General features: G+C 64.3%; 108 protein-coding genes, 2 pseudogenes and 1 riboswitch (1 of these 111 cut by a window edge). Of the genes and pseudogenes, 63 read left to right on the forward strand and 47 right to left on the reverse strand.

The window, feature by feature from the left end; translation table 11 throughout:
• The first annotated feature begins 116 nt into the window (after window positions 1-116).
• On the forward strand, window positions 117-644 hold the full coding sequence (locus tag E3T31_RS02615; protein WP_198416961.1) for a VOC family protein: 528 nt from the start codon (window positions 117-119) through the stop codon (window positions 642-644).
• A gap of 83 nt (window positions 645-727) precedes the next feature.
• The gene (locus E3T31_RS02620) at window positions 728-1,207 is read left to right on the forward strand and encodes a GNAT family N-acetyltransferase (RefSeq protein ID WP_134467348.1); all 480 of its coding nucleotides are present in this window, start codon (window positions 728-730) and stop codon (window positions 1,205-1,207) included.
• 872 nt (window positions 1,208-2,079) lie between these two features.
• Here the strand turns inward: E3T31_RS02620 and E3T31_RS02625 are convergent.
• Window positions 2,080-2,676 carry a GNAT family N-acetyltransferase gene (locus tag E3T31_RS02625; protein ID WP_134467349.1) on the reverse strand — a complete coding sequence of 199 codons (597 nt, stop codon included), beginning with the start codon at window positions 2,674-2,676 and terminating at the stop codon, window positions 2,080-2,082.
• Between the two features lie 224 nt (window positions 2,677-2,900).
• Here E3T31_RS02625 and E3T31_RS02630 point away from each other — a divergent pair, with 224 nt between their 5' ends.
• Window positions 2,901-3,407 carry a GNAT family N-acetyltransferase gene (locus E3T31_RS02630; protein ID WP_241977537.1) on the forward strand — a complete coding sequence of 169 codons (507 nt, stop codon included), beginning with the start codon at window positions 2,901-2,903 and terminating at the stop codon, window positions 3,405-3,407.
• A gap of 421 nt (window positions 3,408-3,828) precedes the next feature.
• Window positions 3,829-6,141: a catalase/peroxidase HPI gene (katG, locus tag E3T31_RS02635; protein ID WP_134467351.1), complete on the forward strand. Its 2,313-nt coding sequence runs from the start codon at window positions 3,829-3,831 to the stop codon at window positions 6,139-6,141.
• 334 nt (window positions 6,142-6,475) lie between these two features.
• On the opposite strand, the gene E3T31_RS02640 is transcribed toward katG, so the two are convergent.
• Both E3T31_RS02640 and E3T31_RS18615 read right to left on the reverse strand, forming a co-directional pair.
• Window positions 6,476-6,826, reverse strand: a complete 351-nt coding sequence (locus E3T31_RS02640) for an N-acetyltransferase (RefSeq protein ID WP_241977539.1) — start codon at window positions 6,824-6,826, stop codon at window positions 6,476-6,478.
• Between the two features lie 302 nt (window positions 6,827-7,128).
• The gene (locus tag E3T31_RS18615; RefSeq protein WP_134467534.1) at window positions 7,129-7,584 is read right to left on the reverse strand and encodes a TetR family transcriptional regulator; all 456 of its coding nucleotides are present in this window, start codon (window positions 7,582-7,584) and stop codon (window positions 7,129-7,131) included.
• Here E3T31_RS18615 and E3T31_RS02650 point away from each other — a divergent pair.
• From E3T31_RS02650 to E3T31_RS02660, 3 genes are all read left to right on the forward strand, one after another.
• Entirely contained in the window at window positions 7,565-7,957 is a 393-nt protein-coding gene (locus tag E3T31_RS02650) for a VOC family protein (protein WP_134467352.1), read from the forward strand. The two genes, E3T31_RS18615 and E3T31_RS02650, sit on opposite strands and share 20 nt — an antisense overlap.
• 320 nt (window positions 7,958-8,277) lie before the next feature.
• Window positions 8,278-8,670: a VOC family protein gene (locus E3T31_RS02655; RefSeq protein ID WP_134467353.1), complete on the forward strand. Its 393-nt coding sequence runs from the start codon at window positions 8,278-8,280 to the stop codon at window positions 8,668-8,670.
• A gap of 113 nt (window positions 8,671-8,783) precedes the next feature.
• The gene (locus E3T31_RS02660; protein ID WP_134467354.1) at window positions 8,784-9,419 is read left to right on the forward strand and encodes a hypothetical protein; all 636 of its coding nucleotides are present in this window, start codon (window positions 8,784-8,786) and stop codon (window positions 9,417-9,419) included.
• Between the two features lie 415 nt (window positions 9,420-9,834).
• Here E3T31_RS02660 and E3T31_RS02665 read toward each other — a convergent pair whose 3' ends face one another.
• Together E3T31_RS02665 and E3T31_RS02670 are read right to left on the reverse strand one after the other, a co-directional pair.
• The gene (locus E3T31_RS02665; RefSeq protein WP_241977541.1) at window positions 9,835-11,121 is read right to left on the reverse strand and encodes a Fic family protein; all 1,287 of its coding nucleotides are present in this window, start codon (window positions 11,119-11,121) and stop codon (window positions 9,835-9,837) included.
• A 78-nt stretch (window positions 11,122-11,199) separates the two neighbouring features.
• Window positions 11,200-11,784 carry a recombinase family protein gene (locus E3T31_RS02670; protein WP_134467355.1) on the reverse strand — a complete coding sequence of 195 codons (585 nt, stop codon included), beginning with the start codon at window positions 11,782-11,784 and terminating at the stop codon, window positions 11,200-11,202.
• Window positions 11,785-12,500: 716 nt separating this feature from the next.
• Here E3T31_RS02670 and E3T31_RS02675 point away from each other — a divergent pair.
• The 5 genes from E3T31_RS02675 to E3T31_RS02695 are packed head-to-tail and all read left to right on the forward strand — an operon-like array spanning window position 12,501 to window position 16,433.
• Window positions 12,501-13,037, forward strand: coding sequence for a DoxX family protein (locus E3T31_RS02675; protein ID WP_134467356.1), 537 nt, complete (start codon window positions 12,501-12,503; stop codon window positions 13,035-13,037).
• Window positions 13,034-13,429, forward strand: a complete 396-nt coding sequence (locus tag E3T31_RS02680) for a hypothetical protein (RefSeq protein ID WP_134467357.1) — start codon at window positions 13,034-13,036, stop codon at window positions 13,427-13,429. The genes E3T31_RS02675 and E3T31_RS02680 overlap by 4 nt, the downstream gene beginning before the upstream one ends.
• A 6-nt stretch (window positions 13,430-13,435) precedes the next feature.
• Window positions 13,436-14,608 carry an acyl-CoA dehydrogenase family protein gene (locus E3T31_RS02685; protein WP_134467358.1) on the forward strand — a complete coding sequence of 391 codons (1,173 nt, stop codon included), beginning with the start codon at window positions 13,436-13,438 and terminating at the stop codon, window positions 14,606-14,608.
• Window positions 14,605-15,417: a phosphate/phosphite/phosphonate ABC transporter substrate-binding protein gene (locus E3T31_RS02690; protein WP_134467359.1), complete on the forward strand. Its 813-nt coding sequence runs from the start codon at window positions 14,605-14,607 to the stop codon at window positions 15,415-15,417. Before E3T31_RS02685 ends, E3T31_RS02690 begins: the two co-directional genes overlap by 4 nt.
• The gene (locus E3T31_RS02695) at window positions 15,411-16,433 is read left to right on the forward strand and encodes a radical SAM protein (protein ID WP_134467360.1); all 1,023 of its coding nucleotides are present in this window, start codon (window positions 15,411-15,413) and stop codon (window positions 16,431-16,433) included. Before E3T31_RS02690 ends, E3T31_RS02695 begins: the two co-directional genes overlap by 7 nt.
• A 113-nt stretch (window positions 16,434-16,546) precedes the next feature.
• On the opposite strand, the gene E3T31_RS02700 is transcribed toward E3T31_RS02695, so the two are convergent.
• Complete coding sequence (locus E3T31_RS02700; protein ID WP_241977543.1) at window positions 16,547-16,996, reverse strand: VOC family protein; 450 nt, start codon at window positions 16,994-16,996, stop codon at window positions 16,547-16,549.
• 764 nt (window positions 16,997-17,760) lie between these two features.
• Between E3T31_RS02700 and E3T31_RS02705 the strand changes: the two genes are divergently transcribed.
• Window positions 17,761-18,393 carry a Type 1 glutamine amidotransferase-like domain-containing protein gene (locus tag E3T31_RS02705; RefSeq protein ID WP_166788365.1) on the forward strand — a complete coding sequence of 211 codons (633 nt, stop codon included), beginning with the start codon at window positions 17,761-17,763 and terminating at the stop codon, window positions 18,391-18,393.
• A 51-nt stretch (window positions 18,394-18,444) separates the two neighbouring features.
• Here the strand turns inward: E3T31_RS02705 and E3T31_RS02710 are convergent, their stop codons facing one another.
• Window positions 18,445-18,978 carry a hypothetical protein gene (locus E3T31_RS02710; RefSeq protein ID WP_134467362.1) on the reverse strand — a complete coding sequence of 178 codons (534 nt, stop codon included), beginning with the start codon at window positions 18,976-18,978 and terminating at the stop codon, window positions 18,445-18,447.
• Window positions 18,979-18,980: 2 nt separating this feature from the next.
• Window positions 18,981-19,577: an RNA polymerase sigma factor gene (locus tag E3T31_RS02715; RefSeq protein ID WP_134467363.1), complete on the reverse strand. Its 597-nt coding sequence runs from the start codon at window positions 19,575-19,577 to the stop codon at window positions 18,981-18,983.
• A 274-nt stretch (window positions 19,578-19,851) separates the two neighbouring features.
• On the opposite strand from E3T31_RS02715, the gene E3T31_RS02720 reads away from it, so the two are divergent.
• Both E3T31_RS02720 and E3T31_RS02725 read left to right on the forward strand, forming a co-directional pair.
• Complete coding sequence (locus E3T31_RS02720) at window positions 19,852-20,286, forward strand: YciI family protein (RefSeq protein WP_134467364.1); 435 nt, start codon at window positions 19,852-19,854, stop codon at window positions 20,284-20,286.
• 9 nt (window positions 20,287-20,295) lie between these two features.
• Window positions 20,296-21,522 (forward strand): RNA polymerase sigma factor, encoded by a 1,227-nt coding sequence (locus tag E3T31_RS02725; protein WP_134467365.1) that lies wholly within the window; start codon window positions 20,296-20,298, stop codon window positions 21,520-21,522.
• A gap of 195 nt (window positions 21,523-21,717) precedes the next feature.
• Here the strand turns inward: E3T31_RS02725 and E3T31_RS02730 are convergent, their stop codons facing one another.
• Together E3T31_RS02730 and E3T31_RS18620 are read right to left on the reverse strand one after the other, a co-directional pair.
• Entirely contained in the window at window positions 21,718-22,200 is a 483-nt protein-coding gene (locus E3T31_RS02730) for a hypothetical protein (RefSeq protein ID WP_241977545.1), read from the reverse strand.
• Window positions 22,201-22,257: 57 nt separating this feature from the next.
• A pseudogene (locus tag E3T31_RS18620) lies at window positions 22,258-22,455 on the reverse strand (helix-turn-helix domain-containing protein); the annotation flags it as partial.
• A 167-nt stretch (window positions 22,456-22,622) separates the two neighbouring features.
• On the opposite strand from E3T31_RS18620, the gene E3T31_RS02735 reads away from it, so the two are divergent.
• On the forward strand, window positions 22,623-23,417 hold the full coding sequence (locus E3T31_RS02735; protein WP_134467367.1) for a class I SAM-dependent methyltransferase: 795 nt from the start codon (window positions 22,623-22,625) through the stop codon (window positions 23,415-23,417).
• 444 nt (window positions 23,418-23,861) lie between these two features.
• Here the strand turns inward: E3T31_RS02735 and E3T31_RS02740 are convergent, their stop codons facing one another.
• A complete protein-coding gene (locus E3T31_RS02740; RefSeq protein ID WP_241977547.1) occupies window positions 23,862-24,281 on the reverse strand; it encodes a hypothetical protein in 420 nt (139 codons plus the stop codon).
• 444 nt (window positions 24,282-24,725) lie between these two features.
• Window positions 24,726-25,157 (reverse strand): hypothetical protein, encoded by a 432-nt coding sequence (locus tag E3T31_RS02745; RefSeq protein ID WP_134467368.1) that lies wholly within the window; start codon window positions 25,155-25,157, stop codon window positions 24,726-24,728.
• Window positions 25,158-25,718: 561 nt separating this feature from the next.
• Here E3T31_RS02745 and E3T31_RS02750 point away from each other — a divergent pair.
• Together E3T31_RS02750 and E3T31_RS02755 are read left to right on the forward strand one after the other, a co-directional pair.
• Window positions 25,719-26,009, forward strand: a complete 291-nt coding sequence (locus E3T31_RS02750) for a hypothetical protein (protein WP_206750305.1) — start codon at window positions 25,719-25,721, stop codon at window positions 26,007-26,009.
• Window positions 26,006-26,461, forward strand: a complete 456-nt coding sequence (locus tag E3T31_RS02755; protein ID WP_134467370.1) for a HEPN domain-containing protein — start codon at window positions 26,006-26,008, stop codon at window positions 26,459-26,461. The genes E3T31_RS02750 and E3T31_RS02755 overlap by 4 nt, the downstream gene beginning before the upstream one ends.
• Window positions 26,462-26,790: 329 nt before the next feature.
• On the opposite strand, the gene E3T31_RS18485 is transcribed toward E3T31_RS02755, so the two are convergent.
• Genes E3T31_RS18485 through E3T31_RS02770 form a run of 4 tightly spaced genes read right to left on the reverse strand, consistent with a single transcriptional unit; the run spans window position 26,791 to window position 30,695 of the window.
• On the reverse strand, window positions 26,791-26,925 hold the full coding sequence (locus tag E3T31_RS18485; RefSeq protein ID WP_255454001.1) for a hypothetical protein: 135 nt from the start codon (window positions 26,923-26,925) through the stop codon (window positions 26,791-26,793).
• Between the two features lie 12 nt (window positions 26,926-26,937).
• Window positions 26,938-27,489, reverse strand: a complete 552-nt coding sequence (locus E3T31_RS02760; protein ID WP_134467371.1) for a dihydrofolate reductase family protein — start codon at window positions 27,487-27,489, stop codon at window positions 26,938-26,940.
• A gap of 33 nt (window positions 27,490-27,522) precedes the next feature.
• On the reverse strand, window positions 27,523-28,449 hold the full coding sequence (locus E3T31_RS02765) for a Ppx/GppA phosphatase family protein (protein WP_134467372.1): 927 nt from the start codon (window positions 28,447-28,449) through the stop codon (window positions 27,523-27,525).
• Between the two features lie 26 nt (window positions 28,450-28,475).
• Entirely contained in the window at window positions 28,476-30,695 is a 2,220-nt protein-coding gene (locus E3T31_RS02770; protein ID WP_134467373.1) for a hypothetical protein, read from the reverse strand.
• Between the two features lie 175 nt (window positions 30,696-30,870).
• On the opposite strand from E3T31_RS02770, the gene E3T31_RS02775 reads away from it, so the two are divergent.
• Complete coding sequence (locus E3T31_RS02775; RefSeq protein ID WP_134467374.1) at window positions 30,871-32,331, forward strand: glycoside hydrolase family 1 protein; 1,461 nt, start codon at window positions 30,871-30,873, stop codon at window positions 32,329-32,331.
• Between the two features lie 9 nt (window positions 32,332-32,340).
• Here the strand turns inward: E3T31_RS02775 and E3T31_RS02780 are convergent, their stop codons facing one another.
• Entirely contained in the window at window positions 32,341-33,075 is a 735-nt protein-coding gene (locus E3T31_RS02780) for an ABC transporter permease (protein WP_134467375.1), read from the reverse strand.
• On the reverse strand, window positions 33,072-33,821 hold the full coding sequence (locus E3T31_RS02785) for an ABC transporter ATP-binding protein (protein ID WP_134467376.1): 750 nt from the start codon (window positions 33,819-33,821) through the stop codon (window positions 33,072-33,074). The genes E3T31_RS02780 and E3T31_RS02785 overlap by 4 nt, the downstream gene beginning before the upstream one ends.
• A 107-nt stretch (window positions 33,822-33,928) precedes the next feature.
• Here E3T31_RS02785 and E3T31_RS02790 point away from each other — a divergent pair, with 107 nt between their 5' ends.
• The 3 genes from E3T31_RS02790 (at window position 33,929) to E3T31_RS02800 (ending at window position 36,159) form a co-directional block, all read left to right on the forward strand.
• Window positions 33,929-34,513 carry a heme-binding protein gene (locus E3T31_RS02790; protein WP_134441572.1) on the forward strand — a complete coding sequence of 195 codons (585 nt, stop codon included), beginning with the start codon at window positions 33,929-33,931 and terminating at the stop codon, window positions 34,511-34,513.
• A gap of 181 nt (window positions 34,514-34,694) precedes the next feature.
• Window positions 34,695-35,261 (forward strand): LemA family protein, encoded by a 567-nt coding sequence (locus E3T31_RS02795; protein ID WP_104138578.1) that lies wholly within the window; start codon window positions 34,695-34,697, stop codon window positions 35,259-35,261.
• Window positions 35,262-35,274: 13 nt separating this feature from the next.
• Window positions 35,275-36,159, forward strand: a complete 885-nt coding sequence (locus tag E3T31_RS02800; protein WP_134467377.1) for a M48 family metalloprotease — start codon at window positions 35,275-35,277, stop codon at window positions 36,157-36,159.
• A 43-nt stretch (window positions 36,160-36,202) separates the two neighbouring features.
• On the opposite strand, the gene E3T31_RS02805 is transcribed toward E3T31_RS02800, so the two are convergent.
• On the reverse strand, window positions 36,203-37,393 hold the full coding sequence (locus tag E3T31_RS02805) for a winged helix-turn-helix domain-containing protein (protein ID WP_134467378.1): 1,191 nt from the start codon (window positions 37,391-37,393) through the stop codon (window positions 36,203-36,205).
• A gap of 171 nt (window positions 37,394-37,564) precedes the next feature.
• Here E3T31_RS02805 and E3T31_RS02810 point away from each other — a divergent pair, with 171 nt between their 5' ends.
• The 6 genes from E3T31_RS02810 to ilvA are packed head-to-tail and all read left to right on the forward strand — an operon-like array spanning window position 37,565 to window position 44,175.
• Window positions 37,565-38,695: an ABC transporter substrate-binding protein gene (locus E3T31_RS02810; RefSeq protein ID WP_134467379.1), complete on the forward strand. Its 1,131-nt coding sequence runs from the start codon at window positions 37,565-37,567 to the stop codon at window positions 38,693-38,695.
• Window positions 38,667-39,545, forward strand: coding sequence for an ABC transporter permease subunit (locus E3T31_RS02815; protein ID WP_241977549.1), 879 nt, complete (start codon window positions 38,667-38,669; stop codon window positions 39,543-39,545). The genes E3T31_RS02810 and E3T31_RS02815 overlap by 29 nt, the downstream gene beginning before the upstream one ends.
• On the forward strand, window positions 39,542-40,387 hold the full coding sequence (locus E3T31_RS02820; protein ID WP_134467380.1) for an ABC transporter permease: 846 nt from the start codon (window positions 39,542-39,544) through the stop codon (window positions 40,385-40,387). The genes E3T31_RS02815 and E3T31_RS02820 overlap by 4 nt, the downstream gene beginning before the upstream one ends.
• Window positions 40,384-41,487 (forward strand): ABC transporter ATP-binding protein, encoded by a 1,104-nt coding sequence (locus tag E3T31_RS02825; RefSeq protein ID WP_166788367.1) that lies wholly within the window; start codon window positions 40,384-40,386, stop codon window positions 41,485-41,487. Before E3T31_RS02820 ends, E3T31_RS02825 begins: the two co-directional genes overlap by 4 nt.
• Before the next feature lie 21 nt (window positions 41,488-41,508).
• Window positions 41,509-42,936 carry an AI-2E family transporter gene (locus tag E3T31_RS02830; RefSeq protein ID WP_241977550.1) on the forward strand — a complete coding sequence of 476 codons (1,428 nt, stop codon included), beginning with the start codon at window positions 41,509-41,511 and terminating at the stop codon, window positions 42,934-42,936.
• A 3-nt stretch (window positions 42,937-42,939) separates the two neighbouring features.
• Window positions 42,940-44,175, forward strand: a complete 1,236-nt coding sequence (gene ilvA / locus E3T31_RS02835) for a threonine ammonia-lyase (protein ID WP_134467381.1) — start codon at window positions 42,940-42,942, stop codon at window positions 44,173-44,175.
• 291 nt (window positions 44,176-44,466) lie between these two features.
• Here the strand turns inward: ilvA and greA are convergent, their stop codons facing one another.
• Both greA and E3T31_RS02845 read right to left on the reverse strand, forming a co-directional pair.
• The gene (greA, locus tag E3T31_RS02840) at window positions 44,467-44,958 is read right to left on the reverse strand and encodes a transcription elongation factor GreA (RefSeq protein WP_092450387.1); all 492 of its coding nucleotides are present in this window, start codon (window positions 44,956-44,958) and stop codon (window positions 44,467-44,469) included.
• A gap of 98 nt (window positions 44,959-45,056) precedes the next feature.
• A complete protein-coding gene (locus E3T31_RS02845; RefSeq protein ID WP_166788368.1) occupies window positions 45,057-45,542 on the reverse strand; it encodes a DUF4307 domain-containing protein in 486 nt (161 codons plus the stop codon).
• Window positions 45,543-45,642: 100 nt separating this feature from the next.
• Here E3T31_RS02845 and mca point away from each other — a divergent pair, with 100 nt between their 5' ends.
• Window positions 45,643-46,491 (forward strand): mycothiol conjugate amidase Mca, encoded by an 849-nt coding sequence (gene mca / locus E3T31_RS02850; RefSeq protein ID WP_134467383.1) that lies wholly within the window; start codon window positions 45,643-45,645, stop codon window positions 46,489-46,491.
• A complete protein-coding gene (locus tag E3T31_RS02855; protein ID WP_134467384.1) occupies window positions 46,488-46,760 on the forward strand; it encodes a hypothetical protein in 273 nt (90 codons plus the stop codon). The genes mca and E3T31_RS02855 overlap by 4 nt, the downstream gene beginning before the upstream one ends.
• 4 nt (window positions 46,761-46,764) lie before the next feature.
• On the opposite strand, the gene E3T31_RS02860 is transcribed toward E3T31_RS02855, so the two are convergent.
• On the reverse strand, window positions 46,765-47,466 hold the full coding sequence (locus E3T31_RS02860) for a hemolysin III family protein (RefSeq protein ID WP_092450381.1): 702 nt from the start codon (window positions 47,464-47,466) through the stop codon (window positions 46,765-46,767).
• A 67-nt stretch (window positions 47,467-47,533) separates the two neighbouring features.
• Between E3T31_RS02860 and E3T31_RS02865 the strand changes: the two genes are divergently transcribed.
• From E3T31_RS02865 to E3T31_RS02880, 4 genes are all read left to right on the forward strand, one after another.
• Window positions 47,534-48,319 (forward strand): isoprenyl transferase, encoded by a 786-nt coding sequence (locus E3T31_RS02865; RefSeq protein WP_134467385.1) that lies wholly within the window; start codon window positions 47,534-47,536, stop codon window positions 48,317-48,319.
• A gap of 36 nt (window positions 48,320-48,355) precedes the next feature.
• On the forward strand, window positions 48,356-49,477 hold the full coding sequence (locus tag E3T31_RS02870) for an aminotransferase class V-fold PLP-dependent enzyme (RefSeq protein ID WP_134467386.1): 1,122 nt from the start codon (window positions 48,356-48,358) through the stop codon (window positions 49,475-49,477).
• Window positions 49,478-49,694: 217 nt separating this feature from the next.
• The gene (locus tag E3T31_RS02875; protein ID WP_092450375.1) at window positions 49,695-51,044 is read left to right on the forward strand and encodes a PhoH family protein; all 1,350 of its coding nucleotides are present in this window, start codon (window positions 49,695-49,697) and stop codon (window positions 51,042-51,044) included.
• A 17-nt stretch (window positions 51,045-51,061) separates the two neighbouring features.
• On the forward strand, window positions 51,062-51,667 hold the full coding sequence (locus E3T31_RS02880) for a GNAT family N-acetyltransferase (RefSeq protein WP_241977552.1): 606 nt from the start codon (window positions 51,062-51,064) through the stop codon (window positions 51,665-51,667).
• Between the two features lie 182 nt (window positions 51,668-51,849).
• On the opposite strand, the gene E3T31_RS02885 is transcribed toward E3T31_RS02880, so the two are convergent.
• The 5 genes from E3T31_RS02885 to xseA all read right to left on the reverse strand — a co-directional run bounded on the left by E3T31_RS02885 (window position 51,850) and on the right by xseA (window position 56,100).
• Entirely contained in the window at window positions 51,850-53,265 is a 1,416-nt protein-coding gene (locus E3T31_RS02885; RefSeq protein WP_134467387.1) for an aspartate ammonia-lyase, read from the reverse strand.
• A gap of 63 nt (window positions 53,266-53,328) precedes the next feature.
• On the reverse strand, window positions 53,329-53,979 hold the full coding sequence (locus E3T31_RS02890) for a carbonic anhydrase (RefSeq protein WP_134441550.1): 651 nt from the start codon (window positions 53,977-53,979) through the stop codon (window positions 53,329-53,331).
• The gene (locus E3T31_RS02895) at window positions 53,976-54,629 is read right to left on the reverse strand and encodes a DUF4245 domain-containing protein (protein WP_158251596.1); all 654 of its coding nucleotides are present in this window, start codon (window positions 54,627-54,629) and stop codon (window positions 53,976-53,978) included. Before E3T31_RS02895 ends, E3T31_RS02890 begins: the two co-directional genes overlap by 4 nt.
• Complete coding sequence (locus E3T31_RS02900) at window positions 54,626-54,877, reverse strand: exodeoxyribonuclease VII small subunit (RefSeq protein WP_092450460.1); 252 nt, start codon at window positions 54,875-54,877, stop codon at window positions 54,626-54,628. Before E3T31_RS02900 ends, E3T31_RS02895 begins: the two co-directional genes overlap by 4 nt.
• Window positions 54,878-54,882: 5 nt before the next feature.
• Window positions 54,883-56,100, reverse strand: coding sequence for an exodeoxyribonuclease VII large subunit (gene xseA, locus E3T31_RS02905; RefSeq protein WP_134467388.1), 1,218 nt, complete (start codon window positions 56,098-56,100; stop codon window positions 54,883-54,885).
• A gap of 132 nt (window positions 56,101-56,232) precedes the next feature.
• Between xseA and E3T31_RS02910 the strand changes: the two genes are divergently transcribed.
• Entirely contained in the window at window positions 56,233-57,273 is a 1,041-nt protein-coding gene (locus E3T31_RS02910; protein WP_134467389.1) for a 4-hydroxy-3-methylbut-2-enyl diphosphate reductase, read from the forward strand.
• Between the two features lie 28 nt (window positions 57,274-57,301).
• Here the strand turns inward: E3T31_RS02910 and E3T31_RS02915 are convergent, their stop codons facing one another.
• Both E3T31_RS02915 and fbaA read right to left on the reverse strand, forming a co-directional pair.
• Window positions 57,302-57,916: a DUF6264 family protein gene (locus E3T31_RS02915; RefSeq protein ID WP_134467390.1), complete on the reverse strand. Its 615-nt coding sequence runs from the start codon at window positions 57,914-57,916 to the stop codon at window positions 57,302-57,304.
• Window positions 57,917-57,954: 38 nt separating this feature from the next.
• Window positions 57,955-58,980, reverse strand: a complete 1,026-nt coding sequence (gene fbaA / locus E3T31_RS02920; protein WP_134467391.1) for a class II fructose-bisphosphate aldolase — start codon at window positions 58,978-58,980, stop codon at window positions 57,955-57,957.
• A 207-nt stretch (window positions 58,981-59,187) separates the two neighbouring features.
• Here fbaA and glpX point away from each other — a divergent pair, with 207 nt between their 5' ends.
• The gene (gene glpX / locus E3T31_RS02925; protein WP_092450458.1) at window positions 59,188-60,120 is read left to right on the forward strand and encodes a class II fructose-bisphosphatase; all 933 of its coding nucleotides are present in this window, start codon (window positions 59,188-59,190) and stop codon (window positions 60,118-60,120) included.
• 122 nt (window positions 60,121-60,242) lie between these two features.
• Here the strand turns inward: glpX and rmuC are convergent, their stop codons facing one another.
• Window positions 60,243-61,655, reverse strand: a complete 1,413-nt coding sequence (gene rmuC / locus E3T31_RS02930) for a DNA recombination protein RmuC (protein ID WP_134467392.1) — start codon at window positions 61,653-61,655, stop codon at window positions 60,243-60,245.
• 64 nt (window positions 61,656-61,719) lie between these two features.
• The gene (locus E3T31_RS02935) at window positions 61,720-62,334 is read right to left on the reverse strand and encodes an exonuclease domain-containing protein (protein ID WP_134467393.1); all 615 of its coding nucleotides are present in this window, start codon (window positions 62,332-62,334) and stop codon (window positions 61,720-61,722) included.
• A 76-nt stretch (window positions 62,335-62,410) separates the two neighbouring features.
• On the opposite strand from E3T31_RS02935, the gene ychF reads away from it, so the two are divergent.
• A complete protein-coding gene (ychF, locus tag E3T31_RS02940; protein ID WP_134467394.1) occupies window positions 62,411-63,484 on the forward strand; it encodes a redox-regulated ATPase YchF in 1,074 nt (357 codons plus the stop codon).
• A 211-nt stretch (window positions 63,485-63,695) separates the two neighbouring features.
• Here the strand turns inward: ychF and E3T31_RS02945 are convergent, their stop codons facing one another.
• Both E3T31_RS02945 and E3T31_RS02950 read right to left on the reverse strand, forming a co-directional pair.
• Window positions 63,696-63,896, reverse strand: a complete 201-nt coding sequence (locus E3T31_RS02945) for a hypothetical protein (RefSeq protein ID WP_134467395.1) — start codon at window positions 63,894-63,896, stop codon at window positions 63,696-63,698.
• 8 nt (window positions 63,897-63,904) lie between these two features.
• Window positions 63,905-64,483 (reverse strand): type IV toxin-antitoxin system AbiEi family antitoxin domain-containing protein, encoded by a 579-nt coding sequence (locus E3T31_RS02950; protein ID WP_134467396.1) that lies wholly within the window; start codon window positions 64,481-64,483, stop codon window positions 63,905-63,907.
• A 214-nt stretch (window positions 64,484-64,697) separates the two neighbouring features.
• On the opposite strand from E3T31_RS02950, the gene E3T31_RS02955 reads away from it, so the two are divergent.
• The 5 genes from E3T31_RS02955 to E3T31_RS02975 all read left to right on the forward strand — a co-directional run bounded on the left by E3T31_RS02955 (window position 64,698) and on the right by E3T31_RS02975 (window position 67,736).
• A complete protein-coding gene (locus tag E3T31_RS02955; protein ID WP_134467397.1) occupies window positions 64,698-65,372 on the forward strand; it encodes an SDR family oxidoreductase in 675 nt (224 codons plus the stop codon).
• 170 nt (window positions 65,373-65,542) lie between these two features.
• Window positions 65,543-65,998: a hypothetical protein gene (locus tag E3T31_RS02960; protein ID WP_134467398.1), complete on the forward strand. Its 456-nt coding sequence runs from the start codon at window positions 65,543-65,545 to the stop codon at window positions 65,996-65,998.
• Between the two features lie 67 nt (window positions 65,999-66,065).
• Window positions 66,066-66,635 carry an HhH-GPD-type base excision DNA repair protein gene (locus E3T31_RS02965; RefSeq protein ID WP_134467399.1) on the forward strand — a complete coding sequence of 190 codons (570 nt, stop codon included), beginning with the start codon at window positions 66,066-66,068 and terminating at the stop codon, window positions 66,633-66,635.
• Between the two features lie 6 nt (window positions 66,636-66,641).
• Window positions 66,642-67,370 carry a DUF2461 domain-containing protein gene (locus E3T31_RS02970; RefSeq protein WP_134467400.1) on the forward strand — a complete coding sequence of 243 codons (729 nt, stop codon included), beginning with the start codon at window positions 66,642-66,644 and terminating at the stop codon, window positions 67,368-67,370.
• Between the two features lie 69 nt (window positions 67,371-67,439).
• Window positions 67,440-67,736, forward strand: coding sequence for a bacteriorhodopsin (locus E3T31_RS02975; RefSeq protein ID WP_134467401.1), 297 nt, complete (start codon window positions 67,440-67,442; stop codon window positions 67,734-67,736).
• Window positions 67,737-67,856: 120 nt separating this feature from the next.
• Here the strand turns inward: E3T31_RS02975 and E3T31_RS02980 are convergent, their stop codons facing one another.
• From E3T31_RS02980 to E3T31_RS03000, 5 genes are all read right to left on the reverse strand, one after another.
• Window positions 67,857-68,657 (reverse strand): hypothetical protein, encoded by an 801-nt coding sequence (locus E3T31_RS02980; protein ID WP_134441507.1) that lies wholly within the window; start codon window positions 68,655-68,657, stop codon window positions 67,857-67,859.
• Between the two features lie 88 nt (window positions 68,658-68,745).
• The gene (locus E3T31_RS02985; RefSeq protein ID WP_134441505.1) at window positions 68,746-71,082 is read right to left on the reverse strand and encodes a hydantoinase B/oxoprolinase family protein; all 2,337 of its coding nucleotides are present in this window, start codon (window positions 71,080-71,082) and stop codon (window positions 68,746-68,748) included.
• A gap of 43 nt (window positions 71,083-71,125) precedes the next feature.
• Window positions 71,126-73,252, reverse strand: a complete 2,127-nt coding sequence (locus E3T31_RS02990) for a hydantoinase/oxoprolinase family protein (RefSeq protein ID WP_134441503.1) — start codon at window positions 73,250-73,252, stop codon at window positions 71,126-71,128.
• A 2-nt stretch (window positions 73,253-73,254) separates the two neighbouring features.
• Window positions 73,255-73,722, reverse strand: coding sequence for an acetone carboxylase subunit gamma (locus E3T31_RS02995; protein ID WP_134467402.1), 468 nt, complete (start codon window positions 73,720-73,722; stop codon window positions 73,255-73,257).
• A 36-nt stretch (window positions 73,723-73,758) separates the two neighbouring features.
• A complete protein-coding gene (locus E3T31_RS03000; protein ID WP_134467403.1) occupies window positions 73,759-75,615 on the reverse strand; it encodes a hydantoinase/oxoprolinase family protein in 1,857 nt (618 codons plus the stop codon).
• A 166-nt stretch (window positions 75,616-75,781) separates the two neighbouring features.
• On the opposite strand from E3T31_RS03000, the gene E3T31_RS03005 reads away from it, so the two are divergent.
• Window positions 75,782-77,629: a sigma-54-dependent Fis family transcriptional regulator gene (locus E3T31_RS03005; protein ID WP_134467404.1), complete on the forward strand. Its 1,848-nt coding sequence runs from the start codon at window positions 75,782-75,784 to the stop codon at window positions 77,627-77,629.
• Window positions 77,630-77,647: 18 nt separating this feature from the next.
• Here the strand turns inward: E3T31_RS03005 and E3T31_RS03010 are convergent, their stop codons facing one another.
• Window positions 77,648-78,901, reverse strand: a complete 1,254-nt coding sequence (locus E3T31_RS03010; protein WP_241977554.1) for an MFS transporter — start codon at window positions 78,899-78,901, stop codon at window positions 77,648-77,650.
• A gap of 139 nt (window positions 78,902-79,040) precedes the next feature.
• Here E3T31_RS03010 and E3T31_RS03015 point away from each other — a divergent pair, with 139 nt between their 5' ends.
• A complete protein-coding gene (locus tag E3T31_RS03015) occupies window positions 79,041-79,712 on the forward strand; it encodes a bifunctional 2-polyprenyl-6-hydroxyphenol methylase/3-demethylubiquinol 3-O-methyltransferase UbiG (RefSeq protein WP_134467406.1) in 672 nt (223 codons plus the stop codon).
• Window positions 79,713-79,752: 40 nt separating this feature from the next.
• Window positions 79,753-81,417: an ABC-F family ATP-binding cassette domain-containing protein gene (locus E3T31_RS03020; protein ID WP_134467407.1), complete on the forward strand. Its 1,665-nt coding sequence runs from the start codon at window positions 79,753-79,755 to the stop codon at window positions 81,415-81,417.
• Window positions 81,418-81,435: 18 nt separating this feature from the next.
• On the opposite strand, the gene E3T31_RS03025 is transcribed toward E3T31_RS03020, so the two are convergent.
• Both E3T31_RS03025 and E3T31_RS03030 read right to left on the reverse strand, forming a co-directional pair.
• A complete protein-coding gene (locus E3T31_RS03025; RefSeq protein WP_166788369.1) occupies window positions 81,436-82,377 on the reverse strand; it encodes a Brp/Blh family beta-carotene 15,15'-dioxygenase in 942 nt (313 codons plus the stop codon).
• The gene (locus tag E3T31_RS03030; protein ID WP_241977613.1) at window positions 82,374-83,582 is read right to left on the reverse strand and encodes a lycopene cyclase family protein; all 1,209 of its coding nucleotides are present in this window, start codon (window positions 83,580-83,582) and stop codon (window positions 82,374-82,376) included. The genes E3T31_RS03025 and E3T31_RS03030 overlap by 4 nt, the downstream gene beginning before the upstream one ends.
• A 234-nt stretch (window positions 83,583-83,816) precedes the next feature.
• Between E3T31_RS03030 and E3T31_RS03035 the strand changes: the two genes are divergently transcribed.
• Window positions 83,817-84,635, forward strand: a complete 819-nt coding sequence (locus E3T31_RS03035) for a bacteriorhodopsin-like (RefSeq protein ID WP_241977556.1) — start codon at window positions 83,817-83,819, stop codon at window positions 84,633-84,635.
• A gap of 100 nt (window positions 84,636-84,735) precedes the next feature.
• Here E3T31_RS03035 and E3T31_RS03040 read toward each other — a convergent pair whose 3' ends face one another.
• On the reverse strand, window positions 84,736-85,107 hold the full coding sequence (locus tag E3T31_RS03040; protein WP_134441490.1) for a LysR family transcriptional regulator: 372 nt from the start codon (window positions 85,105-85,107) through the stop codon (window positions 84,736-84,738).
• A gap of 174 nt (window positions 85,108-85,281) precedes the next feature.
• On the opposite strand from E3T31_RS03040, the gene E3T31_RS03045 reads away from it, so the two are divergent.
• The 5 genes from E3T31_RS03045 to gcvP all read left to right on the forward strand — a co-directional run bounded on the left by E3T31_RS03045 (window position 85,282) and on the right by gcvP (window position 91,521).
• Window positions 85,282-85,881, forward strand: a complete 600-nt coding sequence (locus E3T31_RS03045) for an LON peptidase substrate-binding domain-containing protein (RefSeq protein ID WP_092450307.1) — start codon at window positions 85,282-85,284, stop codon at window positions 85,879-85,881.
• A gap of 278 nt (window positions 85,882-86,159) precedes the next feature.
• On the forward strand, window positions 86,160-86,768 hold the full coding sequence (locus E3T31_RS03050) for a DNA-3-methyladenine glycosylase I (RefSeq protein WP_134467411.1): 609 nt from the start codon (window positions 86,160-86,162) through the stop codon (window positions 86,766-86,768).
• Window positions 86,769-86,801: 33 nt separating this feature from the next.
• Window positions 86,802-86,897: riboswitch (glycine riboswitch) on the forward strand.
• A gap of 157 nt (window positions 86,898-87,054) precedes the next feature.
• The gene (gene gcvT / locus E3T31_RS03055) at window positions 87,055-88,200 is read left to right on the forward strand and encodes a glycine cleavage system aminomethyltransferase GcvT (RefSeq protein WP_134467412.1); all 1,146 of its coding nucleotides are present in this window, start codon (window positions 87,055-87,057) and stop codon (window positions 88,198-88,200) included.
• Window positions 88,201-88,226: 26 nt separating this feature from the next.
• Entirely contained in the window at window positions 88,227-88,613 is a 387-nt protein-coding gene (gcvH, locus tag E3T31_RS03060) for a glycine cleavage system protein GcvH (RefSeq protein WP_134467413.1), read from the forward strand.
• Window positions 88,614-88,620: 7 nt separating this feature from the next.
• The gene (gene gcvP / locus E3T31_RS03065) at window positions 88,621-91,521 is read left to right on the forward strand and encodes an aminomethyl-transferring glycine dehydrogenase (RefSeq protein WP_134467414.1); all 2,901 of its coding nucleotides are present in this window, start codon (window positions 88,621-88,623) and stop codon (window positions 91,519-91,521) included.
• A gap of 160 nt (window positions 91,522-91,681) precedes the next feature.
• Here the strand turns inward: gcvP and E3T31_RS03070 are convergent, their stop codons facing one another.
• Window positions 91,682-92,473 carry a CPBP family intramembrane glutamic endopeptidase gene (locus E3T31_RS03070; RefSeq protein WP_134467415.1) on the reverse strand — a complete coding sequence of 264 codons (792 nt, stop codon included), beginning with the start codon at window positions 92,471-92,473 and terminating at the stop codon, window positions 91,682-91,684.
• Window positions 92,474-92,797: 324 nt separating this feature from the next.
• On the opposite strand from E3T31_RS03070, the gene E3T31_RS03075 reads away from it, so the two are divergent.
• The 7 genes from E3T31_RS03075 (at window position 92,798) to E3T31_RS03105 (ending at window position 102,986) form a co-directional block, all read left to right on the forward strand.
• Complete coding sequence (locus tag E3T31_RS03075) at window positions 92,798-94,456, forward strand: ABC transporter substrate-binding protein (RefSeq protein WP_134467416.1); 1,659 nt, start codon at window positions 92,798-92,800, stop codon at window positions 94,454-94,456.
• A gap of 114 nt (window positions 94,457-94,570) precedes the next feature.
• Window positions 94,571-95,500: an ABC transporter permease gene (locus E3T31_RS03080; protein WP_134467417.1), complete on the forward strand. Its 930-nt coding sequence runs from the start codon at window positions 94,571-94,573 to the stop codon at window positions 95,498-95,500.
• Window positions 95,490-96,437 (forward strand): ABC transporter permease, encoded by a 948-nt coding sequence (locus E3T31_RS03085; RefSeq protein ID WP_134467418.1) that lies wholly within the window; start codon window positions 95,490-95,492, stop codon window positions 96,435-96,437. The genes E3T31_RS03080 and E3T31_RS03085 overlap by 11 nt, the downstream gene beginning before the upstream one ends.
• Window positions 96,434-98,182: an ABC transporter ATP-binding protein gene (locus E3T31_RS03090; protein ID WP_134467419.1), complete on the forward strand. Its 1,749-nt coding sequence runs from the start codon at window positions 96,434-96,436 to the stop codon at window positions 98,180-98,182. Before E3T31_RS03085 ends, E3T31_RS03090 begins: the two co-directional genes overlap by 4 nt.
• Before the next feature lie 305 nt (window positions 98,183-98,487).
• The gene (locus E3T31_RS03095; RefSeq protein ID WP_134467420.1) at window positions 98,488-100,275 is read left to right on the forward strand and encodes an ABC transporter family substrate-binding protein; all 1,788 of its coding nucleotides are present in this window, start codon (window positions 98,488-98,490) and stop codon (window positions 100,273-100,275) included.
• Window positions 100,276-100,406: 131 nt separating this feature from the next.
• Complete coding sequence (locus tag E3T31_RS03100; RefSeq protein WP_134467421.1) at window positions 100,407-101,939, forward strand: ABC transporter permease; 1,533 nt, start codon at window positions 100,407-100,409, stop codon at window positions 101,937-101,939.
• On the forward strand, window positions 101,940-102,986 hold the full coding sequence (locus tag E3T31_RS03105) for an ABC transporter permease (RefSeq protein ID WP_134467422.1): 1,047 nt from the start codon (window positions 101,940-101,942) through the stop codon (window positions 102,984-102,986).
• A 29-nt stretch (window positions 102,987-103,015) separates the two neighbouring features.
• On the opposite strand, the gene E3T31_RS03110 is transcribed toward E3T31_RS03105, so the two are convergent.
• Window positions 103,016-103,624 carry a PH domain-containing protein gene (locus E3T31_RS03110; protein ID WP_134467423.1) on the reverse strand — a complete coding sequence of 203 codons (609 nt, stop codon included), beginning with the start codon at window positions 103,622-103,624 and terminating at the stop codon, window positions 103,016-103,018.
• Window positions 103,625-103,692: 68 nt separating this feature from the next.
• Between E3T31_RS03110 and E3T31_RS03115 the strand changes: the two genes are divergently transcribed.
• Together E3T31_RS03115 and typA are read left to right on the forward strand one after the other, a co-directional pair.
• Complete coding sequence (locus tag E3T31_RS03115) at window positions 103,693-105,480, forward strand: ABC transporter ATP-binding protein (RefSeq protein ID WP_134467424.1); 1,788 nt, start codon at window positions 103,693-103,695, stop codon at window positions 105,478-105,480.
• A 133-nt stretch (window positions 105,481-105,613) separates the two neighbouring features.
• Window positions 105,614-107,524, forward strand: coding sequence for a translational GTPase TypA (typA, locus tag E3T31_RS03120; RefSeq protein WP_092450276.1), 1,911 nt, complete (start codon window positions 105,614-105,616; stop codon window positions 107,522-107,524).
• A 172-nt stretch (window positions 107,525-107,696) separates the two neighbouring features.
• On the opposite strand, the gene efeB is transcribed toward typA, so the two are convergent.
• The 3 genes and pseudogenes from efeB to efeU all read right to left on the reverse strand — a co-directional run bounded on the left by efeB (window position 107,697) and on the right by efeU (window position 111,092).
• The gene (gene efeB, locus E3T31_RS03125; RefSeq protein WP_134467425.1) at window positions 107,697-109,028 is read right to left on the reverse strand and encodes an iron uptake transporter deferrochelatase/peroxidase subunit; all 1,332 of its coding nucleotides are present in this window, start codon (window positions 109,026-109,028) and stop codon (window positions 107,697-107,699) included.
• Window positions 109,025-110,194 (reverse strand): annotated as a pseudogene (efeO, locus tag E3T31_RS03130) (iron uptake system protein EfeO). The gene efeB and the pseudogene efeO overlap by 4 nt, the downstream one beginning before the upstream one ends.
• A 28-nt stretch (window positions 110,195-110,222) precedes the next feature.
• On the reverse strand, window positions 110,223-111,092 hold the full coding sequence (gene efeU / locus E3T31_RS03135; protein WP_134467426.1) for an iron uptake transporter permease EfeU: 870 nt from the start codon (window positions 111,090-111,092) through the stop codon (window positions 110,223-110,225).
• A gap of 81 nt (window positions 111,093-111,173) precedes the next feature.
• Between efeU and E3T31_RS03140 the strand changes: the two genes are divergently transcribed.
• The 3 genes in view from E3T31_RS03140 to dapC are tightly spaced (at most 36 nt apart) and all read left to right on the forward strand, a layout consistent with a single transcriptional unit that may run on beyond the window.
• Window positions 111,174-112,220 carry a hypothetical protein gene (locus tag E3T31_RS03140; protein WP_134467427.1) on the forward strand — a complete coding sequence of 349 codons (1,047 nt, stop codon included), beginning with the start codon at window positions 111,174-111,176 and terminating at the stop codon, window positions 112,218-112,220.
• A 36-nt stretch (window positions 112,221-112,256) separates the two neighbouring features.
• Window positions 112,257-112,580 carry a ferredoxin gene (fdxA, locus tag E3T31_RS03145; protein WP_134380421.1) on the forward strand — a complete coding sequence of 108 codons (324 nt, stop codon included), beginning with the start codon at window positions 112,257-112,259 and terminating at the stop codon, window positions 112,578-112,580.
• Window positions 112,581-112,589: 9 nt separating this feature from the next.
• A protein-coding gene (gene dapC, locus E3T31_RS03150) for a succinyldiaminopimelate transaminase (protein ID WP_304993877.1) crosses the window boundary here: on the forward strand, window positions 112,590-112,904 show its 5' portion. The gene runs 786 nt beyond the window's last position; the window shows 315 of its 1,101 coding nt (coding positions 1-315); it begins with the start codon at window positions 112,590-112,592; its stop codon lies beyond the right edge, outside the window.

Consider the following 112,904-nt stretch of genomic DNA (forward strand, 5'->3'; position numbering starts at 1 on the left):
CCGCTCGCGACCGGCGGGCAGCAGTCCATCGGGCACCCTGATGCTGATCACGGGCGCTTTTGAGGGATCAAGCCGCGACACATCCGCTCGGTCGCTCGGAGCGTAAGGTGGACCGAATGATGCCAACACCAATCCTTGTCCCGGCATCGGCCACGTCCCCTGGGGACCAAGAAGTCTCGCTTCAAGCCGAAATCGTTGCAGACGCGGACAGCACGCCAGGTCCAGGTCTGGTCCCGGAGCTACTGATCACCTCTCTCGAGGCGAGCCTGGATTTCTGGTGCCGTTTGTGCGGATTCGAGGTGCTCTACGACCGCCCCGACGAAGGGTTTGCCTACATCACTCGCGGCACGGCGCACATCATGCTCGAGCAAAGTGGATCGGGACGGAACTGGATCCCCGCCCCGCTGGAACAGCCTCTCGGCCGCGGGATCAACTTCCAGATCACTGTGGCATCGATACAACCACTGTTACGTGCTCTTGAGGGCGGGAGCTGGGCACTCTTCATGGAGCCGGAGACGAAGTGGTACCGGACCGGCACGACCGAGGCGGGCGTAGCCCAGTTCCTGGTGCAAGACCCGGATGGATACTTGATCCGATTCCAAGCGTCTCTGGGCCGCAGGCTCGCCGGGCCCGGCACCCGCTAACAGCAGCCGGACGCCGCTCTGTAGGAGCAGGCTCACGCTTGGACGGTGGCTTGAGAACTACTGTGGAAGGCATGACTCCAGCGATGCCGATCCTTGTCTCTGCGACATCACCGACGTCCGCTGAAGCCAAGGACGTGTCAATTCGGTACTACGAGGACATTGTGAGTCGCTACCACGGGCGACCCGCCTCTCGACAGGAGACCCTGGACGCCCAGGCCGGATACCCCAGTGATGACCTGGTCGCACCACTGGGTATCCTTCTGCTGGCCCGCCAAGGAGCCATCGTTCTCGGCTGTGCCGGAATGCGGGTACGGCCCGGCGACATTGGCGAGGTGACCAGAGTCTTCGTGGAACCGGCGGCACGGGGTAAGGGCGTCGGACGCCGGCTCATGAAGGAACTAGAACGCAAATCCCGCGAACTAGGACTCCATGCGTTGCGGTTGGACACACGAACGGACCTCGTCGAAGCGAGAAGCCTGTACGCGTCCCTTGGCTACATCGAAGGGGAAGCGCACAATACGGACCCATACGCGAACCACTGGTTCCGGAAGGAACTGGGCTGACGCCCGATTCCTGACGCCCAGCGAAGGACTTGGCTGGTTGATGGTGCCCGGTTAACGTTCCACGTACGGGCAACTCGCACAGCGAATCGACTTGAGCGGAATCACGCTTCAACGCGCCTGCTGGACGCCCGGCTTACGGGCAGTTTCTGGATCTTAGGCCGTACCTTGCGAGGAATCGTTAGTGTCAACCTTGTGAGTAAAGTCCAACGATGCATTCTCCTTCTTGCTCTGGCGGTCGCGCTGTGGCTTTTAGGCGGCGCTCTCATCCTGTTTGCAGAAGAGCTTGTCGTTCGTATTCTCGGAGTGGCTTCTTTCGCCGTAGCGGTTCCAGTGGCAATCGCTGGTGGCCGTGGCTTACGCGATCGTCAGTGACTGTTCCCCGACTGGGAATACAGACGTATCAAGCTCTGGCTTTGGGGATGTATGCGCGAACGACAGCAACGGCAATGAGGACGACCACCACGGCTGCGGTCGTCGGGATGACGTACATTGCGCCGAAACCTATGACCGCTGGCCAAACCGGCTCAGGACCATTCAAGCTGCTCCAGCTTTCCCCGCGAGCCGTGCCAAAAGCCGTGTAGCCGATTACTCCTAGGAGCGCGATAATTGCCAGTCCGAGCGTCATGGTCGCGCCCGTTATCCAACGTTTCATGTCTTTCCCCCAGGTCGTTTGTACGCAACGGTTGCACGGATCTGGCGACGCAAGCGTCACCCCACGCTGTCCGATCGATCGATCGCGGCACCGCGGATAGGCGTCCGGAGGAACGGCCCTCGTTATGTTGGGCTCGGTTTGTCGTCTGGTGCGACAGCGCCCCGCAAGACGTTCGACTTGCGGGCGCTTTGTGGCCCGAGCTGCCTTGCATGCGGGACTTCTACTCGAGACCGTCTGCGTCGAGGTGCTCAGACCTGATGATCGACATCGTGAGGGTGTCGACGTACTCGCCGTCGAATCTGTGCGCATCGCGCCGCCTGCCCTCGAGTGCGGTGCCACTGCGTTCATACACGTGCTGGGCACGGGGATTGAAAGCGAAGACCTCAAGCTCGATGCGGTGCAGCGTCGTGGTTCGGAACGCATGCCCGATGATGAGCCGTGTTGCCTCGGTACCGAGCCCGAGGTCACGCCCCGCAGGGCCGATGAGAATGCGAAAGCTGCAGCTGTCATTCTCCGGGCTGAGTTCATTCAGCACCACTTCACCCACGCAAGCCGACGACGCCTGCTCGATGATCGCGAGATCCAGACGATCGGGTTGCTCGGCTCTCGTCTCATACCACTGGAGCGTTGCCGAGTCGAGGATGGCTGCACGACCGTGCGCTTCGGCTGTGGTGTGAACGCTTCCCGTGAGAGTGAGCACTTCGGGGTCGGCAAGGATGGTGCCCATGGCATCAATGTCTCCGGCCTCGAACGAGCGCAATACAACGCGCTCTCCCACGAGAGTGGACTTATCGGCAAAGAATCCTGCAGGGGCCATTCGCCCATCATGCACGACCATTGCCGCCATTCGTGTCTAACTTGGCACGCCACCGATCCGTTGCCTCTGCTGACAGCGCTGAATGCCACGCCGCTTGATGTCCGAACAGGTTCCCAAATGACACGGCGTCGAGGCCGGCGATCGTGGCGTGGATCTGTCGCAGTAATGGTCCGGCTTACGGCACCCTTCGTCAAGCTACATTCGGAGTCATGTGGAGGACTTTTGTGCGACAGGGGACGGCCGACGACCTGGAGTTTCTTGAAGCGATCGAGAATGAAGCAGATGCGCTGTTCGCGACCGTGTTCTCGATAGTCGACTGGCGGCCTGCTCCTTCCTATACGACGCCCTCACTGCAGAGTGGCTTCATCCTCGTAGCCAGCGAAAATCCGGGATCGGACCCGATCGGGTTTGCCCATGTCCTCGAAGTCCCTGGCAGCAGTCATCTCGAGCAGCTGTCGGTCATGCCGTCGGCGGCACACCGCGGGCATGGGCGCGCGCTCGTCGAGGCAGTCAAGAGCGAATCACGACTGCGCGGATGCAAACGGGTTACCTTGCGAACGTTCACGGACGTTCCATGGAATGCGCCCTTCTACTTGAGCTGTGGTTTCATCGAGCGTGATCCCAATTCTGATTTTCTTCGTGATCTGTCAGCGGCAGAGCAACAGCGAGGACTTGGGTACGGCCGGCGTATTCAAATGAACTTCGACCTGACTGATGAGCTGCCCCGATAACCGTTCCCCACTAGGAGCCTCTGGCGGGGGTGCTCCCAGGTCACCGCGAGCGGAACACGATTCGCGGAAATCAGGCTCTCGACAGCCCCATCCTCCGGCGTCGGTTTCACCGGGCTTCGCACCGCCCGCACCGCAGCAATCGGCGCAGGGCTTTATTTGGTTTGGCCGTCGTGCGCTCGGCCACCGCACCACCGCCGTCTAGAAGTCAGTCACTTTCTTGGCATGCCACGCACACCTTGCGGGAATACGATCTCTCTATCGGGCTTCCCGTCACGTCGGCAGCCCGCGACGCACCGCCTCACAGCAGCGTCGAAGCATCGCTGCACCACAGATTGACACCGCTGCGATGCGGCGGCTAATCGTTAAATTGTGACCCCGACGACACCGTTTCTCATCCAGCTAAAGCACACAGGGAGCATCAATGAGCACTGACGACCAGACCAACACATGCAGTTTCCACATGAGCGGTGCGCTGCCAGCAGGTGGCGACCACCTCGGTGGCACCTTCGGTCAGTCGCCGACCCTGGACAGTTGGTACCCGCAGCGTCTCCGGGTTGAGCTTCTCCACCGGAACGGCGTAGACGCCGACCCGCTCGGCGCGGACTTCGACTACGCGGCGGCTTTCGCCACGATCGACCTCACGACGCTCAAGTCGGACATCAAGCGACTGCTCACCACATCGGTCGACTGGTGGCCGGCGGACTACGGCAACTACGGTCCACAGATGATCCGAATGGCGTGGCATGCCGCCGGCACGTACCGAATTGCCGACGGCCGTGGCGGAGCGGGCACCGCGATGCAGCGGTTCGCACCAATCGGAAGCTGGTGGGACAACGGCAACACCGACAAATCACGACGACTCCTACAGCCGATCAAGCACCAGTACGGCAACGCTCTGTCGTGGGCCGACCTGATGGTCCTGACCGGCAACTGCTCCCTCGAGTTGATGGGCCTGCCGACGTACGGCTTCGGTGGTGGACGACTCGATGCGTGGGAACCGGACGACGGCACCTGGTGGGGCCCGGAGGTCTGGAACCCGCACGCGGTCGCGAGCCCTGACGAGATGGTGAGCCGCGACGAACGCTGGCATGGTCAGAACGGCGACGCGGGCTACGACTTGCAGAGCCCCCTGGCCGCGTCGCACCAGGCGCTCATCTACGTCAACCCTGAGGGGCCCTATTCGAACGGCGACCCGCTGGGCTCAGCACGCGACATTCGCATCACGTTCACGCGGATGGCGATGAACGACGAGGAAACGGTGGCATTGATCGCCGGTGGTCACGCGTTCGGTAAGAGCCACGGCCAGGTACCCGCATCCGACATCGGACCATCACCCGAGAAAGCCCCGATCGAGTCGATGGGGCTCGGTTGGCACAACCCGGTGGGTACCGGCAGTGCCGAGCACACTTCGACCAACGGCATCGAGGGCAGCTGGACTCCGAACCCGACACAGTGGGACAACACCTACCTCGAGAACCTGTTCGCGTACGACTACGAGCAGACGAAAAGCCCGGCCGGCGCGCTGCAGTGGACACCGACTGACCCGGAGGCGCCGAAGACTCCGGACGCCCACGTACCCGGTCAGATGAACCCGCTCATGATGATGACCTCGGACATCGCACTCAAGGTCGACCCGGAGTATCGGGCCATATGCGAGCGTTTCCTGGCCGACTTCGATCTGTTCACCCTCGCGTTCTCGAAGGCCTGGTACAAGCTCACGCACCGCGACATGGGGCCGAAGCACCGGTACCTCGGCCCGGAGGTCACCATCGCCGACGACCTGCTCTGGCAGGACCCGCTCCCGGACGCAGCAGGATACTCACTCGACGAGGCCGACGTGGCAGCGCTCAAGGAAGCCGTCCTCGCGACCGGGCTGTCCGTGTCCGACCTCGTCTACACGGCGTTCTCCGCCGCCTCGACCTACCGCGACAGCGACAAGCGCGGAGGGGCGAACGGTGCCCGCCTGGCCTTGTCGCCGCAGAAAGACTGGGCGGTCAACCGACGCACCGTCCCAGTCATCGACGTGCTGCGGAACGTGCAGGCGGCTTTCACGGCGACGTCGGGCGGACGGAAGGTGTCTCTCGCCGACCTCATCGTCCTCGCCGGCAGCGCCGCCGTGGAGCAGGCGGCACGGGCGGCAGGATCTGACGCCAGCGTGCCGTTTACGCCAGGCCGTGTCGACACGACGCAGGAGTTGACCGACATCGAGATGTTCGAGTGGCTGCGACCCATTGCGGACGGGTTCCGCAACTTCGTGTCCGAGCGCTTCGAAGAGTTTGCTCCGGGCGTCGCACCCGAGGCGGCATTCCTCGACAAGGCGAACCTGTTCACTCTCACCGCACCGGAGTGGACCGTCCTGCACGCCGGGCTCCGCGTGCTCGGCAGCAACTGGGACGGGTCCGACGTGGGTGTGCTCACGGATCACGTCGGAGCCCTGACGACCGACTTCCTCGTGAATCTGACCGACACCGACCTCATCTGGACGAAGGACGACGCGACCGCGATGACCTTCACTGGTCGGTTTCAGGCGACCGGCGAGGCTCGCTGGAGGGCCTCCCGGAATGACCTGGTATTCGGCTCGAACGCGCAACTGCGGTCGATCGCCGACGTCTACGCGGGCAGCGACGGGCAAGAGCGGTTCGTCCGCGAATTCATCCGCGTCTGGTCGAAGGTCATGATGCTCGACCGCTACGACGTCAATGGCCACAAGCGTTACGGGGCGATGGCCGCCTGACCCTCCACGCCGTCGAGGCCTTGACCGAACGACGCTTGAGGCCGCGAGCCGAACGTTGCACGGATTGATCAGGCTGGGGACGGCCAAGGAACCTCCGCGGGCCGCACGTGGTCGACCACACTCGCACCTCGACGGCCTGCGAGGGTGGACGGGCCGCTATGCCCTGGAAGCCGTTGCCCCCACTCGTAGAGACGCCGGCCGGATTTGCTTTGGCCTCGGGTCACGAGAGGGTGCCGCTGATGTTCTCTGTGGCGGCTCGTAAGGCCTGAGCCTTCCGGGGTCATGTCCCGCTGAGGAATGCGCGTGACCGGTAGAGGTTGCGCTTTCGGAAGGCTCAGCCGAGCTTCTTGAGCATCTTCAACGAAGTTGTTTCGTAGCCGAGTGATTCGTAGAGACCGCGGGCGCCGGTGTTGAATGCGAAGACGCTCAGGCCGAGGGTATGCGCGCCTTGTATGCGGGCATACTCTTGGCCGAGGAGCATCGCGGCCCTCCCGAAACCCTGGCCACGTTGGTCGGCATTGATGACAATGTCCCAGACCCACCACGCACCCGGGTCGGCGCTGACATCCTGGCCGATCCAGAGATACCCCACAGGCTCACCCGCCTCACTCATGACGTGAAAGATCTCATTGCCAGGGCCCAGAGCACCGTCCGGAAATGAGCGAAGCGTGCTCTCGACCGCCATGAGCCGAGCTTGTTCTGGCTATGCGCCCTGGACAACCAAGTCGTCGATGTACTCGGTGCAGCTGCGGTCCAGCCATGATGGGAATTCGCTGGTGAGGATTCGCTGAAGGGTGGCGGTCATTTCATGATTTTTCCAGAAGTGCGCAGAAGAGCCATTCAGTGGCGTTTGTGTACCACGGCGCAACCGGCGCTCGAACCGTCCGAAATAGCATTCATCGTCGCACCGAACAGTGCCGCTGCATCCGCCTTCGCGCCCGGAAAGGGTCCGGCTTACGGAACGGGCGTGGGGCGGTTGTCATACGATCAGGATCCTCCACGCCATTGGCTTTTCCTCTGAAGAAGCGCTTCCATGAGGATCCACATCAACGGGGGCAGGGCCGCTGGCGTGAAGAGTCCGAGAAGAGAGGGGGCACGAATCAACCAAGCGCTTCGATGCGGGGAGCTTGGCGCGCTGACGGATCTACCAGCTGGCGCAGCCGCTCGAGGGTCGCGGACGCGGTCGACGCCGGCTCGATCACCTGGGCGGCGAAGAGTGCGTCCGCCTTCTCGCCGGCAGCGCGAGCTGCAGCTCCTCCTTGAACCAAAGTGGCCGAACAGGACGCTCTTGCTCATCCCCACGGCGTCGGCCAGTCTCGCGATCGAGAGCCCGCCGATTCCCTCGACGGTTGCGAGACGAACGATCGTAGGGTTGATGTACGCACGAACGATCGTGCTTATTGGAATCCAGGAGGAACCATCGATGACGATTTTCCCACCCATCGCCCATGTGGCGCTCACGGTACGAGACCTTGAGGTGAGCGTCCCCTGGTACACGGAGTTGTTCGGGGAACAGCCAGTGCTCGATGAGGACACCGGGCCCTTCCGCCACGTCGTCTGGATGGTGAGCGGCACCCTCGTCGGGCTGCACCAGTTCCCCGACTCGGACGTGACGACGCCGTTCAGCGAGCGCCGTGCGGGCTTGGATCACGTCGCATTCGGCGTCGCGGACCGGTCCGAGCTGCAGCTTTGGGCGACGCGCCTGGACCAGCTCGGCGTCAGCCACGACACCATCAAGGACGCCGGATACGGGTCATGCCTGTCCTTCCGCGATCCCGACGGGCTGCCGCTAGAGTTCTTCGCGCCGCCGGCCTGAGAAGGAGCAGCACCGCCTTGGTTGAGCGTCCGGGGATAGGACCGGACGCTCAATCAAGGGCACGCACGAGTGAAACCAGCGACTCTGTCGCTGGATGGCCGATCAGCCGGACCGGACAACGCTATCGGCCGCGCAGATCATGGCATAGAGTCCCTTTGACCGATCGTGTCACACGGTTGCTGCATCAGCTTGACAGAGTCATTTTCCTCTAGCGGATATTTTTTGGAACCAGGACCAGCGTCAGTGATCGCAGGCTCGGGTGTCTTGGTGGACGTTCCCTTGCGGGAAAAGACCCTCAAGGCTCGTGGAACGATAGCGATATGGCAATTGGTGTGCATCACATTGAGATTTGGGTCGCAGACCTGGACAGCGCTCGCATGTCCTGGGGCTGGCTTCTCGTGGAACTCGGATGGTCCGTCGACCAGGAGTGGGACAATGGAACCTCCTGGCGATGCGGGGACGTCTACCTCGTGACCACGCGACCGCCAGCCCTCTCTGGTGGCGTACACGACCGAAGGCTGCCGGGAATCAACCACCTCGCGCTTCATGGAGGATCCGAGGCCGACGTTGACCGCATCCTGGGTGCAGCAGCGGTCAACGGCTGGAAATCGCTGTACGCGGATCGCTACCCCCACGCTGGAGGCCCCGACCACTATGCCGCGTATCTTGCAAATGAAGCAGGCTTCAAGGTCGAAGTTGTGGGCGAACCCTGAGCACCAACGCATTCCCACTCAGGGTTCGGCAACGCGACCAGGGGACAGTTCGAAGATGCCGCACGTAGCATCTATGCTGACTATCCGGAGATTCGCGACGCATAGGGGCTAGGTTGAACGAGTTCGTCTCGCTGGGAATGAAGCGCAACCGTGGCTGGCCGTGGCCAGACTCGTCATACGGCCTGGGCCCGATGTTTGGTGAGGACGGGTGGTGTCGCGACTGCGGGATGCCCCTGCGCGAGCAGCAAGGCTCGCTCACCCTCGAGCGCAAGGGCATGGCCACGATCTCGGGCGCGTGGGTGCCGTACGGGCGGTACGACACCATCTGCCTCGAGCAGTCGCTCGCCGACGAGGCCGCCGCACGCTTCACGCTTGACCTCCGGCCGGTGGAATGGCGCGGGTTCCCACCGGGGAGTGCACAGCAAATCGTGATTCCGACCGTCGGCACCCAGTGGTTCGACGCTGACGAGCTTCGTACCGCGGCGATTGCGCGCCACGGCTCGGCCGGGGCACGGTGCCCAGGCTGCAACCGGTGGAGATGGATGCCGGTCCCCGTTGCGCTCCTTCCACCGTTTCGCATCGAGCCACCCCTCGGCGATGTCGACATTGCGGCGAGCCCTGAGTGGTTCGGGGACGGCTGGAACAACTTCCGAAAGGTCCTTGTCCGCAGGGAACTCGCCGAGTTGCTCGCCGAGGCAAGTCCTCGCGACTTCGATTTTGCCGAAGTCAAGATGGCTTCCCCCCGCTGAAGGAGTTCCGGGAGAACCTCGCGCTGGTTCTGAGTTGACCGAATTCGTCGCGCAGTTCAATGTAGCGAAACGCGAGTTGCCGCAAGGCGAGCTCGCCGCTCGTGTGTGTATCTCCAAAGCTGGTTGCCATTGCGGGCGCTCTCGTTTCGCCGAAGAGAGGGCCACTGGTGCAGGAAAGCGACCGCACCCAAGAGCAGGATCTAGAAGAGGATCACCCACCGAAGCCTCGGCTCAGCTTCGCGCGACGTTGTCGACATGCCGAAAAACTAGACGCCCACGACGGCCAATCCAACAGGGTGGGCAAGGAGATCGAAACATTCGCAAAAGGTTCCCGATGAGGGTTCCCCTATGAGGTATTGCGCGCCCCGACCCCCGGCTCTGCATGTTGTCCCCAACCGGCGACGCGGAACACCGGCTATCGGCGCCTCTTCGCCCGGGCGCCAAATTCGTCAAGGACCCGAACGACGTCTTTGGCGAGCCAGATTCGATTTCGCCGTCCATCGGTAATTTGAGTCAGGATGTCAGCGTCAACTAGCCGGTCGATGGCGACCTGAGCGTTGACGGTCGAGACGCCAAGCTCAGCCGCGGCTGCGGCCGCTCCGATCACGGGCTGACGAAGCAAAACGCCTACGAGTCGATGGACCGCCGAGTCTCGTCTTGCGTTGATGCGCCCGCGCCAGTCGACCTGCACAGTTTCTAGATCCAATACGAGGATGCGTCCGTTGTGCACAGCGGCGAACGATGCCTCCGCGATGGAGCGTATTATCGGGGCAATATCCCCGGACCGGTATGCGTTGAGGGACTCGAAATACTGACTGGTGTCGTGGAGGAGCCCCGCGGAAACCGGAACGGCCACATTGTGAGTGAGCTTCCCGGCGCGCAGCATCGCCTGAATAAGAGCGCGACCGACCCTTCCGTTGCCGTCAGGGAACGGGTGAATTGTTTCGAATTGAGCGTGAGCGATCGCGGTCTGAGCGAGCAAAGGAAGGTCGTCGCGGCTGGCGAAGGCGACAAGATCGTCCATGAGCTCGGAGACTCGATCGTGATGCGGCGGCACAAACTGTGCGGTGTGGGGCCCTAGGTTCCCGCCTCCGATCCAGACCTGTTGGTCACGCCAGTGACCGACGATGTCCGGATTGCTGTGCTCGAGGAGTGCGCGATGCATTTCCAGGATGGCGCGTCCATCGATGGACTCGGACAGTGCCAGGGCCGCTTGCATTGCTCGGACGTTGCCGACGATAAGTTGTGCGTTCTTCGAAGCATTCTCACCGAGCTCCGCCAGCGCGATCTGGCGTGCTCCGCTCGTGAGATTCTCAATCTCTGAGCTGGAGGCACTCTCCGTACGCAGAAGAATGGATGCGAACGGTGCCGCGATTTGTCCGACTTCGGCATCGAAGCGGGCAAGCTCACTGGCGGCCTCTTCGGTCAGCGCGTGGAGCTCGCTACTCAGCGGGATATCGAGATCGGCAATGAATGTGGGCACCGACGCCAAGTACGGCCCGGATGCCAGACGCTTCTGCGTTCGTGAACCATAGTCGTCTTGGACGCTGCGCCAGGGCCGTTCCTCGTAACCGATCGGCACCCAGTGTGAATTTCCGTCAAACGTGACCATGGAATGATCATACCAATGCTTGGCGGTAGATCCATAGTTATGTGCGCGTCCTATTCTGACTTCCCCCGCACCCCAGATGTAAAGACGCAAGCGCAATTGTTCCTCCAGCGGGGGTTCCCGTTGCCGGACCAGCGAATCCGGCCACGAGATTTCGATTGAGGACTCCTCTCAATGGCCCGATTCGAACTGACGTTGGATAGTGCGATAAACGGTCGAGCGCGCGACGTTGAAAAGCTCCGCCAATTCCGCGCTGGAATGTAGGCCGGCGTTGTGTACTTCGATCAAGTGTTTCTGCTGCGCCACCGACAGTTTGGGCTGCTTACCGCGAAGGCGCCCTTTTGCTTTGGCCACCTGCATTCCTTCCCGCGTTCTCGCGCGGATCAGGTCCGACTCGAATTCAGCGACCATCGCCAGTACGTTGAAGAGGAGACGCCCGACCGGGTCGTTCGGATCGTGTACCGCTCCGCCGATGCTCAGTTTGACGTCTTTGGCTGTCAGTTCGTCGATGATGTCTTTAGCATCCCTGAGTGACCGTGCGAGTCTGTCGAGTTTGGCCACGACGAGGGTGTCTCCAGAACGGCAGGCGGCCAGCGCTTCGCGAAGCCCCGGCCGGGCCCGGTTCGTTCCGGTCAGACCATGGTCGGTGTAGATCAGTGATGATCTAACGCCCAGTCGTTCTAGGGCATTTTGTTGGGCGGTGAGATCTTGCTCATCTGTGGAAACGCGAGCGTATCCAATCAGTAATCCATCCATGGCGAAACAATCCCGCTTTGAGGAGAGCGGGTCAATAATCGTCCCAGTCACCGTCCGGCTTGCGGACGCTCAGCTCCCAATCGAAGGAGGCTAGGGAACTGGTCGGCTGGAAGGGTCACGACCGACACCGTTTCGTGAATCTCAGCTCTTATTTGTCGTGCGGTGACGGCCGACGGTTCCCCCTGCGGAAGGCCAGGCGAAGTCGCCATTCCTCTCTGGCCTTGATGACGTCCGTAGTTACCGAGATAACCAATGCGGTGACGGCGATCACTTCAAGTGCGGTGGTGATGGGCGATCGTTTCATCTATTGCTCACTCTTCAGGTATCGCAGCACGGCGCTGCTTTGCTGGTCAGACGCGATTTTCGTACCCGGAACCCTGCCGCAGTCCGCCGCGACAAGGGGCACCTGAGCATCTGACTCCCTCGTAGCTATGAATATTTCTCTACGATGTGTCGGTTATCAGAATAGAGGGCTGGTGTTGGCGTAACTGACTCGTTGACGTGCCCCATGGTGGTTCCCCAAGAGACGAAGCGCGGTGTAGCCCTGGACATCTGGCGCACGTCGCTGGTGATTAGGCACGGGGTGCGGCACTTTCGATGAGCGAGACCGGGACGGATTTTGCCCGGACGATCCGGTTGCACTTCTTCGTTTCTCATATTCCCGTCATTGCGGTCTGGTCACCATACCGTTTGAATGCTAGTGAGGAAAGGCGCCCATGTCGCGAGCCAGTGCTGCCACGGTCGTTCCGCTTCCCGTCGCCCGCGCGAACCGGATCATGATCGCGGTGCTTCGCTGCGGCGTGGCGCTCATGTGGATCCAGAATGTCGCGTGGAAGGTCCCTCCTGACTTTGGCCGGGCACAAGAGAATGGTCTTTATTTCTGGGCGAGCCAGGCGGTCGCTCATCCCGTGCTGCCGCCGTACTCCGCATTCGTCAAAGCCGTCGTGCTGCCGAATCTTGAAGTCTTCGGATGGTTCACCCTCCTCGTTGAAGGCGGACTCGGGGCCTTTCTGCTCATCGGCCTCGCCACGCGTTTCTGGGCTATTGTCGGCATCGGACAAACCGTAGCAATCACGCTTTCAGTACTCTTCGCGCCGCACGAATGGCAGTGGTCCTACTACCTCATGGCACTCGCTCACCTCGCGATCTTCGCCACCGCGGCTGGGCAAAGCTATGGAGTCGACGGTGTGTTGCGACTGCGCTGGGCACAGTCCCCAGGGCGTGCAGCGCGACTGATGATGAGGCTCTCATGAGGCAAAATCCAGTCAGCTCGAGTGCCTTCGACCACGCCGGGGTCTTTCTCGGAATAGCCTCGATTGGGTTTGCCATGTTTGTGTTCGGCGCCCAGCTTCCCTCGGAATTCGACTTCGTGCACATCGGGGTGGCGGGCGCCATCGTGCTTGTTGTGAGCGGCGCACTCGCCGTCGCCGGTGGCATGATGCGGCGCCCCGCGATCTATGCTGCCGCTGGCGCCCTACTGACCGTGGCCGCTCTCGTACAACTCATAGGGCTCGCATTGTCGGTCAGGCCTCTGGGGGGCGACGCCTCGACCATGTCGGTCACGGGCGGACTTGGCATCGGGCTTCTCACGGTCGGCCTCTCTGCCCGTTCGCTTATCCGCATCCAAAATTCCGACGAGAGGTAGGCCGTAATGGACCTTCAATCACGAGTGCAGCCCGTGCTCAAAGTTGCCCGAGAACACGCCCACGCAGTAGATGCCGATGGACGCTTTCCGCAGGAGGCCGTGTCGGCCCTGCGTGCGTCCGGTTTACTCGGACTCACTCTGCCCACTGATGTCGGTGGTCTCGGAGGAGGGCCGAGCGAGCTGGTTGAGGTCGTCAGTCTGCTTGCCGGTGCCTGCGGGTCGACCTCCATGATCTATTTGATGCACGTGAGCGCCTCGATGCCCGTCGCGGCCGCACCACCGGCCGGCATGCCGAGACTGCTCGAGGATCTCGCGAGTGGTCGCAGTCTTGCCTCCCTCGCTTTCTCTGAGGCGGGTTCGCGCTCGCACTTCTGGGCTCCGCTGTCACGCGCGACCACAACGCGGGACGGAATCCATATCAATGCGAAAAAGAGTTGGGTGACCTCCGCAGGCCACGCAGATGTCTACATCATCTCCACCGGGACTGCGGATGCCGAGACCGTTGACCTCTTTGCGATCCCGGCCAAGATGTCAGGGCTCAGCGTTGACCGACCATGGAGCGGCATGGGATTGCGTGGTAATTCCTCGAGCCCGATGACCATAAATGTGGACACTTCCGAGGAGTTCCGCCTTGGTGCGGCCGGTGGCGGATTCGACCTCATGATGGGCTCTGTACTGCCGTGGTTCAATCTCGGCAACTCAGCTGTATCCATCGGGCTCAGCCGCGCGGCCGTCGACGCAGCAGTGAGACACACTGTGGGAACCCGGCTCGAGCATCTCGACCAGAGCCTGTCCGCGCTGCCGACGATTCGGGCGCAGCTGGCGAAGATGTCGATCGATCTCGCGAATGCCAGCGCATATCTTGATCAGGCCGCGGCGCGCGTGGCTGATCCGCAGGACGATACTCCTCTCTTCGTGCTCGGAAGCAAAGCGTCGTCGAACGATGCTGCGCTTCGAATTACGGATGCCGCGATGCGCGTCTGCGGTGGTGCGGCGTTTTCGGAACACCTACAGATAGATCGATACTTTCGCGATGCCCGCGCAGGCCACGTGATGGCTCCGACATCCGATGTGCTGTACGAGTTCTATGGTCGGGCGATAACGGGTCGCCCACTTTTCGACGCCCCGGAAGCCGCAGCCGAAACTCGTGCGACTGCTTCGACGGGGGCTGCAGCATGAACGCGCCTCTCACCATCGGCTCCGTGGCGTACTCTCCGAATGTCGTCCCCATCTGGGAAGGGATGCGAGACTATTTCGCCGAGACCTCAACGCCGATCGACTTTCTGTTGTTCTCCAATTATGCAAGCCTGGTAGACGCCCTCATCGCGGGAACGATCGATCTCGCGTGGAATACCAATTTGGCCTGGGTTCGCACCGTTGCCCAGACTGATGGGGCATGCCGCGCGCTCGCTTCGCGGGATACGGATCTCGTGTTCCAGACAGTGTTCGTCGCTCGCACAGGCAGCGGCTTCACCGGGCTGGCGAGTCTTCGCGGGCGTCGCCTCGTCCTTGGGTCACGCGATTCGGCGCAAGCGGCGATCCTTCCTCTGCACTTTCTGCGTGAGGCGGGACTGAACGAAACCGATGTCGATATCACTCGTATCAACAGCGACGTCGGGAAGCACGGCGACACCGGCAGGAGCGAACTCGACGCCCTTCGTGCGGTGCTCGATGATCGGGCGGATGCTGCGGCGATCGGCATCAACACGTGGCAGGCAATCGGGCGCGGTGAGCTCCTGCCCGGCGCGTTCGAATCCTTCTGGGCTTCCCCCGAGTACAGCCACTGCACCTTCACCGCCATGCCAGCGCTGTCGATCGATCGGTCGGACAAGTGGACGGCAAACCTGATCGCGATGGACTGGGAGAACCCTCAACACAGGCCAATCCTTGAGATGGAGGGTTTGCGGGCATGGGTGCCGCCGAAGCTTGATGGTTATGCCGCGCTGATCGAGGCTGTGCGGGAGCAGAAAGTACCGGACCGATGGTAACCGCGATTCCGCCAGTGAACGCTGGTCTACTTCTCGACCTCGTCGAGAACGTTCGGCGAGTGCCCACAGGACGGAGCGTCTCGATCGATTTCGGGACGTGCGACCGCGACGCTGCACTCGAACTCATCTCCGCGTGGTGCTTGTCGAGTGGGAATGAGATCGTCAGTACTGAAGGGTCGGCCGTCACGGTGCTCCACGGCCGTTCGCCCGACCCGCTCGCGGGCCTCGATCCTGACCAGCTCCCAGGATCCCGAGTCTGGGTATATACCAACTTCGATTGCAACCTGGCTTGCGACTACTGTTGCGTGCGGTCCTCCCCGAAAGCAGAGCGGCGTGCAATCGGAGTTGACCGACTCCGGCAGATCGCGAGCGAGGCTGCAGCGGCCGAGGTGAGGGAGCTCATTCTCACCGGCGGGGAGCCGTTTCTGCTGAATGATCTCGACGAGTTGGTCGGGACCTGCACCGACAAACTACCCACGACGCTGCTCACGAACGGCATGCTTTTTCGCGGTAGCCGGCTCGAGCGCCTCCGCCGAATGGATCGTTCCCGTCTCACACTCCAAATCAGCCTCGATTCCGCCACTCCCGATATTCATGACAGCCATCGCGGAGCTGGGTCCTGGGTCAAGGCCGTCGCGGGCATCCGAACCGCGCACGACGAGGGGTTCAGGGTTAAGGTCGCGGCCACTTTGCCCGCCGACCAGATGCATGAGCTTGAGCCGTTTCACGGCTTTCTCGATACTCTCGGCATCGTGCGGCACGACCAGGTTATCCGCGCACTCGCCCACCGCGGAGTCGCTGAGACCGGCATCGAACTCACCGTTGATTCACTCATTCCCGAGGTGACGATCACCGCCGACGGTGTTTACTGGCACCCAGTAGCCGCTGACCACGCCGACCAATTCGTGACGCGTGACATTTTCCCGCTCGCAGATGCGATCGCTGAAATCACACGACGATTCATGGAGCACCGCCGTTCGGCCAACGCAATCGCCGAATGGTTTCCCTGCGCGTGACCGCAACCCACGCCCTTGTCAATCATGACGGAGCGTCCAGACTCAGCCAGTGATGCCATCGGTGGCCATGCGACGACCCTCCCAGTCAGGGTTCCCCCTACGGGGCGGCCCGGTTAGCCTGTGTGCGCGAGAACGTTGATTACGTTCCCGTCGGCATCTCGGAAAAAGAACCGCCGCACACCCCACGCTTCATTCGCCAGTTCATGAACGATCTCGAACCCACCGGCCATGACGGTGGCGAAAGCTTGGTCCACGTCATTGACTTGGAAGGATGCGACGGGGTTGACAACGGCGGTCTCGTCCCGTTCCATGAGACTGAACTGTGCGCTGTGGCCCGAACCGAGCGTAACAATCCACCCGTGGTCCATCAGTATGTCGAGACCCAGTACCTGGCGATAAGCCTCCGTCGCGGAACGGAGGTTAGCGACGGTGAGGATCGGCACGGCCCGCAAGAGATTCATGGCAATTGTCATACGGATCAGGTCGCATTTACGTGCGCCGTCGCGCATGCGGTTCCCGTTGCCGGACCAGGGTGCGACCTGCCCCTCGTCGGTTATGCCCACCGCCATGTCTCTCGATGCCCTCGCTGCAGGAAGGCTGCAGTGCAGAGCCTGGCAAGTCATACTGGAACGGTGGCCGACTCCAAGAACGCGTCAACTTCTGGGTGGTCGCTGCTTCGCGGAGGCGCGTTGTTCGCTTCTGGTGTCGCGGCAGGGGCCATGTTGGGCGTGGTGACAGTGGGCATATTGGTCCTGGCGAGCTGCTCGGATTGGACAGGTCCTGGAGAGGTTGGGCTTGCGGGTTTCGCTCTCTTCACTGGCGGTGCAGTAGGTGCCGTGTTGGCAACAACTGCTGCAATTGGGGCTCTTCTGGGACTGCTGGCGTTTGACCATTCGGGCAATCTAGGTATGGCCAGGCGCTCCCTCGTGGCAGGCTTCGCTGCTACCGCAGCCATCGCTGCGTTCTTGTCGCTTCCGTCGAGCGCAGCCCTGTTCGACATAAGTTTCGTAGGAATATCGGTGCTAGCGACCGTGTCCGGCGCGCTCACTTGCGGTGGAGTGCGCGCGATCCAGCGCACGTCCAAGAGCTCACTTCCCGTCGCGGAGGTTTGATTCCTCGAGCCGCTCCGCGACTCCGCCGTCCAATCTCTGTCGCGACCAATGCATATGCGTCAGGTCCGAGCATGACCCTCAAGACGTTCCCCTTTCGGTCAACTTGCTCAGCGAATCGACTTGAGCGGAACCACGCTTCAACGCGCCCACTGGTCGTCCGTCTTGCGGACGCACGCAATTCGACTTTCGTGCGCGAAGGTCGGGACAATGGCTTCATGCGCCTCTATCTCTCGTCATACCAGCTGGGCGACCATCCAGAGGCTTTCACGGGCCTGGTTCGTGGTCGTGGAGGTGGGTGGGTCATCATGAACGCTTTCGACGGGGCTGAGCCCGAGATCCGGCGCCTAGAGAGTGAACGTCAGGTTACGAATCTCGCGGACGTTGGGCTCGAAGCACGTGAGCTTGACCTTCGGGCGCACGACGCCGAGAACCTTTCTGCGAAGTTTGGGCAGCCGGACTTCCTCTGGGTTCGGGGCGGCAACGTCTTCACGCTCCGGATGGCTCTGGCGCGATCGGGGGCCGACTCGATCATCGCGGATCGTCTCAGAGCTGACGAACTGGTCTACGCCGGCTTCAGTGCGGGGGTGTGCGTCCTGGCCCCGAGCCTGTTGGGCCTCGAAGAGTGCGACTCAACGGAGGACGCCTTGTCTATGTATGGAGCGGTCGAGTTTGACGGCCTCAGCATCCTGGATCGGCCCTTCGTGCCTCACCTTGGATCTCCGGAGCACCCGGAGAACGAGGCCTTAACCCGCGTGGCTGCTGCTTACGCTCAGGTAGGCAAGCCGTATTGGGCTCTTCGCGACGGCCAGGCGCTGGTGGTCGACGGCAGCAGCGTTGTGCTGATCTGAGCGATTCGCGTGCCGGATGACTCCGATGCCCCGATGAAGGTTCCTCTGTGGTTAGGGGGTGAAGGGTCTGCCGGATCCGATCCGGAATACGCCAATCACTGTGGTGCCGTCCGATGCGTAGGCCAAAATGTCGACGTAGGTTCCTTCATGCGCATTCGGCCACTCGATCGCTTCCTCGGGTGACTTGACGTTCGAGCCTGCAGCGGCTTCAAGGTCTTTGGAGTACACGTAGCCCGACTGCATATCGAGGGTTTGGACGAGGATGAGGTCGGGTGCGATCGCGCTGCCTCCTTGGACACCGAACGTTTGACCGTTTGCGTTGACAGGCCAATCCGGAACCGGCCCGAGTGTGGCCTGTCCGCCAGGAGAGGCCGAGGGCGTGTAGAACAGGGTCCCGTAATTCAGTGCCGTCGCCGTTCCGCCTGTTCCGACGGCCGCGATCAGGAGGATCAGCGCAGTCCAGCGGGTTGCGCGCCCTCTTCGAGTCACGGGATGCTTCTCCTGAGGGAGCGAACCTTGCGCTTCAGCGACAAGGAAGTGCCTCATTTGGGTTTTGCGTTCCGAGAGAAAGTTGTCGTCGTTCATGATCAGGCAGTCCCTTCTGGCTGCAAGCGCGGAGTCGGTGCTGCACCACTTACCCCGAGGGCAAGACAGCCTTTGGCTCGGGCGAGTCGGGATTTCACCGTTCCGACCGGGATCCCCAAGGCCGATGCCGCCTGGGCCATCGACATCTCCTCAAGGACGCACAAGGCCAGGACGTCCTGGTCCCGTGCGCTCAACCGGGAGAATGCCTTCCGGACGCCAGTTCGGGGCGATTGAGCGTCGAGACGTTGGCCGGTAGCTTCCGCGAAATCGTCGGCGTCTCGAGGTGCAGGGAGTCTGGCAAGGACCAGGTGTTGGCGCCGCCGGGAACGGGCCAGATTGCGGGCCGTGTGGGTGGCCGTTACGAGGAGCCAGCCGATGATCGATGTGTCCACTACGCGAACGGACCGGCGGCGCTTCCAGGCTGTGAGAAACGCAATGGCGGTCACATCATCGGCGTCGGCGCGTGACCCTGTCAGTCGAAGGCTGTGGCCGAAGACGCGATCCGCGTGAAGTTCAAAGACTCGCCCGAACGCTTCAGGATCGTCGGCGACCGCGCGCAACCACAGTGCGCTCTCGCTCACGCCCTCCGAGTGGTCCATACGTAATAATGTCCACTCGGCTCATTCGAGTTCCCTTTTTCTCACACGAGTGTCAAACGTCGTCGCGGAAAGAAGGCACTCCACGCGGTACTCGCGAGAAACCAAGTCGAAACGTCGCAATGGGGGTCCTGCTTACGGCCCCGAGGTCATGTGGATGGGTCGATGGCTCCCAACCACCGGACTCTTTTTTCGCGACCGTGTCGATCCTGTGCACTCCCATTCGACGCCATAGTAGAGAGACGCATCCGACGCCCTCGTAACGAAGGAGAACACAATGAAGTACATGCTGATCATGCGCGTCACCGATGAGGCGCTCGAGGCGTCGAAGAGCCAGGACTTCGAGGAGATCATCAACGCGATGGGAGCCTTCAACGAATCGATGATCAAGGCGGGCGTGATGCTCGCCGGTGAGGGGCTGTCCGACGCAAAGGAGGGCTTCGTTGTCGACTTCGCCGCTGATAAGCCGATCGTCACCGACGGCCCCTACGGGGAAACCCATGAGCTGTTCAACGGTTTCTGGATCATCCAGACCTCCAGCAAGGAGGAGGCAGCCGAGTGGGCCAGCCGCGCCCCGCTCGGCCCGGGGAGCAAGCTCGAGGTGCGCCGTGTGACGGACGAGAGCGACTTCGAGGTGTTCTCCGACAACGAGTACATCCAGAAAGAGGCCGGCTGGCGCGAAGAGCAAGCGGCCAAGTCGCAGGAGAACTGAACCGTAGCCATGCCCGATATTCGGCGAACGGTTGACGCCGTCTGGCGCATCGAGGGCGCGCGCATCATCGCTACGCTTGCCAAGATGACCGGCGATGTCGGCATTGCCGAGGACCTCGCCCAAGAGGCGCTTGTCGACGCCCTTACGCAGTGGCCAAAGTCGGGCGTCCCGCGGAATGCGGGCGCCTGGCTCACGGCCGTCGCCAAGCGCAAGGCGATCGACGGCTGGCGTCGGCGCGAGCGGCTCGATGAGCGCTATCGCGCGATCGCCCACGACCTCGAGGCGGCGGGCGACGACGAGTGGCAGCCTATCGACGACGATGTGCTGCGGCTGATTTTCATCGCCTGCCACCCCGTGCTCTCCCGGGAGGCGCAGGTTGCGTTAATCCTCCGAGTGGTGGGCGGCCTCACCACCGAGGAGATCGCGCGGATGCTGCTGGTCCCCCTCGCGACTGTGCAGCAGCGGATTGTGCGTGCGAAGAAGACTCTTTCGGCCGCGCGAGTGCCGTTCGCGGCACCTGACCCGAGGGAGTGGCACGGCCGGCTCGGCGCAGTGCTCGGCGTTATCTACCTGATCTTCACGGAGGGGTACGCGGCGACATCCGGCGACCGCTGGATCCGCACCGAGCTCGCGAATGAGGCATTGCGGCTTGGTCGCGTGCTCGCCGGGTTGCTGCCGAGAGAGCCCGAGGTGCACGGGCTTGCCGCACTCATGGAGTTCCAGGCGTCGCGGTTCGCCGCCAGGATCGGCCGCAACGGCACCCCGATCCTGCTCGCCGACCAGGACCGTTCCCACTGGGACCGCGCTCAGATCGAGCGTGGGCGCGCGGCACTTCGGACGTCGGATGTCCTGGGCCGCGGGCGCGCAAGCTACGCGCTGCAGGCGGCCATCGCCGAGTGCCATGCGATTGCGGCGAGCATCGACCAGACCGACTGGGAGCGCATCGTACTGCTTTACGACGCGCTCGGCCGGCTCGTGCCGAGTCCTGTGGTCGAGCTTAACCGTGCGATCGCGGTGTCCATGGCTACTGGTCCGGCGAACGGGCTTCGCATCGTCGACCGGCTCGATTCCACGGGGGCCCTGCGCGGCTCGCACTTGCTGCCGAGCGTGCGAGGCGAGCTGCTCGCACGGCTCGGCCGCACGGAGGAGGCGCGCTCGGAGCTGCTCACCGCCGCCGGGCTTACCGCCAACGAGCGCGAGAGCGCCGTGTTGCGCGCCAAGGCGGCTGCGCTCTGATCGAAACCGCACTCACCGTCAATGTCAGAGAACCTCGACGTTGCTGCCTCCTTCGACTACCGAAGTGGTGTCCCGCTAAACGTTCCCAACTGACACGGCAACGGCTCGCCCAGTCGCCGGGTGGTGGGCCCGAGATTTGTCGCGATGGAGGTCCGGCTTGCGGGTTGCAAGCTGGGATATTCGCCAGGGCGTATCTCAGGTTCCCGGTAGCCAGAGGGTCATGCGGAGTCCATCTTCGGGCAGATGGAGCACTTCATATCGTCGGGCGATGGTGTCACCGTCCGTCGCACGAATGTGCTTGATGGAAGTGCGTCGTCGCTCGACGATGTGCTCGCTCCAGCATTCGTCGAACAGCGCACTGCGCTCACACAACTCCGAAACGAGCGCCTGCAGTTCGGGGTCGTGCAGGTTGTCAGCGTTGGCGGCCCGAAGGTGGGCGACGGCCCCGCGTGCGATCTCTTCCCATTCAAGGAAGATCTCGCGCGCGCGGGGATCGGTCACCAGGTAGCGGCAGGTGTTCCGCTGACGGGGCGAGACGTCTGCGAAGCCGTCATAGAGTGCGAGTCCTTCTGGGTTCGCCGCGAGCATGTTGCTCAACCGGTCTAGGACATATGCGGGGTTGGGTCGGACTGCCTCCACCAGAGTCGCCATGCGCTCGGCGAGTAAGCCATCATCCACGTGCGGGCCATGAATCGACGAAGGATTTGCTCCGCGAAGACTGCAAAGGTGATCTGTGGCGTCCGGCGCTAGGTGGAGCACTCGGGCGAGGGCGTCAATGACTGCGTCGCTGGGGCGAGTTTCGCGGCCTTGCTCGAGACGCGTGTAATAGTCAACGCTGATCCCTGCAGCTGTGGAGACCTCTTCCCGCCGCAGGCCGGTGACGCGGCGCCGGTTGTTCCCGTCGCGGGTGGGGGGACTCCAAGTTGGCGTCACCGCGCCGGGCCCGAAGGAATTCTCCAAGCTCGCTGGACAGGGGGAGACCTCCTCGGGATCCGCCCGGCGAGTGGGTGCAGGGCTACTAGGAAGACTACGGTCTTCCTACCCGGCGCAGTGTCGCAGAGGCTGAAGATGAAAGAACTCGACGATCTGAAGGAGCTCCCGTGGCGGTTTACACACACGGCTATCACGAATCCGTATTGCGGTACCATCGTTCGCGCACTGCCGAGAACTCCGCCGCGTATTTGCTTCCGCTGTTGCGGTCCACCGATCGCCTTCTCGATATTGGCGCGGGACCCGGCACGATCACTGCGGACCTCGCAGGACTCGTCGCGGAGGTCACCGCAACCGAGATTGGGCCCGATGAATTGCAATTTAGCCGGGCGACCGCGGCCGAGCGGGGCTTGTCCAACATTGACTTCCGAGTCGCGGACATCCATGCTCTCGAGTTCGACGACGCAAGCTTCGGCGTCACTCACGCACATCAGGTGTTGCAGCACATCGCTGCCCCTGTCCAGGCTCTGCGTGAGATGGCTCGCGTCACTCGGCCCGGCGGCATTGTGGCAGTGCGCGACAGCGACTACAGCGGATTCTGCTGGTGGCCGCAGATTCCCGAACTTGACACGTGGCTCGAGCTCTACCGAGCCGCCGCCCGCGCCAACGGCGGTGAACCGGATGCCGGCCGACAGCTGCTCTCTTGGGCTCACGCCGCCGGGCTCACTGACGTCACGGCTACCTCCAGCACATGGTGCTACGCCACCCCAACCGAGCGGGCCTGGTGGGGAGGAATGTGGGCTGACCGAATCGTCAATTCAGCGATCGCGCGGCAAATCATCGAATCCGGCCTTGCTACCCAGACGAAGCTGCAAGAAATCAGTGATGCATGGACGGAATGGGCAACAGATGATGACGGCTGGTTCTCCATCCTCCACGGCGAGATCATCTGCACGGTGAAGTGAACCGCGCTTGTCGTCGGCGGGCCTAATTCCGATGGCACGAGGGGGCACTGACGCCTGCATTGGCGCAGCCGGTGTCGAAGACGTTCAAGAATGAGGTCCTAGCCACGCGGGTTCAAATTCGAACGTCGTCGACAGTCGCATCGGTATCCGGGACCGGTGCACGGAAATGACACACAGATAGCAGTCGAAGCAAGCACGAGGGCACAAGCCGGAATCGCTACCGGCCACCGTGCCCTCGAGGGACGTTCCCAACTGACGGATCGTTGGGTGGATTAGCCCCAAATCTGTCGCGCTGGCCGTTCGGCTTGTTGGCATCTCAGCTCAGGCGTCGATGCGGTTGCCTTCACGCGATTCGGTGCCCGTTCAGTGGCCAACTCGCGAACGGCGCATCAGCTCGCGATACGAACCTGGAAGACGCAGTCCCTTCGCATCCGCTGCTCCCATCTACAACCGCTGGAATGCGAACCTGTCCTCGGTTGAAAATAGGTACTCATGGTCGCAGCGGAACCCACGCAGCCACTGCTGGCCGTCGACGACACGTAGATAGAAACCTTTCGGAAACGCCACGTCGTCACTTAACGGTGCCGAGGCGACCTTGAGCGCGCCCGCAGGTGACCTGCCGGCGGACAGAACCGAATCAGACGCGTTTGCCTGCGACGCCATTGCGAGCCGGAGATACGGGCCGGTGTCCGGGGGGCAGAGCGCAAATCCTCGTTCACGGGCCACCGCGAAGATCTCCGGTAGCGTCGCCCCGGTGCGTAAACCGAGTTCACCTACAGTGCGCTCGATGATCTTGATCTCCTCCTCGGCTCGGGGATCGAAGATCGTATGATCGAGCAGCATATCGGCGTACGCGTTGAGCAAGACGCCTCGTGAGCCCAGTTCCGTCCGCAGTTCGGCGCGGGTCGAACCTCCGACGTTAACATGCGAGACTCTCATCTCAACTCCCCCACGTCGGAACACAAAGCCAGGGTACTCCATCACCAGTCGGAGTCGAAGGTAACCAATCCCTATCGGAATGGTTGGGCGTCCCGCTGACTGTTCCCCAAGCGACACAGCAGGATGTCGCGGTGGGCGTCCGGCTTGTGGGCGGGGCCCTTTGGTCCCACCAGCGCGCCCAGAGACTAGAAAGGCGACACTCCGGGTCGGGAGCAGCGCCCGAGGTGCAACCAAACGACCAGACTTGCACCGCGGAAGTCTCGATTGCGGGCGATTTGCAACGGTTGCTTCCCAGCGACGATGATCGTGGGTGAAGATTGGCCATGGTCAAGACTTGGCGCGCACGTATCTGGATGTGTGCGCAAGCTTTCAAGGTTCGGCCGGGGGGCGAGGGCGGGTGGCGACCACGCGAGCCAGCGGCCTGGAAAAGATCAGACCGCTAATGAGGCCAGCCACGGCCACTGGAAACGTCACCAAAGCGGCGAGATGCGGGAAAAGTGAATTGTCGAATATTAGCGTCAGACCTCCAACTAAAACGGCAGGGCTGGCCACGAGGATGCAGGCCCAGATAGGAGTGAGCAGCATCCGAGCCCAGCAAGCGGCTACGAGGAGTGCCGCCGAAGCAGCGTAGATCTGGAGCTTCCCTACACGGTCGAGTTCCAGAGCCTCTCCGGTCGGCTCGAAGTATCCGGTCTTTTTCAGTCCCGTGTACATCAGGGCAATTCCGACCACGATGAGCGCGGACCAGGCCACAAGGATCCCCAGCCACAAGACTCGTCGGCCCCAGCCGGGTGTCGGCATCGCGCCTCTCTTGGTCGTTAGGTCGACACTATCGCGCTGGCCCCCTTAGCCCTCTGCCCCAATTCTGGCGGGATGCAGCGGGATTTGGGCGACGCGCTTCCTTGGAGACAGCGCAATAGAGCGTCCCAATAGGGGTTCCCCTTACGAAACACCCAAGACTCTGTTGCGGCACAAACTCCAGCATGCGTTGTTGTGCCGAGTGCCCATGCCATCGGTCCGGGCTTGTTTATCCACATAGACGATAGTATTATCGCGTATGTGAACATACAGGCGCCAGCGTTGAGCCCGCTCTTCCGGTCAGATGCGCAGGGAGAAATTCTCGCACGGCTGTTTCTGAATGCGGATCGGTCATTCACCATTGCGGAACTTGCGCGCGCCGCTAAGTCGCCGTATGCGAGCGCTCACCGGGAAGTCTCTCGCATTGTCCAGATGGGACTTGCCAGCACGGAGAAGCGCGGTCAGTCTGTCGAGGTGCGAGTGCGCGCTGATACGCCGGCCTTTCGGCCCCTCGCGGAGCTGCTTGCCCTGACGTACGGGCCGGCTGTCGTGATACCTCAGCATTTGTCAGGGATATCCGGAATCGATCAGGCATTCATCTATGGTTCCTGGGCCGCCCGCCGTGCGGGGGAGCCGGGGGACGCTCCGGCAGACATTGATGTACTCCTCGTCGGTAACCCGCCCCGGGGCGCGGTCAACGAGGCGGCACGCCTCGCGGGCACCAGTCTGGGGCGCGAGGTGAACGTGCGAATAGTCAGCACGGCCGCGTGGGAGGCCGCCAGCACGGACCCGTTCCTGCGCACCCTGACCGAGCGTCCGATCGTGAGCCTTGAACTTCGGGAGGAGAACCCATGATCAACCGTTGGGACCGCGGTAGAGCCGAGGTTGACCTGCTTCTCAAGCAAGGCCGCCTCACGCGGGTCGCTGCCAATCGTGACCTTGCGCAGGCGCAGGTGCACCTCACGGCAGCCGTGACCCTGCGCGACCTCGATCCCGCCGGCGCGTTCACCCTCACATACGATGCGGCGCGCCTCGCGCTCGCGGCCATTCTGGTCAATCAGGGATTGAAAGCCCGCGGCGAAGGTGCACACGCCGTTCTGTTTGAAGTTGCGATCGCTCAACTCGAACCACCACGGCAGGTTGAAATTCGCGAATTCGACTGGATGCGTCGGCTCCGCAATTCGACGCCATATCCCGACCTCGACCGCCCGTCGGCAAGTGTCGACGACGTTGATCAAGCCGTTCCCGCAGCACGAGCGATCGTTGATCGTGCAGTTCGACTCATCGAATTGATGCCCGCCTATTGACGAGTCGAGACACCTAAAAATCCCCTCGGATTTGCCCACATTTTGCCCACACTTTGCCCACAAACGTAGGAAAATGACGTGATTGTGGCACTACCCAAGTGACTAAAAAACGTTGATTTTATGCGGAAGTTACCTGCTCGCGGGGTGGCCATTGGCCTCCCAACTGGTTTCAAGTCCCAGTGGGGGCACCGAGTGTCATCGCTCCGCGCCTCGGCCAGCGTGTCTCCGGCGCCTGAACTCCGTGAGGGGCCATCTTCGGCCCCTTCATCGTGTTTCAAGGGGCCGTTTGTGGCACCTCGCGAGTCGAACCCAGGTTGACGGCTGTCTGGTCAGCCAGCAGGGACTGCGGCCACGGCCTCGATCTCCAGGAGAGCGCCGGCCCGTGCCGGGGCGATCATGCCCAGCGCGAAGGCAGGGCTCTGAAAAAGCTCGGGCGGGTCGATCGGTGTCGGAAATGAAGTCATGCTGGTGTCCCTTCAGCCGGTGCGCAGGCCGTAGGTGAGCAGGGCGTTTCCCCTGCTCGTCATCAAAGATTTCTGCAGCGTCAGCCGGGTGACCGGGTCGGTCGGCTCGAACAGGTGACGCCCTGCGCCTGCGATCACAGGGTGCGTCATGACGGTCAGTGAGTCGAGCAGACCGGCAAAGAGTAGCTGCCGCACGAGCGAAATACCGCCGACCAACGAGATTTCACCGCCCTCGGTGTTCTTCAGGTTGGTCACGAACTCGTTCAGATCACCCGGAATGAGCGTGGAATTCTGCCAGGCCAGGTCACCATTGAGAGTACGCGACGCGACAAACTTCTCTACCGGATTGATGAACGCCCCGAACGGGTCGTCGTGTTCGGCGTTCGGCCAGTAACCGGCCCACTGTTCGTAGCCCACCCGGCCGAGCAATACGGTGTCGACCCGGGTGATCATGGCCGTCATTTCAACGCCCAGTTCCTCGTCGAAGCTGTCGAATTGCCACAGGTTCGGCGACTCCACGACGCCATCCAGGGACATGAACAAGCCGGCGGTCAGTTTTCGCATGCGAATCGCTCCAGGGGTCGGTGAGCGAAAATGCTACCTCAGTCGGTCGAGATAGCGCAGGATGACACCCTCGCGCAGCGCCCACGGTGACACTTCAAGTTCCGCCGCCCCGAACGCGGCCATTGCCGCGCCGAGCACGATGCCGCCCGCCACGATCTGAAAGGTGCGGTCGGCGGTGATACCGGGCAGCGCCGGGCGGGCTTCGGCGGGAATACGCGCGAGACGCGGCACCCAGTCATCGAGCTCCGCGCGACCCAACCGCAGGCGATCGGCGGCGCCGACGCCGTCCGAGGTGGTTCCGGCCAGTCGGGCCAGTGATCGAATCGCCTTCGATGACCCGACGATGTGGTGCGGTGCCGGCAGCTGCGCAAAGGCACCGACCGCATCGCGCAAAACGGATGCCGCATGCCTGCGCAGCGCAGACACCTCCTCCGGCAGGGGAGGATCGTGGTGTAGAAAACCGATCGTGCTGCGCCCGGCGCCGAGCGGCAGCGACAGCGCTACCTCGGGAAACTCAGCCCCGCCGGCCGCGATCTCGAGCGATCCGCCGCCGATGTCGAACAGCAGAATGTTGCCGGCCGACCAGCCATACCAGCGCCGCACGGCCAGGAAGGTCAGCCGGGCTTCGTCCTCGCCCGACAGCACCTGCAGGGCGACACCGGTTTCCCGTTCGACCCGGTCGAGCAGTTCTGGACCGTTGGTCGCGTCGCGCAGGGCCGAGGTGGCGAACGGCAACAACTCGTCGATATTGTGCTGCTGGGCAACATCCGCTGCATGCTGCACCGAAGAGAGCACCGCCGCGACACCCTCGTCGTTGATGGCACCCTCTGGCGTGATGTACCGCATGAGGCGCAGAACGCTCTTGTCGGAGGCCATCGGCACCGGCGGGGCGCCTTCGTGCGCGTCGACAACTAACAGGTGGACGGTATTTGAACCGACATCGAGGACTCCAAGGCGCACATTTGTACGATACCGCCTCCGCCGGGTCAGCGTTGCGCGGGAGCGACGAAGCGCTGCCAGACCCAGCCGCTCGCGCACAGGGCCGCGAAGCTCGCGGCGACGATCCACAACACCGTGCCAGAGCCGCTGCTCTGCAGCTGATCGATCGCCGGGGCCAGCGCGGCGAACAAAATTCCATAGCCGACCACGGTCAGGCCGGTCCAGATCGGCGGCGACCAGGCGAGAATGCTGCGCCCACTGGTGTGACCAATCGGCACCAGGATGAGCACGGCCGAGCCGACTGAAGCGAGCACGATCGTGTTGACCGTCTCCGCCACGAGCGAGGTCGTGAAATCACTGGCGGCGGGCAGAAGTGCTCCGAGTGACCAGGCGAGCACGGCAAACAGGGCGAGGGCGCCGACCCGCACTGCCGCAAGCTGGCCGCGCTGGGCCGGCGTCGGCTGCGCGCTGCCAGCATCCGCTTTGGCTAACAGGCTCACGCTGCCGAGCAGGCCGAACAGCAGGGCCGGGTGCACGTCCAAGACGCGCGAGGCGGTCGCCGCGGCCGCGATCAGCAACAGGTAGCGAGGCAGAAACCTGACCGCCCCGCGCAGCTCCAGCGCGCGGGAACTCCACCACAGCGGCACCAGAATGGCGACCCCGTTGACCAAGACCAGCCCGATAGTCACCGCGACCAGCAGACGCAGGTAGGCCGGCTGATCCACCACCGGTCCGGACAGCATGACGAAGGTTGCGGCGGCGACGAGCGCGGCGCCACCGCGCAGCCACCGATTGAGTCGCACGGTCGGTGCCACCTCGTACTCTTCGCGCACCCGATTGCGACCCGCCAGGGTGGGCCCTGACCAGAGCGGACGGCCGCCGCGGGTGCGGGAGATGGTGCCCGCGAGCATCCGCAGCGGCAGAGCGATCAGCACCAGGGCGAGCAGGGCGAGCAACCCGGCCTGCAACCAGGGGAACGGCGAACTGGTGCCGCTCGGCCCGATCGGCAGTGCGAAGCGGGTCGGGTCATCCCACCGGCCGGTGAAAGTGGATGCCCCCGCCGAGTCGTCCGCCGACTCCTCCGCAGTGGCTTCCGGCGCTGGTTCCTGCGTTTGGGGCGCCCCGGAAGGCGTCGGCTCCGCTGTGTCACCCGGTGTGCCAACCGCACCGTCGGGCGACGGCGAAGCCGATGCGCTCGGAGCCGGCGTGACCGCTGGCGTCTCTGAGGCGGACTGGGTCGGCGTCGGGGTCGGTGTGGCGGTGCTCGGGGCGGCATAGCGGACCGTCACGGGGGTGCTGCCCGGTCCGACATTGCCGGCGGAATCCTGCTGCACCGCGATGACGGAGTACGAACCCGCCGCCACGCCCCCGGCGGAGCAACTCCACGCCCCGGCGGTCACCTCGGCGGAGCAGACCGAGTAGGCGCCGGCGAACACGGTGACGGTTGCGCCGGTCTCGCCGGTGCCGGTGTATTCCGTTCCCGCGACGGGCACCTGGGCGCCCTCACGAGGAGTCGTCACGACCGGAGCCGCTGGGCCCTGAAGGTCAAAGACAATCGTGACCGGCTCGCTCGAATTCGACGACGACGGGCTGCTGAAAATCGAACGCTGGCTCGCTGTCACCTTCCGGCTTCCGCTCGCGAGCGTGCCCGCAAACAGGCACGCCCAGGCACCCGAGTTGTCGACGTCACTTGAGCAGGAGTCTTCGGTCCCCAGGGACGCCGTCACAGTGGCCTGGGGATGCCCGGTTCCGCGAACCCAGCCGTCGGACTCGGAGCCGCTGCGGCCGCCGAGCACGATCGGTGCACCCAGAACGGCAACAGTGATCTCGTCGCTCAGGGTGGAATCGCCGGTTACAACGACGCGCAGTTTGATCGTCGGACCGTTCTGCAGGTAGATGTTGCTGCAGCTCCAGGAGGTTGATTTGTCATCGACGATGCACAGCGGGTCCCCGCCGCGCGGCGACAACAACTGAATCTCCTGATCGAGCGCTTTCGACCCAGACACAGTTGTGCGGTTGCTGCCGATGAACTGCCCGTTGCTGGGACGCTCGATCAGCGGCCTCGTCGTCGTAGCGGGATCGGTCGTGGTGTTCGGGATGGGTTCTTCGGTGGGTGGAGCGGTCGATGCTGGCGTCGCCTGCGCCAGCAAGGGCCCGGCAAGGGCGATCGCACACCCGAGCAGAAGGGCGGTGACGGCCAATAAGCTGCGGGAGCGTCGCGGACGCGCCGTTGCGCCCGATGCTTCGACCCGAGTCGATTCGGACATGACTCACCCCCTGCCCCAATTTGAGGGGCAGAGGGCGGTAAAGTCAACCTCCCGCGCCCGCAAAATGTAACAAACCGAGGGAATTCTTCGCGCTGCCGCCGCCCGCCGGTAAACATGACACCCTAAATACGAAGCGGATGCCCAGCATGAGACCGCCGAAGAGAGCCGCACCCTGATGAATCCCACGCCCCGCACCCCCGCCTCCACCCGCGCCGTCGCCGCCCGGGACTGGGAACACCGCGCCGGCGAGCTCGGCGATGGCCTGCCGACCGGGTTCGAGGTGGCCGTCGCCACGTCCGCCTTTCAGATCGAGGGAGCCGCCCGCGACGGCGGCCGTGGCGACAGCGTCTGGGATTCCTTCAGTCAAAGATCCGGACGCATCCGCGATGGCTCGAACGCCTCCGTTTCGGCTGACCACATCAAGAATTACGAAGCGGATGCCGCCATTCTGCGCGACCTCGGCGTCGACGCCTACCGCTTCTCGCTGGGCTGGACCAGGTTGCAGCCCGAGGGCCGCGGCCCCCTCAACCGCAACGGACTCGCGTTCTACGATCGGTTGCTGGATGCGTTGCTGGCCGACGGCATCCGTTCTACCGCCACTCTCTCGCACTGGGATCTGCCGGCTGCCCTGCGGGGCGGCTGGCTGAACCGTGACACCGCCGGCCGTTTCGCCGACTACGCCCATGCCGTGGGGGAGGCGTTCGGTGACCGCGTCGACGCCTGGGTCACCCTCAATGAGCCAGCCACGGTCACCACCAGGGGCTACGCGCTCGGCACCCACGCACCCGGTCGCACCCTGTTGTTCGACGCGCTTCCCAGTGCGCACCATCAGCTGCTCGCGCACGGTCTTGCCGTGCAGGGCCTGCGCGCCGCCGACGTGCGCGGACGCATCGGTCTGGTCAACTCCCACACTCCGGTGCAATCAGCGACCGACCGCGACCAGGACCGCTCCTATGCGGCCCTCTACGACCTGCTGCAGAACCGGCTGTTCGCCGACCCGGTGCTACTCGGCCACTATCCAGACCCGCTCGAACCGTTCGCGGTCGAACTACGCACCCTGCTCGAGGCAGACCCCGCCGACCTGCGCACGATCCATCAGCCGCTCGACTTCTACGGGCTGAGCTACACGGGGCCGGCCCGAATCGCCGCCGGTGCGACGGTGCTGAAGGCCCCCGACGGCCAGCCGATCCCCGTCACCTCATGGCCGTTCCACCTCGAGCCGTTCCGCGAACACCCCACGACCTCCACCGGCGACGTTAACGCTCCCGAGTACGTCGCCGTGGCGCTCGCCGAACTGGCCGAACGCTACCCCGACCTGCCCCCCGTCTACCTCTCACTAGCCGGCGGCGCCTTCTGGGACCAGGCGGATGCCCGCCACCAGGTGCACGATCCCGCCCGCATCGACTATCTCGCCGAACACCTCGTGGCCGCCCTCGACGCCACCGCTACCGGAGCCCCGGCAGCTGCCGTCGACCTCGCCGGTGTGGCGTTCTGGTCGCTGCTCGACGGATTCGAGTGGGATGACGGCTACACCCAGCCGACCGGGCTGGTACACGTCGACTTCGCCGACGACCGCCGCACGCGCACGCCCAAGTCGAGCTACCGCTGGCTGCAACACGCGCTGACCAATCGCTGAGGCGGCCAACTACGGCGTGCGCCGCCGCAACGTCACCGACCCGAGTACGACGGCGCCCACAATCCACCCTCCGATGATGAGCAGTTCCCCGCCGACATAAGCGGCGTCCTGCGAATCGGCCGCGACCGCCTGCAGCGCGTCGATCGCGTGCGACAGCGGCAACCAGTCGCTGATCATTCGCAGCACATTGGGCAGCTGCTCGCGCGGCAGAAAAATGCCGCCGAGCAGAATCTGCGGAAACACCAGCGCCGGCATGAACTGCACGACCTGAAACTCCGTTCGGGCGAACGCGCTCGCCAGCAGGCCGAGGGACGTGCCGAGCACCGCATCGGCCACCGCGACGGCGAGCAATAGCCAGATCGATCCGCTGATTTCGAGCCCGCACACCCACACCGCAAACCCGACCGCGACGGCGGATTGCGCCACGGCGAGCAGGCCGAACGCAAGTGTGTAGCCGAGAATCAGGTCGCCCTTGCCGAGCGGCATCGACAGCAGCCGCTCGAGCGTGCCGGTGCGGCGTTCGCGCAGGGTCGTGATGCTGGTCACGAGAAACATCACGATGAACGGAAACAGGGCGATCATGCCGGGTCCGATCGTGGCGAACACGGGAGTGTCCGAGAAAATCCAGGCCAGCAGCCCGATCAGCAGGCTCGGCACCACGAGCAGCAGCACGATCGTGCGCGGGTCATGTCGCACCTGGCTGAGCACCCGGCCGGCGGTCGCGAGGGTGCGCCCCGGCGTCATGAGACGCTCCCAGTGGCTTTGCCGAGCGGATGCTGCGCAATCAGCGCCAGAAACGCCCCCTCGGTATCCTCGGTGCCGGTCGCGGCGAGCAGCCCGGCCGGGGTGTCATCGGCCAGAATCTCGCCGTCCCGCATGAGCAGCAGCCGGTCGCACCGGCTGGCCTCGTCCATCACGTGACTGGAGACCAGCAGACTCGTTCCGACGGCGGCGAGTTGATGGAACAGGGTCCACAGCTCGACCCGCAGCACGGGGTCGAGTCCGACGGTTGGTTCGTCGAGCACGAGCAGATCGGGGGAGCCGAGCAGCGCTCCGGCCAGCGAGACCCGGCTGCGCTGTCCGCCGGAGAGCGATCCGACGAGCTGGCCGGCCTGTGCCGTGAGATCGGTCAGGGCCAGCACCCGGTCGACGTCCCGTCGCGGGGCACCGAGAACGGCGCGAAAATAGTGCAGATTCTGCCGCACGGTGAGGTCGTCGTACACGCTCGCATCCTGTGTCACATAGCCAACGCGGTGCCGAAGCGGGGCGGCGCCAGCTGGCCGGCCGAGCACCGTGACTGTGCCGGACTGCACCACCTGCACGCCGACGATCGCTCTCAGGAGCGTGGTTTTGCCGCATCCGCTCGGGCCGAGCAGCCCGACCACGACTCCGCGGGGAACAGTGACGGTAAGCCCACGCAGCACCGGATGCTTTCCCCGTCGCACGTGTAAATCGGTCACGTCTACCGCGGGGGCGGATGTGTTCACCATGTCCGAACTCTCCGCCGCTGCACACTCCCTGTCAAGCCCACAATGGGCGATTCCGCGGTGCTTCACGTTGAAAGCGGGTACCCAGCCACCTGCAGTAAATTCGGGGCGTGACCAAGCAGCAGCCCTACCGCGTCCTGCACTCCTACGACGATTTCGAACTTCGCCGATACCCAGCCCATCTCTTGGCCGAAGTCACCACGGATGGCCCTTTCGAAGACGCCGGCAACCGTGCTTTCCGATACCTGTTTGCCTACATCAGCGGGGCAAACCAGTCCCGCCGGAAGGTGGCCATGACCGCGCCAGTGGTGCAGACCGGTGCGGCAGAAAAGATCGCGATGACCGCGCCCGTGCTGCAACAGCCTGTGACGCACCCGTCAAATCGAGTGGGCAGTGCGCAGTTCCAGGTTGCCTTCGTGCTGCCCGAGGAGCTGACGGCGCAAACGGCGCCGCAACCCACCGACCCCAACGTGCAACTGAGAACGGTACCGTCCGCACTGGTCGCTGCACTGCGGTTCGGTGGACGCTGGCGTGAGACTCGTTACGAACAGCATGTCGAGGAGTTGCGCGCGGCGCTCGCCGCCGCCGGGCTCACCGCCCTGGGGTCACCGAGATTCGCCCGATTCGACCCGCCGTTCAAACCGTGGTTTCTGCGTCGCAACGAGGTGTTGGTCGACGTCGAAGAGCCCGGCTGACCGCGCTCTCCCTGCCGCCTTGGGAAATCCCCGCACGCCTTGAGGTTGCTTGGAGTGTGATGGGAAGCGGGTGGGAGCCTCCGGGGTCGCGGTTAGTATTGGCAGGTACGCACGGGGGTCGTTGTCGCTAGTTCATGTCTCCGTGCCACCCTAGAAAGCCAATTTGCAAGGAGACGCTGCCATGGAATGGCTCATCCCGGTTCTGATCGTTGTCGCACTCGTCGCCATCGCTGGTATCTACCTGTGGTCGACGTATAACTCGCTCGTGACGCTCAATGTGCGCGTCGACGAGGCGTGGAGCGACATCACGGTGATGCTCAAGCGTCGTGCTGACCTGCTGCCCAACCTGATCGAAACGGTCAAGGGCTACGCAGCACACGAAAAGAACGTGTTTGAAAACGTGACCCGTGCTCGCGCCGAGACGCTGTCTGCCCAAGGCCCGGCCGACGCATCCGCTGCTGAGAATCACATGCAGACCGCGCTGAAGAGCATCTTTGCCGTCGCCGAGGCGTACCCGCAGCTGCAGGCCAGCCAGAACTATCTGCAGTTGCAGGCCGAACTCGTCGACACCGAAGACAAGATCCAGGCCGCGCGTCGTTTCTACAACGGTGGCGTGCGCGAAATGAACACCAAGATCAAGGTGTTCCCGAACCACTTGTTCGCCGTTAACCTCGGATTCACCGAGCGCGAGTTCTTTGAGGTGGCCGATTCCGCAGCCATTGCGGAGCCGCCCCGCGTGCAGTTCTAACGGGACTTAGCCGATGTACAGCGCGATAGCTAAGAACAAACGCAACACCGTTTTCATTATGATCCTGTTTTTCGTGATCATTGCGGGGCTCGGCTGGCTGGCCAACGCCGTCTATGGTGCCGGCGGCTACGGCATCCTCATCGCCACCGTCGTCATCACGGCGCTCTACGTGATCATTCAGTACTACGCCGCCGGTCGCCAGGCCATTTCGATGAGCGGCGGCATCAGGGTCAACAGCAAGGCCGACCACCCGCGCCTCTGGCGCATCGTGGAGAACCTGTCGATCACGACCGGCACACCGATGCCCGAGGTCTACATCATCAATGATCCGGCGCCGAACGCTTTCGCCACCGGTCGCGACCCCCAGCACGCGATCGTCGCCGCCACCACCGGCCTGCTCGACATCATGGACGACTCCGAACTTGAAGGCGTCATGGCCCACGAGATCGGCCACGTGCGCAATTACGACATTCGCGTTTCGATGGTCGTGTTCGGCCTCGTTGTCGCGATCGGCTTCATTTCCGACATGTTCCTGCGCATGGCGTTCTTCGGCCGCAGCAACAACAGCAACGGCAACCCCGTCGTCATGGTCTTCGGGCTCGTGGCCATGATCGTGGCCCCGCTCATCGCGACCGTCGTGCAGCTCGCCATCTCTCGCCAGCGCGAATATTTAGCGGATGCCACCAGCGCGTTGACGACGCGCCACCCGGATGCACTCGCCTCTGCCCTGGCCAAACTGGGCGAATACGGTCGCCCCATGCAGAAGCAGAACAGCTCGATGGCCCACCTCTGGATCTCGGACCCGCTGAAGAAGGGCGCCATGGGCAAGCTGTTCGCGACGCACCCGCCGATCGCTGACCGCATAGAGCGCCTGACCGCCATGGGCCGTAAGTTCTAAATTAGTTTTCCCGCACATCGGGGGCGTAACCCGGCGGCGAGATCTACCGCAGTTCGGCGGCCAGACCCCCAGCCAGGTTTCCCCGCGGCGCGACGACGACCTCCTCAAGTCCCTGCCAGAGCGCGGCTTCCCGCAGTACCTGCGCGAGCCGACCCGCGGCATCCGTCGGCGCCGTCGGCTCAGCCCAGGCCGACTGCACCCGGAGCACGCCGGCCTGCCGGTCGTTCTTCAGATCGACCCGGCCGACGATCATGTCGCCTAGCAGAATCGGCAGTGAGCAGTAGCCGAACACGCGCTTTGGTTGCGGCGTGTAGATCTCGATGCGGTAGTGAAAATTGAACAGCCGCAGGGCGCGGGCACGCTCCCAGACCACCGGGTCGAACGGCGACAGTAGCGCCTGCGCGTCCATGGCCCGCGGCAGCCGGGCGTCGCGGTGCAGCCAGGCGCGCGCGCGCCAGCCCGCAACCTCCACCGGGAGTAACTCGCCGGCCTCCTCCAACTCAAGGATGGCTGAGAGTGCGGGCGCCGACTTCAGCCGAAAGTAGTCGGCGAAGTCCTTCACGGTGCCGATCCCGTGCGCGCGCGCCGAGCGGCGCACCAACTCGCGGTGGGCATCCGATTCAGAAATTTCGGTGCCGAGCAGCTCGGGGGAGAAGACCTGCTCTGGCAGGGCATAGACCCGCTCAAAACGGATGCGCCCGGCACTGACCACATCACCCCAGCGGAACAGAATTTCCAGCCCGGTCTTCACCTCGGACCAGCCCCACCAGGGCCCGCTGCGCTTGTTGGCGTCGTGTTCGATCGCGCTGGCCCGCATCGGGCCGTTGGCGGCGAGCTCGGCCAGGAGCCAATCGAGCATCGGCCGGTTGGCGTGCGACCAGTCGTCGGGCGTGCGCGCTGAACGGTCGCGATAGTTCTGCATGCGCCAGTGAAATAGCGGCCAGACCTCGACCGGCAGCAAGGAGGCCTCGTGCGCCCAATACTCGGTGAAGCGGGCCTGGCGACCCGTGGTCAACCGGTCAAGCTGGGCCTTGTCATAGGCGCCGAGTCGGCTGAAGGCCGGCATGTAGTGGCTGCGCTCGAACACGTTGACCGAGTCGATCTGCAGCAGCTCGAGTCGATTCACGAGGGCCGTGAGCTGACGGATGCCGACGGCCGCTCCAGGTCGCGCGCCGAAGCCCTGCGCGGCGAGCGCAATCCGCCGCGCCAGCGCGGGGGAAACTGTCGTGACCATTCGTCTCACTCTAGCTGCACCCCCGTTCACCTGGCGTTAAGGCGGAAAGCCTCTGGCGGCCATGTAGCCTTCGTACTGTCGGGCGACCGGCACACCCTGCCCCATAATCTGTTCACCCGGTGCGTTTGCACAGTAATCCAACGCTCCGGACCCGGTCATAATGGAGGAAAATTGTCACTCAAACGCACTCTGACGGTGTCCCTGGCCGCCGCAGCGGCCCTCACCCTCACGCTCAGCGGCTGTTCACCGGCCGCCGAGGCTCCGGCCTCGGGCGTCGACGCAGCGACCGCCACCAGCTTGAGCGCTTTCGGCGATCTGGCCGGCCTCGAAGAAGCCGCCATCGCGGAAGGTCAGCTGAACGTCATCGCGCTGCCGCGTGACTGGGCGAACTACGGCGCCGTTCTCGACCTGTTCGCCGAGAAATACCCGGACATCACGATCAACGAAGCGTCCCCCGACGGGTCCAGCGCCGAGGAGATCCAGGCCGCCGACAACCTCAAGGGCCAGGACACGGCACCGGATGTCTTCGACCTCGGCCTGGCTGTGGCCCTGTCCAGTACCGACCGCTTTGCGCCGTACCAGGTTGCCAACTGGGCCGACATTCCCGACGCGCTTAAGGAAGCCTCCGGCCTCTACGTCGGCGATTACGGCGGATACCTGTCGGTGGGCTACGACCCTGACGCTGTTCCGGAGCCCAAGGAGTTGACCGACCTGCTCGGCGCCGACTACAAGGGAAAGGTGGCCATCAATGGTGACCCGACCCAGGCCGGTGCAGCGTTTGCCGCTGTCGGCCTCGCCACCGTGCAGAGCGGCGGAACGGTCGCTGACTTTCAGCCCGGCATTGACTTTTTCTCCGATCTCAATGCGGCCGGTAACTTTCTGAAGGTCAACCCGACGACGGCGACCGTCGCCTCCGGTGAGACCCCGGTGGTCTTCGACTGGGACTACCTCAACGTTGGCTACGGCGCCCAGCTGGAGGGCCAGCGCAACTGGAAGGTCGTCGTCTTCGACGGCACCGGTTACGCCGGCTACTACAACCAGGCGATCAACAAGGATGCCCCCAACCCCGCCGCAGCGCGGCTCTGGCAGGAATTCCTGTACAGCGATGAAGCACAGAACCTGTGGCTTGCGGGCGGCGCCCGCCCGGCGCGCGCCGAGGCCATGGCCGAGGCCGGCACCATCGACAGCGAGCTGTTCGATGCGCTGCCGAAGGCGCCGAGCGACACCGTCGTTCCGACCGAAGACCAGAGCACCGCAGCGGCAACGCTGCTCGGTGAGAAGTGGGCTGCGGCTGTCCAGTAACATCCGTGGTCGGGCAGCAGCCTTCGGGCTGCTGCCCTTCGCGGTGTATGTGTTGTTGTTCCTGGCTGTGCCGACCCTGATTGCCATCGGCACGGGCTTTTTCGACAATACCGGCGCCTTCACCCTGGCCACGGTCGCGGCCCTCGGCGACCCCGTCGTGCTTACCACCTTCTTCAACTCCTTCTGGCTGTCGGCGCTGACCGCCGTCGTCGGTGCCGTTGTCGGTGCTGTGGTCTGCTACGCCCTACTCGGCGCGCGCCCCGACGGCCGGCTGCGCACCACCATCGACTCGCTCAGCGGTGTGCTGGCCCAGTTCGGTGGCGTCATGCTCGCCTTCGCCTTCGTCGCGACCATTGGCATCCAGGGCATGGTCACCCTGTATCTGCGCGACACCTTCGGCCTGGATATTTTTGAGAACGGCGTCTGGCTGTATTCGACGACCGGCCTTATTTTGCCCTACATCTACTTTCAGGTTCCGCTTATGATCATCACCTTTATGCCGGCCCTGCAAGCCTTGAAACCGCAGTGGGCCGAGGCGAACGCCACTCTCGGCGGAAGCACCGCCAGCTACTGGTTCCGTATCGCCTTTCCGGTGCTCGCGCCGTCCTTTATCGGCAGCCTGCTGCTGCTGTTCGCCAACGCGTTCTCCTCTTACGCCACCGCGGCGGCGCTGGTGAGTCAGGGCTCGCAGATTGTGCCCCTGCAAATTCGCGCCGCACTCACCAGCGAGACGCTGCTCGGTCGGGAAAACCTGGCCGGCGCGCTGGCCCTCGGCATGATCGTGGTGATGGCCGTCGTCATGGTCGGCTATTCAGCGCTGCAGTCACGGGCCGCGCGGTGGCAGCAATGACCGGACTGACCACCAACGGTGTGGCTCACGCGCCCTCCCGCACGGTTCGCACCATCATTCTCGGCGTGGTCGGGGTCATCTTCGCCGTGCCGATCGTGGCCATGATCGAATTCACCCTGCGTGCCGGGCTGGTCGGCGGCTACAACGTCGACCGCTGGGTCGCCCTGTTTCAGAGCGGATTCACCGGGGTGTACCGACCGGTGCTGGTAGCGCTCGGCAACTCGGTGGCTTTGGCCATTGGCACCGTCCTGATCGTGCTGCTGCTGCTCGTACCCACCATGCTGCTCGTGCACATCCGTTTTCCCCGGCTGCGCCGAGTATTGGAATTCATCTGTATTCTGCCCATCACCATTCCGGCCATTGTGCTTGTGGTCGGGCTCGCGCCGGTCTACGCCATTGTGGCTCGAATGCTGGGCAGCGGCGTGTGGACCCTGGCCTTCGCCTACGGCATTACGGTGTTGCCCTTCGCCTATCGGGCCATTCAATCCAACCTCGACGGCGTCGACGTGAAAACGCTCACCGAAGCTGCGCGCACTCTCGGGGCCGGCTGGGGCAGTGTGCTCCTGCGGGTGCTCGTACCCAACCTGCGCCGGGGCATCCTGGCCGGTGCCTTCATCGCCGTGGCCGTCGTGCTCGGCGAATTCACCATCGCGTCCTTGCTGAACCGGGTCAACCTGCAAACCGCTCTCGTCGTCGTGAGCAAGGTCGACCCGTACACGGCCGTGATCCTCTCGCTGCTGGCCCTCGCCTTCGCTTTCCTGCTGCTCCTCGTTATCGGACGACTCGGTGCCCCGCGCACCCGAACATCGCGCCGCCGTACCACCGTGAAAGGTCCAGTATGAATTCACAGCAGCTGACAGCCGAGCAGCCAACCGCACCGACCCGACCGGGAACCGTCGTCGAATTCACCGGCGTCGTCAAAGAATTCTCCGGAATGCGCGCCCTGGACGGCTTCAACCTCACCCTGCACGCGGGCGAATGTGTCGCGTTGCTCGGCCCGAGTGGCAGCGGCAAGACCACGGCGTTGCGCGTGCTGGCAGGGCTGGAATCCACCAATGCCGGCAGTATCACCATTGACGGCATCGACGTATCAGCACTCTCCACCAGCAAACGCGACATGGGCATGGTGTTTCAGTCGTACTCGCTGTTTCCGCACCTCAGTGCCGGCGAAAACGTCGAATTCGGGCTGCGGATGCGAAAGATCAAGCCAGCCGAGCGGCGCCGCAGGGCGGCAGCGTCCCTGGCCATGGTCGGCCTCGACGACCACTTCGATCGCTTTGCACACCAGCTCTCCGGCGGCCAGCAGCAGCGGGTCGCGCTCGCGCGCGCACTCGTGACTGAACCGCGTGTGCTGCTGCTCGACGAACCGCTCTCGGCGCTCGACGCCAAGGTGCGCGTGCAGCTGCGCGACGAGATTCGACGCATTCAAACCGAACTCGGCATCACGACCCTGTTCGTCACCCACGATCAGGATGAGGCCCTCGCGGTCGCCGACCGCGTCGCCGTGATGCGCGCCGGCAATATCGAGCAGGTCGGCACGCCCGAAGAACTCTATTCCCGTCCGGCCACCCCGTTCATCGCCGACTTCGTCGGGCTCAGCAACCGCATCGACGGTCTCGTGCGCTCGGCTCGAGCCGAGGTCTATGGAACGAGCCTGCCCCTGATCGACCCGGCGACGCCCGACGGACCCGTGACGGTCTCGATCCGCCCGGAAGACATCGAGTTCGCAGCCGAGGGCCTCGCGGCGACCGTGGTCGCCTCGAGCTTTCTTGGGTCGCTCCGCCGTACGACCCTGCGCCTGGCCGACGGCACCATTGTGTTTCTTCAGCACGGCGTGCGCGTGCACCCGAAAGCGGGCGAGAACGTGTTTGTCAACTTCACCGGGGCACCGGTCTCGACCGAGCGGGTGGAGACCGCCAGTGTGGCGCAGCAACAGTCCTGACGGCAGTCCTAGACTGTTTGAGTGAGCGAATCCACGGGCAATCCAGGTGCACGCGCGCTGCTACGGTTGCGTCGCAGGCGTTCGGCAGAGCGCGCGCGGGAGAGCGCACGGGAGAGCGCTGATCTCGCCGGATCCGAGCTCGTTGTCACGCCGATCGAGGTTGTGACCGGGGCCCCCGCCGCCAACGGCGTCGACGAGAATCTGCCGGCCGGCATCCGTTTGGCTGGGGCCTGGTCCTGGCGTCTGATTGTGATCGCCGCCGCTATCGCCATTCTGGTCTTCCTGGTTATTCAGTTGCGGTTGATTGTCATTCCGCTGCTCGTGGCCGTGCTGGTTTCCGCGCTCCTGGTTCCGTTTGTGGCATTCCTGGTGCGGCATCACTGGCCCAAGGGCGTCGCTGTGGCGCTGGCGATGGTGGGCACCCTGGTGCTCGTTGCCGGTCTGGTCACCCTCGCCTCGACGCAGATCGCCGAGGGCACCGTTGGGCTGAGCGAACGGCTCACCCGATCACTCGACTCGTTCAAGGCGTTCCTGGCCGGCTCACCGCTGCAGGTTTCCGAGACTGATATCAACACGTACGTGCAGCAGGCCTGGGAAGCGATCCAGAACGATAGTGCCGTCTTCATCAGCGGCGCCCTGTCGGTGGGAACCACGCTCGGTCATTTGTTGACCGGGCTTCTGCTGGCACTGTTCAGCCTGCTCTTCATCCTCATCGACGGCAAAGCCATCTGGGGCTGGATCGTACGGTTCTTCCCGCTGCGGTCCCAGGCCGCTGTCGACGGTGCGGGAATCGCAGGCTGGACCACCCTGGGCAACTTCGCCAAGGTGCAAATTCTGGTCGCTTCGATCGACGCGGTCGGCATTGGAGTGGGCGCGGCCCTGCTCGGGGTGCCGATGGCCATCCCGATTGGAATTCTGGTCTTCCTCGGCTCATTCATCCCCATCGTCGGCGCGGTCGCGACCGGATCGGTGGCGATTGTGATCGCGCTCATCTTCAACAACTGGGCCATCGCCCTGGCCATGCTCGGCGTCGTCCTACTCGTGCAGCAGGTCGAGGGACACGTTCTGCAGCCGCTCATTATGGGAACCGCGGTGAAGGTACATCCGCTTGCCGTCGTGCTCGTGGTGGCAGCCGGCGCCTTACTCGCCGGAATTCCGGGGGCACTGTTCGCCGTTCCGGTGGCCGCGGTTTTGAACGCGATGACCAGTTACATTGCCGGGGGCACTTGGCGGTCGAGCCCGCCGACGGTGCCGACGGTGCCGACGACCGGATCGGTGCTCTGGCAGACCGTGCCGCAAAGCCGACCGGGATATCGCACGTCTGGCGCACCGGCGCGCACGGCACGGCTGCGCCCGGGGACCCTCCTCACGTCGCGTAGGGCATCCGCGCGCGTCACCCCTACAGATTCGAGCGCACCCGGCGCCCCGCACGATAGTTCGGAGAACTAGAACATGCCAGAGACCACCCTCGTCGGACCGACCCTCGCCGAATTCGAGGCCGCTCGCGCGGTCGTCGCCCGGGCTGCGGATGTGACCCCGATGGAGAGCTCGCGCTACCTTGCCGATGTGTTGGGCGCGCCGGTCTACCTCAAGTGTGAAAATCTGCAGCGCACCGGCTCCTACAAGATTCGCGGTGCCTACAACCGACTGTCGAAACTGACCGAGGCGGAGAAAGCCCGTGGCGTCGTGGCGGCCTCGGCCGGAAACCACGCCCAGGGCGTGGCCTTCGCCGCGCGCGAGCTCGGCATCAAGGCGACCATCTTCATGCCCGTCGGAGTCGCGCTGCCGAAGCTGTCAGCGACGCGGGACTACGGAGCAGAGGTCATTCTGCGCGGAACGACCGTGAGCGAACCGCTGCTCGCCGCAGCCGAATACGCCCGGGAGACCGGCGCGATCCTGATCCCGCCGTTCGACCATGCCGATGTGGTCACCGGGCAGGGCACGCTCGGACTCGAAATTCTCGATCAGGTTCCCGACCTGGAGACAGTCATTGTTCCCATCGGCGGTGGCGGACTCATCTCCGGAGTTGCCAGCGCGCTCAAGCAGCGTGCCGCCCGGGAGGGGCGACACATCCGGGTGATTGGGGTGCAGGCCGAGAACGCGGCCGCGTATCCGCCCTCACTCGCCGCCGGCGAAGCAGTGACGATCAACATGCTCCCGACCATCGCCGATGGTATCGCGGTGGCCAGGCCCGGGTTGCTTAATCTCGAGATCGTTCGGGACACCGTCGACGAGATCGTTACCGTCACCGAAGACGACACCGCCCGCGCGCTCCTGGTGCTGTTGGAACGCGCCAAGCTCGTGGTTGAACCGGCCGGGGCAGTGGCGGTCGCCGCCATCCTGGCCGGCAAGATCACCCCTACCGGGCCGACCGTCGCCATCCTCTCGGGCGGAAACATCGACCCGCTGCTGATGCAACGCGTGATCAGCCACGGCCTCGCCGCGTCGGGACGGTACCTGACGCTGCGCATCATGCTGCCCGACCGTCCGGGTCAGCTGGCTCGAATCTCCGAGCTGCTCGCGGAGGCGACGGCCAACGTGATCGAGGTGCTGCACACCCGGCACGGCGTCGGCCTGCAGATCAGCGAAGTCGAACTCGACGTCAGCGTTGAAACTCGCGGGCCAGAGCACCGCCAGCACGTCGTTGACACGTTACGCGCCGCCGGCTACGACCCCCAGATCGACTAGCCCGGTCGACTAGGCAGACAGACAGACAGACAGACAGGCCGGGCGGCAGCTGCTGACGCCGGCGCTGTCGGCCGTCGGCTGCTGGTTGATTGCTGCTGGCTGTGCAGCGTTTTAAGCGGGGCAGCCTCATCCGTTGTGCATTGACCGCGCGAGGTGCCACTTTTGGCCCCTTCGCGAGCTCTCAAGGGGCTAAAGATGGCACCTCGCGTGCAGTGGAAGGTCACTTGCAGCGAGTTGACAGCCTGAGCCCCAATATCGGCGCGAATCGGCAGCCGAGCCTCAGCGGAGGAGTCAGGCGCCGGTGAACGTCTCCACGTTCGAGATCTGCACGGTGATCTCCTTGCCGGTGGGTGTGGTGTAGCTGGTCTTGGCACCGACCTTGAGGCCGATGATCGCCGCGCCGAGCGGGCTCTGCTCGCTGTACACGTCCAGGTCGCTGTTGGCGGCGATCTCGCGGCTGCCGATCAGAAAGCGGCTCTCGTCGCCGGCGATGGTGGCCGTGATGACGGTGCCCGGCATGACGGTGCCGTTGCTCTCTGGGGCGTGGCCGACCTCGGCGGTGCGCAGCAACAGGGTGAGCGTGCGAATGCGCGCCTCCATCTTGCCCTGCTCTTCTTTCGCCGCGTGGTAGCCCGAGTTCTCCTTGAGGTCACCCTCTTCTCGCGCGGACTCGATCTTCTTCGCGATGTCGCCCCGGCCAAAGTTGCTCAGTGTCGCCAGTTCCGCGGCGAGGCGGTCGTGGGCCTCCTGAGTTAGCCAGGTGACCGTTGTGTCGGTAATCACGAGTGATCTCCTTCAATACGCTCAAGCGCAGAAAGGCCGGTTGAGGGCCGCGCAGATATAGTCGTCGCCCGGGCGATTGCCGAGGCGAATACGTCAGTTTAGGTCAGCCAGCACTGGTAAATCAAACCCGTGTTGCTCAGATCGGTGGTGCGCAGAACCTCGGTGAACGACCGGTTGTACAGGCTGGAGGGCGGTAGATCGATGATCTTCCAGCCAACGACCGAATAGCTCTCGTTGAGCGCCTGAACCGCGCAACTCGCCGTGCGGTTCACCGGCAGCGCTACCTCGAAGGTGACGCTCACGCTGTGCTCATCGATGATGGTGTGCCCGATATCGCGCGCTTCTATCTGAGTGGATGCCCCGTCCAGGCCGGTCCACAGCACCCACGCTCCCAGCACCAACACGAAAACGCCACCGAGCCCCCACAGGATGCGGCGGTCGCGAACCCGGCGGGCCGGGGTGCGCCCGTAGCGCGATTGGATCGCGGCGCTCTCGGGTGCCGGTGCCGCGGCGACGTCAGATTCGTCGAAGCGCTCGGGCTGGCGGCTCGGCTGAACTCCGGTGGGCGTGCTGTTGAGGGGCACTGGCGATTTCACACTTCCGATGGAGCGATTAGGCTGGTATCTAGGTTATCTGGCCTAAGGTTATCTGGCATTCCTGAGGAGTATGGTGACGCTGCGATTGATGGCTGTGCACGCCCATCCCGACGACGAATCGAGCAAGGGCGCGGCAACGTATGCCTACTACCGCAGCCTCGGCGTTGAGGTGATGATCGTGAGCTGCACCGGCGGCGAACGCGGCAGCATCCTGAACCCGTCCCTGACCAGCCATGCCATGGCCGAGCGTGACCTGCCCGGGCTGCGCCGCCTGGAGATGCAGGGTGCCCAGGAGGCGCTGAACGTGCAGCATCGCTGGCTCGGCTACGAGGATTCCGGTATGGACGAGGGCCAGGAGGCGCCACCGAACAGCTTCGCGGCCATTCCGCTCGACTACTCGGCTGAGCCGCTGGTGAATTTGATTCGAGAGTTCCGTCCGCAGGTGCTGATCACCTACGACGAAAACGGCGGCTACCCGCACCCGGATCACATCCGCTGCCACGAGGTCTCGATGGAGGCCTATCGTGCCGCCGCCGACCCGAGTCGCTACCCGCACACCGGGCAGCCGTGGCAGATCGACAAGGTGTACTACGACCGCATCTTCAACCTTGAACGTATCGATGCCATGTACCTCGCGCTGAGCGTGGCTGAGCCGGACTCTCCGCTGCTGGAGCCGCTTGGCGCGGCCCGCGAGCGCATGGAGAATTACCCCAAGCTGGCCACCACGCACGTTCCTGCCGGTGATTTTCTTGAAGCTCGAGATGCCGCCCTGCGCTCGCACGCGAGCCAGATCACACCCGACAGCAGCTTCTTCTTCTGGCCCAACGATCTTGTCCGCGAGGCCTGGCCCTACGAAGATTTCCAACTCGTCGAATCGAAAGTAGACACCGCAATGCCCGAATCCGATCTGTTCGCCGGAATCCAGGACGACGAATGACGCTGTTCATCAACGACGTCCTGCTCAACGTCGTGCTCGCCGCAACTCCCGACCCCGACTTCGACCCCAACACCGTCACCCCGGGCGTCGTCGGTTTTCTGGTCTTCTTCTTGATCGCGTTGGCAACCCTGGTGCTCTGCCTGGATGTGGTGCGTCGCATCCGTCGTACGACCTATCGCGCCGAGATCAAGGCACGCCTCGATGCCGAGGTCGCCGCCCGCGATGCCGACCCGAGCGCACCGACCACGCCGAGCGACAAGCCCGAATAAGCCGTTACGGGTAGAGCGGATGCGTGGCGATCAGCAATATTGCCGCGAAATGACACAGAAACGCCACGACCGTCAAGGTGTGGAAGATTTCGTGAAAGCCGAACACACCGGGAACCGGGTTGGGCTTCTTCAGCCCGTAGACGACCGCGCCGACCGTGTAGCAGAGCCCGCCGACGAGGATGAGCGTCATCATGGCCGCGTTGGCCTGGAAGAAATCCACGATGAACAGCAGCGCGCCATAGCCGAGCACCAGGTAGAGCGGCACGTACAGCCAACGCGGGGCGTGAATCCAAAACACTCGAAAGAGGATGCCCAGCCCGGCTCCGCCCCAGACCAGCCAGAGCAGCAGAGTCGCCTTTTCCGGCGGCAACGCGAGCACCGTTATCGGCGTGTACGACCCGGCGATGAGCAGAAAAATATTCGCGTGGTCGATGCGCTTGAGAATGATGCGGGTGCGCGGCTGCCAGTTGAAGCGGTGGTACAGCGCTGAATTGCCAAACAGCAGCATCGAACTGAGCACGAACACGGCCGAGCTGATCTTCGCTGCCGAGCCCTCAGCGAGCACGAGCAGCACGATGCCGGCAGCGATCGTCACCGGAAATGTGCCAGCGTGAATCCAGCCGCGCCAGGTCGGTTTGACGTCTTCAGGGTGGGCGTCAGCCGCCTCGATCAGCGGCAGATTGGGGATATCGTGCTCGGTGGCCATGCTGCAAGGATACGACAGCGCCTGGCCGGGTGCCGCGAAGGCCCGGGGAGTGGACTAGCGTAACTGTGTGCAGAAACCCCAGGTACCCTCGCCGCGTGGCATCCTCTATGGGCTGTATCAGCGCCGGCTGAGGCGTGGGCTCACTCCGGCACACATGCCTCACCACGTTGCCATGATCATCGACGGCAACCGGCGTTGGGCCCGGCAATTGGGGTTTCAAACCGCCGCGCACGGCCATCGAGCTGGCGCCGCCAAAATGCGCGAGTTTCTGGAATGGTGCGACGACCTCGGCATTTCGGTCGTTACCCTGTACCTGCTCTCCTCCGACAACCTCACCCAGCGCCCGAGCGATGAACTCGCCGATCTGATCGAAATCATCGCCGATCTCGCTGAGGAGCTCTCGCACTACCGCAACTGGCGGGTGCAGCAGGTGGGGTCCAAGGCCGGCCTGCCCGAGCCGTTGGTGGCGGCTCTCGATGCAGCGGATGCCCGCACCAGCGGCTATAAGGGACTGCACGTCAACCTCGCGGTCGGCTACGGCGGCCGCACCGAGATCACCGACGCCATGCGCAGCATCGTCGCCACCCACCACGCGCACGGCGGCACCCTGGAAGACCTCGCAGAGACCCTCACGCCCGAACTCATCGGTCAGCACCTGTACACCGGCGGTCAGCCCGACCCTGACCTCGTCATCCGTACCTCGGGCGAGCAGCGGCTGAGCGACTTCATGCTCTGGCAGAGCGCGCACAGCGAGTTCTACTTCGTTGAAGCGCTGGGGCCCGACCTGCGGCAGATCGACTTTCTGCGGGCTTTGCGCGACTTTTCCCGCCGGCAGCGGCGCTTCGGGGGGTAGCCACCCTGTGTTTGACAACCGATTGGATTTGCGCGCATGAAATCACTGCTCAGCTTCACCGACGGTTTTCGTGAGGAACCCGGCTACCTCGACTTCGGTCGGGTCGGCCCGCTCTCCGAGGCCGTGGTGGCTGAGACCCTCGGCCAGACCGAGGTGTTGTCTCGCGCCCGCCACGGTAGCCTCGACCATCTGGTCGACCAGGATCTGCGTGCTCGCACCGCCGTGTCAGAGCTCACCGGCTTTGCCACCGATCAGATCGTGCTGCAGCCCAACACGAGCTCCGGACTCATGCAGGCCATGTTTGGTCTCACCGGATCTGTGCTGCTCTCGGCCGGTGACTTTCCGAGCGTTCCGTTCGCCGCAGTGCGCGCCGCCGAAGCCCTGCACGTGGTGACTCCGCTCTGGTTGGAGACGGATCACGGCCGTGTCACCCCCGGACAGATTCGCGACCAGCTGACCCCGGCCGTCGCTGCCGTCGCCGTCTGCCTGGTCGATTCGCGCACCGGGTATCGCACCGACCTCGAGGGCATCCGCCAGGTCATCGGCGATCGCCTGCTCATCGTCGACGCGATTCAGGGCTTCGGCGTCGTCGATGCCGCCTATGAGGCAGCGGATGTCGTCGCTTCCGGTGGTCAGACATGGACGCGGGCCGGCTGGGGCACCGGGTTTCTCGCCCTCAGCGGACGGGCACTCGAGCGCCTGGTGCCCGTGATTTCCGGTTACGTCGGTACCGACACGGACGATCCCTGGGACGAGGTCACCCCGCCCAGTCACGCTGCCCGAGCCTTTCGGGTGACCAACGGGGACGCCATCGCGCAGGCGCGGTTCGCTGCTGCGCTCGAGCAGAGTTTCGACGTCGGTGTCGACGTGATCCAGAAGGCTATGAACGAGAATGTGTCGGAGATCATCGAGCTGGTCGATGAGTTCGTCGTCGATATCGTGTCGCCGCGGGATGTCGGCTCAAGGGCCGGCATCGTGGTACTGGAGCCGCCAGCCGAACTCCTGACCACCCTGGTAGCGAGCCTGCACAACCACGGAATCACCGCAACCACCCGCGGCCGGACCGTGCGACTGTGTGTGCACGCGGCCCTCGACCCCGACACGGTGACCATGCTGAGGGGTGCGCTCACGGCGTACGCACTCTCAGCAACCTACTAGGAGTCGGCGCCGGCGTACCCGTCGTCTGCCTCAACGTCAGGTGAACGACTGATTTCGGTGGGCGTGTCGGGTTTCTTTTTTCTCCCGTAGGTCGTAGCGTCGCTTTCATCAGGTACGGCACCTGATCGAGACGGCCATATAAGTACGGCTCGAGAATTGCTTGATGGCCAGCTCGCCAAAGTGATCCGCGTCCTCGTGACGCAGGGTGGGAGTGGCCATGACCGCTAATCGAACCGATCGCAAGGCGACTGACCGGGTGGAGACATCCGCTTCGCAAACCGAGCGCACCTACGTGCTGGACACCTCGGTGCTTCTGTCCGATCCGAAGGCGATTTTCCGGTTTGCCGAGCACGCCGTGGTGTTGCCCGTGGTGGTGATCAGCGAACTGGAGTCCAAGCGAAACGACCCGGAGATCGGGTATTTCGCTCGGCAGGCGCTGCGCAACCTTGACGAGTTGCGGCTCAAGCATGAGCGCCTGGACTTTCCAATTCCGGTCGGCGAGGGCGGCAGTCTGCGGGTGGAGTTGAACCATTCCAACATGTCGGTGCTGCCGTCTGGCCTGCAGCTGGGTGACAACGACTCGCGCATTCTGGCTGTGGCGCTCAACCTCGCCAATGAAGGAATGACCGTGACGGTCGTCTCCAAGGACCTGCCGCTGCGCGTGAAGGCCGCGTCGCTCGGCCTCGCCGCCGACGAGTACCGGCACGAACTCGCCGTTGATTCCGGGTGGACCGGCATGGACGAGATCACCCTCAGCGCCGAGCAGATGAGCGTGCTCTACGACAAGGAAACGCTCGATTCGCGTACGGTGCAGGACATGCCGATCAACACGGGGCTGGTCATCCACTCCGATCGGGGCTCTGCCCTCGGCCGGGTGACCAGTCGGGGCACGCTCAAGCTGGTGCGCGGCGACCGGGACGTTTTCGGGCTGCACGGGCGGTCGGCGGAGCAGCGACTCGCCATTGACCTGCTGCTCGACCCGGAGATCGGCATTCTGTCGCTGGGAGGTCGAGCCGGAACGGGGAAGTCGGCGCTCGCCCTCTGCGCGGGCCTGGAGGCCGTGCTGGAGCGTCAGCAGTACCGCAAGATCATGGTCTTCCGGCCGCTGTATGCGGTCGGCGGCCAGGACCTCGGCTTTCTGCCGGGGGACCAGGGCGAGAAAATGGGGCCCTGGGCCCAAGCGGTATTCGACACCCTCGGCGCGATCGTGTCGGAGAACGTGGTCGAGGAGGTGATCGAGCGCGGCATCCTCGAGGTACTCCCGCTCACTCACATTCGCGGCCGGTCCCTGCACGACGCCTTCGTGATCGTCGACGAAGCGCAGTCCCTCGAACGCAACGTGCTGCTGACCGTGCTGAGCCGCATCGGTCAGAACTCGCGCGTTGTACTCACCCACGACGTCGCCCAGCGCGACAATTTGCGGGTCGGTCGCTTCGACGGCGTGGCCAGCGTGATTGAAACGCTGAAGGGGCATCCGCTGTTCGCGCACATGACCCTGACCCGGTCGGAGCGCAGCGCGATCGCGGCGCTCGTGACCGAGATGCTGGAGGGCAACGAGGTGATGTAGTTTCGGCGGGGGAGTGGATGTCTGTGGTCGCCGTTGGCGGCAGCCCACGCGGCAGGTCGTTTGATCTGCCGCTCATGTGGGAGCATTCTTTGATGCCTGCTACTACTCGACTCATTTCCGCCGATGATGCGGAGCGCCTTGCCGTCCTCCAGCGAACTGGTCGGATCTTCTTCGCTCCGTGGGAACCGGTGCGCCAGGATCCCTACTTCACGGTCGCAGGTCAGCAGGCAGAGGTCGAAAATGTTCTCGCTCGGCACAGCCGAGGCGAGGCTCTGCCACACGTGATTCTCGACGAGGACGCCCAGGTCGTGGGTCGGATCACGTTCAGCGGGATCACCTATGGGGCATTTCAGTCGTGCAACATGGGTTACTGGGTCGCTGAAGAGAACAACGGACGCGGCTACGCCACTGACGCAGTTCGAGCAATGACCACGCGGGCATTCGAAGAGTTGGGGCTGCACAGGGTGCAAGCCGAGACGCTGATTCCGAACGTGCGCTCCCAACGGGTGCTTCAACGTGTGGGCTTCGTGCGTTATGGATTGGCGCCCGCATACCTCAAAATAGCGGGCCGGTGGCAAGACCATCTCATGTATCAGCTGTTGGCCGATCCCCGCTGTACGTGAACTCCGCCCTGATCCCGAGGCGTCCCGCAGGGGATTCATGTGTCGGGACGACAGCGACGATCGTTCTGTTGGTGGCGGTGAAGAAAGTGAGTCGCGATGCCCACGGCGTGAGCGGTTAACGACAGCGAGTGTTGCCGATAACGCCTGAGGCGCATCGGCAACACTCGCTGTCGGTTGTGCGGTTACTTCTTTTGCGGGGGGCGCGTCATGCTCAGCACGTCGAGCGCGGTGTCGAGCTCGGCGAGCGTGAGGTCGCCGCGTTCGACGTGGCCGAGCGCGATGACAGACTCACGCACGGTGAGGCCCTCGGCGACGGCCTTCTTGGCAACCTTGGCTGCGGCCTCGTAGCCGATGACGCGGTTGAGCGGCGTCACGATCGACGGCGACTTCTCGGCCAGGGCGCGGGCGTGCTCGAGGTTGGCTTCGAGGCCGTCGACGGTCTTGTCGGCGAGTACCCGGGTGGCGTTGGTGAGCAGGCGGATCGACTCCAGCAGGGCGGTTCCCATCACCGGGATTCCGACGTTGAGCTCGAACGAGCCCGACGCACCGGACCAGGCGATCGTGGCATCGTTGCCGATGACACGCGAGCAGACCATGAGCACGGCCTCGGGGATAACCGGGTTGACCTTGCCGGGCATGATCGACGAGCCGGGCTGTAGGTCAGGAATGTTGATCTCGCCGAAGCCCGTGTTCGGGCCGGAGCCCATCCAGCGCAGGTCGTTGCAGATCTTGGTCAGCGAAACAGCGATGGTGCGGAGCGCCCCGGAGGCGTCGACGAGGCCGTCGCGGTTGGCCTGGGCCTCGAAGTGGTCACGTGCCTCGGTGATCGGCAGTTCGGTCTCGGTGACGAGAAGTTCGATGACCAGCTGCGGAAAGCCATAGGGCGTGTTGATGCCGGTGCCGACCGCGGTGCCGCCGAGCGGAACCTCGGCGATGCGGGGCAGGGCGGTGCGGATGCGCTCGATGCCGAGGCGCATCTGGCGGGCGTAGCCGCCGAATTCCTGGCCGAGGGTGACCGGCGTGGCATCCATCAGGTGGGTGCGGCCGGCCTTGACGGCCTCTTTCCACAGTTCGGCCTTGGCCTCGAAGGAGACGGCGAGGTGGTCGAGCGAGGGGATGAGCTCGTCGATCAGGGCGCTCGTGACGGCGATGTGCACCGAGGTCGGGAATACGTCGTTGGAGGACTGGCTCGCATTAACGTGGTCGTTCGGGTGCACCGAGCGTCCGAGCGCGCGGGTCGCCAGCGTCGCGATGACCTCGTTCATGTTCATGTTCGAGGAGGTGCCGCTACCGGTCTGGTAGACGTCGATCGGAAACTCGGTGTCGAACTGACCGGTGATGACCTCGTCAGCGGCCGAGGCGATCGCGTTGGCGATGTCCGCATCGAGCACGCCGAGCTGAGCGTTGGCGAGAGCCGCCGACTTCTTAATGCGGGCGAGAGCCGCGATCTGCGCGGACTCAAGTGTGGAGCCGGAGATCGGAAAATTCTCGACCGCGCGCTGGGTTTGGGCACCGTAGAGAGCGTCCGTCGGAACGCGGACCTCACCCATCGTGTCGTGTTCGATCCGGTAGCCGGTTTGTGCGGAGGTGTCCACCACTGTGTGCGTTCCCTTTCGGTGCTGTATGAGAGTCGTGCTGTGCGCAACGGGTGCGCCGGTGAGCTAAATATCGCCCACCACGATGTTGGGGTCGGCGTGCCCTTCGAAAAGAACGTAGTTCGCACCGACGATAGCCAATGTACCGGCTGCGATGGCCGCGCTGATCACCTCGGACTGTTCGAGCAGTTCGGTGACCGTGTCCTTGAGGTGTTCCCGGCCGACCTGGCCGGCGTCGACCCGGGCCGGGTCCAGCTGAGTGGATGCCGCCTGCCCGCTGACCCGACGCACGGCCGGCACGATCTTCTCGATAATGCTCGCGATATGCACGGGCAAAGCCGGGGCATCCGCTGTCTGAGAATCGATCGCAGCACGTACCGCTCCGCACTCGTCGTGGCCGAGCACGAGAATGAGCGGAACGCGCAGCACGGCGACCGCGTATTCCAGCGAACCGAGCACGGACGACGAGATGACCTGGCCGGCGTTGCGCACGACGAAGAGGTCGCCGAGCCCCTGGTCGAAGATGATCTCGGCGGCGAGCCGGGAGTCGCTGCAGCCAAACAGTGCAGCGTGCGGTGTCTGCGCTCCGACGAGTTCGGCCCGCCGGTCAACGTCCTCGCGGTGCCGGGGGGTGCCGGCAACAAAGCGCGCATTGCCCTCGCATAGTTCGTTCCAGGCCTGCGCCGGAGAAGGGACGGCCGTCGATGACCGGTTCATTCCGCTCCGTTCTGTGCGATGTTGGCGGCCAGCGCGGTGGCGAGGGTCTCGAAGTCGTCGGTGGGCGCCGTTCCGATCAGCAGATAGGTGCTCGGGCCGGCTGTTGTCACGAGCGCGTAGTCGAAATTTCCCCGGTCAGCGGCCGGCGCGCTGTTGCGATAGACGTCCCAGGTGACGCCAGAGATACTGACCGTGTCGACGACGGGGGAGCCGGGCAGCTTCTGGGCCAGCCAGGTGGGGTTTGCGTCGAAGGCCTGGTTGAAGCCGATGAACTGGTTTTCGGGCGTGATCAGGCCGATATACCAGGACGGAACCTGGTCGTTCGCTCCGGCCCGCCACTCGGCGTCGTTGGCGCTCCAGCCGTCTGGCAGTTCCGGGCTGGCCAGGGTGTGGTCGACGACCGGAGCCAGCTGGGCGGCGATGCTGGGATAGTCGGCGTCGCGGGTGATCGGATTATCGTTGCGCGGCACCAGCAACACGAGCACGAGCACGGCCCCCACCGTCACCAGCAGCGACAGCACGAGGTTGTTCACGGTCTTGTGCGACCGGTACTTGCGCGAATTCTCGGCGAGGCGATCGGCGGTCTCCTGCGGAGTCTCCGGTCGGCCGAGCTCGGCGACGACGCGCGGCGGCTTGGGGGCGCGGCTCATCTGGTGGGTGTGGCGTCTTCGGAAGGTGTGGTGGCGGCCAGGCGGGCCGCGTCGAGGCGGGCCTTGGCACCGATCAGCCATTCCTCGCAGCGACGGGCCAGAGCTTCGCCGCGTTCCCACAGCGCGAGCGACTGCTCCAGGGTGCTCGACCCCTGTTCGAGTTCGTTGACGACGCGAATGAGCTCGTCGCGGGCCTGTTCGTAGCTGAGTTCACTGATGGTGGGGGCAGGCGAGGTCATGGCATCCATTCTAATTATTTCGGCGCGGCGGCGTTTGTGGTGACGGGCACGGTGCCATTAGCCAGGGTGAGCAGCAGCTCGGTACCCTCGGGGGCATCCTCGGCTCGGCGCAGCACGTGGCCGCCCGGCAGCTGGGCGATCGCATAGCCGCGATCCAGGGTGCCCTGCGGCGAGAGCGCGCGCAGCTGTGAGCGCAGGTCGACGACGACGCTGCCGGCGCGCTCCAGAACGCGCCCCGTCAACTCAGCGCCGCGGGCGACGTAGCGGGTGAGGTCTTCGCTGCGTGAATCGATGATCCAGCGCGGGTCGACGAGCGCCGGGCGGCTGCGCAGCTGAGAGATTCGGTCGATCTCCGACGAGAGGATGCCGGTGAGCCGGCTGCTGAGGCGTGCCCGGGCCTGCTGCACCCGGTTTAGTTCGTCGCTGACGTCGGGAACGACGCGCTTGGCGGCATCCGTTGGTGTGGACGCTCGCAGGTCGGCCACCTCGTCGAGCAGCGGCCGGTCGGCTTCATGCCCGATCGCGCTGACCAGCGGCGTCACGCAGGCTGCCGCGGCACGAACGAGACTCTCGTCGCTGAAGGTGAGCAGGTTTTGAAAGTCACCGCCGCCGCGGGCGACGATGATGACATCGACCTCCGGGTCGGCGTCGAGGCGTTGGATGGCGCTCGTGACCTCGCCGACGGCACGGTCTCCCTGCACGGCGGCGTGCGCAACCCGAAAGTTCACGGCCGGCCAGCGCAATTGCGCGTTGCGAATGACGTCCTTCTCGGCGTCGGAGTCCTTGCCGGTCACGAGGCCGATGCAGTGCGGCAGAAACGGCAGACGCTTCTTGTGGGAGGCATCGAACAGCCCCTCGCTCGCGAGCTGCTTGCGCAGCCGTTCGAGCCGTTCCAGCAGGTCGCCGAGCCCGACGTGACGCATTTCGAAGGCCTGCATGGTGAGCGTGCCGCCCTTGACCCAGAAGTTGGGTTTGACCAGTGCGACGACGCGGTCGCCGGCCTTGAAGTCAGCGGTCAGTTTGGCCCGCACCGAGGACCATATTGTGAAACTCACGGTGGCGTCTTCGGTGAGGTCTTTGAGCTTGCCGTAGACGTTGCCGCCGCTGGCACCCCACTGGGTGATTTCCCCCTCGACCCAGACCATGCCGAGGCGCTCGATGTAGCCGCGAATCTTGCCCGAGAGCAGGGCGACCGGCCACGGCGTTTCGACGGTGGCGGGGGCATCCGTCATGCGGCTGTCCTTGGCGTTGCGCTGGCGTGGGGCACAGGCTGGTCCTCCCAGAGTTCTTCGGTCGTGCGTGCGTAGACTGAGGCGGTGAATACAGCGCAAACGAAGAGCACTCCGCCCGTTATCAGCTTGGGCATGCCACGCATTCCAAGCGCCCGCAACAGGCTCAAGGATACCCCGGTGGTCGGACACAAGCGGGTGCTGCTCGCCGCCCCCCGCGGCTACTGCGCCGGAGTCGACCGTGCGGTCATCGCCGTCGAGAAGGCGCTTACGCACTACGGCGCGCCGGTGTACGTGCGCAAGCAGATCGTGCACAACATTCACGTGGTCTCCGAACTCGAAAATCTCGGTGCCATCTTTGTGGACGAGGTTGACGAGGTTCCACGCGGCGCGCACATCGTGTTCAGCGCGCACGGCGTCTCTCCGGCCGTCGTCAACGCCGCCGCCGAGCGCGGCCTGCAGGCCATCGACGCCACCTGCCCGCTCGTGACCAAGGTGCACCGCGAAGCCGTGCGCTTCGCCCGTGACGACTTTCAGATTCTGCTGATCGGCCACGAAGGCCATGAAGAGGTCGAGGGCACCGCCGGTGAGGCGCCGGAGCACACAACGCTCGTCGGCAGCCCGGATGCCGCCGACACGGTCGTCGTGCGCGATCCCGACAAGGTGGTCTGGCTGTCGCAGACCACGCTGAGCGTCGACGAGACCATGGAAACTGTGCGCCGGCTGCGGGCACGGTTTCCGAACCTGCAGGATCCGCCGAGCGACGACATTTGCTACGCCACTCAGAACCGTCAGGTCGCCATTAAGAAGGTCGCCCGCGACTCCGACCTGGTGATCGTGGTCGGCTCAGCCAATTCGTCCAACTCCGTGCGCCTCGTCGAGGTGGCGCTGGAATACGGCGCGAAGGCCGCCTACCGCGTGGACTTCGCGAGCGAGGTCAAACAGGAGTGGCTCGACAACGCGACGACCGTGGGGGTGACGAGCGGGGCATCCGTTCCCGAAGAACTGGTCGAAGAGTTGCTCGAGGCCCTCGCTGATGCCGGCTATGCCGACGTTCAGCAGGTCAAGACCGCCGAAGAAGACCTGGTCTTCTCGCTTCCCAAGGAGCTGCGCACCAACGTCTCCGGCGAAACGGATGCCCGTGCCTTCGGCGGTCGCGCCGCCCCCGCCGAGTAGACGGCCGGGGCGGTTCAGCCGCTGAAAGCTACTGGCGGCTGAGGAACTCGATCAGGGTCGGGTCATTCAGCATGGCGGCGAGCATGAAGGCGAACATCGTCACGGTCGACACTGCGCCGGCGATCAGCGACACGTAGAACGCACGGCGGCGCCGCAGCAGCAGGCGCACCGACACCGCGGCAGCGGCGAGCCAGATAAACACCACCGCAATGGCTCCGACCGAAGTCAACGGGCCAATGCTGGCACCCGAAGTGTAGGTGCCCAGGCCCTGCTGCGTGTAGATGAGCTGCATGGCATCGGGGAGTGCGCCGAGCGAAAATGCGCCATACAGGGTGGCCAAAAGACCGACGGTCAGTAGCCCGATAGTCAGCGGCCGGTCCCAGCGGGGTACGGTGCGCGAGGAGGGCTGGTGCGGCTGCCCCGTCGGGAACGGCTGACCCGTCTGCAACGGGGGTGCCGGAACGGCGGGCGGCTGCGCGGTCGGGTGCACGCCTGCTCCCGCCCCAACGGTGGGGGCGTGAGCGTCAATCCGGTCCTGGTCCTGCGGAGGTTGCCAGGTCCAGCCCTCAGGGGCGAGTTCGCCGAACTGGGGGCGGGGACGAGGGTCCTTCGCGGGGGGAATGGAGTCCGGATTCTCTGTCATGGTTTAACCGCTGTCATGATCTAACTGCTGTCAGTGCTCTAACTGTTTGAGTGCCCGGCGGAGCCGAGCTGGCGGGTGGCATCGACGACGCGAGCGGCCATGGCCGACTCGGCCACCTTGCCCCACGCGCGCGGGTCGTAAACCTTCTTGTTGCCGACCTCGCCGTCGACCTTGATCACGCTGTCGTAGTTCTTGAGCATGTAGTCGGCGATCGAGCGGGTGAAGGCGTACTGCGTGTCGGTGTCGATGTTCATCTTGACGACGCCGTTGGCGACGGCTTCGGCGATTTCGGCATCCGTTGAGCCCGAGCCGCCGTGAAAGACGAGGTCCAGCGGAAGGGCAGCGAGGCCGAACTTGGCCGAGAGACCGGCCTGGATCTCCTGGAGCAGTTCCGGGCGCAGTTTGACGTTGCCGGGCTTGTACACGCCGTGCACGTTGCCGAAGGTCAGCGCGGCCATGTAGCGGCCCTGCTCGCCGAGGCCGAGGGCTTCGACCATCTTGATGGCGTCGTCGAGCGTCGTGTACAGGTTCTCGTTCACGTCGGCCTGCACGCCGTCCTCTTCGCCGCCGACAGCGCCGATCTCAACTTCGAGAATGGCGCTGATGGCGCGGGTGCGCTTGAGAATGTCGGTGGCGATCTCAAGGTTCGCGTCGAGGGCAATGGCCGAACCATCCCACATGTGCGACTGGAAGATGGGGTGGCCACCGTCGGCCACCGCCGACTCCGAGGCTTGGATCAGCGGAATGACAAAGTCGTCGAGTGCACCCTTGGGGCAATGGTCAGTGTGCAGCGCCACCGTGATGGGGTAGTTGTCGGCGACCGCGTGCGCGAAACGTGCGAAGGCGAGAGCGCCGGAGGCCCGGTTCTTTACGGTGTGGCCGGCAAAGTAGTCGGCGCCTCCCGTGGTGACCTGGATGATGCCGTCAGATCCGGCCTCGGTGAGGCCCTGAAGTACGGCGTTGATGCTCTGCGACGAAGACACGTTGAATGCCGGGTAAGCGAACCCGCCCGTCTTCGCTTTGTCGAGCATTTCGGCGTACTGGTCCGGGGTTGCGATGGGCATTGCGTCTCCTCGAAAGTGTGCGGGGGTGTGAACCGAGTCTAGCCACGCCCGACCCCGGTGTTCGGTCGCGATAAGGTGACTCGGGCGGACACTCCGCGCGACCCGCCGCGCATCCGTCGTAATCGAAGTCGAACTTACGTCCGGGAGGACCTTTTGAACAGCACTGAGACCGCCACCCTGTTTCAACACCCCGACCGTAACCTCGCCATGGAGCTCGTGCGCGCCACCGAGGCTGCAGCCATCCGCGCCGTGCCGTTCATCGGCCGCGGCGACAAGAACGCCGCTGATAAGGCCGCCGTCGACGCCATGCGCGCCTTCCTCGGCACCGTCAACTTCGATGGCCTCATTGTCATCGGCGAGGGCGAAAAAGACGAAGCCCCCATGCTCTTCAACGGTGAGCACGTCGGCAACGGCCGTGGCCCCGCCTGCGACATCGCCGTGGACCCGATCGACGGAACCAGCCTCACCGCCGCCGGCCGTCAGAACGCCGTCTCCGTCATCGCCGTGTCTGACCGCGGCACCATGCTCGACGCCTCGTCGATTTTCTACATGGACAAAATCGTTACCGGTGGCGCCGGACGTGGCGTAGTCAGCCTCGACCAGTCCATCGGCGACAACCTTCGCGACCTTGCCCAAGCACTGAAGAAGCCGGTCGGTGAACTGACGGTGGCCGTGCTCGACCGTCCGCGCCATGCTGGCCTGATCGACGCCATCCGCACTGCCGGTGCCGGCACGCGCCTCATGCTCGACGGCGATGTGGCCGGCGGCATCAATGCTGCTCGCTACGAGACGCGCATTGACATGTGCGTCGGTATCGGCGGAAGCCCGGAAGGCATCACGACGGCCTGCGCTCTCAAGGCCCTCGACGGCTACATGCAGGGCCGCCTCGCCCCGAAGGACGACGCCGAACGCGCCCGTGGCGTCGCGGCTGGGCTCGACATCGACAAGCTGCTCGAGATCGACGACATGGTCAGCGGCGACAACACGTTCTTCGTGGCGACCGGCGTCACCGATGGCGGACTCGTCGACGGCGTGCGTCGTAAGGGCCCGATGATCCGCACCGAGAGCATCGTGCTGCGCTCCCGTTCGGGCACGGCCCGTCGCGTCATCGCGGAGCACCTCGCGGCGAAATGGCTGTAGTCGCCTCGCACTAGGTCTTCACACAATTGCACGCCTCGGGTCTGTTCATTCAGGCTTGGGGCGTGCTTCTTGTTGTGCCGTCTGCAGGTAATTACCCGCGCAGGTCGGATTCGCGAAGCGTCTCATGCTGGATCGTCTAATCCGTACAGGCGAACTTTGATGGCGCTGTGCTGAGCCTCGTTCAATTCGGCACCGTCCAGGTCAACGGGAAGATCCAGCGTGTCGTGTTCTTCGGCCGGCGTCTCCAACTCGGGCGCGGTTAGTTTCCGCGGTGAATCATGAATGATGGCTGGTTCGGTGAGCAGCCCGATCTTGGTCTGGTCGATTCCCGGAAACTGCCGCGCGGTCACGAGCACGCGGGATTCGAGCGAGTTGGCGAACTTGTTGTAGCTGTCCACCGTGCGTTCGAGCGCCTTGCGCAGTGACTCCGCGTGGCCGGACAGCGCACCGAGCCGCTGATAGAGGGCGTTGCCGAGGTTGAACAGTTTCTGGGCCTCGTCGGTGACCGCTTGCTGCTGCCAGGTGAACGCCACGGTCTTGAGCACGGCCCACAGGTTCACCGGTGACGCCAGGGCGACTCGTTTACTGAACGAGTAGTCGAGGATCGACGGATCGGCTTCGAGTGCTGCCGACAGCAGGGATTCGCTCGGGATGAAGGCAATCACGAACTCCGGACTGGCATCGAAACCTTCCCAGTAGGTCTTCTTGGCCAGAGCGTCGATGTGGGCCCGTACGGCCTTTACGTGCTTGTCGATCAGCAGCTTACGGCGGGCGCCCTCCTCACCGGTGGCCGTGAACGGAATGGTGCTCGCCTCGATGTAGTGCTCAAGCGGAACCTTGGCATCGATGGCGATCGACTTGTTCCCGGGCAGGCGAACGACCATGTCCGGTCGGCCGAGCCCGGCATCCGTCGTGATATTGGTCTGCGTGTTGAAATCGACATACTGGGCTAGTCCGGCCGCTTCGACCACGCGTCGCAGCTGCGTCTCGCCCCAGACACCGCGGGTGCTGTTGGAGCGCAGGGCACTCGCGAGCGATTCGGTGGTCACCCGCAGCTGCTGGTCGGAGATCTGCGCCTGCTTGAGCTGCTCCGACAGTGATCCATATTGTTCGCTGCGTTGCGTTTCGAGCTCGGTGACCTTCTCCTGCATGGTCCGCAGGGTCTCGCGCACCGGGCTGAGGGCTTCGAGCACGAGGTGCTCGCGTTTTTCCCGCTCGGACTGCAACTGCTGGTCAGACCGTGCCCGTTCCGCAGCCTCACGCGTCGACGCCCGGTCGTGGTCGATCTGTGAACTGAGCCCGTCAACGGTCGCGAGGGCGGCAGACAGCTCGCTCTGCAGCGCCGCGCGCACGGTCGCCTCGCTGGCTCGCGCCTCGGCGAGGGCGACCTGGTGGCGGGCCTGGAGAACGTCGGGGTCGACCGAGCCTTCAGTCTCGCTGTTGCTGCGGCGACGTTGCACCAACACCAGGGTCAGCAGGGCGCCCAACGCGGCGCCGATGACGAGACCGACGATCAAACTCAGCAGTGGTTCCATGCTTGAAGTTTGCCAGCGACCACCGACATTGCCGGAATGACACTCGGATCAGGCTAAATGCACGCTAGTTGAGCGCCATTGGCCCGTGCATCGACGCGTGTTCCTGGGTAGCCACCGGCCCGATCACGCCGACCTTGACCCGGGTGATATGGGCAAGCTGCTCGAGCGTATCGACCTCGTGACGCTTTGCGGCGTGGATCATGATGGCAGCGCAGGCTTCAGCGTCTGCGAGCGCATTGTGGTGCGAGAAGTCTTCGAAGCCAGCCGCCATGGCCGCGACCGGCAGCCGATAGGACTCGAGATGGTAGGTGCGCCGGGCTACCTGCAGACTGCAGACGTAGCGAAAGTCCGGCACCGGCTGGCCGGTCACGATCGACGCCGTCTTGATCACTCCGAGGTCGAAACCGGCGTTGTGGGCAACGAGATAGTCGTCACCGACGAAGGCGACCAGCTGCGGAAGCTGCGCGGCCCAGGTAGCCGCGCCCACGACATCCGCTGCAACAATGCCGTGAATGCGGGTGTTCCACTCGGAGAAAGCGTCGTGGTCGGGCGGCGGCTGGATGAGCCAGTAGGCCGAATCGACGACCAGGCCGTCACGCACTTTCACCATGCCCACCGAGCACGCCGAGGCGCCCGAGGAGTTGGCGGTTTCGAAATCGATCGCGGTGAAATTCAGCACGCCTTATGATCTCACGGGCCACCGACATGAGCCTCCGACAAGGGCCGCGGCGACCTGGCCGGTAGAATGGTCTCTCGTGGCTCTTACTATTGCAATCGTCGGACTCCCCAATGTGGGCAAGTCAACCCTGTTCAACGCCCTGACCAAGAACAACGTGCTCGCCGCGAACTACCCGTTCGCCACGATCGAGCCCAACGTTGGAATCGTGAACCTTCCCGATTCGCGCCTGGCCGACCTGGCAACCATCTACGGCAGCAAGACCCTGCTTCCGGCGCCCGTGTCCTTCGTCGACATCGCCGGCATTGTGCGTGGTGCGAGCGAGGGAGAGGGGCTCGGCAACAAGTTCCTCGCCAACATTCGCGAAGCGGATGCCATCGCCCAGGTTATTCGCGGATTCGCCGACCCCGACGTCGTGCACGTCGACGGGAAGGTCAACCCGGCCGGTGACATGGAAACGATCAACACCGAGCTGATCCTCGCCGACCTGCAGACCCTCGAAAAGGCCGTGCTGCGCTTCGAGAAAGAGGTCAAGGGCCGTAAGGTGGCGCCGCTCGTTTTGGAGACCGCGCTCAAGGCGCAGGCCATCCTCGACGGTGGTCAGCCGCTGTCCTCTGCCACGCTCGACATCGAGCCGATCCGCGAACTCGGCCTGCTCACCGCGAAGCCGTTCATCTATGTCTTCAACGTCGACGAGGCCGTGCTGCAGGACCAGTCCAAGCTCGGCACCCTCGCCGCCCTCGTCGCACCGGCGAACGCCGTGTTCCTTGATGCCAAGCTCGAGAGCGAACTGAGCGAGCTCGACGCCGAAGACGCCGCCGAGATGCTCGCGTCGACCGGTCAGGCCGAGAGCGGTCTCGACCAGCTTGCCCGCATCGGTTTTGACACCCTCGGCCTGCAGACCTACCTCACGGCCGGTCCGAAAGAGTGCCGCGCCTGGACCATTCACAAGGGCTGGACAGCACCGCAGGCCGCCGGAGTCATCCACACCGACTTCCAGAAGGGCTTCATCAAGGCGGAGATCTTCTCCTTCGAAGACCTCATGGCCGCCGGCTCGATCGCCGAGGCCCGCTCGAAGGGCAAGGCGCGGATCGAGGGCAAGGAATACGTCATGCAAGACGGCGACGTGGTTGAGTTCAGGTTTAACGTTTAAAGAAATCACCTGATCAGGTCTTTTCTATCTCAATCAACTCGGTGGGGAATTGATGCCCTGCATGTGGGCGGCCAAAGAAGGCTGCTCTGGCGTGTCGGCGAAGGCTTCGACTCAAACTTGAGCTTTGTCGATCTACGATCGCGGTATGTCTTTCCAAGCACCTTCGACTGATACGTTGCCAGCGCTGCGGGCGACGCGATGATTGCGCAGTTCATCGGTGGGCTGCGAATGCAGCCATGAGTACGCCGCCCTTGAGCACGAATTTCTCAGGGTGTGCAGAAACTGAAAGCCGGGTCAGGACGCCTTCGAGCGCGTAGAGCGTGAAGTATTCGACCGGGGCGCGTCCGTCTCGCTTGGCGAGATTGCGGAGGTCGTTGTAGGCACGCCCGGCCGGCGTTTCCCGTGTCGGCATTGGCGGCGTCACAACAGCGCCTCCAACGCGAGCCGAAGTCGTGGCAACGCCTTCGGGAACGACGCAGCCACACGCAACAGAGCGGAAGCAGAGTTCCCACGACGCGAGAGCCATCGTCGGAGGGCCGTATATGCCACGTCATTGCCTTCCTGATGCATGAGACGGAAGCAGTCAACGATGGTTCGTTCGGCCGAGTAGATGGCCAAATTCAATCCATCACCTACTTCCAATGCGTCGCGTCCGGTCAGGAATGTCGCTGGGTTGAAACTGTGCCAGGCCGCGTGCTCGAAGCCGGCGGGAGCTCTGGTGCCGCGAGGTAGCGCAATGTCTGTGGCAAAGGGGATCGCGTCGCTCAGCTCGTGATGCACAAGTGCGCTCGTCAGGCACAGCGTGGCGGTGGGCTGTACCGCGGTCGCGCCTGCCAGAGTGGCCCATGACGGGTCAACCGTATCCGGCCGAAGATATACTCCACGACCTATGCGCTCGATCTCTCCATGGTCAAGCATCTCGTACACCTGGTCTTTGCGCAGGCCGACGGCGCGAGCGTCATTAAGCGTGAACGCTGAAGCGAGTGCAATCAGGGACATGTGATCTCCTTACTGCTTACACGTCAAGGCTATCTATGCGCATTTAGCAAGTCAATGATCAGGGTCGGCGTTAATCTCAAAGACTTGATAAACGTATTGCCTCGACGTGTCGTCATGTACGCAGCCGTTGGAACGTGCTGGATTTCAGGTTCAACGCTTAGGCTCAAGTTTCTTGCGATATTCGTCACGAGAGCATCAATCGAAGGAGACCATCGTGCCTGTAATCGCCATCATCGGAGCCGGACCGGGACTCGGCGCAGCGGTTGCGCGCCGGTTCGGGCGCGAGGGCTTCTCGCTTGCCCTGATATCCAGGAACCAGTCGAAGCTGGACGCTATGGCAGCCGAGCTGACCGATGCCGGCTTCACCGCGAGTGGTTACGCTGCGGATGTCCGCACGCCCGCGTCGCTCGAAGCTGCCCTTGCACGTGCCGCCGCCGAGTTGGGGCCCATTACTGCGCTGCAGTACAGTCCGCTCCCGTCGCGCGACTACCTGAAGCCGGTGCTGGAGATGACTCCTGAGCTGGCGCTGGAGGCGTTGCAGTTCTCGGCCCTCGGACTCATCCACGCCGTGCGCACGGTGCTGCCGGGAATGCGTCTGGCAGGAAGCGGCAGCATCATCCTGATCAACGGCGGGACCTCGGTGCAGGCGCGCGCCGGCTTCGCCGGCACGTCGATCGCCTTCCCCGCCGAGAGCGCCTACGGCGAGATGCTGCACGATGCCCTAGAGGGTGAGGGCATCCGGGTTAACCAACTCGTGATCCCCGGCGGCATCCCCCAGCTTCAGCTTGCCAACGGCATCGATGGCGTCGCTGATCGCATCTGGGACCTCCACGCCGTTGCCGGTCCGTTTCGCACCATGCTCATCCCGCTCGAGGACGGCCGGGAGTAGCGACCTCGTTGCCCCGTCGCACGATGGTCCGCCCGACTGCACGACGAAGAGAGGCTCGGCGTGGTCTGCGCGTGGACGCAGTGCCCCCAAAAGAAGCCCACCGCCACCCGAGCGGCCGCTCGTCCGATGGGATTGCGTCGATTGACTGCGTCGAGTGTTAGCGTTCTGGCATGACTGAGACGGCCAAGCAGAGATCCCGTACCTCCCGCACCGGGTCGATCCCACGCACGGCGGCACGGATCGCGCTCGGACTGGTCCTGGCCGGTGCCGGTGCCACCCACCTCACGGTCGCGCGTGACGATTTCCAGGCACAGGTGCCGGAGTGGGTACCGCTGAAAGACGACCTCGTCGTGCTCGGCTCCGGGGTGGTTGAGATCACCCTCGGCGTGGCCCTCCTCGTCGCCGCGAAGCAGCGTGTGCTGGTCGGGTTCGTGGTAGCGGCCTTCTTCATCGCCATCTTCCCCGGAAACATCTCGCAGTACCTGACGAAGACCGACGCGTTCGGCCTCGACACCGACCAAAGTCGCTTCATCCGACTGTTGTTCCAGCCGCTTCTCGTGCTGTGGGCACTGTGGGCGACCGGGGCGAGCACAGTACTCCGTCGGGCGCTGCGTGGGCGCCGATAGCCCCGTCCGCCGTGAACCGGCCCGTACCGGGTCGGCTGCACAGGGTGGCGGTGGCAGACTGATTTCCATGACGATGCTGCACATCACCGGCGATGACACCTCCGACGCCCTCCTCAGCGAGAATCCGTTCGCGCTGCTCATCGGAATGCTGCTCGACCAGCAGGTTGCGATGGAAACGGCTTTTGCCGGTCCGGCCAAGATTCGCGAACGGATCGGCACCCTCGATCCGAAAGTGATCGCCGACTTCGACACGGATGCCTTCGCCGAGATGTTCCGCGCGTCACCGGCCGTGCACCGCTACCCGGGTTCGATGGCGGCGCGTACCCAATCGGTGGCCGGGGCCATCATGAGCAACTGGAACGGCTGCACCGCCTCGATCTGGACGGAGGGCGATCCCGACGGCAAGGAAATCTTCCGTCGGCTGAAGTCACTGCCCGGGTTTGGCGAACAGAAAGCGAGGATTTTTCTCGCACTCCTCGGTAAGCGACTCGGCGTCGACGCGGCCGGCTGGCGCGAAGCATCCGCTCCCTATGGAGAGGAAGGATCATACCGATCGGTGGCCGACATTGTCGACCCCGAATCGCTCACTCGCGTGCGCGAGACCAAGCGCGCCGCTAAGGCAGCCGCGAAGGCGTAGTCTCGCGTGGTGGGCCCTCACTTCAACGAACGGACATTCGACTTTCTCGACGAACTCGAGCATCGCAACGAACGCGACTGGTTCCAGGAGCACAAAGCGATTTACGAGCACGAGTTGAAAGACCGGATGCTTGCGGTCATCGAGCGAATCAACCTCGCGTTGGTCGACTTCGCAGCCGAGTGCGTGCGCCCGCCGAAGAAGGCGATGATGCGTATCTATCGTGACGTTCGATTCTCGAACGACAAGTCGCCGTACAAGACTCATCTCGCTGCCCACTGGCCACCCCGTGGACTGGAGAAGGCCGGGGGAGCGGGATACTTTCTGCAGGTGGGTGTGCGCAGCGTCATGGTGGCCGGCGGTGCCTACAGCCCGCCGCCGCCGCAGCTACGGGCCATCCGCGACTACGTGCTCGACCACCACGTAGAGCTGCGCTCTCTGCTCGCCACGCCCGCGCTCACGCTCACGCAACTGGCGCAACCGTTCGGCGGCAACAAGCTCATCCGCCCGCCGCGCGGCTTCCCGGTCGACCATCCGGCGGCTGACCTGTTGCTCAATCGCAGCTGGGCACTGGTCGGCCACCTGCCCGGCGACGTCGCGCTCGACGAGAATTTCACCGACCTCGTCATTGAACGGTTTCGGGCGTTTCAACCGGTAGTCGACTTTCTCAACGTTCCACTGGCCGCGGCCACCCCGCTCGAACAGGAAGCAGCCGTAGGCCGCCGTCGCTCCGCCTGACCACAGCCAGCCTGGACCCGCGCCGCATCAGGCCAGGGCCCCGGTAAGTGCCGGTCACACTTTGTCCCTGTGGTGGTGCACAATCTGGGCGCCGTTTCTCACAGCAAAATTCTGACCTGGGGTGTCTATCCGATCGCGTACCTGCTTCCGGCCATCGGTGTGAGCGGTGGAGACGCCTGGGTCGGCAATCAACTCGGATACTCGATAGCCGAAATTCTGGCGAAGGCGCTCTATGGGCTCATTATCTTCCAGATTGCGCGGATGAAATCCTTTGCCGACGACCTGGCATTGGCGCTGGAGGAACTGTCCGTCGAGGACGCCGGGGAATTGTCTCGGTCGATCAAGCCCGCTGACGTCGTGAAATAGGGCGAACGTCATCGGGGCCCGGCCGAGCGAACGTCTGCTCGGCCGGGCCCACTTTGCACCCTGGGCCTATGACATCGAGGTGACAACGGATGTCTGATGCCTCACCCGACAAGGCGCCGCCTAGTCCAGCGCCGTAATACGGCTCAGCACCTGCTCGGGAACCGCCTGGCGCGGCACCTCGCCCACCAGAAAATCGCCGTCGGGCAGCAGCGTGCCGGAGTCGGACGACCAGAACTCCGCGCCGATCACCGCTCCGCTCAGCTGGCTGCCGTGCAGCTCGACGTGGTCGTCGTGTCGCTGGCCGAGCGCCCACCGGTAGTGGTCGGTCACGTTGGCGACTGGAGAATAGGTCGACAAAGGTACCCCGCCAACAGCCGGGCCGCGGTCGTCGAGCAGCACGGCGATCAGCGGCAGCGCGGCGAACCCGCGCAGCCAGTCGGCAACATACATTGACGCGTTTTCGGCGTTGTCGGCGTCGAGCCCGGACACATCGTTCGACCCCGAAAACGGATGCGTGAGCGCCAGCCACTGCATCGGCGACGGAATCTGCAGCACGACCGGTACCCGCTGGGTCTGGCTGAAGAGGGTGGCCAGTTCAATCACGTACGCCGTCGTCTCGGCATCACCGAGCAGGGTGCGCAGGGCGTAGCCGGTGCGGGTTTTGGCGCCCATCGCTGCCTGAAGCGCAGGGTCGGCGGCGACCCGCTGGGCGTAGAACCGGTCGAGGCTGAGCAGGGCCAGGTCGGACTTCAGCACGCCCTGCACCTGGCCGAAGAAGTTCGCGAAGGCCATCGGCTCCTGCCACGGCACCGGCTTGCCCTGCAGAAAAACGGATTGGGCATATTCGTGGCTGTCCAGCACGACCGCGCGACGGCGGCCCGACGTTGGCTCGGCCAGCAGGTCATTCAATGAAACGGTCACGGTGTCTCCCATCGATCAATCAAGAAAATCGACCCGGGCTGCGGGACCGTAAGGAGACGGTCCCGGAGCCCGGGTCAGCTGGTGAAAATTAGGACTTGTGCAGGGCCACTTCGCCGTACTTCTGCTCCAGTTCGCGCACGCGCGCCTCGAGCTTGCTGATCTTGAGCACCCGACGATCGGGAACCATGATGAGCGGCAGATCCTCGAGCTTGCCCTTGACACGCTCCGGCTCGAGTCCGCCCCAGTGGGTGGCAATCAGGTTTTCGTCGTCGTCCTGACCCCAGGAACCGAAGTACAGCAGGTCAGCTGGCGGCTCTTCCTTCACGAAATCCTTGATGAATTCCTTGTACGGAGTGCCGCGGTTGATGCGGTCCTGGCGCATCTTCGCGCGCAACTCGATGGTGGCCTGCTCGTGCACCACGTAGGTCTCCGGTTCCCAGACCACGCCGTACATGGTCGACGCGGTGTGGGCACTGATCCGGTCGAGCTCGAGGTCGGTGACCACGAGCTCCGGGTCGCGCTCGAGCACATCGCCGTAGCCGCCGCCCGCGCCCTGGGCGATCATGTAGAGCTCGCCCTCCTTCGCCACGTCGAACTGCAGCCCCATGTGGGCGGACTGGTAGTCGCCGCCCTCGAACGGCTGCTCGTTCATCACGCGCTCCATCGAGAGGTTGAACTGCGACGGGTCCTTCTGGATGATGTCGTAGATATTGACGTTCTTCACCATCGCGAGCGGGTAGACCGGGCACCCGTAGCCGCCGAACATGCCGGGTACGGAGGAGAACTTCGACCCGCTCGTCACGGTCATGAAACCCCAGCTCGGGGTGCCGCGGGAGGCGACGATCATCTCGTAGCCCATGCCACCGCGAAACTTGCCGAAGCCCTGGTTGTCGCGAACGAGACGCTTGCTCACGAGCTGCAGGAACGGAACCTCTTCTTCCATCACTTCTTGCTCGCCGATGTCGGCCATCGCGCAGAATAGCGGGGCGACGGCGTCTTCACCGTCGCGAAAGGCCTTCGCGCCGCCGCCCATGCCGTTGAGGTCGGCGCACAGGTTGCCGACCTGCTCACCATTTTGCGTGGTGCCGCCCCAGAGAAAGTCGTTGATCTGGTTAAACCAGGGTGCAACGACGTTCGAGTACTTCTGCGGTGAGGAGAACTGCATCTTGGCAAAGGCCGTCTGCAGGGCCGAAAAACCGCGGAAGGAAGCCTGCAGCGACTGCCCTACGGGAGCGTCGTAGCCGGCATCCGCCCAGCTGTGTTCCTCGGTGATGACCTCGATCGGCGACAGCGCACCGGTCGAGCGGGGCAGGTCGGGCCACCAGTACGACAGGATGGCCTGGGCCATGAACGACTTCGTTGAGGCGAGCGGCGAATTGATGGCGCGGTTGAGAATCTCGGGGCCGGTGCCGGTGAGGTCCACGATCATGCGTTCGCCCTTGATGGTGATCTTGCAGGCGAACTTGATCAGGATGTTTTCCTTCAGCGTCGAGTCGACGAACTGATTGAAGGTGACCGTGCCGTCGGGAAGCTCGCCGATGCGGCGGCGTACCTCGGTTTCGACGTCCTCGACGGTGACTCGCAGGGAGGCCACGAACGTTTCCTGGCCGACCTCGTCGATCAGGCGGTCGACGGTGTCCATAATGCGCTTGACGGCGCCCATCTTCACCTTGATGTCGGCGAGCATGAGCTTCGGGTCGCGCGTCGAGTGCTGCAGGAAGGTGAGCAGGTCGCGGCGCAGGTGGCCCTTTTCCACGATCTTGATCGGCGAGGCGCGCAGGCCGTCGTCGAACGGTGTCTCCGATCCGCTCGGCATGCCGCCCGGCTCGCAGGCGCCGTTTTCGCCCTCGTGGATGGTGGCGCCGACCCAAGCGATGATGATGCCGCCGCGAATCACCGGCACCAGCATCGACTGGTCGGTGTTGTGCACCATGCCGAAACGCGAGTCGTTGTGGAAGAAACCATCACCCTCGTTGATGCCGACGGTGGGTTCGTCCTTCCAGTTCTTCATGATGTAGCGGATGGGGTGGTGCAGCACCGCAGAGAACGCGATCACACCGCGGTTGGAGAGGTACGTCACGTCGCCCTCGGCGGTGTAGACGGCACAGGACAGGTCCGCCCACTTGGCGCCGGGCGCTGCGCCCATGCTCTCGCACATTTCAAACGCCTCGTCGAGGGCGCCGGCCAGGCGCTTGCGGATGCGGTCGATCTCGAGCGGGTTGATGCCGTTCGCGATGCACTCCTCCTCATAGGCGGTGCGGGGCATGATCTCGTGGTGGCGCATGATGGCCGGGTCTGGTCCGAGAAAGAGGGTGGTTTCGTCCATGAACTTGTCGACCCACTGCTGTTCCTGGTCGGTCAGTAGCTGGGCTGCGTCGTCGTCGTTTCCGCTGGTGGGTACAAACTGGTCAGTTGTCAGTGTCATGGTGTTCAAGCTCCTTTGCTTGCGTTAGCTACAGAAAAAGTGGTCAGTCGCTGAGCAGCCATACCGCCCCCTGCAGGGTCGGCTCCAGGCGCCAGCCCGGCTCGACCAGGTACGTGGTGTTCTCGGTCGTCACGATCGCCGGCCCGTGAATCACGTACTCGTGTTTGAGCGCCTCAGCGTCGTAGACAGGGGTGTCCACCGCGCCTTCGATGCTCGTGAAGTGCACCGACCGGTGCGACACGGGGGCCGGTTTGGTCTTCTCGCCGCCGATTTTGATCGACTCGAACTGAATGACTTCGCCCTCGATGAACGATGCGACCCGAATCGTCTGCACCCGGATGCCTGCCTCCGGTGCCTGAGTTCCCTCGCCGTACCGCTCGCCAAAGATCTCGGAGAACGTCTTGATCAGGTGCAGCACATCGGCGACCCCGTTGACCCGGTTGATGTCGAAGGCGACGGCGGTGGTGACGAGCTGGTTGCCGTAGCGCATGTCCATTTCGAGTCGGTAGCGCACGTCGGCGCGGTCGTAGCCCTGGCGCACGAGGTCTTCGGCACCCTTGGCTTCGAGCTCCTCGATGTACCCGTTGAGCGCGTCGTACTGGTTGTACAGGCTGCGCTTGATCGCTTCGTAGAGCACGACGTAGGCGCTGCGTTCGTGAATGTGCAGCGGTCGCATATTGCCGGCGCCGAGCGCCGAGAACACCGACGCGAAGGGTGGAAACAGGATGCGGCTGATGCCGGCGCTCGCCGCGATGCCACAGGCGTGCAGGGGGCCGTTGCCACCGTAGGCGAGCATCGTGTAGTCCTCGATCAGGCCGCCGCGCGAGCGCAGCTCCTTCTCGATGCCAATCGCCATCTGCTCATCGACTGTCTTCTTGATGACCTTGGCCACCTCGACCGCGTCCAGATCGAGCTCGTCGCTGAGCGTCTCGTCGATCACGTAGATCGACCGCTTCTTGTTGAGCTTAATGTGCCCGTTGGCGTAATTGTCCGGGTCGAGATAGCCGAGCACGAGGTCGGCGTCGGTAACAGTGGGGCGCAAGCCGCCACGGTCGTAGCAGGCCGGACCTGGGTCGCTTCCGGCCGACTCCGGCCCGATCTGTATGGCGTGGTGGATGCGGTTGTAGGCCGCGATCGAGCCGCCGCCAGCACCGAGGGTGTTCAGGTGGATCATCGGCGCCGAGACCATCCAACGTCCAATGGTGGGCTGGAAATCGTAGTGCCGCACTCCGCCCTCCGGCACCAATCCGATGTCGAACGAGGTGCCGCCCATGTCCATCGACACGACGTCGCCGAGCCCGGTGGATTCCGACAGGTGCTGTGCCGCGCCGACGCCGGCGATCGGTCCGGAGTGAATCGTTTGTAAGGCATCCGTGGAATTGGGCTGCGCCATGCCGCCCGAATTGTGAATAACGAGCATCGGCTTCTCATAACCCGAGTCACGCAGGTTGTTGGAGAGCTGATTGAGTGCATGAAACATTGTCTGGTGCAAAAAAGCATCGACGACGGTGGCCATTGCCCGCACGTATTCGCCCTTGCGGCCAGAGACCTGGCTGCTCAGCAGCACCGGAATCGACCCGAGCTCGTGCGTGGGGTACTCGTCGAGAATGATCTCGAGAATGCGATCCTCGTGCACCGAGTTCTCGGTCGCGTTGGTCAACGCGATAACGATGGCCTCGGCACCATTGTCGACGAGTTCGCGCACCTGGGTGCGCACGTCGTCGTACATCAGGGGCACCAGCACCTCGCCGACCGAGTCGATCCGTTCTTTAACCGAGCGGATGAGGCGGCGCGGCACGAGCGGGTCTGGTCGCTGGGCATCGGGCATATCGCCCTGCTTGACCCCGTCGAGTCCTTCGCCGTAGCCGCGGCCACGGGAGAGCGGGATGGTGTCCTCGAACCCGTGGGTGACGATCGCCGCGACCCGCGGCCCCTTACCCTCGATCAGGGCGTTGGTGCCGAGGGTGGTGGCGTAGCGCACCGAGTCGACCTCCTTGAGCGCGGTTTCCCGGCTGATGCCGGCGCGCTCGCAGGCCCGGTCGAGGGCTTCGTTGAAACCGAGGGCGAGGTTGTGGTGGGTGGTGAGCGCCTTGGATTCGATGTACACGTCGTCCCAGACGAAGAAGCAGTCGCTGAATGTGCCGCCGATGTCTACGGATATGCGTTTCACGGTCAGTGCCCTTCGGAGTTGTCGGCGTGCGAGTGGGAGTGGGAATGTGCGGACACGGAATCAAACCGGGCGCTGAGGTCGGTCTCGGCGTTCTCGCCGGGGCCGTAGTTGACGACCTCCTCGGGGTTGCCGCCGTGGGCTTCCCACTTTTCGCGCAAGGAATCGATGTCCCAGAGCATGTCGACGGTCGGCGGATGCCCCGGCGGCAGGTATTCGGCCTCGATCTGGGTGCCGCAGGTGGGGCAGTAGAACTCCAGGATGCGGCAGAAGGTCGGGTCGGGGGAGAACGTGAACTCGTACTTTTCCGGGTCGATCACCGGGGGGTGAATCTCCCGCGGGTCCCGGTCGTAGACCAGAGTTCCTTCCTTGTAGTTACCGCGGGCGTCGCCGAAGTCATGGGCGCAGACGCGGCAGATCCACCGCTCCGTATCGAGGTCGATGAGCAGGTATTCGGTCATGGGAACGCGCATTGTGTTTGTACCTTCCTGGGGAAACAAAAAAGTGGGCTAGAGCGTGTCGGCGAGCTGCAGGTCGCCGGCCGTGGAGACCGTCAGGGTCCAGCCGAGCGGCACGCGCGCGGTGAAGAACGGTCCCTCGACGATGGCCGGTCCGGCCGCCGTGGCGCCGGGCTTCTGGTCGTCGAGCTGGTAGACCGAGACGCTGTCGATCTGGGTGGGAGTGGAGCGCACCTGCCGGGTTCCGGCAGCCACGGCGGCGCTCGCCGCAGCGGGTACCCCGCTGGCGATGGTCGGGTGCGGCAGCCGGAAGGTGGCCTTGAGCGAGAGAATCTCTTCGCCGTCTTCAACAATGGTCGACCAGTCGAGTTCGCACTCGCTCAGGTCGTGCCCTTCCTGGAACATGTCCTTGCCGGCATCCGCTTGCATCGACGTGCGCACCGCGGTGATCTCGGCCTCCGAGAACCCGGTGACACTCGTTTCGTAGGACTGGGCGATGTCGGAGAAGCTGATTCCGTAGGCCGAGAACACCGCGGCGAGCCGGGGCACGAGCACGTTGTGCACGCCGGCAATGCGTGCGGCGGCGCAGGCGTTCATCGGTCCGCCGCCACCGAACGCGGCGACCGTCGTGTCGCCTGTCGCGCTCACGAGGTCGGCGAAGGCCCGCGCCAGGTGTCTGGAATAGCTGGCTTCCATGCGAATCAGGGCCTCGTCGAGGCTGATTCCGAGCGGGTCGGCGACGGTCTTGGTGATGACAGCGCGCGACCGTTCGGCGTCGAGGGCCATCTCGCCGTTCAGATAGGTGGCGGGGTCGAGCACGCCGAGCAGCAGGTTGACGTCGGTGATCGTGGCCTGCGTGCCACCGAAACCGAAGCAGGCCGGTCCGGGGGCTGCCCCGACGCTTTCCGGCCCGACGGTGATCTCGCCGTCGTGCACAGCAATGATCGAGCTGCCGCCGACTCCGGTCGAGCGCACATCGCTCATCTCGTAGGAGATGTCGACGCCCTGGATCGATCCGCGCCGGTCGACGGCGATCGTGGAATTGGCGACGGCGCCGACATCCGTTGTGGTGCCGCCGACATCGATCATGAGCACGTTGTCGAGCCCGTACGCCTCGGCGAGAGCACGGGTGCCCTCGAGGCCGCCGCGCGGTCCGGAGGAGTAGGTCTTGAGCGCGACCGACTTGGCCACGCGGGAGGAAGCGCCGTCGTTGCGGTAGATCAGCAGCGGGTTCTTCACCTTGTAGGCGCGCAGCCGGTGTTCGGCGCTGTACAGAAAACGCTCGACCGTGGGGTGCAGAAAGGAGTTGAGGATGCCGGACCAAACCTGACGCTGGCGGGAGGTATCAGAGGCGAACTCTCGGGAGAACAGAATCGGCACCGAACCGAGCAGGTGTCGGGGAAAGTTCTTGAGCATGGTGCGCTTGAACAGGTGTTCGCGTTCGGCGCTCAGGCCGGCGACGACGAGACGCTCCGCTCCGGCGGTGGTCAGTCGGTTGATCTCGGCGACGAGCTGGCGGGAGAGTTCCTCGGGACTGCCGTCGGCCGTGATGATGCCGATCCGGGCACCGATCAGGTCGGTGAACAACGCGGCGGTGTCGTCCGAGTGGCCGAGCGAGTCCGGCAGGGTGGGATCGTCGGTGATGAGCCCGATCTTGGGCCCCTTGCGCTGCACCAGCGCGTTGGTGCCCTGGGTCGATGAATAGCGGATGTGCTGGGTTGAATGCAGCAGGTCGGCCAGATTCGCTTCGCCGAACAGCAGAGCGGATGCCTTTGTCATCGCGTCGAAGAGACACTGGGACAGGTCGACGGGAGTGGTGAGGGTCTTGGTAAACGTGAAATCCGTGCCACTGGCGACAACAATGTCGGTGAGGGTTCCACCATTGTCGATGTTGATCAATCGTTCCATGAGCGCTCCTTTGCGGTTTGTGGTGAGTGATCGAGGCTCTCGGGGAGCCACGTCACCAAGAATGACCCCGCGTCCGAGGTAGAGCGTGTCCCAGATTGGGACACCGTACGACTAGCGCTCGCGGGGTCGCAGCGGGCATGCTTGCAGAGTCCACAAGGGAGTCGATATGCACAGAGTCGCCGATCGGCGAATCAAGATAGCGGCTGCGCGCGCCGATTTTCTGCGATTCGGACACGCTGAAACCCAATCGGTTCCTGGCGTGGTGGCCGCCTCCTGGCAGCGTTCCTTCTCAGCGGGAGTGGATGCATCCACTTCTCAGGCAGTGTTTCACAACGACCTCGATCTGACCGGCCGCCTGATGCGCTGCTCGGAACCGGTCATCGCCCGGCTGAGCGATGAGATGGCCGAAATGCCGCTGTCGATCGTACTCACCGACTACAAGGCACGAATTCTGAGTCGTTCCGAAACCGACAAGACCATCGGAACCCTGCTCGATGACGTGTCGCTGGCGCCCGGCTTCAACTACGCCGAGGCGAGCGTCGGAACCAACGGAATCGGCACCGTGCTCGAGTCGGGTCAGCCGTTGTACATCGTGGGGCCCGAGCATTTTCTCGAGCACCTGCAGCCGTTCGCCTGCGCCGGGAGTCCCATTCGGGACCCGATCACCGGGAGGGTGGAGGGGGTGCTGGATATCAGCTGCCTCATCGAAGATGCCAGCCCGCTCATGCATTCCCTGGTGCGGTCGGCCGCCCATGAGATTGAGCGCAACCTGCTCGTCGATCGCAGTCAGCGACAGCAGGCACTGTTTGAGGAGTATGTGCGGGTGGATTCCCGCAACCGGGGCGCCGTCATGGCCATCGGCGGCACCGTGGTGATGGGCAACGCGGTCGCGCAAAGTTCGTTTTCTCCCGATGAACAGTGGACCATTCAAGAGCACGCTCGCTATTTGATGATTTCTCCTGGTCAGCCGGTCGACCAGATCGAGCTGTCCTCGGGCAAGGTCGTGCATGTTCGGGGCAAACGTGTTGTGGTGGGCCCGGACGTCGCCGGCATCGTTGTGGTGGTCGAAATCGTCTCCGAGCCCGTACCGGTACCGGTGCCCGCATCGAGACTGACCCTGTTGCCGCTGCGGGGGCATCGGTTGAAGAAACCCATTCCTGCTGACTCTTCGGCGATTCTGCACGATGCGGAATCCTTGCTCGGCAAACGCGCCTCGAGCGGAGTGGTCACCGCGCTCACCGCCGGCGCGCCCCTGCTCGTGCTGGGGGAGGCCGGCGGCGGCAAGGTGTCGCTGCTCGCCGAACTATATCGCCAGATCGTTCCGCTGGGTCGAAGCGTCGTATTCGGTGCCGAGCAGCTCAATCAGCACGGCGTGCACTCGGCCATTAATAACGACCTGATCAGCGCCCTGGCCCGGCCAACGCTGTACATCTTTCGCAATATCGATCGGTTCACCGAGGCAGCGACCGCCGAACTCGAGGCGTTTCTGGTGACCCGCGAAGCCGGTGCTGGCGGCCTGGCCGTCACCGTGTCGCAACCCGATCTTCAGGCTGACCTGGCCGCTGCCCGCCCGTACACGGCCCTACTGCAGCACTTCACAACCTCGGTCACGGTTGCGCCGCTGCGGCACCGCCAGGGAGACCTGCCCGACATCGTCACCCGGGTGCTCGCGCGACGGGCCGGTTTACGTCCGGCCACTGTGAGCGCCGGAGCGATGCGGGTGATCTCCCGCTATCCGTGGCCGGGCAATATTCGTCAGCTCGAAGAAGCGCTCGACACCGCCCTGCTCACGCGACCGGTCGGCGCCATCCAGGCCGAAGACCTGCCCGCCTACTGCCACGGCGGTGCACCGCGCCTGTTGTCGGCGATCGAAGCGGGGGAGCGTGACCTCATCGTCGGTGCCCTGCACAAAGCCGACGGCAATCGGATGCGCGCGGCCGAGTCCCTGGGAATAGCTCGGTCCTCCCTCTACCGCAAGCTAAAAACCTTCGGTATCACCGTCACCGACTCGTAGCCGGGCTGCGGCATCCGCTTACTGGCGGTGTGTGGCACGCAGGCGAATCACAGACCAGACGACCACGACGGCGACGAGTGCCATGGCGGACAGTCCGAGTCCGGAGTAGCCGGCCAGCGCCAGGATCGGCCCGGCGATCGCGCCGCCGAGAGCGCCAGCCGCGTTCATCGAGAAGTCGGAGAACCCCTGCAGCGAGGATCGATCCTCGATCTCGACGGCCTCGGCGACCAGCGCAGAGCCGGCGACAACGGATGCCGACCAGCCCAGGCCCAACAGCACCAGACTTACCGTCATCGTGCCCTGCGACCCGTCACTGAGCCAGGCCGCTCCCAGCGCCCCGAGCAGCAGGGCCTGCCCGCCGAGGATCACCCGAAGCCGGCCGAACCGGTCGGCGAGCGCCCCGAACGCCGGGGAGAGGGCGTACATGCCGGCCACGTGCAGGCTTATCGTCAGCCCGACGATGGTTAGGGTGGCGCCGTGGTCCCGCAGGTGCACCGGCGCCATCGACATCAGGGCCACCATGGTCGCGTGGCTCAGCGCGATCACCACAACGGCGTACCGGGCCGCCGTGTTGCCGCGCAGAATAGCCAGACCACCACTGGCCCGAAGGATGCCCACGCTCGTCGTGCGCGCGGCCAGCGCGGTCAGCAGGGGGTCGGGTCGCAGCCCGAGCGCGTAGACGAAGGCGGCGGCCACCGTGGCGCCGAGCGAAAAGGCGAACGCCCCGGTCATCGCCGGAAGCCCGAGGGTGGCACCGAGCGCCTCGCCCGGTCCGAACAGGTTGGGGCCGAGCACGGCGCCAATGGTGGTGGACCAGATCACGATGGACAGGTCCCGCGCTCGAAAGCGCTGGCTGGCCAGGTCGGTCGCTGCAAAGCGGGCCTGGAGGTTCGTTGCTGAGCCGGCGCCGAGCAGCATCAGGGCCAGCAGTAGCAGGGGGAAGTTGTCGACGGACACCGACACGATCGCGAGCACCGCACCCGCGCCGGCCATAAGCGAACCGGTCGCGAGCGATACGCGACGCCCGCGCGCCTGCGCCAGGCGGGCGAGCGGAACGGCCACGATCGCGGCCCCGAGGGTGCTCATGGTGGCGGCCATGCCTGACCAGGCGCTGGACCCCGACAGTTCGGCGGCGAGTAGCGCGCCCAGCGACAGGGTTGCGCCCACGCCGATACCGCCCAGAATCTGCCCGGCAATGAGTACCCGAACGACGCGCTGCTGTAGGTTCGGTGCGGGTGACGAGGTCGTCGTGCGTGTGCTGGCGTGCTTCACGGTCTGTTCCCTAGCTGGTCGCACCGTCGGGCGTGCGACTCGAGTGCTCGCGAGGCTCACTCTACCGAGCGGCCGACCGGTCTGATCGACGCCGGCCGCGAAAGTTGCGCCGTGCCGCCACACCGGGCATCGTGGGATCATGACGAATCCCGGCGAGCACACTGCCGCACTGCACGACGAGCCTTCACAGGATCCCGCAACCTTCTGGGAAAACCGCTATCGCGAGAGCGATCGCGCCTGGAGCGGGCGCGCGAACGCGGCGCTCGAACGCGAGGCCGCCGGCCTCGCGCCGGGCACGGCGCTCGACCTCGGCAGCGGAGAGGGTGGCGACGCCCTCTGGCTTGCCCAAAACGGATGGTCCGTCACCGCCGTCGACATCTCCCCGACCGCGCTCGCCCGCGGCCAGGCCGCCGCCGAAGGGGCTGGCCTCGCCGAGCGCATCCGCTGGATCGCCGCCGACCTGGCCGCCTGGCAGCCGGACGGCCCGTTCGACCTCGTCACGGCACACTTTCTGCAATCACCGGTCGAGCTGCCCCGCGCGGTCATCCTGCGCCGCGCCGCCGCAACGGTCGCCCCCGGCGGCGTGCTGCTCGTCGTGGGCCACGCCCAGTTTCCGCCGTGGTCGAAGCACAAGCCAGACGGCGTTCCGTTGCCGACCGCCGACGAAGTGCTCGCCTCGCTCGAGCTGCTCGCCGATCACTGGGAGATCGTCACCAAAGCTGCTGTTGAGCGGGAAGCCATCGGCCCGGACGGTCAGGTCGCCACCCTCGTGGACAGCGTGCTGACCCTCCGTCGCACCCACTCGATCTGAGCCGGTCGCCCTACGCCTGCGGCAATGAGAACATTGGGTAATGACCGGAACACTCGTGGCCAAGGGCCTGGCCGGCGGCTACGCGCACCGCACCCTCTTTGAATCGCTCGACCTGACCGTCGCCCCCGGTGATGTGATCGGCGTGGTCGGCGCCAACGGCGCGGGCAAATCCACCCTGTTGAACCTGCTGGCGGGGCTCACCGAGCCGCAAGCCGGCACCATCGCGCTCAGCCCAGCGGATGCCTTCGTCGGCGCGCTCCCGCAGGAACACGAACGGGTGCCCGGGGAAACCATCGCCGGCTACATCGGCCGGCGCACAGGCTGCGCCGAGGCGACCCGCGAAATGGATGCCGCGGCATCCGCTCTCGGAGCCGCTCAGCCGCGCGCCGGAGGGATCGACCCGGCCGACGCCTATTCGAGCGCGCTCGAGCGTTGGCTGGCCAGCGGTGCCGCCGACCTCGACGAGCGGCTGCCGATCGTGCTCGCCGACCTCGGCCTCACCCTCGGCAGCACACTCACCGCCGACAGCTTGATGACCGCGCTTTCCGGCGGCCAGGCTGCCCGGGTTGGCCTGGCCGCCCTGCTGCTCTCTCGCTTTGACATCGTGCTGCTCGATGAGCCGACGAATGATCTCGACCTCGATGGGCTCGAACGCCTCGAAACCTTCGTCACCGGGCTGCGCGGCGGCGTCGTGCTGGTCAGCCACGACCGCGAATTCCTCGCCCGCTGCGTCACCCGGGTGCTCGAACTCGACCTTGCGCAGGGCGCGAACCGGGTGTTCGGCGGCGGCTACGACTCCTACCTCGAGGAACGCGAAACCGCGCGCCGGCACAACCGTGAGAACTACGACGAGTTCGCCGCCAAGAAAGCCGACCTTGTCGGGCGGGCCAGAACTCAGCGGGAATGGTCGAGCCAGGGCGTGCGCAATGCCATGAAGAAGGCACCGGACAACGACAAGATCCGCCGCAAGGCTTCGGTCGAATCGAGCGAGAAGCAGGGCCAGAAGGTGCGGCAGATGGAGAGCCGTATTGCGCGCATGGAAGAAGTCGAGGAACCCCGCAGGGAATGGCAGCTCGAGTTCACCATCGGCGCCGCCCCGCGCTCGAGCGCCGTCGTGGCCACCCTCAATAACGCCGAATTCCGGCAGGGCGACTTCGTGCTCGGCCCGGTATCCCTGCAGATCAACGGCGGAGAACGCATCGGCATCACCGGCCCGAACGGCGCCGGCAAGTCCACCCTGCTGCGCGCTCTGCTGGGACGTCAGAAAGCGGATGCCGGCAGCGCTCATCTCGGCCCGAGTGTCGCAGTCGGCGAGATCGACCAGGCCCGGGCGCTCCTGGCCGGCGCCCGGCCCCTCGCCGCGAGTTTCGAGCTACTCGTACCCGATCTGTCCCCGGCCGAAGTGCGCACGCTGTTGGCTAAATTCGGCCTCAAAGCCGACCATGTGAACCGCCCGGTCGATGAGCTCTCACCGGGGGAGCGCACCCGGGCCGGGCTAGCGCTGCTGCAGGCGCGTGGTGTCAACCTGCTCGTGCTCGACGAGCCGACCAACCACCTCGACCTCGCGGCGATTGAGCAACTGGAACACGCGCTCGACAGTTATGAAGGCACGCTGCTGCTGGTCACCCACGACCGGCGCATGTTGGCCAACGTGCGCACCGACCGGCACTGGAATGTCGAAGCGGGCCAGGTTCTCGAGGGCTGACGGTCACGTCCTAACAGCTCACCCGGGGAGGGCCATCAACTTCTTTTGGTGCCGTTTTTCGTGGGTGACCACGATCATGTGCGGTACGGTGAGGCCGGCCAGGCCGATGAACAGCACTTGCAGAATCTGCTCCGGCATATCGCCGCTGGGGCCGATGACGAACAGCAAAGCACCGGCCGCGAGGATCGGCACCACGGTATACACGACCACGATCAGGGGCGGTAGTCGCCCTCCGCCACGTTCTTCGGCAAACCCCGCCCTCAAATGCCGAAAGCTGTGCAGCGCACAGAAATACACCAAAAAGAACACCAGCGGTTCGCAGGCCAATGCGAGCACCGACGTGAGCACGATTTCCACGCTCTCATGCGGCCGATGCCGCATGGCGGCGACGGCCGCCACCAGCAGCCCAGCCAGAGCGAGCGGTGCCAGTCCTGCCTGCACGCCCGACACCATCGCGCCGTCGGCACCGGCAAGCACCACGTAGGCAGCGTCCACCTGATCCGGATGTGAGAAGGCCGGTACGCTCAGCAGCCCGAATCCGGCGAGAAAGCGTAGCCACAACCCACGATCAGCGTTCCAATCAGACCCGAAATGCAGCGCCGACACGATCAGGAACGCAACCAAGCTCAGCACCGGGGCGACCAGCCAGAGCAGCACGACACCGACCACAATCACGAGGTATACCGTGTTGAACGCAGCAAAACCCAGCGGGGTTCGCCAGACGCCGGCGCGACGCGCGATCAATGGATCGAGGGCGCCGTGCGGCAGACCCAGCACGGCGACGAGCACGCCGAGAAGTACGACCTGAAGCGTAGGTGAGATCATCGGCAGGTCGAACTCGAGCATGGCCAGCGTGGTCAGTGCCAGACCGGAGAACACCACCGTTTCGATGGGGACGTGGCGGATCCGGGCCGTTGCGTGGGCGGTACCGACTCGGGGCGCGGCGACCTGCTCCATCATTGTGTCTCGCCCGAGCACACGGTCGCAGTGGGCGTGGCGACGAGTAAGGCCTGTGCAGCCGATGCAGAGGTGAAGGCTGTGGGTGCGGCTACCTGGGCGATAAATGGGCTCCATGGCAGGCTGAATATGATTTTGGCATAGTCTGCGGCCCGGGCGCCGTCACTGAGGAAACGCACCAGGGTAGCCGGCGGCACACCGCGGGCCAGAGCGAGAAAATACTCTGCAGTACGTTCCGGATGCGCGCGAACGGCCTGGAGAAAGATGCGGTCGAAGGTGCGACGCAGCCACGGTTCTTCGGGATGCCCCACCGCTTCCCGCCCCGCCAGGAGGCGATCCGTGCACACTTGCGCCCACCGTTGAATGCGCAAGAATCCATAGCCTGAGGCGGCTCGCAAAGCGCCGCCCGCATTTCCGGCAAGCACCACCCCGGGTATCTCCGGCGCGGTCTGGCGGCCCCGTCCCATGGCCAGCACCCCACCCTCGGTGCGTACCCGATGAACGTCATCCAGACCCAGGCCCGTTAAAACGTGGTCCAACTCACCGGCCAGAAGTTCCCGTTTGATCGGCGTTGTGCCGAAGCGGGTCCACTCCACGATGGCCCGGTTCGGACCCAATGGCAGCGCGTAAACGAAGCTCAGGCCTTCCTCATTGGCGGCAAGCGACCCCATCAATGTCACCTCGGTCGGGTCGAACGGATGCGGCCCGTCACACTCGAATTCAACGCCCACAAAACTTTGATAGAGCATCGCCGCAGCGGGCCGTGGTCGCGTATCGATCACCTGACGGGCCAGCAGTGTGCCGCCGCTGGTTTCGACCCGCACACCGTCCGGCACCGCGCTTACCATTTCGGCGCGTACGCCGAGACGCAGGTCTACACGCGGCGACTGAGCGATGTCGGTCTGCGCGCTGGAATAGAAGTCGATGCCACGAATGTACTGGTATGACAATGCCGGAACCTCGTGCCGAACCGCGCTACCTGCGGCATCAGTAAAGGTCCACGTCGGCCAGCGTTGGGAAACCAAGTGCGAGAGTTCGTGTTGTTCTTGCTGCCAAAAGCACCAGCTGCGGTCGTCCTGGTACGCGGTGCGCGGTTCGACGACGACCACGCGCGGCCCGGCTGGCGCGCGCGCCAGCCGGGCCGCCAAGCTGAGCCCGGCCAGTCCCGCACCAAGCACTACAACGTCAGCGTCTTCGACAGAGTTCATTTGTGCTCTATTTCTCTTAACCACATGCTGAGGTGTGGTGATTCTGTGGACCGATCGAGTCGGCTGCAACAGCTGAAGAAATCTACGGATGAATCACTACTACCTCTGAACGTCGATTTGGAGTAGGTTTCCTAATATACCTAGCTAGGTTACCTAATTACGTGCTTTATCTCCCGTACCGTCAGCGATTCTCGAGCATCAGAGGCTATTTTGATACCTGATTCACTAACCCAAGTGCAGTACGACACCATCTACAATATTTTTTCCCTCGTGATTGCCTCGCAGCTTTTCACCTCTATCTTTCTGGTCATCAGCCTTCCGCGCGTATTGCCGCGATACCGTCAGGCATTGACTGTCGCGGCGATCGTTTGTGGTATCGCGGCCTACCATTATTTCCGCATCTTTAACTCGTTCACGGAAGCTTTCGTGACCGCGGCGGTCGGCGGCCGCGGTGATTATGTTCAGGTCGCGGGAGCGTCGTTCAACGAGGGATACCGCTACGTTGACTGGCTGCTGACGGTTCCGCTGCTTCTCCTTGAACTCGTAGCAGTTCTGGCGCTGGCCCGGAAGGTGCAGAGCAGCCTGCTCACCCGGCTCATTCCTGCTGCTGCCCTGATGATTGCCTTGGGCTACCCCGGCGAAATGGCGTCGGACAACCTCACCCGTGGCATCTTCGGTCTGCTGTCTTCTCTTCCCTTCGCGTATATCCTCTACGTGCTCTTCGTTGAACTGACCAGGTCGCTCGACCGCCAACCCGCCACGGTGCGTAAGACCATCAGCCTTCTGCGACTGCTCCTGCTGGCAACGTGGGGCGTCTACCCGATTGCCTACCTGCTGCCCGGCCTGGGTATCGACGGGTCCGACGCATGGGTCGGACTCCAGATCGGCTACTCCATAGCAGATATCCTGGCCAAATGTCTGTACGGCCTGATCATCTTCCGGATCGCGCGGATGAAGTCCTTCTCAGATGACCAAGCCTTTGCCGAGGTCGAACTGACTCTGGAGGAGGCGACGAGCCTCAAGCAGCCTCTCGTTCAGAATCGGCGGAAATAGCCGACGAAGCCGTCGATATGAACGGGACCTGCCAGACCGGTAATCGGTCCTGCGGGTCCCGTTTTGGCCGCCACGTGCATTGCCAAACAAGCGTCGCGAATCAGCGCGACTGGCGCTTCTTCCCTAGCTTCGGCTGGCCCTTCACCGCGGGGGCGCGGCCCTTGCCCTTGTTGGCCTTGGCCTTACCGCCGCCACCTGAACCGCCTGACCGGCGCGAACCGCCGCCGGCCTGCGCGCCGCGCCCGGCGGCCTCGGTCAACTCGAGGCGGGCGTCGTCCAGGAAGGCAGCCCCGATCTCAGTGAGCGTCGTGCTCTCGGCGGCACGATCGAACAATGCATAGCCGAGTTCGGCTTCGACTCGCTTTACCGAGGCGCTGAGGGTGTCGCGGGAGACGCCGAGTGTCTGCGCGGCGCGGGCGAAATCGGGTGCCTCAGCGGCGGCCACGAAATGTGCCAGCAGGGTGATGTCCACGTAAAGCCTCTCGTCCGCTGCGCGGGAGGCGAGCAGCCCTTCTAGGCTACGCGCCGAAATCGACCGAACCCACCGCTGCACGCACGGATGTCCCACCGCTGCACCCAACGAGTGTTCACCGCAAACACGTGCCTGGGGCTAGGCGCGGCGGCGTCAACGTGGTTCGCTGGGTGTATGACGACCCTGCCGATGTTCCCTCTGGGATCCGTGCTGTTCCCCTATATGCCGCTGCAACTGCGCGTGTTCGAGGAACGCTACCTCGTGATGCTGGCCCGGGTGCTCGATGCCGAGCCGGCCGAATTCGGCATCGTGCTGATCGAACGCGGCCAGGAAGTGGGCGGCGGCGAACGTCGGTTCAGCGTCGGCACCGTCGCCCGGGTTACTCAGCTCGAAGCCCCCGAGGGTTACCTCGGGCTGGTGGTGCAGGGTGAGCGCAGAATCGAGGTGACCGAGTGGATGCCGGAGGACCCGCATCCGCTCGCGACGGTTCGTGCACTGCCCGACCTGGAATGGGACGATGCGCTGCTGCCGCGCCGCGAACAGGCCGAGCAACTTGTGCGCCGCACCCTGTCACTCGCGAGCGAGTTCAGCGACCAGGAGTGGTCGCCCGATGTCGCGCTCTCGCACGACCCGACCGCCGCCGCCTGGCAGCTGGCCGCGATCGCCCCGGTCGGACCGCTCGATCAGATCGTGCTGCTGCGCTCGCCCACCATGGAAGCACTGCTCGACAACATCATCGAGCTGACCCAGGCCGCGGCCGCGACCTGGGCCTAGTGATTCACACGTCGATGTCGCGTTGGCGCAGGGCGATGGCCGCCGCCGCCAGTAGGAGCGAGACGGCGTAGAACACGACGATCGTCGTCACGTTCTCCCCGGTGCTCAGCGGGCTGTCACCGAACGCCCAGAAGTACGGACTCAGGGTGTGCAGCCACTCCAGGCTCGCACTCTGATTGCCGAGCGCATTGAAGACGTCTCCTTGGCTCTGGCTACGATTTTAGTCCTCTCGCTCACCTCGGCCGCCGCCTGTGGCGAGCGGTGTTCTAATGGACTGGATGACAGAAATCCCACCAGCCTCCGGCGCCATCGTCGGTCCCGACGGCCTCGCCCGACCCCGGTGGGCTGCGGTCGACCCGATGCTCCGCGACTACTACGACACCGAGTGGGGTATTCCGGTGCGCTTTGAACACGCCCTGTTCGAGCGCCTCAGCCTCGAGGCGTTCCAATCCGGGCTGTCCTGGGCGATCATTCTGCGCAAGCGCCCCGGTTTTCGTGCGGCATTCGCCGACTTCGACCCCGACCGGGTCGCTGCCTTCGACGAGGACGACGTCGAACGCCTGCTGAGCGACGCGGCGATCGTACGCAACCGCCTCAAGATTCGCGCGACGATCACCAACGCCCAGGCCACCGTCGCGCTGCGCGAGCAGGGCGGACTGGTCGACTTCGTCTGGGGGTTCCAGCCGAACGAAACCCCGCAGCCGCGAACGCAGGCCGACGTGCCGACCAGCTCCGAGGCATCCGTTTCGCTCGCGAAAGCCCTCAAGAAGGTCGGCTTCGTCTTCGTCGGACCGACCACGATGTTCGCCCTGATGGAGGCGATCGGCATGATCGATACGCACCTGCTGGACAGCCATCGACGCGGAAGCAGCGGAGTGTGGGGCTAGGCTGAGCGCTACCACAACTGAATATCGGGCTATATGGACGGTGCGGGAGAGTTCGGCGCGACAGCGTGCGAACACCGAAGGAGCAATCCTCCCCGACAATCTCTCAGGTACTCGTACCGCATCGAACTGGCCACTCTGAAAAGTAGATTGTGCGTGCCCGACAATCTCGCCCACGGTGAAAGTCAGCGCCCGTGCGCTGGTGAAGCTCTCAGGCACGAGCGACAGAGGGGGAGTTCCCACGCGGCTCAAACGAGCCGTACACACCATCCTGTGACCCGGAGAACTCATGACCACGGCTGATTCCAGCACCCCCGCAACCGAACGATTCTCCCCGCTGCACCAGGCGCACGTCGATGCCGGTGCCAGCTTCACCGACTTCGCCGGCTGGCAGATGCCGGTGCGCTACTCCAGCGATCTCGCCGAGCACCACGCCGTGCGCAACGCGGCCGGCCTGTTCGACCTGTCCCACATGGCCGAAATTCTGGTCGAAGGCACGGATGCCGCCGCCTACCTCGACTACGCGCTGGCCGGCGAACTGTCCGGTGTCGAACTCTGGCAGGCCAAGTACAGCCTGCTGCTGGCCGAGAACGGCGGCATCATCGACGATCTCGTCGTCTACCGTCTCGACGGAAGCAAGTTTCTGGTTGTGGCCAACGCCGGCAACCGATTCGCCGCGTTCGACGCGTTGCTCGCCCGTGCCGAAGGCTTCGACGTGAGCGTCGTCGACCAGAGCGACGACTACGCCCTGATCGCCGTGCAGGGCCCGAACGCCCTCGCCATTCTGCGCGCCACCGGCGGCATCACCGACGTCGGCACCGACCTGCTGTTCATGAAGTATTACCGCATCACGGATGCCTTCTTCCGTGGCCAGCCGCTGCTGGTCGCCCGCACCGGGTACACCGGTGAAGACGGTTTCGAGCTCTACCTCGCGGCCGACCAGGCCCGTGAACTCTGGGACGCACTCGTGGTCGCCGGCACCGACCGAGGCCTGGTGCCGGCGGGGCTGGCCAGCCGCGATACCCTCCGCCTCGAGGCTGGCATGCCCCTCTATGGTCACGAATTGACCCTCAACACCTTCCCGGCCCAGGCCGGACTCGGCCGCGTCGTCAACCTGAAGAAGGAGAACGACTTCGTCGGCCGAGCGGCCAGCGTTGCGGGGCCGGAGGCTGGGGCATCCGTTTTGGTCGGTCTGATTGCCGCTGGCAAGCGTGCCGGACGCGCGGACTACGAGATCTTCCGTAGCGTCGACGCGGAAAACGCCGACGGCGTCATCACCAGTGGTGCCCTGTCGCCGACCCTCGGTTACCCGATCGCCATGGCCTACGTCAGCCCCGACCTCGCCCGTCTCGGCACCGAGGTCTACGTCGACGTGCGGGGTACCCGCATTCCGGCGACCGTCACCTCGCTCCCCTTCTATAAGCGCGTCAAGTAGACCCTCACCCTGCGAAAGGCAACCCCATGACAGACACATCTTCGCGTCAGCCGTCCGAACTTAAATACACCGCCGAGCACGAATGGGTTTTAGTCGACGGCAGCGTCGCGACCGTCGGCATCACCGCGTATGCCGCCGAAAAGCTCGGTGACGTCGTTTTCGTCGAACTGCCGGGCGTCGGCAGCACCGTCGCCAGCGGCACGGTCGTCGGCGAAATCGAATCGACCAAGTCGGTCGGTGAACTGTTCGCTCCGGTCAACGGCACCGTCACAGAAACCAACGACGCCGTCGTGGACAGCCCCGAACTGGTCAACAGCGACCCCTTTGGCGCGGGCTGGCTGATCAAGGTCGAATTCGAGACTCTTCCCACGCTGCTCAGCTTTGCCGAGTATTCCGCCCTGATCGGGGAGTAGACGCACTATGAGCCAGGCTTTCACTCAGCGTCACATCGGAACGGATGCCGACGCCCAGTCCCACATGCTCGCCACGCTCGGCTACGACTCGGTGGAACACCTCGTCTCCGCCGCCATGCCGGCATCGATCCACGCCGACCTGTTTCGGCAGGACGGCGACAGTGCCCTGCCGCCCGCGGCAACCGAGAGCGAGGCCGTCGCGGAGTTGCGCGCCCTCGCCGGCCGCAACACGGTCAAACGCTCGATGATCGGCCAGGGCTACTACGATACGTTCACGCCCGCCGTGATCAAGCGCAACGTGTTCGAAAACCCCAGCTGGTACACCGCCTACACGCCGTACCAGCCGGAAATCTCGCAGGGCCGGCTCGAGGCCCTGATCAATTTTCAGACCATGATCGCCGACCTCACCGGGCTGACCACGGCCAACGCGTCGATGCTCGACGAGTCAACGGCCGTCGTCGAGGGCATGCTGCTCGCCCTGCGCGCGTCCAAGTCGGGCTCGCGCCGCTTCATCGTTGACACGGATGCCTTTCCCCAGACCCACGCGCTGCTCGCCAATCGCGCCGCCGCACTCGGCATCGAGCTCGCCCAGATCGCGCTCAGCGAGCAGACCACGGCCGAGGATCTCGGCGACTATTTCGGTGTCTTCGTGCAGTACCCGTCCGGCTCCGGTCGCATCTGGAACCCGCAGACCGTCATCGACCTGGCGCACGAACACAAGGCGCTCGCCGTTGTGGCCGCTGACCTGCTCGCGCTCACCCTGCTGAAGTCGCCCGGCGACCTCGGCGCCGACGTCGCCGTCGGAACCAGCCAGCGCTTCGGCGTGCCGATGGGCTTCGGCGGACCGCACGCCGGCTACATGGCCGTGCGCAAGGGACTCGAACGCCAGCTGCCCGGCCGCCTGGTGGGAGTGAGCGTGGACGCCACCGGCCACCCCGCCTACCGCCTCGCCCTGCAGGTACGCGAACAACACATTCGCCGCGACAAGGCCACCTCGAACATCTGCACCGCCCAGGTGCTGCTCGCCGTCATGGCCGGCATGTATGCCGTCTATCACGGGCCCGAGGGCCTGAAAACGATCGCCACCCGGGTGCACGAGCGAGCCGGTGCCCTCGTCGCCGCCCTACGTGCGATCGACGTCGACGTGCTCACCGACGTGTTCTTTGACACGTTCCAGATCAACGTGCCGGCGGGCGCCGCCGAGGTCGTCGCGAAGGCAGCCGCGAGCGGCTACAACCTGCACCAGGTCGATGAGAACATCATCAGCGTGTCGGTGGATGAGACCACCACGCTTGCCGACCTCTCTTATATCGTCGGAGCGTTCGGCGGCCGCTCGGCATTCGGCCACGTCGACTTCGACGCCGTGCAGCACGGGCTGCCGACCGATCTCGATCGCACCAGCGATTTCCTCACCCACCCGGTGTTCAACACGCACCGCTCCGAGACCAGCATGATGCGTTACCTCAAGCGCCTCGCCGACTACGATTATGCGCTCGACCGCGGCATGATCCCGCTCGGCTCCTGCACCATGAAGCTCAACGCGGCGAGCGAGATGGAGGCCGTCAGCTGGCCCGAATTCGCGGGAATCCACCCATTCGCACCGCGCGCCGACGTCGAGGGCTACCTGCACCTGGTGCGCCAGCTCGAAACCTGGCTCACGGATGTCACCGGTTACGATTCTGTGTCACTCCAGCCGAACGCCGGCAGCCAGGGCGAACTGGCCGGGCTGCTCGCCATTCGTGGCTACCACCAGTCCAATGGGGAGAGTGCCCGCACGGTCTGCCTGATCCCGTCGAGCGCGCACGGCACCAACGCGGCATCCGCTGCCCTGGCCGGCATGCGTGTCGTGGTCGTGGCCTGCGACGAGCTCGGCAACGTTGATCTGACCGACCTGCACGCCAAGATTGCCGAGCACGCCGCCGATCTGGCCGCGCTCATGATCACCTACCCGTCCACCCACGGGGTCTACGAGCACGAGGTCGCCACCATTTGTGCGGCCGTGCACGCGGCCGGTGGCCAGGTTTATGTCGACGGCGCCAACCTCAACGCCCTGCTCGGGTTCGCCCGGTACGGCGATTTCGGCGGCGACGTCTCGCACCTGAACCTGCACAAGACCTTCTGCATCCCGCACGGCGGCGGTGGGCCCGGTGTCGGCCCGGTTGCGGCCAAGGCGCATCTCGCGGCGTTTCTGCCGGGGCATCCGCTTGCCCAGAGTGACGAGCATTACCTGCTCGGCAGCGGGGGAGCCTCGGCCACCGTCGTGCACGCCGGCGGACCGGTCTCGGCCGCGCCCTACGGCAGCCCGAGCATCCTGCCCATCTCCTGGGCGTATGTGCGCATGATGGGCATCGACGGCCTCAAGCAGGCCACCGGCGCCGCCGTGCTCGCCGCCAATTACGTCGCCAAGCGCCTTGAGAACAGCTACCCGCTGCTCTATTCCGGCGAAAACGGCCTGGTCGCCCACGAGTGCATCCTCGACCTGCGCCCGCTCACCGCGGCCACGGGGATCAGCGTGGACGACGTGGCCAAACGCCTCGTCGACTATGGCTTCCACTCGCCGACCATGAGCTTTCCGGTGGCCGGCACGCTCATGGTCGAGCCCACCGAGAGCGAAGACCTCGGCGAAATCGACCGCTTCATCGACGCCATGATCGCGATCAAGGCTGAAGCGGATGCCGTCGCCGCCGGCCGCTGGCCCGCCGACGACAACCCCCTGCACAACGCGCCGCACACCGCGCAGTCTGTGATCGAAGGGGAGTGGGAGCACCCGTACGACCGGGCAACGGCGGTGTATCCGCTCACCTCACTCGTGCGCAACAAGTACTGGCCGCCGGTGCGTCGCATCGACAACGCCTACGGCGACCGCAACCTGGTCTGTGCCTGCCCGCCGCCCGAGGCCTTCGAGTAGGGGCGAGCCGCCACCGCCCCCGAGGCCTCGCGGAGGAGGCTTGAACGTGACCGCGCCCGGTTTGGGTAGCCGCTACGGTAATCGCCGTAGCGGCTACCCAAACCGGGCGCGCTCACTTCGTGCCGTGTGCGGTCGTGCGCGCGGGACAGCTCGAGCCGGGTCAGCTGGCCGGGGCGAGCAGTCCCGGCCACCAGGCCAGCGCGAGGGGGTAGCCGACAAACGAGAGAATGTCGAGCAGCCAGTGCGTCACCACGAGCGGCATGGTGCGCCCCCAGCGGGTGTAGCACCAGCCGAACACGACTCCCATGGCCACGTTGCCGAAGAACGGTCCGACGCCCTGGTACAGGTGGTAGCTGCCACGCAGCACGGCTGAGCTCAGAATGATCGTCCAGGTCGACCAGCCGAGCTCACGCAGCCGGGTGAACAGGTAGCCGACCACGATGATCTCCTCGACCAGCGCCGCCTTCAGTGCGGCGAACACGAGAATGGGGATGGTCCACCAGAACGTGTCGAGCGGTGAGGGCACGACGGCCACGGTGAAGCCGAAGGCGCGCCCGGCCAGGTAGAGCGCGAGCCCCGGAATACCGATCACGAGCAGCAGCCCGAACCCGCCGAGTGCGTCCTTACCTGGCCGGGTCAGGTCGAAGCCGAGCCGGGTGAACGGGTTCTGCCCGGGCTTCCAGAGCAGAAACAGCACCAGCGCTACCGCTGCGAGACCGAACGCGATGCCGAGAAACTGGTAGGTGAAGTCGAGCCACTCCCGCGGCGACTGCGAGCCGTTGATCGTCGCTGACTGGTCGGCGAGCGGAGTTACATCGGTCAGCCGGGCCACGATCGACACGATCGAGTAAACGGCCGACGCCCCGAGCGACAGCGCGAGCACTATGCCGATCTCCCAATACAACGGTGAATTACCGAGCCGGGAACGGTGCGGGGCGGATGCTGGCGGCATGGCCCTATCCTGCCACCCCGGCATCCGCAGACGCTCGCGTCGCGATCGCGGGGGAAGCATCCGTTCGAAACCCGCCCCGCAACATATGTGCAAAATGACAGTGTGTGACGCTCAATAGTTGTCAGATAGATTGCGCGTCTGTAACATTTTTCACCGTATTGCCCAATCTGGATAAGTAACAAACTAGGGTCGTAACAACCCCCCCCAGTCTTGAGTCGGTGCTTTCGCGGCCAAAATTAGGTTGACTCTACTGGCGCATGACACGGTCAAGAGCTGTGTCAGGCGCCCTTTTGTGCATTGGAGCAAAAATTGAAAATCAGGAGAATGGGCATTGTTGCCATCGCTCTCGCGTCTACCGGAGCCCTCGTGCTCTCGGGTTGCGCGGGTGGCGGAGAGAAATCCGCTGAAGGCAGTGCGATCATCATCGCGAACGGCTCCGAACCGCAGATGTCATTGATCCCGACCAACACCACCGAAGCGGGCGGTGGAAAGATCATCACCTCCATCTTTGCCGGTCTGGTCTCCTACTCGGCGGCCGGCGCAATTGAGAATGAAGTTGCCGAGTCGATCGAGTCCGACGACGCCACCACGTGGACCGTCACGCTGAACGACGGCTGGACGTTCAGCAACGACGAGCCCGTCACTGCTTCGTCCTTCGTTGATGCGTGGAACTACGGCGCGTTGGTTACCAACGCGCAGGGGTCCTCCTACTTTTTCGACAACATCGTCGGCTACTCCGACGTCGCCAACACGAAGGATGATCCCACCGGAGCGGTCGACGCTACCGGTGCGGTGATCCAACTGCCCGACCCGCTGGCCGAAACCATGTCCGGCTTGACGGTTGTTGACGACACGACGTTCACCGTTCAGCTCTCCGGCGCAGAAGCCGACTGGCCGCTTCGCCTCGGATATTCGGCGTACTCGCCGCTGCCGGCAGTGGCCTTCGAAGACATGGATGCCTTCGGTCAAAACCCGATCGGCAACGGCCCGTACGAGCTCGCCGGCGCAGACGCCTGGCAGCACGACGTGCAGATTGAGCTCGTCACCAACCCGGACTACGCGGGTGTGCGCACCCCGAAGAACGACGGATTGACCATCGTCTTTTACGCATCCTTCGATGCCGCATACGCGGCCGTGCAGGGCGGCGACCTCGACGTGCTCGACCAGATCCCAGAATCCGCCCTGGCGAGCTACGAATCCGATTTTCCGGACACGTTCGTGAACGAGCCGGCCGCGGTTTTCCAGGCGTTCAACATGCCGTACTACCTCGAGCACTGGTCCGGCGACGAGGGTAAGCTGCGTCGCGCCGCCGTCTCCATGGCCATCGACCGCGCCGAGATCACCGACGTCGTCTTCCAGGGCACCCGCACCCCGGCCACCGACTTTACCTCCCCGGTCATCGACGGCTACTCCGATTCCCTCAAGGGTTCCGAAGTACTCGAGTACAACCCGGAAGAGGCCGTCGCGCTCTGGGCCGAGGCCGATGCCATCTCGCCGTACACCGGCACTTTCGACATCGCCTACAACGCGGATGGACCGCACCAGGTCTGGGTCGACGCCGTCGTCAACAGCGTCAAGAACACCCTCGGCATCGACGCAGTCGGCAAGCCGTACCCGACCTTTGCAGCCTCACTCGATGACCGCGAAGCTTCGACGCTGACCGGTGGTACTCGCGCCGGCTGGCTGGCCGATTACCCCTCGCTGTACAACTTTCTCGCGCCGCTGTATCAGACCGGTGCCGGCTCGAACTATGAGGGCTACAGCAGCGAAGAGTTCGACACGCTCCTCACCGAGGGCGCCGCGGCGTCCAGCGTTGAAGAAGCCACCGCCAAGTACGTCGAGGCTCAGGAAGTCCTGCTGCAGGACCTCCCGACCATCCCACTCTGGTACCAGAACACCTCCGGCGTCTGGTCTGACAACGTGAGCAACGTCGACTACGGCTGGGATTCTGTGCCGCTTTACTACGCGATCACCAAGAACTAATCGTTCGTTCCTAGTACGTCGTTACGAGAGGCCCGGGGTCATACTCCGGGCCTCTCGGGTTCCACTTAGTGATTGTGAACTATCTATGCACCCGACATCTCCCGTGGATAACTGATGCTCTGGTACACCGGCAAGCGTCTGCTCCAGATGATCCCCGTGTTCTTCGGCGCCACATTTTTGATCTACTTCATGGTGTTCTCTCTGCCCGGAGACCCCATCGCGGCACTGTATGGTGACCGCCCACCGTCGCCCGCCGTCCTGGCCCAAATTCGCGCCGAGTACAACCTCGACAAGCCGTTCTTCGTGCAATACCTGCTCTACATTGGAAACTTCTTCCAAGGTGACCTCGGAACGACCTATTCCGGTCGCTCCGTCTCCGACGTGATGGCCTCCGCATTCCCGATCACGGCCCGACTGGCCATGCTCGCTCTCGCCTTCGAAGCCTTCTTCGGCATCCTCGTCGGCCTCATTGCCGGGCTCCGCAAGGGCAAGCTTTTCGATGCCAGCGCCCTCGTCGTGAGCCTGCTGCTGATCAGCGTGCCGACCTTCGTGATCGGCTTCGTGCTGCAGTTCGTCTTCGGCGTGCAACTGGGCTGGGCCCGCACCACAGTCAGTGGAGCAGCACCGCTTGACGAACTGATTTTGCCAGCGCTGGTGCTGGCATCCGTTTCGTTTGCCTATATTGTGCGCCTCACCCGGGCCAGCGTGTCGGACAACCTCAACGCCGACTTTGTGCGCACCGCCACAGCGAAGGGGTTGTCCCGCCCCCGCGTCGTGACCGTGCACGTGCTGCGCAACTCGCTCGTACCAGTGATCACCTTTCTCGGTGTCGACATCGGCTCGCTCATGGTCGGTGCCATCGTCACCGAGGGAATCTTCAATATCAACGGGGTCGGTGGAACCGTCTTCAAGGCCATTCGCCTCGGCGAAGGACCGACCGTGGTGTCGTTCATCGCCGTCATGGTGGTGATCTTCGTGCTCGCCAACCTGCTCGTCGATCTGCTGTACGCAGCTCTGGACCCAAGGATCCGTTATGCCAAGTAAGAACCAGGGCGCGCAGCCGCATTTTGTTGCAGCGCTCGAAGACACCCCGCTCGTGGCCATCGACCACCTCGACGAGACCGCGAAAGCGCGCAGCACCTGGGCGGATGCCTGGGACGCGATGCGTCGTCGGCCCGCCTTCTGGATTTCCTCCGGACTCATCCTGCTCATCGTCTTGGTGGCGCTGGTTCCCGGATGGTTCTCGTCGGTGTCGCCGACCCAGTGCCAGCTGTCGGACAGCAACGGGGCGCCGCAGTCGGGGCATCCGCTCGGCTTCACCTTCCAGGGCTGCGACGTCTATGCCCGAATCATCTTCGGCACCAGCGCCTCGGTAACCGTCGGCATGTTGGCTGCGGCGATCGTGACTCTGTTCGGCCTCATCGTCGGTGCCCTCGCCGGCTACTACGGCGGTTTCCTCGACGCCGTCGTCTCGCGCATCGGCGACATCTTCTTCGCCGTTCCGACCGTGCTCGGCGCCATCGTGCTGCTCTCGGTGCTGCCCGACCGCACCCCGGTGGTCATCGCGCTCGTCATCTCGATCTTCGCCTGGCCGCAGGTCGCCCGCATCATGCGCGGCGCCGTGCTGACCGCGCGAAACTCGGACTACGTGGTGGCGTCGGTGGCACTCGGCGTGTCCAAGTTCAAGATTCTGGTGCGCCACGTGGTTCCCAACGCCATCGCCCCCGTGATCGTCATCGCGACGGTCTCCCTCGGCACGTTCATCGTTGCCGAAGCCACGCTCTCGTTCCTCGGTATCGGCCTCGGGCCGGGCACAATGTCGTGGGGACGCGATATTGGCGAAGCGCAGACATCCATTCGCACGAGCCCGCAGGTGCTGCTGTATCCCTCGATTGCGCTCTCCCTGACCGTGCTGGCGTTCCTCATGCTCGGTGACGTGCTCCGCGACGCGCTCGACCCCCAGGCGAGGGCACGCCGATGACCCAGTTAGTGACCGAAACCGTGAACCAGACTCCTTCCGCCGACTCCGAACCGCTCCTGGAGATCCGTGATCTCGAGGTCGGCTTCCGCACTCAGCGCGGCATCGTGCCCGCCGTGCGTGGCGTCAGCTTCACGCTTTACCCCGGTCAGACCCTCGCGATCGTGGGGGAGTCCGGTTCGGGCAAGACCACGACGGCGCAGGCGATCATCAAGCTGCTGGCCGGCACCGGCCAGGTGACCGGCGGGCAGATCCTGTTCGAGGGTCGCGACCTGACCACCCTGAAGGCCACCGAGATGCAAATCGTGCGCGGCCGCGAGATCGGCTACGTTCCGCAGGACCCGATGAGCAACCTCAACCCGGTGTGGAACATCGGCTTTCAGGTGTCCGAAGCGATCAAGGCCAACAGCGGCCTACGCGGCAAGCCACTGAAGGCGCGCACCATTGAAGTGCTGCAGGAGGCGGGTCTGGCTGATGCCGCCGACCGTCTCAAGCAGTATCCGCACCAATTCTCCGGCGGCATGCGTCAGCGTGTGCTCATCGGCATTGGGCTGTCGGCTCGGCCGAAACTGCTCATCGCCGACGAGCCGACCAGTGCGCTCGATGTCACCGTGCAGCGCCAGATCCTCGACCACCTCGCCACCCTCACCCGGGACTACGGCACGAGCGTTCTGTTCATCACCCACGACCTCGGCCTCGCGGCCGAGCGGGCCGAACAGCTCGTGGTCATGTACAAGGGCAAGATCGTCGAGTCCGGGCCGTCGCAGGAGATCCTCGCCAACCCGCAGCACCCGTACACCCAGCGTCTGGTGGCGGCCGCTCCGAGCCTCGCCTCGCGTCGCATTCAGGCGAAGAAGAATGAGGATACCCCGGCGACCGAAATCTTCTCGGCCGGCGGAACGGACACCGCGTTGATTCGGCGCGCCACCGACCGTGAACTGGCAGCGTCGGGCAAAGACCTCATCTCGGTCGAGGGCATCACCAAGATGTACCGCATCCGTAAGTCCGGGCTGCGTTTCGACGAGCTGCTCGCCGTGAACGAGGTGTCGTTCGGGGTCAAGAAGGGCACCACCACGGCGATCGTGGGGGAGTCCGGGTCGGGCAAGTCCACCGTGGCCAAGCTCATTCTGCAGCTGGAGAGCCTCACCAGCGGGCGGATTGAATTCGAGGGGCGCGACGTTGCCGGGTTGAAAGGCAAGGAGCTGCTGAACTTCCGCCGCCGCGTGCAGCCCGTGTTCCAGGACCCGTACGGTTCGCTCGACCCGCAGTACAACGTGGGGAACACCATCGCTGAGCCGCTGCTCGCGCACAAAGTGGGCACCAAGAAAGAGCGGCAGAAGCGCGTGCTGGAACTGCTCGACCAGGTGTCGCTGCCGGCTGCGACGCAGTTTCGTTACCCGAGCGAACTCTCCGGTGGTCAGCGCCAACGCATCGCGATTGCCCGCGCCTTGGCGCTCAAGCCGGACGTGCTCGTGCTCGACGAGGCTGTATCTGCGCTCGATGTGCTCGTGCAGGGTCAAATTTTGAACCTGCTTACCGAGCTGCAGACGGAGCTCGGCCTGACCTACCTGTTCATCACCCATGACCTCGCGGTGGTGCGACTGGTCGCCGACAATGTCTGTGTCATGCAGAAGGGCCGCATCGTCGAGGCAGCGTCGACCGACGACGTGTTTGACAACCCGCGTGAGGTGTACACGCAGGAACTGCTGGCGGCAATCCCCGGAGCAAACTTCGAGTTCGGGCGGTAGCCGAACGCTCTCTGCAAACAGGCCCGACCGGTAATTGTTCCGGTAGGGCCTGTTTGTTGTACCGACTCCCGCGCACGGCATCCCACGGTTGGGCATCTCCAAACGAACGAAACGCCGCGACCTCACGGCGCAGACGCATCATTTGTGCATAATGCGCGCCCGGAACGAAAAAGAATGGAGCTATTTCATAACGGTTCGGTTATTTCTTTGGCAAAGTTTCGAAATCCTCTCTATGGTCGTAGCTAACCGCGCTCGACCCGCGGCCGCAGCGCCGTGGTCGACGATAACTTCGCCCAGGAGGAATCTTGTCCATTAGAGGAAAACTGTTCAGGAAAAAGCTCATCGGGGTCGCCGTTCTCGGTGTATCTGCCCTCGTCTTGACCGCCTGCACTACTACCGGCAGCACCGACACCAACACGGATGCCGCGGCTAGCGGCGGTACCGTCACGGTCGCGGTGGTCAACGACTTCACATCGTTCAATAACCAGACCCCGCAGTCCAACCTTGACACCAACGGCCAGGTCGGTTACCTCATGGGCAACTACGGCTCCGCCTTCTCTTACATTGATAAAGACTTTAAAATCGTGCGCGAAGAGAAGTTCGGCACCTTTGAGAAGACCAGTGACGACCCGCAGACGGTCACGTACACGCTGAATCCTGAGAACAAGTGGTCAGACGGAGAGCCCGTGACCGCCGATGATATGGTGCTCGCCTGGGCTATCGGTGCCGGCTACTACAACGACTCGACCGTCGATGACGCCACCGGAGAAGTCGCCACCGGCACCACGTATTTTGAGATCGCTGCCAGCACCGCCGGCCTCGACACCACGGCATTCCCCGAGGTCAGCGAGGATAACCTTTCGATGACCCTGGTCTACGACACTCCCTACGTCGACTGGGAGCTGGTCAACCCGATCGCCCAACCCGCCCACATTGTGGCCAAGAAGGCCGGGCTCGGCTCGGCCACCGAACTGACCGAACTGCTCAAGGGCCTTCCCAAGGGCGACCCGGCGTCCCCGGTCGACCCCAACGCCACGTTGAAGGCCGCGGCTGACTTCGTGAACACTGGCTACGATGTGACCGCGTTCCCGACCGACCCCGACCTCCTCGTGTCGAGCGGTCCCCTGGTGCCGACGGGCTGGACCCCCGGCCAGTCGTTCACGATGGAGCGCAACGAGTTCTATGTCGGTGGGATGCTGCCGAAGATCGACAAGCTGATCTTGCGCGTCATTCCTGACGCGAACGCCCAGGTGACGGCATTGCAGAACGGTGAAGTCGACATCATCAACCCGCAGGCATCCGCTGACACGCTGACCGCCCTTGAGAACACCGGTGCCGACGTCCTCACCGGCGACCAGGTCTCTTATGACCACCTCGACCTGCGTTTCGACCAGCCGGTCTTCGCCGACATCAAGGTGCGCCAAGCATTCCTCAAAACGGTCCCGCGCCAGCAGATCCTCGACTCCATCGTGACGCCGGTCAACGCCGACGCCAAGGTGCTGAACTCGCAAATCTGGGTTCCGGCCAACGAGCCCTATGACGATTCGGTGGCCAACAATGGCTCGAGCGCTTATGACGAGGTTGACATTGAGGGCGCGAAGGAGCTTCTCGCCGGTGCCACCCCCTCGGTGCGCATTCTTTACAACACCAACAACCCCAACCGGGTCGATGAGTTCCAGGCCATTCAGGAATCAGCCGCCAAGGCTGGGATCACGGTTGTCGATGCGGGTTCACCCGACTGGAGTTCCCTGCTCGAGGGCGGTGACTATGACGCCTCCATCTTCGGCTGGATCAGCCCCGGCGTCGGCTCTACCGGCATCGCACAGATTTTCTCGACCGACGGCGGTGGAAACTACAACCAGTACGAGGGCACCAACGATGACGCCATCCTGACCCAGACGACCCTGGACCCCGATGAACTGATCGCAATTGAAAAGCGCATGGACAAGCAGATGTTCACGGATGCCTACGGACTGCCGCTGTTCCAGCTGCCCGGCGTGTTTGGTGTCGCCAAGCGCGTGAGCGGTGTGGAGTACATGGGTAACCAGACCGGTCCGTTCTGGAACTTCTGGGAGTGGTCCGTTAGTAAGTAGCAAGCTAGATCGCGCGTTGGGCTTCTGGGTTCGCCCAGGAGCCCAACGCGCGGGTTTGGCGGCATCCGTTCTGAGTCACATTGTGGCAGTCCAGCAGTCCGAACCAACTTCTACAGTGAGGTAGCCCCGGCATGGTGAGCTTCATCCTGAGACGAATTCTCGTTTCCATTCTCATCTTGATCGCCGCATCGTTTCTGATGTACGTCATGGTCGGCTATTCGGCGCAACCGCTGCAAGATCTGGAAGGCAGCAACTCTCCCAATAAACAGCAGCTGATCGATGCCCGGGTTGCGCTTCTCGACCTCGACGTGCCGCCGCCTCTTCGCTGGGTGCTCTGGCTCGGCGGCGTCGCCAAGTGTGCGATCCCCTTCGCCAATGCCTGCGACCTCGGGTCGACGATCTCGAACGCCCAAGTCGTCGATATTCTCCCCAACGCTTTGGCCGCCACCGTGCAGCTGGTCACTTTCGCCCTTGTGCTCGCTATTTTGCTCGGTGTCACGATCGGCATCATCACCGCTCTGCGTCAGTACAGTGGCCTCGACAACACCGTCACCTTCGTCAGCTTCTTCCTGTACTCGTTGCCCGTATTCCTGGTCGCCGTGCTGCTGAAAGAGTTCATCGCCATCGGCTTCAACGACTTTCTCCGTGATCCTGTTATCGGCACTGGAGCACTGGTGGTGATCGGCCTCGTCGTCGGTGCCATCTGGCAGTCACTGCTCGGCGGTGACCGCCGGCGTCGACTGGTGGTTTTCCTGGTGTCGGGGCTGGCTACGTCCGGGGTGCTGCTCCTGATGAGCGCGACGGGCTGGTTTATGAATCCGGGCCTGGGGCCGATCCCGGTCATCCTGCTGGTCGCGGCGATCGCCCTCGGTGCGGCGACCCTGCTGGCCGGACTGCGCAACCATCGGGCATTGATTACCGCCGGTATCAACGCTGCGGTCGCTATCGCAGCGTATTTTGTGCTCCAGCCCCTATTCGACGTTTCGAGCGCCGGAACGCTGTTCATTCTCGCACTTGCCACGATCGCGTTCGGGTTGGTCAGCGGCTTTCTGGCCGGTGGCTATGATCGCGGCCAGAATATGCGCGTCGGTCTCGTTACCGCGCTCTTCTCCGGCGCGGTCGTGCTGGTTGACCGGTTCATGCAGTCCTGGGGTGCCCTCCTGACGGCGACCAACGGGCGCCCGATCGCCACCGTGGGTTCAAAGACTCCGGGACTGTCCGGGGACGTGTGGCTCGCTGGCCTCGACACGTTTGTCCACCTCACCCTGCCAATTATTGCCCTCTTGCTGATTTCCTTCGCCGGGTACACCCGGTATTCCCGCGCCGGCATGCTCGAGGTGCTCAGCCTCGACTACATCCGTACCGCACGCGCCAAGGGGCTTCCGGAGCGCACGGTGATCGTGCGGCACGCGTTCCGGAACATGCTCATCCCGCTGACGACTCTCGTCGCTTTTGATGTCGGGGCCCTGCTCGGTGGCGCAATCATCACCGAACGGATCTTCGCCATTCCCGGCATGGGTAGCCTGTTCAACGCCGGCTTGTTTCGGGGTGACCTCAATCCGGTGATGGGCTATTTTCTCATCGTCGCCGCGATGGCGATCACCTTCAATTTTCTGGCCGACATGGCTTATGCCGGGCTCGACCCGAGAGTGAGGATCCGTTAAATGTCCACACCAATTGGTTCGGGGCCAACCCCGTCGCCCACTGAAATCCCTGCCGACGAACTCGCCGTGGCGAGTTCGGTACCCGAGAGTCAAGGCCGCCTGATTTGGCGCCGATTTATCGGCAACAAGGTGGCCGTGGCGTCGATCATCATTCTTCTCGTCATCATCTTGTTCTCCTTTTCTGCTATCGGCATTGGTCCGATTTCCGGCTGGTGGAAGTTCGGGTTTAAAGAACTCAACCCGCAGGTGAACGGGGGCGACCCCACGCTCTCGCTCGTGCCGCAGTTTCTCGGCGGCGACGGTGTTTCCCTCGGAGAACATCCGTTCGGTCAGGACCGCATCGGCAAGGACTACTTCGCCATGACCATGCGGGGTATTCAGAACTCCGCGCTCGTCATGGTCGTTCTGGGCCTGATCGCGACCGTTCTGGGCGTGGTGGTCGGGGCCGTCGCCGGCTATTACCGCGGCATGGTCGATGCCGTGTTGATGCGCATCACGGACGTCTTCATCGTGATTCCCGCGCTCGTGATCGGCTCGGTCGTCGGCCAATGGTTCGGCAGCCTGGGTGCCCCGGTTCTGGCGATCATGCTGGGGTTCTTCTCCTGGATGGGCATTGCCCGGCTGGTGCGCGGTGAGTTCCTGTCACTGCGCGAACGTGAGTTCGTCGAGGCAGCCCGGGTCGCCGGGGCGTCCGACGCGCGCATCATTTTCAAGCACATCCTTCCTAATGCCATGGGCGTGGTCATCGTGTCGGCGACGCTCATCATGGCCTCGGCCATTCTGCTCGAGACAGCGCTGAGCTTTCTTGGCTACGGCATCCGCTCTCCCGACGTGTCGCTGGGACTGCTGATCAGCTCCAACCAGTCGGCGTTCCAGACTCGGCCGTGGCTGTTCTGGTGGCCCGGTGCGTTCATCGTGTCACTGGCGCTGCTGGTCAACTTTGTCGGCGATGGTTTGCGCGATGCTTTCGACCCGCGCCACCGCAGGTTCAAGCTCAGCAAGATGCGCGAAACCCGGCCCGAACCGGAACTGGAGCGCGAACCGTGATGCCGGTCACGGGCACACCGGTGCTGCGCTCAGGCCAGAAGAAGAGCCACAATGGATGCCGCAGCGACGGCTGCAAGCACGCCCGCACGACCCCAGGCCCAGACGACCGTAACGGGAGTCTGGGCCGCGAGGCCGCCGTCCACCCGGCCACTCTTTTGCAGCGCGTCCCAGCGCGAGCGCACCAGTTGCGCCGCCTCGCCGGACTCACTCCCCGGCAGATCGCCGGGCCGCGGGGAGCCGCTGACATAGGGCACGGGGTCGGTGGTTTTGCGGCGCCCGGCACTGGTCAGGCTCCGACCAGGAGCTGGGGCGCAGAAGACCGCAAACTTCTTTCCGGGCGTGTACAGGGTGAGTGCAAACTTGGTATCGACGTGCACGAGAGCCGCCCACGGCACCACGATGGTGCGCAGAGGATTGCGAATGGTCACAGCGTCGTCGTCTACATCCAGGCTGGGGTTCCAGAGCACCTCCCAGACGAACAGCATCACGAACAGGGCCGGAACGACCAGAGCGCGGTTCGACGCGGTTGGCAGCAGGAACAGACTCAGCGCACTCAGTGCGGCAACCCCGGTAAATGCGGCAGCGATGATGCGGTTGAACCGCGAGTAGAAAAAAATCGGGTCGGCAGCGACGTTCATGCAGCCATGCTGCCAGATTTTGGCCGCAGCCACCGTACGAGCAGCAGGATCGACGAAAGCAGGACTTCATGACCGACCAGGTGACACCCCCATCCTCCGGTCCGGTGCTGCAGGTCAGCGACCTCACCGTGCACTTCGGCGTGGACAATGTCTGGGTACCGGCCGCGCTCAAACTGAACTACTCGATCGAGCGTGGCAAGGTGCTCGCCATTGTCGGCGAGTCCGGCTCGGGCAAGAGTGCGAGCTCCATGGCCATTCTGGATCTGCTGCCCGAGAACAGCCGCATTTCCGGCAGTGTCAAGCTCAGCGGCCGCGAACTCATGGGGCTGAAGCCCGCGCAGATGCACAAGGTGCGCGGCGGTCAGATCGCCATGATCTTCCAGGAGCCGATGACGGCGCTCAACCCGGTCTATACGATCGGATTTCAGATCATTGAAACCCTGCGGGCCCACTTCGGCATGTCGCCCTCCCAGGCCAAGACGCGCGCTCTGGAGCTGCTCGACATGGTCGAGCTGCCGGATCCGCTGAAAGCCTTCAACTCCTATCCGCACCAACTGTCTGGCGGGCAACGCCAGCGGGCCATGATCGCCCAGTCGATCTCCTGCGATCCGCAACTGCTCATCGCCGACGAGCCAACGACCGCCCTCGACGTGACGGTGCAGGCCGAAATTCTCGACCTCCTCCGCAGCCTGCGCGATCGCCTCGACAGCGCCATCCTGCTGATCACCCACGACATGGGCGTCGTGGCCGACCTGGCCGACGACATCGCCGTCATGCGTCGCGGTGTCATCGTCGAGCGCGGCACGGTCGACCAGATCTTCAACGAACCGACCCACCCGTACACGATCGCCCTGCTCCAGGCCGTTCCGCACCTCGGGCAGCGCGGAGAGGAAGCGATCGATATGACCGCGGCGCTCGCCATCGGCACCGACCTCGTTGTGGACGTCGTGCTTGCCGCTCGCATCCAGGTGAATGAGCGACTGGCCAACGAGGCCGCAACGGCGGCCCGAAATGACCGCCGTGAAGTGGTTGTCAAGTTTGAGGATGTCGTCATTGAGTACCCGAAGCACGGTCGCGTCGCGGCCTTTCGCGCCGTCGACAAGGTTGATCTATATGTGCGCCAGGGAGAGGTGCTCGGGCTGGTCGGGGAGTCGGGCTCCGGCAAGACCACTCTTGGTCGCGCCGCGATCGCCCTGCTGCCGATCACAGAGGGCAAGCTGAATGTGGCCGGTCATGACATCTCGAAGGCTAACCGGGACGAGATTCATCGGCTGCACAAGAGCGTGGGTATCGTCTTCCAAGACCCGTCATCCTCACTCAACCCACGGATGCCCATCGGTGAAAGTATCGGGGAACCGCTCAAGCTCGCTAAGGGGTTGAAGGGAGCCGGGCTCAGCGCCGAGGTCGAGCGGTTGCTGGACAGCGTCGAACTGCCGCGCGCCTACCGCACCCGCTTTCCGCACGAGCTTTCTGGCGGGCAGAAGCAGCGGGTGGGCATCGCCCGCGCGCTCTCGCTCGAACCGAAAGTGCTTATCGCGGATGAGCCGACCAGCGCACTCGACGTATCGGTGCAGGCTCGCGTGCTCGAGCTCATTCAGTCACTGCAGAAGCAGATGAATTTCGCCTGCCTGTTCATCACGCACGACCTCGCCGTCATCGACGTGCTCGCCGATCGGATCGCGGTGATGCACCACGGTCGCATCGTGGAAACCGGTACGCGAGATGAGATTCTGCGCTACCCGAAGGACCCGTATACCCAGCGTCTGCTGGCCGCCGTGCCGATCCCGGATCCTACCGAACAGCGTGCCCGGCGGGAGCTGCGCCGCGAGTTGCTGGCCGCGGGCAACGACGTCTAGCTGTGTGAGCCCCACCAGTTGGGGCCAAATAATACGGTAGGATAGTACTTTGGGTCACATTATGACCCCTGGTATCCATTCTTCGTCGCGCGCGAGACTCTGCGGCACTCATTCTTCGTAAGGATCTATTTTTATGGCGATTGCTACACGCAATAACCTCCGAAATGTTGCAATCGTTGCTCACGTTGACCACGGTAAGACAACGCTGGTTGACGCGATGCTCAAGCAGACCGACTCCTTCGCAGACCACTCACACGTTGAAGAGCGCGCGATGGACTCGAATGAACTCGAGCGCGAAAAGGGCATCACGATTCTCGCCAAGAACACGGCGGTCTCGTACAAGGGCATCCACGCCACCGAGGGGCCCATCACCATCAACGTGATCGACACCCCGGGCCACGCTGACTTCGGTGGTGAGGTCGAACGTGGCCTGTCCATGGTCGACGGTGTTGTTCTGCTGGTTGACGCTTCCGAGGGCCCGCTGCCGCAGACCCGCTTCGTGCTCCGCAAGGCGCTGGAGGCCAAGCTTCCCGTCATCCTCCTGGTCAACAAGACCGACCGTCCCGACGCGCGCATCGATGAGGTCGTGGCCGAAAGCCAGGACCTGCTCATCGGCCTCGCGAGCGACATGGCCGACGACTTTCCCGACCTCGACCTCGATGCTGTCCTCGACGTGCCCGTCGTCTACGCCTCCGGTCGTAACGGTGCTGCCAGCTGGAACAAGCCCGAAGACGGTACGCTGCCCGATAACGATGACCTCGAGCCGCTGTTCGATGCGATCCTCAAGCACATTCCGGCACCGACCTACGATGACACGCACCCGCTTCAGGCGCACGTCACCAACCTCGACGCCTCGCCGTTCCTCGGCCGCCTCGCGCTGCTGCGCATCTTCCAGGGCACCATTAAGAAGGGCCAGACCGTGGCCTGGGTGCAGCAGGACGGCACCGTCAGCAACGTGAAGATCACCGAGCTGCTCATCACCAAGGCGCTGGACCGCTACCCGACCGAGAGCGCCGGCCCTGGCGACATCGTGGCCGTGGCCGGTATCGAGAACATCACCATTGGTGAGACCCTCGCCGACCCCGACGACGTGCGCCCGTTGCCGACCATCACGGTTGACGACCCGGCCATCTCGATGACCATCGGAACCAACACCTCGCCGCTCATGGGCAAGGTCAAGGGCCACAAGCTCACCGCCCGCATGGTCAAGGACCGCCTCGACCGCGAACTCGTCGGTAACGTCTCGCTCAAGGTCGTCGACATCGGACGCCCGGACGCCTGGGAGGTGCAGGGTCGTGGAGAACTGGCCCTCGCCATCCTGGTCGAGCAGATGCGTCGTGAGGGCTTCGAGCTCACCGTCGGCAAGCCGCAGGTAGTTGTGAAGCGCGTCGATGGCAAGGTACACGAGCCCTTCGAGCACCTCACCATTGACGCTCCGGAAGAGTACCTCGGCGCCATCACGCAGCTGCTCGCCGCCCGCAAGGGACGCATGGAGAACATGGCGAACCACGGCACCGGCTGGGTTCGCATGGAATTCATCGTTCCATCGCGCGGTCTGATCGGCTTCCGCACGCAGTTCCTCACCGACACGCGCGGTACCGGTATCGCCAACGCGATCCTGCACGGCTACGAGCCCTGGGCTGGCACCATCAACACCCGCACGAACGGTTCCATCGTGGCCGACCGTTCGGGAGCGGTCACCCCGTTCGCGATCATCAACCTGCAGGAGCGCATGTCGTTCTTCGTGCAGCCGACCTCCGAGGTCTACGAAGGCATGGTCATCGGCGAGAACTCGCGCGCCGACGACATGGACGTGAACATCACCAAGGAAAAGAAACTGACCAACATGCGTCAGTCCAGCTCCGACACGTTCGAGTCGATGACACCGCCCAAGCAGCTCTCGCTCGAGCAGTGCCTCGAATTCGCCCGTGAAGACGAGTGCGTCGAGGTCACCCCCGCCGCCGTGCGTATTCGCAAGGTCGAGCTCACTGCATCCGCTCGCTCGCGCCAGGTTTCGCGCGTGAAGAAGATGGACGCGAACTAACTCGCACTTGCTTTCTCGCAGAAGCCCCCGCAGCCTCGGCTGCGGGGGCTTCCCGCATTAATCCTCGCCGACCCGTGAGTCTCGGCCCCAAAAATCGCTCAAATGGCCCCGAAACTCGGCTTGGTTGAGCACCCACTCTTTGCGTCTTTGAATCTCTTGTCTTTGAGTCCTTTTAGGCGAACAGAGCCGCGCCCACGTAGCTCCCTGCGCTTGCCCCGGCCGACACCGCGAACAGCGCGCTCCCCACGTGCCGAATGTACTCGTTGAGCGCATCGTGCTTGGCCAGGTTGAGCTGCACCGCGGTGAACTGTGCCGGAGAGCGCTGAAAGCTGATGAAGAAAAGACCGGCCTCGAGCCGTCCCAGGTCATCGTTGCCGTCGACGAAGTTGTAGCCACGACGCAGCAGCTTCATGCCGTGGTTCTGGGTCGGATGCGCGAGCCGCACGTGTGCTGCAGCACCGATGAGCGGCTCGTTCTCGCGGCCGGCCAGAGTGAAATCTGGCTCGCTGAACTCCGTGCCGCCTGACAGTGGAGCACCGGCACCCTTGGTGCGGCCGAACACCGCCTCCTGCTCGCGAAGAATCGTGCGGTCCCAGGTTTCAATGGTCATCCGGATGCGCCGCGCCACCAGGTAGGAGCCGCCGGCCAGCCAGGCGGGCCCGTCGCCTGCGGACACCCAGACCTGGTCGGTGACGACCGCGGGCTCCTCGGCCTTAATATTGGCGGTGCCGTCCTTGAATCCGAACAGGTTGCGCGGGGTGGCCTGGGCCGTTGATGTCGATGAGGTGCGTCCGAATCCGAGCTGGGACCAGCGCAGGGCCGCCCGGCCGAAGGCGATGCGGGACAGATTGCGAATGGCGTGCACGGCCACCTGCGGATCATTGGAACAGGCTTGGATGCACAGGTCTCCGTCGCTGCGCCCGGCATCGAGGTCGTCCCCGGGAAAGTGCGGAAGCGGCGTCAGATTGGCCGGGCGGCGGGCGACGATGCCGAAGCGATCGACGCCATTCGCTGTTTCAAACAGGGTCGGACCGAAGCCGAACGTGATCGTGAGGCCGGCCGTGGGCAGCCCCTGCGCCTCACCGGTGTCCTCGGGTGGGGCATCGTAGGGGCCGTTGACGGCGCCGTACTCGCCGATATCCGCTCCGGCGCACATCGCGGCCGCCGCGACCGTCCAGTCCTGCAGCAGCTCGATCAGCTCGGCCCGCGTCACGCCCGCCGAGACGTCGAACGCGGCAAAGTGCAGGCGATCCTGGGCAGGCGTGACAATGCCGGCCTGGTGGCTGCCATAGAACGGGTAGACCGCTGAAGTGGATGCCTCACCCGGCGACGCCGATGCCGCCAGCGCCACCCGGTCCCCGGCTGCGCCCAGCCCGATGCCGGCGACGCTGGCCCCGGCGAGGCCGAGTAGCCCGCGCCGGGAGAGGCCTCGTGCGGTGCCGGCCGGTTCGGTGGACCCGGATTCGCTGGATTCTGCCCGCTTAGAACGGGTCCCGCCCGTCACAACACGAGCGCGGCCGTGAGCTGGTTGAGCGGCTCGCCGAGCGCGTTGACCTGGTTGGCGAGGGCGCGAATCTCGGCCGGAGTGAGGTCGGTGTAGAGCCTGAAGCCCTCATCAACGCGTTGGGCGTCGAGCAGTGTCTGCAGCGAATCGAACTCGGTGTCGAGCGAAGCGGCCAGGTCGGCATCCGTTTTGAGCAGTATCGGTCGCACCCCGTCGTAAAGCACTTTGGCGCCGTCGACGTTGGCCTGGAAATCCCAGAGGTCGGTGTGCGACCAGGCTTCTTCCTCGCCGGTGACCTTGCCGGTGGCGACCTCGTCGAGCAGGCCGATGGCCCCGTTGGTCTGCTGCGACAGGGTGAACGTGAGGCCTTGCACCTTCTCGTGCAGGGTGGCGGTGTCGGCGACGAGCTGCTCGGTGAGCGCCGCGCGCTTTTCGGCGGTTTAGGCCACGAAACCCGCCTCAGCGTTTTGCGGCCAGAGGTCCTTTTCGATGGCGTGCCAGCCGGTCCAGTTTTGGCCCTCTTCGAGGTCAGCTTCGCGCAGGTCGAGCTTGGGGTCGAGGTCGCCGAACGATTCGGCGATGGTTTCGACGCGCTCCCAGTGCACCCGGGTGGAGGCGTACAGGCTGCGGGCGGTGTCGTCGTCCCCGGCTGAATAAGCGGCGGCGAACGCGTCGGTGCCGGTGACGAGTTGGTCGATCTGGTCGCTTACGTAGGAGGCGTAGTTGGTGTTCGAGGTGTCAATCTGGGTGACGAGGTCGACGTCGACGGTGGCGGCGGCATCCGTTTTGGTGGCGGTGAACTCGGCCTTGCCGACACCGTCGCCGGTCATGCCCGGTTTGCAGGCGGTGAAGTAGCTGCCCTCGGTGAGCTGCACGACCAGGTCGCGGGTGAGTCCTGGACCGATATTCTCCGCCTCACCCACGATGCGCAGGCCGTCTGCGGCCAGCAGGTAGAACTCGGTCACCTGGTCACCGGAATTGGTGACCGAGAAACGGATGCTGCCAGCCGGCGCCTCGTTCGCGCTAACCGCGCAGTCGGTCGCGCTGCTGTCCACCGTGAGGGCCGTATGGGTGGCCGCCGGGCTGTTGGCGACGCAGCCGCTCAGCAGGCCGATACCGAGAACGCCGAGGCCGAGCAGGCTGGCGGAACGTAAGACACGGGGCATGGAGATCCTTTGAGCTGGGCGAGAAGAGTTAGTGCGCGGCGACGGGCGTGGGCGCCGGTGCGGTTGGTAGAGCCGGGGCCAGGCGGGCGCTCGGGCGGCCGTGACGGCTCTTTCTGATGAACACCGTCAGGGTGGGCACGGCATAGGCCAGCCAGGCAAACATCTCCAGCCAGGTGGTGGCGGGGGAGAAGTTCAGGGTGCCCTTGAGCACCGTGCCGTACCAGCTGTCCGGAGGCACGGCGGCGCTCACATTGAAGGCGAGGGCGTGCAGCCCGGGCAGCAGGCCGGCCTCTTGCAGGTCGTGCACGCCGTAGGAAAGCACACCAGCCGCCACGACGATGAGGATGGCGCCGGTATAGGTGAAGAACTTTGCCAGGTTGATCTTGAGCATGCCGGCGTAGATCAGAGCGCCGAGGCCGATTGCCGTCAGGATGCCGAGCGCAGCACCGAGCAACGGCATGGTCGTGGCGCCGGTGGCCTGCACGGCCGCCCAGATGAACAGGGCCGTTTCGATGCCCTCCCGGCCGACGGCAAGGAATGCCACGAGCACGAGTCCGAGGCCTGCACCGACGAGGTGTTTGTCGATGTTGCCCTGCAGGTGGCCCTTGAGATCGCGTGCGGTGCGCAGCATCCAGAACACCATCCAGGTCACCAGCCCGGTCGCGACGATCGAGAGCACGCCGCCGATGGTCTCCTGTGCGGTGAACGACAGCCCGTAGGTGCCGAAGGTCAGCAGTGCGCCGATGCCGAGGGCGAGCAGCACGGCCAGGGCCACACCGAGCCAGATGCGCGGCAGCACGTCACGTCGACCGATTTTCACGACGTAGGCGATGAGAATCGTCACGATCAGCGCGGCTTCAAGGCCTTCGCGCAGGCCGATCAGGTAGTTTGCGAGCACAGGGGTTCCTCGTCGGGTTCGGGCGTAGGTTTTGGTAAGGCTAACCTTACCGAACCTGACTCTAGCCCGTGGATCGTGACCGTGTCTAGTTACGATTGGATTCTGAGCCTGTTATCAATAGCCAGCAGAGCAGAAACGGTGCGTGCGCCCATGGTCATGTCCGGCAGCGGTGAGCGGATCCTGTTCGTGCATGACCGACCGGGCGACGAATCCGCGCTGACCGGCGGCACGATTGCCCGATTGCGCGCCGACGGGGCGAGGGTCGTCGTGCTCTACGCCACAGCGCTGACCGAAACGGATGCCGCAGCGGTGCAGGCCGCGCTGGCCGCGCTTAGCGCGCGCAGCTGGCATGAGCTGCCGCGCGGGCTGGAGCCCAGCAGCGCTCTGCACAACGAAATCGATGAACTCGGTGCGACCGCCCTGGTCGTCGGCGCCGTTGACGATGTTCTGCGCGACGCCGCGACCGTTGCCGCACACGCGGCCGGCCTGCCCGTGTTTCTGGCCCGCACGGTGCGACAGTCGCCCGGACAGCGCCTCGTGGCGATCGACGTGGGCGCTCAGCTCGAGCAGAAGCTGCGGGCGCTGGCGCATTTTCCCGCGCGCTGGAACGTCACCGACCACAGGCGCGCCCTGGTCGACGGCACGACCGACGTGATCACCGACACCGAAACGTTTCTGCAAACGAATGCCCCTCACCCAGCCCCGCCGCAGCTCGCCTCCCGACCCGCTCGCCTCACTCTCGCGAACCGATCGCTGGCCGGCCTCGGCGGCCTGCTCGTGGGCATCCTCTTTGGTGTGTTGGGAACCATCGCGCACCAGGCCACGGTCACGCTGTTCGGCATCGCGCTGCCGATCGGACTGACGATCGCGTTCGTGGCGATCGCTGCGCTGTTACTCGGCCTGCGCCTCGTGATCGGCGACCGGTTCGTCGTCGGGCTGGCCGCTGCCGGGCTGCTGGTGACCATTTTCGTGCTGTCGCTGCGCGGTTCCGGGGGGTCGGTGCTCGTGCCTGCGGGTTTGCCGGGAACCTTGTGGACCGTGGTTCCGGCATTGATCGCGGCCTTTGTGCTGGCCTGGCCGAAGCTGCCGCCGCGCCTCCGGGCGCCGCACCAGGGCGGTGGGGCGTAGAATCAGGAGTCCGCTCTCGAAGGGAATCCCAAGCCTGTGACGTATGTGATCGCTCTTCCGTGCGTCGATGTGAAAGATCGTGCCTGCATCGACGAATGCCCGGTGGACTGCATTTATGAGGGCGAGCGCTCCCTCTATATTCACCCGGATGAGTGCGTCGACTGTGGTGCCTGCGAACCGGTCTGCCCGGTCGAGGCCATCTACTACGAAGACGACCTGCCCGAACAGTGGGCCGACTATTACAAGGCCAACGTCGAATTCTTCGACGACCTCGGCTCCCCGGGCGGCGCGGCCAAGGTCGGCGTGCTCGCCAAGGACCACCCCGTCATCTCCGCGCTGCCGCCGCAGGTTCAGCACTAAGCGGTCTTAGTGTTGAAGCCGCTCCCGGATTACCCCTGGGACCAGATGGTGCCGTTTGCCGCTCAGGCCCGGCAGCACCCCGATGGAATCGTTGACCTGTCGATCGGTTCGCCGGTCGATGCAACGCCCCACGTGGTGCAGCAGTCGCTGCGCGCGGCGACGGATGCCCACGCCTACCCGCAGACCATCGGCACGCCCGCCCTGCAGCAGGCGATCATCGCCTGGTATGCTCGGCGCCGCGGGGTGACCGGCCTGGAGCCGAACAACGTGCTGCCCACGATCGGTTCCAAGGAACTCGTCGCGCTCATGCCGTTCATGCTCGGC

Source organism: Cryobacterium sp. TMS1-13-1 (assembly GCF_004403125.1).
Lineage (GTDB): Bacteria > Actinomycetota > Actinomycetes > Actinomycetales > Microbacteriaceae > Cryobacterium > Cryobacterium levicorallinum.

What these genes read in the sequence shown, in the direction of transcription:
- E3T31_RS02615 (WP_198416961.1), top strand. Translation starts at nt 117, where the DNA reads ATGATGCCAACACCAATCCTTGTCCCGGCATCGGCCACGTCCCCTGGG.
- E3T31_RS02620 (WP_134467348.1), top strand. Translation starts at nt 728, where the DNA reads ATGCCGATCCTTGTCTCTGCGACATCACCGACGTCCGCTGAAGCCAAG.
- E3T31_RS02625 (WP_134467349.1), bottom strand. Translation starts at nt 2,676, where the DNA reads ATGGCCCCTGCAGGATTCTTTGCCGATAAGTCCACTCTCGTGGGAGAG.
- katG (WP_134467351.1), top strand. Translation starts at nt 3,829, where the DNA reads ATGAGCACTGACGACCAGACCAACACATGCAGTTTCCACATGAGCGGT.
- E3T31_RS02640 (WP_241977539.1), bottom strand. Translation starts at nt 6,826, where the DNA reads ATGGCGGTCGAGAGCACGCTTCGCTCATTTCCGGACGGTGCTCTGGGC.
- E3T31_RS02650 (WP_134467352.1), top strand. Translation starts at nt 7,565, where the DNA reads ATGACGATTTTCCCACCCATCGCCCATGTGGCGCTCACGGTACGAGAC.
- E3T31_RS18615 (WP_134467534.1), bottom strand. Translation starts at nt 7,584, where the DNA reads ATGGGTGGGAAAATCGTCATCGATGGTTCCTCCTGGATTCCAATAAGC.
- E3T31_RS02655 (WP_134467353.1), top strand. Translation starts at nt 8,278, where the DNA reads ATGGCAATTGGTGTGCATCACATTGAGATTTGGGTCGCAGACCTGGAC.
- E3T31_RS02670 (WP_134467355.1), bottom strand. Translation starts at nt 11,784, where the DNA reads ATGGATGGATTACTGATTGGATACGCTCGCGTTTCCACAGATGAGCAA.
- E3T31_RS02675 (WP_134467356.1), top strand. Translation starts at nt 12,501, where the DNA reads ATGTCGCGAGCCAGTGCTGCCACGGTCGTTCCGCTTCCCGTCGCCCGC.
- E3T31_RS02680 (WP_134467357.1), top strand. Translation starts at nt 13,034, where the DNA reads ATGAGGCAAAATCCAGTCAGCTCGAGTGCCTTCGACCACGCCGGGGTC.
- E3T31_RS02685 (WP_134467358.1), top strand. Translation starts at nt 13,436, where the DNA reads ATGGACCTTCAATCACGAGTGCAGCCCGTGCTCAAAGTTGCCCGAGAA.
- E3T31_RS02690 (WP_134467359.1), top strand. Translation starts at nt 14,605, where the DNA reads ATGAACGCGCCTCTCACCATCGGCTCCGTGGCGTACTCTCCGAATGTC.
- E3T31_RS02695 (WP_134467360.1), top strand. Translation starts at nt 15,411, where the DNA reads ATGGTAACCGCGATTCCGCCAGTGAACGCTGGTCTACTTCTCGACCTC.
- E3T31_RS02705 (WP_166788365.1), top strand. Translation starts at nt 17,761, where the DNA reads ATGCGCCTCTATCTCTCGTCATACCAGCTGGGCGACCATCCAGAGGCT.
- E3T31_RS02710 (WP_134467362.1), bottom strand. Translation starts at nt 18,978, where the DNA reads ATGAACGACGACAACTTTCTCTCGGAACGCAAAACCCAAATGAGGCAC.
- E3T31_RS02715 (WP_134467363.1), bottom strand. Translation starts at nt 19,577, where the DNA reads ATGGACCACTCGGAGGGCGTGAGCGAGAGCGCACTGTGGTTGCGCGCG.
- E3T31_RS02720 (WP_134467364.1), top strand. Translation starts at nt 19,852, where the DNA reads ATGAAGTACATGCTGATCATGCGCGTCACCGATGAGGCGCTCGAGGCG.
- E3T31_RS02725 (WP_134467365.1), top strand. Translation starts at nt 20,296, where the DNA reads ATGCCCGATATTCGGCGAACGGTTGACGCCGTCTGGCGCATCGAGGGC.
- E3T31_RS02745 (WP_134467368.1), bottom strand. Translation starts at nt 25,157, where the DNA reads ATGCCGACACCCGGCTGGGGCCGACGAGTCTTGTGGCTGGGGATCCTT.
- E3T31_RS02755 (WP_134467370.1), top strand. Translation starts at nt 26,006, where the DNA reads ATGATCAACCGTTGGGACCGCGGTAGAGCCGAGGTTGACCTGCTTCTC.
- E3T31_RS18485 (WP_255454001.1), bottom strand. Translation starts at nt 26,925, where the DNA reads ATGACTTCATTTCCGACACCGATCGACCCGCCCGAGCTTTTTCAGAGC.
- E3T31_RS02760 (WP_134467371.1), bottom strand. Translation starts at nt 27,489, where the DNA reads ATGCGAAAACTGACCGCCGGCTTGTTCATGTCCCTGGATGGCGTCGTG.
- E3T31_RS02770 (WP_134467373.1), bottom strand. Translation starts at nt 30,695, where the DNA reads ATGTCCGAATCGACTCGGGTCGAAGCATCGGGCGCAACGGCGCGTCCG.
- E3T31_RS02775 (WP_134467374.1), top strand. Translation starts at nt 30,871, where the DNA reads ATGAATCCCACGCCCCGCACCCCCGCCTCCACCCGCGCCGTCGCCGCC.
- E3T31_RS02780 (WP_134467375.1), bottom strand. Translation starts at nt 33,075, where the DNA reads ATGACGCCGGGGCGCACCCTCGCGACCGCCGGCCGGGTGCTCAGCCAG.
- E3T31_RS02785 (WP_134467376.1), bottom strand. Translation starts at nt 33,821, where the DNA reads ATGGTGAACACATCCGCCCCCGCGGTAGACGTGACCGATTTACACGTG.
- E3T31_RS02795 (WP_104138578.1), top strand. Translation starts at nt 34,695, where the DNA reads ATGGAATGGCTCATCCCGGTTCTGATCGTTGTCGCACTCGTCGCCATC.
- E3T31_RS02800 (WP_134467377.1), top strand. Translation starts at nt 35,275, where the DNA reads ATGTACAGCGCGATAGCTAAGAACAAACGCAACACCGTTTTCATTATG.
- E3T31_RS02805 (WP_134467378.1), bottom strand. Translation starts at nt 37,393, where the DNA reads ATGGTCACGACAGTTTCCCCCGCGCTGGCGCGGCGGATTGCGCTCGCC.
- E3T31_RS02820 (WP_134467380.1), top strand. Translation starts at nt 39,542, where the DNA reads ATGACCGGACTGACCACCAACGGTGTGGCTCACGCGCCCTCCCGCACG.
- E3T31_RS02825 (WP_166788367.1), top strand. Translation starts at nt 40,384, where the DNA reads ATGAATTCACAGCAGCTGACAGCCGAGCAGCCAACCGCACCGACCCGA.
- ilvA (WP_134467381.1), top strand. Translation starts at nt 42,940, where the DNA reads ATGCCAGAGACCACCCTCGTCGGACCGACCCTCGCCGAATTCGAGGCC.
- mca (WP_134467383.1), top strand. Translation starts at nt 45,643, where the DNA reads ATGGCTGTGCACGCCCATCCCGACGACGAATCGAGCAAGGGCGCGGCA.
- E3T31_RS02855 (WP_134467384.1), top strand. Translation starts at nt 46,488, where the DNA reads ATGACGCTGTTCATCAACGACGTCCTGCTCAACGTCGTGCTCGCCGCA.
- E3T31_RS02860 (WP_092450381.1), bottom strand. Translation starts at nt 47,466, where the DNA reads ATGGCCACCGAGCACGATATCCCCAATCTGCCGCTGATCGAGGCGGCT.
- E3T31_RS02870 (WP_134467386.1), top strand. Translation starts at nt 48,356, where the DNA reads ATGAAATCACTGCTCAGCTTCACCGACGGTTTTCGTGAGGAACCCGGC.
- E3T31_RS02875 (WP_092450375.1), top strand. Translation starts at nt 49,695, where the DNA reads ATGACCGCTAATCGAACCGATCGCAAGGCGACTGACCGGGTGGAGACA.
- E3T31_RS02880 (WP_241977552.1), top strand. Translation starts at nt 51,062, where the DNA reads ATGTCTGTGGTCGCCGTTGGCGGCAGCCCACGCGGCAGGTCGTTTGAT.
- E3T31_RS02890 (WP_134441550.1), bottom strand. Translation starts at nt 53,979, where the DNA reads ATGAACCGGTCATCGACGGCCGTCCCTTCTCCGGCGCAGGCCTGGAAC.
- E3T31_RS02895 (WP_158251596.1), bottom strand. Translation starts at nt 54,629, where the DNA reads ATGAGCCGCGCCCCCAAGCCGCCGCGCGTCGTCGCCGAGCTCGGCCGA.
- E3T31_RS02900 (WP_092450460.1), bottom strand. Translation starts at nt 54,877, where the DNA reads ATGGATGCCATGACCTCGCCTGCCCCCACCATCAGTGAACTCAGCTAC.
- xseA (WP_134467388.1), bottom strand. Translation starts at nt 56,100, where the DNA reads ATGACGGATGCCCCCGCCACCGTCGAAACGCCGTGGCCGGTCGCCCTG.
- E3T31_RS02910 (WP_134467389.1), top strand. Translation starts at nt 56,233, where the DNA reads ATGCCACGCATTCCAAGCGCCCGCAACAGGCTCAAGGATACCCCGGTG.
- E3T31_RS02915 (WP_134467390.1), bottom strand. Translation starts at nt 57,916, where the DNA reads ATGACAGAGAATCCGGACTCCATTCCCCCCGCGAAGGACCCTCGTCCC.
- fbaA (WP_134467391.1), bottom strand. Translation starts at nt 58,980, where the DNA reads ATGCCCATCGCAACCCCGGACCAGTACGCCGAAATGCTCGACAAAGCG.
- glpX (WP_092450458.1), top strand. Translation starts at nt 59,188, where the DNA reads ATGGAGCTCGTGCGCGCCACCGAGGCTGCAGCCATCCGCGCCGTGCCG.
- rmuC (WP_134467392.1), bottom strand. Translation starts at nt 61,655, where the DNA reads ATGGAACCACTGCTGAGTTTGATCGTCGGTCTCGTCATCGGCGCCGCG.
- E3T31_RS02945 (WP_134467395.1), bottom strand. Translation starts at nt 63,896, where the DNA reads ATGCCGACACGGGAAACGCCGGCCGGGCGTGCCTACAACGACCTCCGC.
- E3T31_RS02950 (WP_134467396.1), bottom strand. Translation starts at nt 64,483, where the DNA reads ATGTCCCTGATTGCACTCGCTTCAGCGTTCACGCTTAATGACGCTCGC.
- E3T31_RS02960 (WP_134467398.1), top strand. Translation starts at nt 65,543, where the DNA reads ATGACTGAGACGGCCAAGCAGAGATCCCGTACCTCCCGCACCGGGTCG.
- E3T31_RS02965 (WP_134467399.1), top strand. Translation starts at nt 66,066, where the DNA reads ATGACGATGCTGCACATCACCGGCGATGACACCTCCGACGCCCTCCTC.
- E3T31_RS02985 (WP_134441505.1), bottom strand. Translation starts at nt 71,082, where the DNA reads ATGACACTGACAACTGACCAGTTTGTACCCACCAGCGGAAACGACGAC.
- E3T31_RS02995 (WP_134467402.1), bottom strand. Translation starts at nt 73,722, where the DNA reads ATGCGCGTTCCCATGACCGAATACCTGCTCATCGACCTCGATACGGAG.
- E3T31_RS03000 (WP_134467403.1), bottom strand. Translation starts at nt 75,615, where the DNA reads ATGGAACGATTGATCAACATCGACAATGGTGGAACCCTCACCGACATT.
- E3T31_RS03005 (WP_134467404.1), top strand. Translation starts at nt 75,782, where the DNA reads ATGCACAGAGTCGCCGATCGGCGAATCAAGATAGCGGCTGCGCGCGCC.
- E3T31_RS03015 (WP_134467406.1), top strand. Translation starts at nt 79,041, where the DNA reads ATGACGAATCCCGGCGAGCACACTGCCGCACTGCACGACGAGCCTTCA.
- E3T31_RS03020 (WP_134467407.1), top strand. Translation starts at nt 79,753, where the DNA reads ATGACCGGAACACTCGTGGCCAAGGGCCTGGCCGGCGGCTACGCGCAC.
- E3T31_RS03025 (WP_166788369.1), bottom strand. Translation starts at nt 82,377, where the DNA reads ATGATGGAGCAGGTCGCCGCGCCCCGAGTCGGTACCGCCCACGCAACG.
- E3T31_RS03030 (WP_241977613.1), bottom strand. Translation starts at nt 83,582, where the DNA reads ATGAACTCTGTCGAAGACGCTGACGTTGTAGTGCTTGGTGCGGGACTG.
- E3T31_RS03045 (WP_092450307.1), top strand. Translation starts at nt 85,282, where the DNA reads ATGACGACCCTGCCGATGTTCCCTCTGGGATCCGTGCTGTTCCCCTAT.
- E3T31_RS03050 (WP_134467411.1), top strand. Translation starts at nt 86,160, where the DNA reads ATGACAGAAATCCCACCAGCCTCCGGCGCCATCGTCGGTCCCGACGGC.
- gcvT (WP_134467412.1), top strand. Translation starts at nt 87,055, where the DNA reads ATGACCACGGCTGATTCCAGCACCCCCGCAACCGAACGATTCTCCCCG.
- gcvH (WP_134467413.1), top strand. Translation starts at nt 88,227, where the DNA reads ATGACAGACACATCTTCGCGTCAGCCGTCCGAACTTAAATACACCGCC.
- gcvP (WP_134467414.1), top strand. Translation starts at nt 88,621, where the DNA reads ATGAGCCAGGCTTTCACTCAGCGTCACATCGGAACGGATGCCGACGCC.
- E3T31_RS03070 (WP_134467415.1), bottom strand. Translation starts at nt 92,473, where the DNA reads ATGCCGCCAGCATCCGCCCCGCACCGTTCCCGGCTCGGTAATTCACCG.
- E3T31_RS03075 (WP_134467416.1), top strand. Translation starts at nt 92,798, where the DNA reads ATGGGCATTGTTGCCATCGCTCTCGCGTCTACCGGAGCCCTCGTGCTC.
- E3T31_RS03080 (WP_134467417.1), top strand. Translation starts at nt 94,571, where the DNA reads ATGCTCTGGTACACCGGCAAGCGTCTGCTCCAGATGATCCCCGTGTTC.
- E3T31_RS03085 (WP_134467418.1), top strand. Translation starts at nt 95,490, where the DNA reads ATGCCAAGTAAGAACCAGGGCGCGCAGCCGCATTTTGTTGCAGCGCTC.
- E3T31_RS03090 (WP_134467419.1), top strand. Translation starts at nt 96,434, where the DNA reads ATGACCCAGTTAGTGACCGAAACCGTGAACCAGACTCCTTCCGCCGAC.
- E3T31_RS03100 (WP_134467421.1), top strand. Translation starts at nt 100,407, where the DNA reads ATGGTGAGCTTCATCCTGAGACGAATTCTCGTTTCCATTCTCATCTTG.
- E3T31_RS03105 (WP_134467422.1), top strand. Translation starts at nt 101,940, where the DNA reads ATGTCCACACCAATTGGTTCGGGGCCAACCCCGTCGCCCACTGAAATC.
- E3T31_RS03110 (WP_134467423.1), bottom strand. Translation starts at nt 103,624, where the DNA reads ATGAACGTCGCTGCCGACCCGATTTTTTTCTACTCGCGGTTCAACCGC.
- E3T31_RS03115 (WP_134467424.1), top strand. Translation starts at nt 103,693, where the DNA reads ATGACCGACCAGGTGACACCCCCATCCTCCGGTCCGGTGCTGCAGGTC.
- typA (WP_092450276.1), top strand. Translation starts at nt 105,614, where the DNA reads ATGGCGATTGCTACACGCAATAACCTCCGAAATGTTGCAATCGTTGCT.